104 protein-coding genes, 1 tRNA gene and 1 pseudogene (2 of these 106 running past the window's edge) are annotated in these 115343 nt (G+C 58.6%); 30 read left to right on the top strand and 76 right to left on the bottom strand.

Going from position 1 to position 115343, the window contains the following annotated elements; genetic code table 11:
* The 8 genes and pseudogenes from FNU76_RS04325 to FNU76_RS25000 all read right to left on the bottom strand — a co-directional run.
* Positions 1-729, bottom strand: partial view of a hypothetical protein gene (locus FNU76_RS04325; protein ID WP_143856566.1) — the 5' portion only. Its footprint begins 54 nt before the window's first position; only the first 729 of its 783 coding nucleotides appear in the window; the start codon lies at positions 727-729; its stop codon lies beyond the left edge, outside the window.
* Positions 719-1549 (bottom strand): hypothetical protein, encoded by an 831-nt coding sequence (locus FNU76_RS04330; protein WP_143856567.1) that lies wholly within the window; start codon positions 1547-1549, stop codon positions 719-721. The genes FNU76_RS04325 and FNU76_RS04330 overlap by 11 nt, the downstream gene beginning before the upstream one ends.
* 720 nt (positions 1550-2269) lie before the next feature.
* Complete coding sequence (locus tag FNU76_RS25170; protein WP_143856568.1) at positions 2270-2713, bottom strand: IS3 family transposase; 444 nt, start codon at positions 2711-2713, stop codon at positions 2270-2272.
* Positions 2710-3006, bottom strand: a complete 297-nt coding sequence (locus FNU76_RS25175; protein ID WP_143856569.1) for a transposase — start codon at positions 3004-3006, stop codon at positions 2710-2712. Before FNU76_RS25175 ends, FNU76_RS25170 begins: the two co-directional genes overlap by 4 nt.
* 139 nt (positions 3007-3145) lie before the next feature.
* Entirely contained in the window at positions 3146-7213 is a 4068-nt protein-coding gene (locus FNU76_RS04345) for a PAS domain S-box protein (protein ID WP_143856570.1), read from the bottom strand.
* On the bottom strand, positions 7210-7593 hold the full coding sequence (locus tag FNU76_RS04350) for a response regulator (protein ID WP_143856571.1): 384 nt from the start codon (positions 7591-7593) through the stop codon (positions 7210-7212). The genes FNU76_RS04345 and FNU76_RS04350 overlap by 4 nt, the downstream gene beginning before the upstream one ends.
* A complete protein-coding gene (locus FNU76_RS04355) occupies positions 7571-10123 on the bottom strand; it encodes a response regulator (protein ID WP_143856572.1) in 2553 nt (850 codons plus the stop codon). Before FNU76_RS04355 ends, FNU76_RS04350 begins: the two co-directional genes overlap by 23 nt.
* Before the next feature lie 235 nt (positions 10124-10358).
* Positions 10359-10511 (bottom strand): annotated as a pseudogene (locus FNU76_RS25000) (ATP-binding protein); the annotation flags it as partial.
* Between the two features lie 208 nt (positions 10512-10719).
* Between FNU76_RS25000 and FNU76_RS04365 the strand changes: the two are divergent.
* The 4 genes from FNU76_RS04365 to FNU76_RS04380 all read left to right on the top strand — a co-directional run bounded on the left by FNU76_RS04365 (position 10720) and on the right by FNU76_RS04380 (position 14224).
* Complete coding sequence (locus tag FNU76_RS04365; RefSeq protein WP_308418610.1) at positions 10720-10983, top strand: hypothetical protein; 264 nt, start codon at positions 10720-10722, stop codon at positions 10981-10983.
* A 250-nt stretch (positions 10984-11233) separates the two neighbouring features.
* Positions 11234-12313, top strand: a complete 1080-nt coding sequence (locus FNU76_RS04370; protein ID WP_144280546.1) for an IS630 family transposase — start codon at positions 11234-11236, stop codon at positions 12311-12313.
* A 399-nt stretch (positions 12314-12712) separates the two neighbouring features.
* Entirely contained in the window at positions 12713-13231 is a 519-nt protein-coding gene (locus tag FNU76_RS04375) for a PTS sugar transporter subunit IIA (RefSeq protein ID WP_223879218.1), read from the top strand.
* Between the two features lie 48 nt (positions 13232-13279).
* Positions 13280-14224, top strand: a complete 945-nt coding sequence (locus tag FNU76_RS04380; protein WP_223879219.1) for an amino acid kinase family protein — start codon at positions 13280-13282, stop codon at positions 14222-14224.
* 91 nt (positions 14225-14315) lie between these two features.
* Here the strand turns inward: FNU76_RS04380 and FNU76_RS04385 are convergent, their stop codons facing one another.
* Positions 14316-14636 (bottom strand): YnfA family protein, encoded by a 321-nt coding sequence (locus tag FNU76_RS04385; protein WP_143856573.1) that lies wholly within the window; start codon positions 14634-14636, stop codon positions 14316-14318.
* Positions 14637-14895: 259 nt separating this feature from the next.
* Here FNU76_RS04385 and FNU76_RS04390 point away from each other — a divergent pair, with 259 nt between their 5' ends.
* Together FNU76_RS04390 and FNU76_RS04395 are read left to right on the top strand one after the other, a co-directional pair.
* Positions 14896-15354 (top strand): PTS sugar transporter subunit IIA, encoded by a 459-nt coding sequence (locus FNU76_RS04390; protein ID WP_143856574.1) that lies wholly within the window; start codon positions 14896-14898, stop codon positions 15352-15354.
* A gap of 35 nt (positions 15355-15389) precedes the next feature.
* Positions 15390-16280: an amino acid kinase family protein gene (locus FNU76_RS04395; protein ID WP_223879220.1), complete on the top strand. Its 891-nt coding sequence runs from the start codon at positions 15390-15392 to the stop codon at positions 16278-16280.
* 394 nt (positions 16281-16674) lie between these two features.
* On the opposite strand, the gene FNU76_RS04400 is transcribed toward FNU76_RS04395, so the two are convergent.
* The 19 genes from FNU76_RS04400 to FNU76_RS04490 form a co-directional block, all read right to left on the bottom strand.
* Positions 16675-17712, bottom strand: coding sequence for an SEL1-like repeat protein (locus tag FNU76_RS04400; RefSeq protein ID WP_143856576.1), 1038 nt, complete (start codon positions 17710-17712; stop codon positions 16675-16677).
* Between the two features lie 25 nt (positions 17713-17737).
* Entirely contained in the window at positions 17738-18265 is a 528-nt protein-coding gene (locus tag FNU76_RS04405) for a hypothetical protein (RefSeq protein ID WP_143856577.1), read from the bottom strand.
* 2 nt (positions 18266-18267) lie between these two features.
* The gene (locus FNU76_RS04410) at positions 18268-19038 is read right to left on the bottom strand and encodes a hypothetical protein (RefSeq protein ID WP_143856578.1); all 771 of its coding nucleotides are present in this window, start codon (positions 19036-19038) and stop codon (positions 18268-18270) included.
* Positions 19019-20686, bottom strand: coding sequence for a GspE/PulE family protein (locus tag FNU76_RS04415; RefSeq protein ID WP_143856579.1), 1668 nt, complete (start codon positions 20684-20686; stop codon positions 19019-19021). Before FNU76_RS04415 ends, FNU76_RS04410 begins: the two co-directional genes overlap by 20 nt.
* Positions 20676-21857: a type II secretion system F family protein gene (locus FNU76_RS04420; protein ID WP_143856580.1), complete on the bottom strand. Its 1182-nt coding sequence runs from the start codon at positions 21855-21857 to the stop codon at positions 20676-20678. The genes FNU76_RS04415 and FNU76_RS04420 overlap by 11 nt, the downstream gene beginning before the upstream one ends.
* Positions 21857-22309 (bottom strand): hypothetical protein, encoded by a 453-nt coding sequence (locus tag FNU76_RS04425; RefSeq protein WP_179958347.1) that lies wholly within the window; start codon positions 22307-22309, stop codon positions 21857-21859. Before FNU76_RS04425 ends, FNU76_RS04420 begins: the two co-directional genes overlap by 1 nt.
* Positions 22306-22752, bottom strand: coding sequence for a type II secretion system major pseudopilin GspG (gspG, locus tag FNU76_RS04430; RefSeq protein WP_143856582.1), 447 nt, complete (start codon positions 22750-22752; stop codon positions 22306-22308). The genes FNU76_RS04425 and gspG overlap by 4 nt, the downstream gene beginning before the upstream one ends.
* Complete coding sequence (locus FNU76_RS04435) at positions 22749-23243, bottom strand: type II secretion system protein (RefSeq protein ID WP_143856583.1); 495 nt, start codon at positions 23241-23243, stop codon at positions 22749-22751. Before FNU76_RS04435 ends, gspG begins: the two co-directional genes overlap by 4 nt.
* Positions 23243-23686 carry a type II secretion system protein gene (locus FNU76_RS04440; protein WP_308418611.1) on the bottom strand — a complete coding sequence of 148 codons (444 nt, stop codon included), beginning with the start codon at positions 23684-23686 and terminating at the stop codon, positions 23243-23245. Before FNU76_RS04440 ends, FNU76_RS04435 begins: the two co-directional genes overlap by 1 nt.
* Positions 23687-23790: 104 nt before the next feature.
* Complete coding sequence (locus tag FNU76_RS04445) at positions 23791-24291, bottom strand: type II secretion system protein (RefSeq protein WP_143856584.1); 501 nt, start codon at positions 24289-24291, stop codon at positions 23791-23793.
* Between the two features lie 2 nt (positions 24292-24293).
* Positions 24294-26570, bottom strand: coding sequence for a secretin GspD/PilQ domain-containing protein (locus FNU76_RS04450; protein WP_143856585.1), 2277 nt, complete (start codon positions 26568-26570; stop codon positions 24294-24296).
* Positions 26571-26576: 6 nt separating this feature from the next.
* Positions 26577-27110 (bottom strand): hypothetical protein, encoded by a 534-nt coding sequence (locus FNU76_RS04455; RefSeq protein WP_143856586.1) that lies wholly within the window; start codon positions 27108-27110, stop codon positions 26577-26579.
* Complete coding sequence (locus tag FNU76_RS04460; protein ID WP_143856587.1) at positions 27103-27633, bottom strand: GspMb/PilO family protein; 531 nt, start codon at positions 27631-27633, stop codon at positions 27103-27105. Before FNU76_RS04460 ends, FNU76_RS04455 begins: the two co-directional genes overlap by 8 nt.
* Before the next feature lie 201 nt (positions 27634-27834).
* Positions 27835-30528: a tetratricopeptide repeat protein gene (locus FNU76_RS04465; protein ID WP_179958348.1), complete on the bottom strand. Its 2694-nt coding sequence runs from the start codon at positions 30526-30528 to the stop codon at positions 27835-27837.
* 477 nt (positions 30529-31005) lie between these two features.
* Positions 31006-31374, bottom strand: a complete 369-nt coding sequence (locus tag FNU76_RS04470) for an immunity protein Imm33 domain-containing protein (RefSeq protein ID WP_143856589.1) — start codon at positions 31372-31374, stop codon at positions 31006-31008.
* A gap of 42 nt (positions 31375-31416) precedes the next feature.
* On the bottom strand, positions 31417-31953 hold the full coding sequence (locus FNU76_RS04475; protein WP_143856590.1) for a hypothetical protein: 537 nt from the start codon (positions 31951-31953) through the stop codon (positions 31417-31419).
* Between the two features lie 7 nt (positions 31954-31960).
* Entirely contained in the window at positions 31961-40585 is an 8625-nt protein-coding gene (locus FNU76_RS04480; RefSeq protein ID WP_143856591.1) for an RHS repeat-associated core domain-containing protein, read from the bottom strand.
* An 869-nt stretch (positions 40586-41454) separates the two neighbouring features.
* Positions 41455-41545: transfer RNA gene (locus FNU76_RS04485), tRNA-Ser, on the bottom strand.
* A gap of 90 nt (positions 41546-41635) precedes the next feature.
* Positions 41636-42337, bottom strand: a complete 702-nt coding sequence (locus FNU76_RS04490) for a phosphoadenylyl-sulfate reductase (protein WP_143856592.1) — start codon at positions 42335-42337, stop codon at positions 41636-41638.
* A gap of 134 nt (positions 42338-42471) precedes the next feature.
* Between FNU76_RS04490 and cysB the strand changes: the two genes are divergently transcribed.
* From cysB to FNU76_RS04515, 5 genes are all read left to right on the top strand, one after another.
* Entirely contained in the window at positions 42472-43407 is a 936-nt protein-coding gene (gene cysB / locus FNU76_RS04495; protein ID WP_143856593.1) for an HTH-type transcriptional regulator CysB, read from the top strand.
* A gap of 80 nt (positions 43408-43487) precedes the next feature.
* Positions 43488-44360, top strand: a complete 873-nt coding sequence (locus tag FNU76_RS04500) for a head GIN domain-containing protein (RefSeq protein WP_179958349.1) — start codon at positions 43488-43490, stop codon at positions 44358-44360.
* Between the two features lie 84 nt (positions 44361-44444).
* A complete protein-coding gene (locus FNU76_RS04505) occupies positions 44445-45035 on the top strand; it encodes a TetR/AcrR family transcriptional regulator (protein ID WP_143856595.1) in 591 nt (196 codons plus the stop codon).
* A gap of 91 nt (positions 45036-45126) precedes the next feature.
* A complete protein-coding gene (locus FNU76_RS04510; RefSeq protein WP_143856596.1) occupies positions 45127-46230 on the top strand; it encodes an alkene reductase in 1104 nt (367 codons plus the stop codon).
* Positions 46231-46312: 82 nt separating this feature from the next.
* Positions 46313-47734, top strand: coding sequence for a sigma-54 interaction domain-containing protein (locus FNU76_RS04515; RefSeq protein WP_143856597.1), 1422 nt, complete (start codon positions 46313-46315; stop codon positions 47732-47734).
* On the opposite strand, the gene FNU76_RS04520 is transcribed toward FNU76_RS04515, so the two are convergent.
* Positions 47731-48480, bottom strand: coding sequence for an MBL fold metallo-hydrolase (locus tag FNU76_RS04520; protein ID WP_223879221.1), 750 nt, complete (start codon positions 48478-48480; stop codon positions 47731-47733). The two genes, FNU76_RS04515 and FNU76_RS04520, sit on opposite strands and share 4 nt — an antisense overlap.
* 123 nt (positions 48481-48603) lie before the next feature.
* On the opposite strand from FNU76_RS04520, the gene FNU76_RS04525 reads away from it, so the two are divergent.
* Positions 48604-48945, top strand: coding sequence for a winged helix-turn-helix transcriptional regulator (locus FNU76_RS04525; RefSeq protein ID WP_143856598.1), 342 nt, complete (start codon positions 48604-48606; stop codon positions 48943-48945).
* 26 nt (positions 48946-48971) lie between these two features.
* Here the strand turns inward: FNU76_RS04525 and FNU76_RS04530 are convergent, their stop codons facing one another.
* Both FNU76_RS04530 and FNU76_RS04535 read right to left on the bottom strand, forming a co-directional pair.
* Positions 48972-50177 (bottom strand): amino acid aminotransferase, encoded by a 1206-nt coding sequence (locus FNU76_RS04530; RefSeq protein WP_143856599.1) that lies wholly within the window; start codon positions 50175-50177, stop codon positions 48972-48974.
* Between the two features lie 59 nt (positions 50178-50236).
* Positions 50237-51172 carry a DMT family transporter gene (locus tag FNU76_RS04535; protein WP_143856600.1) on the bottom strand — a complete coding sequence of 312 codons (936 nt, stop codon included), beginning with the start codon at positions 51170-51172 and terminating at the stop codon, positions 50237-50239.
* Between the two features lie 154 nt (positions 51173-51326).
* On the opposite strand from FNU76_RS04535, the gene FNU76_RS04540 reads away from it, so the two are divergent.
* Positions 51327-51776, top strand: a complete 450-nt coding sequence (locus FNU76_RS04540; protein ID WP_143856601.1) for an Lrp/AsnC family transcriptional regulator — start codon at positions 51327-51329, stop codon at positions 51774-51776.
* Between the two features lie 15 nt (positions 51777-51791).
* Here the strand turns inward: FNU76_RS04540 and FNU76_RS04545 are convergent, their stop codons facing one another.
* Genes FNU76_RS04545 through FNU76_RS04565 form a run of 5 tightly spaced genes read right to left on the bottom strand, consistent with a single transcriptional unit; the run spans position 51792 to position 56506 of the window.
* Complete coding sequence (locus FNU76_RS04545) at positions 51792-52793, bottom strand: branched-chain amino acid ABC transporter permease (RefSeq protein WP_143856602.1); 1002 nt, start codon at positions 52791-52793, stop codon at positions 51792-51794.
* A 1-nt stretch (position 52794) separates the two neighbouring features.
* Entirely contained in the window at positions 52795-53700 is a 906-nt protein-coding gene (locus tag FNU76_RS04550) for a branched-chain amino acid ABC transporter permease (protein ID WP_143856603.1), read from the bottom strand.
* Positions 53701-53757: 57 nt separating this feature from the next.
* Positions 53758-54960 carry an ABC transporter substrate-binding protein gene (locus FNU76_RS04555; protein ID WP_143856604.1) on the bottom strand — a complete coding sequence of 401 codons (1203 nt, stop codon included), beginning with the start codon at positions 54958-54960 and terminating at the stop codon, positions 53758-53760.
* Positions 54961-55002: 42 nt separating this feature from the next.
* Positions 55003-55725 carry an ABC transporter ATP-binding protein gene (locus FNU76_RS04560; protein WP_143856605.1) on the bottom strand — a complete coding sequence of 241 codons (723 nt, stop codon included), beginning with the start codon at positions 55723-55725 and terminating at the stop codon, positions 55003-55005.
* Positions 55718-56506, bottom strand: a complete 789-nt coding sequence (locus FNU76_RS04565) for an ABC transporter ATP-binding protein (protein WP_143856606.1) — start codon at positions 56504-56506, stop codon at positions 55718-55720. The genes FNU76_RS04560 and FNU76_RS04565 overlap by 8 nt, the downstream gene beginning before the upstream one ends.
* 358 nt (positions 56507-56864) lie before the next feature.
* Here FNU76_RS04565 and FNU76_RS04570 point away from each other — a divergent pair, with 358 nt between their 5' ends.
* From FNU76_RS04570 to FNU76_RS04600, 7 genes are all read left to right on the top strand, one after another.
* Positions 56865-57587, top strand: a complete 723-nt coding sequence (locus FNU76_RS04570; RefSeq protein ID WP_143856607.1) for a ComF family protein — start codon at positions 56865-56867, stop codon at positions 57585-57587.
* A gap of 72 nt (positions 57588-57659) precedes the next feature.
* Positions 57660-58127, top strand: a complete 468-nt coding sequence (gene trmL / locus FNU76_RS04575; protein ID WP_143856608.1) for a tRNA (uridine(34)/cytosine(34)/5-carboxymethylaminomethyluridine(34)-2'-O)-methyltransferase TrmL — start codon at positions 57660-57662, stop codon at positions 58125-58127.
* Positions 58128-58926: 799 nt separating this feature from the next.
* A complete protein-coding gene (locus FNU76_RS04580; protein WP_179958350.1) occupies positions 58927-60975 on the top strand; it encodes an RHS repeat protein in 2049 nt (682 codons plus the stop codon).
* A gap of 57 nt (positions 60976-61032) precedes the next feature.
* Positions 61033-63348 (top strand): RHS repeat-associated core domain-containing protein, encoded by a 2316-nt coding sequence (locus FNU76_RS04585; RefSeq protein ID WP_143856610.1) that lies wholly within the window; start codon positions 61033-61035, stop codon positions 63346-63348.
* A gap of 374 nt (positions 63349-63722) precedes the next feature.
* Positions 63723-64472, top strand: coding sequence for an RHS repeat-associated core domain-containing protein (locus FNU76_RS04590; protein ID WP_143856611.1), 750 nt, complete (start codon positions 63723-63725; stop codon positions 64470-64472).
* The gene (locus FNU76_RS04595; RefSeq protein WP_143856612.1) at positions 64472-64783 is read left to right on the top strand and encodes a hypothetical protein; all 312 of its coding nucleotides are present in this window, start codon (positions 64472-64474) and stop codon (positions 64781-64783) included. Before FNU76_RS04590 ends, FNU76_RS04595 begins: the two co-directional genes overlap by 1 nt.
* Positions 64784-64894: 111 nt before the next feature.
* Positions 64895-65245: a hypothetical protein gene (locus FNU76_RS04600; RefSeq protein ID WP_143856613.1), complete on the top strand. Its 351-nt coding sequence runs from the start codon at positions 64895-64897 to the stop codon at positions 65243-65245.
* A 203-nt stretch (positions 65246-65448) separates the two neighbouring features.
* Here FNU76_RS04600 and FNU76_RS04605 read toward each other — a convergent pair whose 3' ends face one another.
* From FNU76_RS04605 to FNU76_RS04680, 16 genes are all read right to left on the bottom strand, one after another.
* Positions 65449-67269 (bottom strand): GGDEF domain-containing protein, encoded by a 1821-nt coding sequence (locus FNU76_RS04605; RefSeq protein ID WP_143856614.1) that lies wholly within the window; start codon positions 67267-67269, stop codon positions 65449-65451.
* Positions 67270-67385: 116 nt separating this feature from the next.
* Positions 67386-67838 carry a 50S ribosomal protein L9 gene (gene rplI, locus FNU76_RS04610; protein ID WP_143856615.1) on the bottom strand — a complete coding sequence of 151 codons (453 nt, stop codon included), beginning with the start codon at positions 67836-67838 and terminating at the stop codon, positions 67386-67388.
* 15 nt (positions 67839-67853) lie between these two features.
* Positions 67854-68081 (bottom strand): 30S ribosomal protein S18, encoded by a 228-nt coding sequence (rpsR, locus tag FNU76_RS04615; RefSeq protein ID WP_143856616.1) that lies wholly within the window; start codon positions 68079-68081, stop codon positions 67854-67856.
* A 38-nt stretch (positions 68082-68119) separates the two neighbouring features.
* Complete coding sequence (gene priB, locus FNU76_RS04620; RefSeq protein WP_143856617.1) at positions 68120-68422, bottom strand: primosomal replication protein N; 303 nt, start codon at positions 68420-68422, stop codon at positions 68120-68122.
* A 14-nt stretch (positions 68423-68436) separates the two neighbouring features.
* Entirely contained in the window at positions 68437-68808 is a 372-nt protein-coding gene (rpsF, locus tag FNU76_RS04625) for a 30S ribosomal protein S6 (protein WP_143856618.1), read from the bottom strand.
* Between the two features lie 130 nt (positions 68809-68938).
* Positions 68939-70258 carry an NAD(P)/FAD-dependent oxidoreductase gene (locus tag FNU76_RS04630; RefSeq protein ID WP_143856619.1) on the bottom strand — a complete coding sequence of 440 codons (1320 nt, stop codon included), beginning with the start codon at positions 70256-70258 and terminating at the stop codon, positions 68939-68941.
* Between the two features lie 61 nt (positions 70259-70319).
* On the bottom strand, positions 70320-71081 hold the full coding sequence (locus FNU76_RS04635) for an MBL fold metallo-hydrolase (RefSeq protein WP_223879331.1): 762 nt from the start codon (positions 71079-71081) through the stop codon (positions 70320-70322).
* A 27-nt stretch (positions 71082-71108) separates the two neighbouring features.
* Positions 71109-71903 carry a TatD family hydrolase gene (locus tag FNU76_RS04640; protein WP_143856621.1) on the bottom strand — a complete coding sequence of 265 codons (795 nt, stop codon included), beginning with the start codon at positions 71901-71903 and terminating at the stop codon, positions 71109-71111.
* A 105-nt stretch (positions 71904-72008) separates the two neighbouring features.
* Positions 72009-74405 carry a penicillin acylase family protein gene (locus tag FNU76_RS04645; protein ID WP_143856622.1) on the bottom strand — a complete coding sequence of 799 codons (2397 nt, stop codon included), beginning with the start codon at positions 74403-74405 and terminating at the stop codon, positions 72009-72011.
* Between the two features lie 71 nt (positions 74406-74476).
* Positions 74477-74857, bottom strand: coding sequence for a PilZ domain-containing protein (locus FNU76_RS04650; protein ID WP_223879222.1), 381 nt, complete (start codon positions 74855-74857; stop codon positions 74477-74479).
* 8 nt (positions 74858-74865) lie between these two features.
* Positions 74866-75876 (bottom strand): DNA polymerase III subunit delta', encoded by a 1011-nt coding sequence (holB, locus tag FNU76_RS04655; protein WP_143856623.1) that lies wholly within the window; start codon positions 75874-75876, stop codon positions 74866-74868.
* 38 nt (positions 75877-75914) lie between these two features.
* Positions 75915-76532 (bottom strand): dTMP kinase, encoded by a 618-nt coding sequence (gene tmk, locus FNU76_RS04660; RefSeq protein WP_143856624.1) that lies wholly within the window; start codon positions 76530-76532, stop codon positions 75915-75917.
* Position 76533: 1 nt separating this feature from the next.
* Positions 76534-77577 (bottom strand): endolytic transglycosylase MltG, encoded by a 1044-nt coding sequence (mltG, locus tag FNU76_RS04665; protein ID WP_308418612.1) that lies wholly within the window; start codon positions 77575-77577, stop codon positions 76534-76536.
* Position 77578: 1 nt separating this feature from the next.
* A complete protein-coding gene (yoaA, locus tag FNU76_RS04670) occupies positions 77579-79633 on the bottom strand; it encodes a DNA repair helicase YoaA (RefSeq protein WP_223879223.1) in 2055 nt (684 codons plus the stop codon).
* A 220-nt stretch (positions 79634-79853) separates the two neighbouring features.
* Complete coding sequence (locus FNU76_RS04675; RefSeq protein ID WP_143856626.1) at positions 79854-80042, bottom strand: YjfB family protein; 189 nt, start codon at positions 80040-80042, stop codon at positions 79854-79856.
* Between the two features lie 84 nt (positions 80043-80126).
* Positions 80127-80492 carry a hypothetical protein gene (locus FNU76_RS04680; RefSeq protein ID WP_143856627.1) on the bottom strand — a complete coding sequence of 122 codons (366 nt, stop codon included), beginning with the start codon at positions 80490-80492 and terminating at the stop codon, positions 80127-80129.
* A gap of 134 nt (positions 80493-80626) precedes the next feature.
* Here FNU76_RS04680 and dapC point away from each other — a divergent pair, with 134 nt between their 5' ends.
* The 3 genes from dapC to FNU76_RS04695 all read left to right on the top strand — a co-directional run bounded on the left by dapC (position 80627) and on the right by FNU76_RS04695 (position 84465).
* Complete coding sequence (gene dapC / locus FNU76_RS04685; RefSeq protein ID WP_143856628.1) at positions 80627-81820, top strand: succinyldiaminopimelate transaminase; 1194 nt, start codon at positions 80627-80629, stop codon at positions 81818-81820.
* Positions 81821-81862: 42 nt separating this feature from the next.
* Positions 81863-82687 carry a 2,3,4,5-tetrahydropyridine-2,6-dicarboxylate N-succinyltransferase gene (gene dapD, locus FNU76_RS04690; RefSeq protein WP_143856629.1) on the top strand — a complete coding sequence of 275 codons (825 nt, stop codon included), beginning with the start codon at positions 81863-81865 and terminating at the stop codon, positions 82685-82687.
* A 170-nt stretch (positions 82688-82857) separates the two neighbouring features.
* On the top strand, positions 82858-84465 hold the full coding sequence (locus FNU76_RS04695) for a GGDEF domain-containing response regulator (RefSeq protein WP_143856630.1): 1608 nt from the start codon (positions 82858-82860) through the stop codon (positions 84463-84465).
* 6 nt (positions 84466-84471) lie between these two features.
* Here the strand turns inward: FNU76_RS04695 and FNU76_RS04700 are convergent, their stop codons facing one another.
* The gene (locus FNU76_RS04700; RefSeq protein ID WP_143856631.1) at positions 84472-85257 is read right to left on the bottom strand and encodes an MOSC domain-containing protein; all 786 of its coding nucleotides are present in this window, start codon (positions 85255-85257) and stop codon (positions 84472-84474) included.
* A gap of 117 nt (positions 85258-85374) precedes the next feature.
* Between FNU76_RS04700 and FNU76_RS04705 the strand changes: the two genes are divergently transcribed.
* Positions 85375-86235, top strand: coding sequence for a DMT family transporter (locus FNU76_RS04705; protein WP_143856632.1), 861 nt, complete (start codon positions 85375-85377; stop codon positions 86233-86235).
* Positions 86236-86302: 67 nt separating this feature from the next.
* Here FNU76_RS04705 and FNU76_RS04710 read toward each other — a convergent pair whose 3' ends face one another.
* Positions 86303-86665: a cupin domain-containing protein gene (locus tag FNU76_RS04710; RefSeq protein ID WP_143856633.1), complete on the bottom strand. Its 363-nt coding sequence runs from the start codon at positions 86663-86665 to the stop codon at positions 86303-86305.
* Between the two features lie 308 nt (positions 86666-86973).
* On the opposite strand from FNU76_RS04710, the gene FNU76_RS04715 reads away from it, so the two are divergent.
* The 6 genes from FNU76_RS04715 (at position 86974) to FNU76_RS04740 (ending at position 93343) form a co-directional block, all read left to right on the top strand.
* Positions 86974-87264, top strand: a complete 291-nt coding sequence (locus FNU76_RS04715; RefSeq protein WP_143856634.1) for a type II toxin-antitoxin system RelE/ParE family toxin — start codon at positions 86974-86976, stop codon at positions 87262-87264.
* Positions 87265-87275: 11 nt separating this feature from the next.
* Entirely contained in the window at positions 87276-87584 is a 309-nt protein-coding gene (locus tag FNU76_RS04720; RefSeq protein ID WP_143856635.1) for an addiction module antidote protein, read from the top strand.
* Positions 87585-87742: 158 nt separating this feature from the next.
* The gene (locus FNU76_RS04725) at positions 87743-89278 is read left to right on the top strand and encodes an AGE family epimerase/isomerase (protein ID WP_143856636.1); all 1536 of its coding nucleotides are present in this window, start codon (positions 87743-87745) and stop codon (positions 89276-89278) included.
* Between the two features lie 212 nt (positions 89279-89490).
* Complete coding sequence (locus tag FNU76_RS24050) at positions 89491-89745, top strand: hypothetical protein (protein ID WP_179958351.1); 255 nt, start codon at positions 89491-89493, stop codon at positions 89743-89745.
* Positions 89746-89855: 110 nt separating this feature from the next.
* Positions 89856-92660 (top strand): YjbH domain-containing protein, encoded by a 2805-nt coding sequence (locus FNU76_RS04735; protein ID WP_143856637.1) that lies wholly within the window; start codon positions 89856-89858, stop codon positions 92658-92660.
* Positions 92657-93343: an MORN repeat-containing protein gene (locus tag FNU76_RS04740; RefSeq protein WP_143856638.1), complete on the top strand. Its 687-nt coding sequence runs from the start codon at positions 92657-92659 to the stop codon at positions 93341-93343. The genes FNU76_RS04735 and FNU76_RS04740 overlap by 4 nt, the downstream gene beginning before the upstream one ends.
* Before the next feature lie 64 nt (positions 93344-93407).
* On the opposite strand, the gene FNU76_RS04745 is transcribed toward FNU76_RS04740, so the two are convergent.
* The 22 genes from FNU76_RS04745 to FNU76_RS04850 all read right to left on the bottom strand — a co-directional run.
* Positions 93408-95390, bottom strand: coding sequence for a polysaccharide biosynthesis protein (locus tag FNU76_RS04745; protein ID WP_143856639.1), 1983 nt, complete (start codon positions 95388-95390; stop codon positions 93408-93410).
* Positions 95391-95510: 120 nt separating this feature from the next.
* The gene (locus FNU76_RS04750) at positions 95511-96977 is read right to left on the bottom strand and encodes an aminotransferase class I/II-fold pyridoxal phosphate-dependent enzyme (protein WP_143856640.1); all 1467 of its coding nucleotides are present in this window, start codon (positions 96975-96977) and stop codon (positions 95511-95513) included.
* Between the two features lies 1 nt (position 96978).
* The gene (locus FNU76_RS04755) at positions 96979-97614 is read right to left on the bottom strand and encodes an acetyltransferase (protein WP_143856641.1); all 636 of its coding nucleotides are present in this window, start codon (positions 97612-97614) and stop codon (positions 96979-96981) included.
* On the bottom strand, positions 97604-98746 hold the full coding sequence (gene neuC, locus FNU76_RS04760; protein WP_143856642.1) for a UDP-N-acetylglucosamine 2-epimerase: 1143 nt from the start codon (positions 98744-98746) through the stop codon (positions 97604-97606). Before neuC ends, FNU76_RS04755 begins: the two co-directional genes overlap by 11 nt.
* Entirely contained in the window at positions 98743-99789 is a 1047-nt protein-coding gene (neuB, locus tag FNU76_RS04765) for an N-acetylneuraminate synthase (RefSeq protein WP_308418613.1), read from the bottom strand. The genes neuC and neuB overlap by 4 nt, the downstream gene beginning before the upstream one ends.
* Positions 99771-100472: an acylneuraminate cytidylyltransferase family protein gene (locus FNU76_RS04770; RefSeq protein ID WP_179958352.1), complete on the bottom strand. Its 702-nt coding sequence runs from the start codon at positions 100470-100472 to the stop codon at positions 99771-99773. Before FNU76_RS04770 ends, neuB begins: the two co-directional genes overlap by 19 nt.
* Complete coding sequence (gene hisH / locus FNU76_RS04775; protein WP_143856644.1) at positions 100472-101119, bottom strand: imidazole glycerol phosphate synthase subunit HisH; 648 nt, start codon at positions 101117-101119, stop codon at positions 100472-100474. The genes FNU76_RS04770 and hisH (FNU76_RS04775) overlap by 1 nt, the downstream gene beginning before the upstream one ends.
* Positions 101112-101885 carry an imidazole glycerol phosphate synthase subunit HisF gene (hisF, locus tag FNU76_RS04780; RefSeq protein WP_223879224.1) on the bottom strand — a complete coding sequence of 258 codons (774 nt, stop codon included), beginning with the start codon at positions 101883-101885 and terminating at the stop codon, positions 101112-101114. Before hisF ends, hisH (FNU76_RS04775) begins: the two co-directional genes overlap by 8 nt.
* Positions 101882-103063 (bottom strand): N-acetyl sugar amidotransferase, encoded by a 1182-nt coding sequence (locus FNU76_RS04785; RefSeq protein ID WP_143856645.1) that lies wholly within the window; start codon positions 103061-103063, stop codon positions 101882-101884. Before FNU76_RS04785 ends, hisF begins: the two co-directional genes overlap by 4 nt.
* 17 nt (positions 103064-103080) lie before the next feature.
* Entirely contained in the window at positions 103081-103644 is a 564-nt protein-coding gene (locus FNU76_RS04790; protein WP_308418614.1) for a sugar transferase, read from the bottom strand.
* Positions 103641-104804, bottom strand: coding sequence for a glycosyltransferase family 4 protein (locus tag FNU76_RS04795; protein ID WP_143856646.1), 1164 nt, complete (start codon positions 104802-104804; stop codon positions 103641-103643). The genes FNU76_RS04790 and FNU76_RS04795 overlap by 4 nt, the downstream gene beginning before the upstream one ends.
* On the bottom strand, positions 104804-106012 hold the full coding sequence (locus FNU76_RS04800) for a hypothetical protein (RefSeq protein ID WP_143856647.1): 1209 nt from the start codon (positions 106010-106012) through the stop codon (positions 104804-104806). Before FNU76_RS04800 ends, FNU76_RS04795 begins: the two co-directional genes overlap by 1 nt.
* 25 nt (positions 106013-106037) lie before the next feature.
* Positions 106038-107141, bottom strand: a complete 1104-nt coding sequence (locus tag FNU76_RS04805) for an N-acetyl sugar amidotransferase (protein WP_143856648.1) — start codon at positions 107139-107141, stop codon at positions 106038-106040.
* 28 nt (positions 107142-107169) lie between these two features.
* A complete protein-coding gene (locus FNU76_RS04810) occupies positions 107170-107931 on the bottom strand; it encodes an AglZ/HisF2 family acetamidino modification protein (protein WP_143856649.1) in 762 nt (253 codons plus the stop codon).
* A 2-nt stretch (positions 107932-107933) separates the two neighbouring features.
* Entirely contained in the window at positions 107934-108560 is a 627-nt protein-coding gene (hisH, locus tag FNU76_RS04815; protein ID WP_223879225.1) for an imidazole glycerol phosphate synthase subunit HisH, read from the bottom strand.
* Positions 108553-110034: a hypothetical protein gene (locus tag FNU76_RS04820; protein WP_143856650.1), complete on the bottom strand. Its 1482-nt coding sequence runs from the start codon at positions 110032-110034 to the stop codon at positions 108553-108555. Before FNU76_RS04820 ends, hisH (FNU76_RS04815) begins: the two co-directional genes overlap by 8 nt.
* The gene (locus FNU76_RS04825; protein ID WP_143856651.1) at positions 110007-111272 is read right to left on the bottom strand and encodes a lipopolysaccharide biosynthesis protein; all 1266 of its coding nucleotides are present in this window, start codon (positions 111270-111272) and stop codon (positions 110007-110009) included. Before FNU76_RS04825 ends, FNU76_RS04820 begins: the two co-directional genes overlap by 28 nt.
* On the bottom strand, positions 111269-112369 hold the full coding sequence (locus FNU76_RS04830) for a DegT/DnrJ/EryC1/StrS family aminotransferase (RefSeq protein WP_143856652.1): 1101 nt from the start codon (positions 112367-112369) through the stop codon (positions 111269-111271). Before FNU76_RS04830 ends, FNU76_RS04825 begins: the two co-directional genes overlap by 4 nt.
* The gene (locus FNU76_RS04835; protein WP_143856653.1) at positions 112366-112833 is read right to left on the bottom strand and encodes an acyltransferase; all 468 of its coding nucleotides are present in this window, start codon (positions 112831-112833) and stop codon (positions 112366-112368) included. The genes FNU76_RS04830 and FNU76_RS04835 overlap by 4 nt, the downstream gene beginning before the upstream one ends.
* A complete protein-coding gene (locus tag FNU76_RS04840; RefSeq protein WP_143856654.1) occupies positions 112833-113891 on the bottom strand; it encodes a Gfo/Idh/MocA family protein in 1059 nt (352 codons plus the stop codon). Before FNU76_RS04840 ends, FNU76_RS04835 begins: the two co-directional genes overlap by 1 nt.
* A 147-nt stretch (positions 113892-114038) precedes the next feature.
* Entirely contained in the window at positions 114039-115250 is a 1212-nt protein-coding gene (locus FNU76_RS04845; RefSeq protein ID WP_143856655.1) for a GumC family protein, read from the bottom strand.
* Positions 115250-115343, bottom strand: partial view of a polysaccharide biosynthesis/export family protein gene (locus FNU76_RS04850; RefSeq protein ID WP_143856656.1) — the 3' portion only. The gene runs 2366 nt beyond the window's last position; 94 of the gene's 2460 nt are visible here — the last part of the coding sequence; the start codon falls outside the window, past its right edge; it ends in the stop codon at positions 115250-115252. Before FNU76_RS04850 ends, FNU76_RS04845 begins: the two co-directional genes overlap by 1 nt.

The following is a 115343-nucleotide window of genomic DNA, read 5'->3' on the forward strand; positions in this document are numbered from 1 at the left end:
GTAGAGATCAAACGATAGCCCCACTTCACTCATTGCATTTTTAAGTTCATCATTTGATTTTAAATACCTCACCGAATAGAAGCTCTCAAAAAATCCACTAATAATAATTAATCTTATTTGAGAAAAATCCGTAAAATTGATAAGTGCCTTTAGATAGATTTCTCGATCTTTGATTGAGAAACCATTTTCGTTACTCAGTCTCTCTGAAATCAATTTCACTATTATGTAGAAAGATCTAGTGTTGTTAAATATTTGATCTTTTTGATCGATAAAATCAAGATAGTTCATTAGCTCGTCTTGATGCGCTTCGTTCTTTTGTATTTCCTCTATTCGGTCTTCGATTTTTATAACCGCCTCTGACCCGGAAGCGATACTTTGGGTATTATTCGGGTCCGGTAAAATGCTAAAGGATTTAAATAGCTCTTTTTGAGAGTCGATCATGCTAAAGAACAAGCTTTCAAAAGCGCGAATTTTTTCTCTCTTTTCGTTATTATTTAGCTCGGCTTCCAATCCTTTGTTTGCTTCAATTTGCAGGCTAAGGGATTTGATGAGTAGGATTATGGAAATAAAACTTAAAACTGGGTTTAATAAGCCACCAATGTAGTCGCCGAGCTGCCCCCAAGCCTCCGGCTTCTCGGAGATTGGATAGCCAATAAAATTTATGGCATAGGCCGCAGTGACAATAGTGAAAAGTATTGCAGCAGCAACAATTGCATATTTATTCTGCATGGGCGACGCTACGGATTATGTATTTAATGATTTTCCCGTCCTTTAGAAGAAGGGGTGTAGTGGTAATTCTGAGATACTTCCATTGCTCTTCCTCTAGTCCGTTGTTGTGATCTAGATTTTCAGAGAAGATTTTCTTGGCAGTAAGTCTTACTTGCTTGTATTGAATTGTGAAGCCAAATGCAACGGTTTCGCTTTCACCTTTGACTATTAGGCGTCCATTGCCTGTATGTATATTCAGTCGCGTAATGCCAACTAAAAGAGTTTCAACTTTGATTGATTCGGTCGTATGAAGCACCCTTGCGGTTGTTTGATTGAAAACTCCAATGATGGTCTGTTCGTATCTATTTTCCCGGAACCTTATTTTAACGTCGCGATCAAAATTAGTTGATATTGTGTGAATATCCTTTAAGGCTGAAACCCTGAGCTGTTCGATTAAGGCCTCAGCAGTCCCCTTGAGGCGATCGATGATTTTCTGGGATTTTTCAGAAAGAGCTTTTGATTCCAAATAAAGTGATTCGCTTATAAAATAGGTGAGCATCTCTACAAATGTTGCCTTTCCAATTCTGGAAAATTTTTTCTTTAGGTTTTCATCATAAATTTCGATGCAAAATTCATGTCCATATGACCCCTTGAAGCTTTGTTTTAGGCTGGTCCTTACTTTACCTTTGTGTGTGAGGTGCTTGGGTACCTTTTCTTCTAGGATAGTTTCCGCTATCAATCTAGTGGCTGTGGATGCTCCCTGCAAGGTCTCCAATGCGGCTTTCATATCCACATGTTCATCAGGAGGGCTGTCTATAACTACATCAAGATTAAATGGCATCGCTGAACCCAAGAAATTAGTGGTGGTTGCGTTGGTGGGCTAAATGAAATTTTTGGCCAAATTGCCGTATGCTATTTAGCACCCCGCGCGCTTGTGACACTGTTACGCCCGGCTGCTTTATTGGGGGGCATTTCATGTACGCTGAGAAGAACCTGTGAGGCGCGCCAGCAATGGCGGAAATAGGAAGGGAATGGGGCATAAACTCATTCGGTTTCATGTGTCCTAGACCTGCAGCCCGCACTATGCTCTCCCTCTGCCTGCTGGTCTTGAGCTGGCCATTCTTCTCACAGTGCTTAGAAGCACTGTCCTTAGCCATCTAAGTGCATCCTTAACTGTCCTGCAAGCAAGAGCTAACTTCTTTGGCACTTGTGTTGTACGGCGGGTCGTTTCCGTATTCAGTGTATGAGAAGAGGCGGTCGGTGCCACGTGAGCGAAAGGTGGGGGTGTCAATCTCGGCAAGCGTGGTCGCAACGAATAGCAGTATGGTCTTCATGGGGCTGACTTCGACGTTCTCGAACTAGGAATTAACGCGCGGATTATTCCAATGGCTGGGGCCCCTGCCGATCTGCGTCCCCTGCGGGTGGGCATACCCGCGCGATCCAGCTAGTTACCAAGTTTTTCGTCGGTTTCGTTTCCTATCGGCCTAGTTGTGCAGACCCTCTCCCACAGCTCCCCGTAAAGCCTTATGGCACAAGGCTTTCAGCAGTTTCCCCAGTTGCGCTAGCCGCTCCAGTGGCGTTCAGCCCAAACGAATTTACCCGTCAAACCGTTTCGTTTTGAAGCGTTTGGAGTCCTCGTGCTGAATTGTCGATCCAGCACGTTGGATGCAAACGGTAGGGAGTGCTTACTGTTGGTCGTCGCCTTGTAACGCCGCTTGTGGCGCGCACGAATGCTGTGCTTCTGCTTCAAGCGCTGGATGCGTGCCTTGCTTACCGGATGCCCTCTGGATTTGAGTTCCTGGAAGATGCGCGGTGAGCCATAGGCACCCTGGCATTCGGCATGCACGCTGCGGATTAGCGCGAGCAACTGCGTGTCAGAAAGCCAGTGTGTCGGGCCGCCACAGGCCTGCCAATCGGCGAAGCCGCTCGTGCTGACGGACAGCACTTTGCAGAGCGACTGCAAGGGATAGTGTTTGCGCATCTGGTCAATCACGGCGTACTTCACTGCGACTTTTTCGCGAAATACGCCGTGGCTTTTTCCAGAATTTCGAGCTCCATCTTCAGGCGGGAATTCTCGGCACGCAGGCGTGACAGTTCCATCTGCTCTGGTGTGACGGGCTTGCCGGAACCTGTCGCCATCTTCCCGGCCTTGTGGGCCTTGCGCCAGTTGGCAAGCGTCTGCTCGGATATGCCCAAGTCGCGCGCAACCTGAGCGGGGGTCTTACCTTCGACTTCGACCAGGCGGACGGCTTCTTGCTTGAATTCGGTGGTGTAGCTTTGTCGTGGAATTTTGTACATTCGGAACCTCTGTAGACCGGTTTACCCGGCTACGATTGGTATCCGAAATCCACACCCAAGCTCATTGCCAACATGAACTCGGTAACCGGATAGCTACACAGCTTGCGACGGCGGTCTTGCTCGTGCGGCCATATTGCCGTCAGTAGAGGTGCTGCACCGGATGCAAAATGGGGCCGGCGTCCAGGTAGGCATATACCTTTTCGAGCTCACGCTCGAACAGTGGCAATAAGCCCGCCACCGCTTCGGTATTGCCTGCGTTGCAGGCGACCTCGATCTGTTCACATAGCTCTCCGAGCACCGCCGCGCCGATACTGCGGGCGGCAGCCTTCAATTTGTGGGCTTGCTCACTGGCCTGTGCCAAGTGTTGCTTGGCACAGGCTATCTTTAATGCCTGCGCAATGACGATGGCAGCGGCCCTGAAATCGGTCAGGAATTCCAGGAGCACGGCCGGATCGTCACCGACCAGGCTGGCCAGTACGCGCACATCCGCCGCCGGTGCGCCAGCAGCAATGGGAGGGATTTGCGGCAAGGGGTAAGACGGGTCAGCGGGTAGCCACGCGGCAAGAATGTCTTGCAGATCCGCCAATTGCACCGGTTTGCTCAGATAACCGTCCATACCGGCAGCCCGGCAGCGATCGGCTTCATCCTTAAGCGCATTGGCGGTGAGTGCCACGATGGGACGGCGACTGGTGCCATCCTTCAGCGCCCGAATCGTGGTAGCAAGTTCGTAGCCGTCCATCTCAGGCATATGCAAATCGGTCAGCAAAAGCGCGTAATTGCCGCTTTGCCAACATGCGAGCGCAATACGCCCGGTTGCAGCCACATCCGCGGCAAAGCCCAGCAAGGCCAACTGGCGCAAGATCACCTTCTGATTGGTCTCATTGTCCTCAGCCACCAGGATAAGCCGGCCCTGGCGAAGCGCGTCGCCATGCGCAGGGGGGCTGAATGCCTCCTCCTTCTGGCAGGGCGGCTTCGCCTGCTGCGACACTGCCTTTTCGGCAACCCTGCCCGCCACCGATGCCACGGCATGCAGCAATCGGCGGTAGGTAAGGACATTGCCGTCCAACCGTACCTGGTCCGGGAACTGGTCCGGGAACTGGTCCGGCAGGGCATGATGTGCGCCACGCGCAATGGTGATCCTACGAATGTCCTGCGCCGGATTCTGCAAGCGCATGGCGGCATGATCGTGTTGCGACGAAGGGATATCCGCATCATCGACGACCCATATCCAGCACCCGGCCGGCAGCCGTGCCTGCAAGCGCTGTGCCTCGACCAGCGTGGCGGACCGTTCTACGCGCGCGCCGCCATGGGATAGATAGGTAGCGATATGCGCGGCTTGGCTGCTCGCACCGCCCACCACCAGGCAGGCCAGCCCTGCCACTTCAGAGACCGGGTTGCTTGCATTCGCCTCGTCGGCCGGTATCTCGAACCGCAGGTTCACCGTGAAGGCGGCACCCTGCCCCGCCCTGCTATGCAGGGTTAAGTCGCCCTTCATCAGCTCCACCAAGCGGCGTGAAATCACCAGTCCCAGTCCGGTCCCGCCAAAACGCCGGGTCGTCGAGGTATCGGCCTGGCTGAATGCGGAGACCAGGCGTGCCTGCGTCTCCTCATCCATCCCTATCCCGTTGTCGCGCACCTGCACGGTGAGCGCCAGGTGTGTCGCGCTCCGCTCGGTGGGCACCATGCTGACTTCCACCTGTCCGCATTGTTCGCGGCCGCTGGAGAATTTGATGGCATTCCCGACCAGGTTCAACAACACCTGGCGCAAGCGCAAGCCATCGCCCAGGACGGTGGCGGGCAGCGTGGGATCGACAAACAATGCCAATTCCACGCTCTTTCTGGCTGCCAAGGGCGCCAGCATGGCGCAGGCCTTCTCAACCACCTCGGTCACCGAGATGGGGCTGGACTCAATTTCCAGGCGGCCGGCTTCTATCTTGGAAAAATCGAGAATGTCGTCGATGATCGTTAGCAGGGAATAGGCCGAATCGCGGATCAGATCGACCATCTCCGTTTGGTAGTCTTGCAGGCAGGTCTGCTGCAAGATATCCACCATGCCGATCACCCCATTCATCGGCGTGCGAATCTCATGGCTCATGGTGGCCAGAAAGCTGGACTTGGCCTGGCTGGCCAAATTTGCCTCATTGCGGGCCTGTTCCAGATCAGCGGTACGATCGAGGACCCGTTGCTCCAATTTGACGGTGAGATCCAGAATTTCCAGTTCGGCCCGCTTTTGCTCGGTGATGTCCTCACCGATGCTGGCCGTACCGATCACGTCGCCCACGCCTGAGCGGAGTACCGAACTGTTCCAGCGTATCAGACGCCGCTCCCCGGCCCGGGTGAGTATCTCGTTCTCGTGATGCGATGCCTCAGGCAGATTGGCGAGCAGCGTCATGAAGACCTGCCTCATGTCGCCAAGCGCCGATGGCGCGAACAGCTCGAACCAGTCGGCGCCGATCACCTCCTCCCGCTGCCAGCCCGTTACGCGTAGCAAGTAGTCGTTGCAATAGGTAATCCGGGACTCGAGATCCAGCATCACGGAAACGAGTTGCACACTACCGAGCAGGTCGCGGAAGCGGCGCTCGCTCTCACGCAGCGCCTGCGAGGCCAACATCTGTTCGGTAACATCTTCGGCCACGCCGCAGATGCGTATCATCTTGCCGGCATCGTCGCGAACCGGATAACCCTTGGTTTTTACCCAGCGAATGGAGCCGTCCGGCCTTACTACCCTGTATTCGAATTCATAGGATCCGGCCGCCATGCCTTGCTTATACTTCTCGTAGGTCGCTGCCCGGTCATCGGGATGGAGTGCTTCGATCCACGACCCAGGGCAGGCGTACAGGCTTTCGCAGCTGCGGCCCCAGATATCCTGGTAGGCGGGGCTGACATACAGCACGCTGTTGCTGTCCGCTTCAATCAGATAAAACACATCGCGGATGTTTTCGGCCATTTGGCGGAAGCGCAATTCGCTGGCTTCCAGACTTTCCTTGGCCTGCCGCTCTGCCGTCACATCCAGGTACATGACCACCGCGCCATTCGAACCATCGTCCGCCAGCGGGGATACCATCAACAGGAACCAACGCCGTTCGCTGGGTAAGTGACTAGGATATTCAATGGCGAAGTGCTTGACCTCTCCCGCCAGCACCGAACGAATACCGGCCGCCACCTTTTGCGCCACAGCGGCTTCATTGCCTTTTGCGCTGTCGCAACTAGCCAGGTAGTTCAGCCCGATCCCGTAGGTCTGGCCTTGCAGCAGGTTTGTGCTGGCAACCCGGCGCCATGCCTCGTTCACCGAGACGATGGTCCCTTGCGTATCGAGCAAGGCAATATTGGCGGGTAGCGCATTGAGAATGGCGACCTGGGTGGCTGCCTCGCTCAGGCGCAGTTGGGTCAGGCGATAGAGTTGCTGTTCAGCGGCTTTGCGCTCGGTGATATCGCGCAATACGCCGACGATGATCAATTGCGTGCCAAAGCGTTGCGCCTGGCACCGCAACTCCACTTCCAGGCGGGAACCATCCTTGCGCCGTATTTCGATTTCGGTCAGATCGTTGCCAAGGTTATCCGCGATGATCGAGTCATACACACGCTCCAGCTCTTCCAGCGTGGCAAAACCTATTTGTTCCGGGCCTTGCCTGAGCAATTCTTCGCGCGTATAGCCGAGCATATTGCAGGCGGTGGCGTTGGCCTCGATAAAGCGCATGGTGCCGCGATCGATCAGAAAGATGGCATCCGCCGTGGTATCCAGCGCGGAACGGAAGCGCTGCAAATCGGCGGTACGCGCCAGTACCTGCTGCTCCAGGATGACGTTATGGTTCTGCAAGAAATCGTTGTATGACTTCAATCGCAGTAGATTGCGGACCCTGAGCCGCAACTCGGCCCGGTCGATGGGCTTGGTCAAGAATTCTTCCGCACCGGCATCCAGACCCGCCATGTGGGCGCGGCGATCGATTTGCGCGGTCACCATGATGATGGGGATGCTGGCGGTGGCCGGATTGGCCTTGAGCAGGCCGGCCAACTGGTAACCATCCATGCCTGGCATCACGATGTCGAGCAGGATCAAATCCGGTGGGCACTGCTTGATTTCCGCCAATGCGGCTTCACCGCTGGTGGCGCAGCTGGTCACATAGCCTTCCGATCGCAGCATCGCTTCAACCAACCTGCAATTGCGGACTTCATCGTCAACGACCAGGATGATGGCTGGGCTAGTCATGGTGGCGGGATGTCCGTTTTAAGGAGGAGGGCATCGATCACCGCGTACAGATCGGCGTACCGCAGTGGTTTGGCCAGGTAGGCATCACAGCCAGCCAACCTGGTTTTCTCCCTATCTTCCTTCATCGCCATGGCAGTCAGTGCCACGACGGGTATACCGGCCGTGACCGGATCGTGTTTCAACTCGGCGGTTGCGGCCAGCCCATCCATACCGGGCAATTGGATGTCCAGCAGGATCAGGTCGGGCAGTTCCCTGCGCGCTTGGACCAAACCTTCTTCGGCATCCGTCGCGCATAGCACCGTATGGCCGGCGGTTTTCAATAGCAGACAGGCCAGCTTCATATTCGCCGGGTTGTCTTCAATCACTAATACTTTGGTCATATGTGGTTCTTTCGGCATGAGGCAGCAATGCGCGCCTCACTTCCCTGATAAAGCGGGCATGACTGAACCCGGCCTTTTCGACGATTTGAATGGCTTTGCCCGGATGGCAATTGAGCGCGATGCGGTCTGCCTCGGTAATCTGCTTGGCGGTGATCACCAGGATAGGAATACCCATCGTATTGGGACTGCTCTGGAGCGCGTCGACTACCTCAAAGCCGCTTACATCCGGCATGACCAGATCCAGCAGAATCAAGTCAGGTCTCAATCGCTGCGCCAGCGTGATCGCTTCGTCGCCGCCGTAGGCGCGTACGACCGCATAGGCCGGTCCGGGCAGGAAAGCAGCAATCAGTTCGACTTCCTTGGGATCGTCGTCGACCACCAGCACCGTGTGGGTGCGCGCCGGGATGGGGTGCAGGCCCAGATCGGCCAGGGCCGCTTTCAATTGGGCTCGGCTGATCGGCTTTTGCAGTACTGCCGCGGCACCGCCGGCGAGGGCCATATTGCTATCGGACGAACCGGTCATGATCACCACCGGTACATGCGCCAGCACACTGCTCTCCCGGATTTGGCGGAGAAACTCCCAGCCATTGATGCCGGGCAATTGAAGGTCCAGCGTGATCAGGCTGAGGGCTTGTTGCGGCACCAAACGCAGGGCCGCCTCGGCGCTCGATGCCCGTAGCACGGTAAAGTCTTCGGCTTCGAGCAGGAGCCGCACCAGATCGGCCGTCTGATCGTGGTCCTCGATGACCAGGGCGAAGCGCTCCGTGGCATGGACGGTCGCTATGACCGCGGCTTCGGCAGAGGAAGCCGCGGTATGCGCCAGCGTGCGCAAAGGCAACCAGACGGCAAAGCGGGCGCCCTCGCCTTGCGCGCTGGTCACCGCGACCGTACCGCCGTGTAGTTCGGCCAGTTGCTTGACCATCGCCAAACCCAGTCCGGTACCTTCGAATCGACGCGACAAGCCGCTGTCGATCTGGCTGAAAGCCTGGAACAGTTTCGCCATGTCTTCCGACGAGATGCCGATACCGTTATCGCTGACGCATATTTCCAGGAAATCCTGGTAAGTATTTTCGGCTAAGGGAAAGTTATGCACCGGCCAAACACCGGTCAGCGTACCGACCGCGCTTCGCGCAACACGGCGCGCATACAAGGTCACTCGCCCCCCGCGCGCGCTGAATTTGACGGCATTGGACAGCAGGTTGTAGACAATCTGCTTGGTCTTGCGCATATCCATCTGGGGCATGCCCAGATCTTCGCCCGCTTCCAGCTCGAGATGGATACGTTGGCCCGCCGCCCTTTCCCGGACGATGGACAAGCTGTTCAGCAACAGGCTATTCAAGTCGACTGCCTCGAGATCCAGCGTCATCATGCCCGCCTCGACCTTGGATAAGTCCAGGATGTCATTGATCAGCGAGAGCAAATGCTGGCCGCTGCTGAATATGTCGCCTATGTATTCCTGCTGGACGTCGCTCATCTGACCGATCAAGCCGTCCTTGAGCACCTCCGAAAAGCCGATGATGGCATTCAGGGGCGTCCGCAGTTCGTGCGACATGGTGGCCAGGAACTCCGATTTCATGCGGCTGGCGTGTTCCCAGCCATTCTTCTCTTGCAGCGCCAGCTCAAAGCGCTTGCGCTCGGTCACATCGCGCGCGGCCGCGAAGACGCCTTGCAGCTTGCGGTTGCGGTCGTAGAAAGTCGCGGCGTTATAGGACACCGCCGTTTCCGCACCATCCAGGGCCTGGACGGTCAGTTCATAGTTGCTTACCTTGTTCTCGGTCAGGACGCGTTTGATGGCGGCGTCGGCGCGGATCGGATCGGTAAAGAAATTACTGCAGGGCGCGCCGATCAGCTCGTCGCGGGTCCGCCCGGTCAGCGTCATCATTTGCTGGTTTACATCGCTGATGATGCCTTGCGGATCGGTCGTCATCAGCGCGTCGATATTCGATTCGATCAGCGAGCGCGTATAGAACTGTTGGTCGCGCAGCCGCTGGTCAAGCAGCGTGCGGTCCAATTCGACTTGTTTGCGAGCCGTATTGTCGGTACCGATCAAAAGGTAGCCGATGATGTTGTCGGCCACGTCCCGCAGCGCCGTCACTGAAATCATGGCGGAGAAACGGCTGCCATCCCGACGAACCTTCGTCAGCTCGTAAATGTCCTCAATCCCACGCGCGGCCTTGTACACCAGCGCCTCGAAACCGGGCGTGATCAGCCGGTCGAATTCCACGCTGAGCGCCGCGGCGCGCGTGACCAATTCTTGTGGGTCGGAGAATTCCGCAGGGGTAATGAGGTTGATGACATCGGCGGCCGCGTACCCCAGCATGCGCTCGGCACCGATATTGAAAATCTGGATGACGCCTTTTTCATCCGTCGCGATACAGGAGAAGTAAGCACTGTTGAAGATGGCGTCCTGCAAGGCACCGGTCTTGACTAGCGTGGCTTGGCGCTGGAAATCGGCTACACCTTCCTTGCCGGCCGGCTTTTCGCCCAGGTCGGTAACACCATCAGCCACATCGGCAGCGATTGTCAGCATGGACCCATCCGTAGTAAGAGCCACGCGTTCGTTCAATAGCGCGGATGGCCGGGGCCTGGAACAGAATTTTCGTCCCTATGCTCTTATCGCCTGATTGGGCGTGACTGTATGTGCGACAGCGCACTTTGTCCCTTGCTATTTCTCCGATCTCTCGGGCGAAATTCGCTTGGAGCAAGCGGTGACGGTTGCATACGGCGGTTTGCGTCATCTGGGTTAGGCCCTGTGAAGGCCATCGCTAACGATTGAAGCCTGGCAGCGATCGATAAAAGTGACAGAAGCGATAGGACGTGTTGACGGTCTCAACGATACGGCAATGGTGCATCAATTGATCTAGCAAAGCCGTTGTCAGTTTCGCATCGCCGAACACCGCTGACCATTCGCCGAAGGAGAAGAATAATCAAACCCCTCTGTAGGTATTGCGTATCCCCTTTTGCCCGTCAAGCGTGTCCGCGCGCCAACACCGCATGGATGCCGATCGTCGAATTGATGCGAAATTTACGCCAAAAGGCCTCAGTTTTATACGGGTTTTACATGGTTCCCGCTATTGTCTCCGACGTTTTGCAGCCATAGGGGCTGCGCTTCGTTTGGAGACGAAAATGTTCGAAATCGGCAAGGACTACACCCGGGAAGATATCCATACGCAGTGTGGCGGCAACAAGCAGGCATTCCTGCCCACCTATCGCGGCAAGGTGGTGGCGGCGTGCCTGCGGCCGGAACTTAAGCTCGATGCCCCCGAGGTCATTCTGTGCAATAGCGCTGCAGCCGCACGCGCCGCAGGCAGGACACTGTCCAGGCAGGCTGACCCGATCCCCGTTTTCATCTGGCAGGCAACCGACAAGTGGCGCTATGTCGGGCACTAGCAGGCTGGGGAGAAACTCGTCGGACTTCCACCGTGCTGCAGGAAAGTTGTGAAAATGCATGGTTTTGGTCAAAAATCTGGCAATTTGCGCCTATTTTTTGAGCAAATATCCCTGATCTGGTCAGATTTTCCCACGCAGTGGCTGATGCCGGGAGTTTCTCACCAGCCTGCTAGTGTGGTGTCTCAAAAGTAGAATTAATTAAATATTTGGTATAATTGTCGTAGTTCAATAGCTCATGGAGACTATGACGATGACCAGAACGGGCCGCCCGATCAAGAAGCTGGAACTATCCGAAGAGCAGCGCAGAGAGCTGAATGCACGTTTGGCGCTGCGCAAGGCGCCGGCCGATGAGAAGCTACGAATTCAGATTGTGCTCAGTTGTGCTGACGGCGAAGGAGGCAAAGAGATCGCGAAGCGGCTGGATACCACTGCGCAGACCGTCTCAAGGTGGCGTCGTCGGTACGAGTCGTATGGTCTGGCAGGGCTGACCGATGCACCGAGGTCGGGGCGGCCTCGCACGGTGCTAGACGAACACGTTCAGGCGGTGATTGATCGTGTCCGGAACAGTAAGCCTACTGACGCGACGCACTGGAGCGTGCGCACGATGAGCAAGGCAACAGGCGTGTCGGCGTCCACAGTGCAGCGCATTTGGCACGCGTTCGGGCTCAAGCCCCATCGGCTGGAGACGTTCAAGTTTTCCACCGATCCGAATTTTGTCGATAAGGTCCGCGATGTGGTGGGCTTGTACCTCGCCCCGCCGGATCGTGCCTTGGTGCTCTGCGTGGATGAGAAGAGCCAGATTCAGGCACTGGATAGAACGCAGCCTTCACTTCCGCTTACGTTCGGCAAAGCAGAAACCCGGACACACGATTACAAGCGGCACGGGACGACTTCGCTGTTCGCAGCTCTGGATGTGGCCACTGGCAAGGTCATTGGCCAACTCAAACGTCGCCACCGGAGCGTCGAATTTCTGCAGTTCCTCAATACCATCGACGCAAGCGTACCGGCAGACCTGGATATCCACCTGATCATGGACAATTACGGGACGCACAAGACGGAGAAGGTGCGTGCCTGGTTCGCCAGCAGGCCACGCTACCATCTGCACTTCACGCCAACTTCGGCCTCCTGGCTCAACCTTGTGGAGCGTTTTTTCTCACAAATCAGTGAGAAGTGGATCAAGCGTAGTGCCCACAGCAGCGTCGCCGATCTAGAGCAGTCAATCCGCCACTACTTGGACATCCACAACACCAACCCGAAGCCCTTTGTATGGCGCAAAAGCGCAGATTCAATCCTTGAGGCCATTGCTCGTGCAGGCAAAGTTATTAATTAATGCTATTTCAGGTACACCACACTAGGCCTCAGTTGAAGCATTTACCACGCCGGTAGACTGCGCGCCCTATGTACGCAATGCCACGTTTACGTCCGGGCAGGTTCCCCACGTCATCAAGCTGGCCCGTCGTTGAATTTCCGCAAGCCGGGCATGTGAAACCCCAACTTACGGCGATAGTGCAGCACCTGTAGTACCCTCAGTTCCATCAAATCCCATATCTCTTTTCAGGCCGGACTTCCGGCCTGCTTTTTTTGCAGCAAGCACGCATTGTGAGAGGGGTTACCCACCCGCGCTACTCTTCCCTATACGCAATTTTTACGGAAACGGTCCTGATCTGGACACCGTTTTTACGCCGGCTTACCTACGATTGCGACATCTCCCCACAAAACGGAATGCCCAATGCGTACCCACACGCCACCGCCTGAAACGCCGATCGCCATGCTTTCGGGAGGGGGAATGCAAGCGTTGAATACACTGGCCCATATCTGCCCTCCCGAAAACATCTTGCTCGACCCACCCGTCAGAAACCAGCGGGAGCTGTTCGAGTACACCGCCCGATATCTGCAAAACCGCTTCGATCTTCCGGCTGACCGCATCGCGACCAGGCTGGCCGAGCGAGAACGGATGGGGACGACCGGGCTGGGGCAAGGCGTGGCGATTCCCCACGCACGACTCAATGGGCTTAAGACTGCCCTTGCCCTCTTCATCCGGACTCCCCACCCTATCGCCTTCGATGCCCCCGATGGCAAGCCTGTCGGTGAATTCCTCCTCCTGCTCGTGCCAGAGCACGCCAACAAAGAACATCTCCAGTTGCTTGCCGATGCCGCCCAGTTGCTTTGCGAGCGTAGCTTCCGCCATGCCGCGCGGCTGGCGCGAACGCCCGTCGACATTCACCGGCTGATGCTGGAAGCACAGTGACGCGCTGAGTTCGCCGTACTTCCGATCATCAACCCAACGGGCCAAATCATGCTCCACCATCCAGAACCTACCCCTACTACTTCGCAGCGCGCCACTCATCTGATGAGTTCGCTACCCTTTATGGAAGCCTTGCACAACCAGACCGTGGTGATCGTCTATGCCGGGCAGTCGGTCTACAACCCCACCCTGCGGGCATCCTTCTCGCAAAATGCGGCGCTGCTGAAGCTGACCGGTATGCGTCCCGTGATCGTGCATGGTGGTTTGCCGCGATTCCAGGCGCAGGGGCAAGTACCGGAAGCGCCAGTCCGCGAGGCCATGCGCACGACCCTAGCTATCCATGTTGCACGCACGGCACTGGCGGAAGTCAACCTTGAGCTAGTTCGCCTGATCGGCGTACATGGGGTAAAAGTCTTGGGTATCAATGGGCAGGATGGCCATTGTCTCACCGCCGGTTCGACAGCCGGCGGCGACTTCATCAGCCCGATAGAGGCGGTCGACACCGCGATACTGGAGGCTTTCCTGACTGGCGGCTTGCTGCCGGTAGTCATGCCCCTGGCACCCGATGCCGACGGCGATGATCGCCTGGTCAGCCCCGAGCGACTTGGCAATCTGCTGGCGCAGAAGTTGAAGGCCACCACCCTGGTGATGATGGTGGAGAATTCGGTGCTGAGAGAATTCGGCGACCAGACCGGACTATGCGGCAAAAGTGAGTTGGAAAAATGGCTAGCCGAGCATGCAAGCAACACGGCTGCTGCCTATGCGCGAGAGGCGCTCGATGCACTGACTCACGGGGTGCAAAGCGTCCATCTCGTCGATATCAGCCAACCACAAGGCATGGTCGACGAGTTGCTGACGGAAGAAGGCCGGGGCATCGTGTTCTGCGGGCGCAGTAGCGCCGAGTTGGTGGCGGAAACCAGGCGCTATTTCGCCGACGCCGACAGCGTGTTGCGGCCGGACTTCAGCGTCGAGCGCAAGCGGGTCGTGCGCTTCTGAGGGTAGCGAAGCAGCGGTCAGCCTTGGCTGCACCGCTGCCTACATCTCCCTTGCCGCCTCGTGGAGATCATGTCCGGCTGCTAAGTCTCCACTACCGCCAGCCCGCCATAATGATGCAGGCACCCACCAGCATGACACTCGCCCCGACCCAGTCATGCAGTGACCGCGTTACCCCGTCTACCACCCGAAGCCAGGCTAAGGATGTCAGCACATATACGCCGCCGTAGGCTGCATAAATCCGGCCGCTGGCGGCGGGATGCAATGTCAAGAGCCAGGCGAACAAGGAAAGGCTGATAGCAGCCGGTAAAAGCAGCCAAATTGATCCGCCTCGACGTAGCCATAGGTAAGGCAGAAAACATCCTACGATTTCCGCCAGGGCGGTTAGCACGAAGAGAAGTAAGGTTTTCGGCATGGGTAGTCATTGCATTCAGCGAATGCAGCCATTCTAGCTGCTTGGGCAGCGGTGTTTTCGCGTTCAATGCGTAATCTTTATAAATTGGGACCGTTTATTTACGCCGTTTTTATAAAGGTTTGATTACGCTTTCAATTGCGGCACTGGACGAAAATAAGCGACCCTTATTTGGTCGCCAAGGCGGGGGGAGCGTCCGGTGCCGCCCCGTTAGATCTGGTGGCGCGGGTAGGCAAGCCTCCAAAAGCCCTTTGGATAAACGATGTATACGCTAGCCAGAATGTGTCCCATCGAGGACATCTTGCTTCACGCGAAGGTGCAAAACGTGCACCAATTATTCGAATGCGCGGCACAGCATCTTTGGCATCGCTATGGACTTACCAGTCAATCCGTTGCCGAACGGCTCGCCAAGCGGGAAAAGCTAGGCTCCACGGGATTGGGGCAAGGTGTCGCCATCCCGCATGCACGCATCAGCGGTCTACAGGTCCCACTCGCGCTGTTTATCCGTCCGGAACACCCCATTGCCTTCGATGCGCCTGACGGCAAGCCAGTCGGCGAACTCTTTCTGCTTTTGGTTCCAGAACACGCTCATCAAAGCCACCTGCAACTCCTGGCAGATGCCGTTCGCCTGTTCAGCACCCGAGCATTCCGAGAAACCCTGCGTGCCGCCACGACACCGGGCGATGTACGCCGCTTGCTGCTCGACAGCCAACCATCATGACTCAGCTCGCCGTGAAGCACCCTCTCGATCAAGCCATGCCGAAAGCACCCGCATTGACTCCTATGCAAGCCGACCAAGCCAGTCTACTGGCCAGTTCCTTGCCGTTTGTGCAATCGCTGCAGCAACAGACTGTCGTCATCGTTTACGCGGGTTCGGCCAACGCTGCCCCCTGCGCCCGGCAAACCTTTGCCCAGGAAGTCGCATTGCTTGCCCTGACGGGCGTGCGTCCGGTCGTTGTACATGGTGGGGCACCGCAATTTCGACCCTTTCCGCCAAGTAGCCGCGCACTGTTACCGGAACGTGTCGCCATGCATGTCGCACGTGCCGCCCTGGCCGATATCAACCTGGAACTGGTCCAGCTGATCAGCCAGCATGGACCAAAAGCGGTCGGCGTCAAGGGCCAGGATGGCGATTGCCTGACGGCATCGTCTCAGGCCGACGCCAACCGTATATGCCCTATCGTTAAGCTTGATGTGACGTTGTTCAAGCTACTGCAAAACAATGGCATGCTACCAATCGTTATGCCTATCGCGCCCGATGCGAAAGGAGAAGACCGGCAATTGTCTTCCGAATTGCTGGGCGCGTTACTGGCACAGCAACTGCGGGCGGTTACCCTGATATGGATGGGCGAGGGCGCGATCTTGCAAGAACTGACCGGGCTACGTGGTCCACGCAGCCGTGCCGAACTGGAAAGCTGGTTAGCACAGCATCCTCAGTCCGCCGCCGCCCCTGCGGTCGGTGCCGCCCTCGATGCCCTCGGCCACGGCGTGCAATCAGTTCATTTTGTCGATGCCGGCGAGCCCTATGCCTTGATTAGCGAATTGCTGACCGACGAGGGCTGCGGTTTGGCCGTGTGCCGACGCAGTGGCGCCCAAATGCTGGCGGATAGCACGCGCTATCTCCACGATTGCAATTGCGCGCTTTGACCTGACTTCGTGCCCGCAGCAAAAAATCATATCGCGGTGTCCGAAAATACTTGACCACTACAATTAGCCGGCGGTGCGGTTGCTGGTGGACGGCTTAGTAGCTCCCGCACATGGTGCATCGCCAACAGTGGGATAAAAATCGACACATGAGCGCCAGCCGTCAGTCTCGCCAGTTCAGACGCGTAGAGCTCCGCAACATAAGAAATCGACCTGTTTGTCTGCTTGGCTAGCAGCCTGACGCCAGGCAGATCGGAGAATTCATGATTGGGTCGAGACATAGACACATCGCTCACCTTGGGTTGCCAACGAAAGCATACCCCCAGTATGAGGTTGGATACCGTACGTCAAACCACATAGCTGAGAAGTCGTGCAGACTGATTGCGACTGCCACACTTCATTTTGCTAACCGGTCGAGATTTTTCTGTGCGTCAGCGTGACCCTGGGCAGCAGATTTTCGGTACAAGTCGAGTGCTTGCCGATCATCCTGAGTTAGTCCTAGGCCGTGTTCGTACAGATAACCGAGTTTGTTCTGCGAAAAAGCATCCCCTTGTGTTGCGGCCTTGCGATACCAGGCAGCGGCTTGGGAATAATCTGGCGGCACGCCACGGCCAGCCTCATACAGTGTCGCAATGCTCAATTCCGCAGTGGCTAGCCCCTGTTCGGCACTTTTTCGATACCACGTCATCGCTTGCGCGTAGTCCTGCGGCACGCCATGGCCCTGTTCGAACATATCCCCGACATTGCATTGGGCAATCGGATGTCCTTGATCCGCAGCCTTGCGATACCAGGCCATGGCTTGTGCATAGTCCCGCGGCACACCGAAGCCTTTCATATACATCAGTCCAAGATTGAACTGCGCGCGGGAGAAACCCTTCTCGGCGGCTTTTCGAAGCCAGAAAAACGCTTCAGAAAAGTCTCGCGGCACGCCTTTGCCATCTAAAAAAAGCACGCCCAGCGCGTTCTGAGCAACTGGCATCCCCTGTTTGGCTGCCCTTCGGTACCAAGCGATAGCCTGTTCATAATCCTGCGGCACGCCGAGCCCCTGCTGGTACATCCATCCGAGGCTGGTCTGAGCAGTCGCACGCCCCTGCTCAGCGGCTTTGCCGCACCAGGCCAGTGCCTGCGAGTCATCTTGCGGCACGCCGAGGCCACCGAGGTACAGCGTACAGAGATTGGTCTGCGCATCCGCATTGCCCTGCTGCGCGCTCTTGCGATACCAAGCCAAAGCTTGCAGGTAGTCCTGCGCAACTTCCTGACCTAGCTGATACATTGAGCCCAGCTTGTTTTGGGCGGCGGCATGGCCGCTTTCCGCCAACGCACGCACCTCATCGAGTGTCGCCTGCTGAAGGTCCGTTTTATGTCCATTCAATCCCGCCCAGGCCATACCGGACAATCCCACTGCCATGGTAAGCAGCCAAATACGTACTTTCATTTCAATTCCCTTTGCTTACTGCGCATCAGCGATTTGAGCTGGGCCCCACCACCACCGCCTTGATCTCGAATTCAACCGTCTCCAAACGCTCGCGCAGCACCGTCTGCTGGTGGCTGAGATGCACCCGGTTCAACACGGCCTGCCCCGCCAGCGCATCCAGATAGGCTTCCAAGGCGCGGCGATCGCGCGCCTCGCCGCGCAGGATCAGTTGGCGACTGGTCTTGTCGGGTTGGAATTCGAGTAACTCCACGTCGGCTTTGCCCGCCCGTTCGATGGCCAGGAAGACTTCCGGCCACGGGTAATCGCGCTCGGCTTGAAGTGCCGCCCATTGTTTTTGCGTACGCTGCGACGCCTTGTCGTCTACCGGCTTGGCAGCGCGGCGCTGCTGGGCTTGCAGCCTTTCGCTACGGGCGGCGAGCTGTTCGGTGCGCATAGCGGTTTGATAGCCGTCCTGCGCCAACCAAGCCGCGCCGATCAGCAGCACGGCGACCAGCAGCCACAGCCAGCCGGCATGGCGCAGCGGCGGACGAAGATAAGGGCTAAGCGGGTCCATATTCATTGCCATTCGCTGGGGGTAAGGGCTTGCACCACTGCGCCGGGCAGGTTGGCGACGATCTGTCCGGCACCGCTGCTCGCGTCATCTGTCGCGGCCGACCAGGTGGCGACCTGTTCGATCGCACCGTGCAGAGCAGCCAGACGGCGTAGCAGGCGGGTAGTGGCGGCTTGCGCGTCGCCGGCTGCGGGTTCGACGTCATAGCCGATCAGGCCGGCATGGTCATACAGCAGAGCGGTACTGCGGCTGGCATCGCCCAGTAGCAGCAGGCGCTTGCCTTCTCCCGGTGCGCAAGGCGCACGGTGGTAGACGGCGGCGGACAGTGGCAAGACAGTGCGCAGGCGCAGACCGTGTGCCTGGCACAAGGCCGGCAGTTCGGCCATCCAACCGCGCCGCAATGCGTACGCCAGACCCAGCCGACCATGATGACGGAAATCGCTGTGTTGCACCCACTCCCCATCCAGCGGCTGGCCTTGCTGTTCAAAGCAGGCTTGCGCATAGGCTTCAACCTCGGCCGGCGTCTGCAGCGCCGGCTGCCAGGCGAGCGGCGCCAGGGCCGCCAGGCTGTCGGAGACAGTCAGCACCAAGCGGCTGCCCGGCCGCCATTGCCCGGCGTGTTCGGTCAGCAGTGCGTGCAGTTCAGCCAGCAGATCAAACGGTGCGGGGCGCGGTGCATATTCGCTCCAGCGCGGCGCGGCGGACCGGCCAAGCTGCAGGCCGCGCCGGCCCGGAAACAGACTGGCATAGACGGTTTTAGGCCACAAAGGTGACACGATTGACCTCCTGCAATGTGGTCTGGCCGTCGCGCACCCCCTGCAGGGCGACCTCGCGCAACAAGCGGGTGCCTTCGCGGCGGGCCTGCTCCTTGAGGGTGCGCAGCGAGGCGCGGTCAATGATCATTTCGCGCAGCTCGTCGCTGAGGCACATGACTTCGGCCACCGCCCGGCGGCCCTTGTAGCCGCTACCGCGGCATTGCGGACAACCGCGGCCGGCACGGAAGCGGTAGTTCTCCGGATCGGGGATGCCGGAGTCGGCCAATAAGGCGGCATCGAGCTGCTGGTCGGTCACGCAGTGCGGGCAGTTTTGCCGCACCAGCCGCTGCGCCACCACGCCCGTCAGGGCCGAGACCAGGTGATACGGGTCCACGCCCATATGCATAAAGCGGCCGATGACGTCGAAACTGTTGTTGGCATGCACCGAGGTAAACACCAAGTGGCCGGTCAGCGCCGACTGCACCGCGATCTGGGCGGTTTCCGCATCGCGGATCTCGCCGACCAGGATCTTGTCCGGATCATGGCGCAGGATGGAGCGCAGGCCGACGGCAAAGCTGAGGCCCTTCTTTTCGTTGACCGGAATCTGCAGCACGCCGGGCAGCTGGTATTCGACCGGATCTTCGATGGTAATGAACTTATCTTCGCCCTGGTTGATCTCGGTCAAGGCCGCATACAGGGTAGTGGTCTTGCCGCTGCCGGTCGGACCGGTGGCCAGCAGCATGCCGTGGGGCGCGGCCGACAACCGGCGCAGTACGCGCACGGTGTCGGCATCGAATCCCAGCGAATCCAGCGTCAGGCGCTGCACCTGGTCGATCAGGGCTTGCTTGTCCAAAATCCGCAGCACGGCATCTTCGCCGTGGATGCTGGGCATGATGGAGACGCGGATATCGATATCGCGGCCCTTGGCGGCAATGCGGAAGCGGCCGTCCTGCGGGATGCGCTTTTCGGCGATATCGAGTTCGGCCAGCACCTTGATACGGGCGATGGCCTGTTCGGCCAGCGCGGTTTTGTTGACGGTGGCAATACGGTTCAGCACGCCGTCGATACGGAACTTGATCACCAGGCCTTGCGGGATCGATTCGAGGTGGATATCGCTGGCTTCGCAGCGCAAGGCATCGAACACGGTCGAGTTGATCAAGCGCACGGCCGGACTGGCCTCGCCCTGGATCGATGCCAGGGTCAGGTCGGCGCTGGCATCGCGCGCCAGTTCGATGGATTGGTCCAGGCCGACCGCATCGGCCACGGCGCTGAAACCGGCCTCGTGCCGTTCCAGCTCGGCGCGCAGCAGGGCGGGGTCGGCCAGGTAAAGCGCCGTCAGCGGCAAGGCTTGGGCGGCCAGCCACGGGCCCAGCCGGCTATCCAGCGGCTGGCCGATTGCGGCGCAGAGCCGGCCGGCGGCGTCGTGCCCCACCAGCAGCAATCTTTCCGCCATGTCGGTGTAGGCCACTTGCGCGAAGTCCGGCTGAAGCGGCCAGCCGCTGGCGCAGGCTAGCGGCGGGTAGGCCAGCAGGGCGGCGGCCTCGGCCAGCAACGCCTCGCGCGATTGCGGGGAACGCTCGGCCAGCCAGCTCAGCCAGTCGCCGCCGAGGCCGGCGGCTTGGCAGGCCTGCGTCAGTTCGGCCAGGGTCAGGGGGGCATCAAAGTGCATTGGCCATCTCGAAAATCGGGGTATACAGCATCAACACGATGGCGCCGATGACCAGGCCGATGCCGACCATCAGCACCGGTTCGATCAGCCGGCCAGCCACATCGAGCCAGGCGGCCACTTCCTGGTCGTAGAAATCGGCGATCCGTTCCAGCATCTCGTCCAGCTGGCCGGACGATTCGCCGGCCAACAGCAAGCGGTCGGCCACTTCGGTACTGAGGCCTTGTTCCGCCATCACCTGCGACAAAGGGTGCCCCTCGCTGACCGCCCTGCCCGCTTGCTGCAAGCGCGCCTGCATGGCCAAGGGCAAGGCGGCCTCGCTCATCTTCATGGCGGCGAGGACGCTGACACCGCTGCGCAGCAGCATTCCCAGGGTGCGATACAGGCGGGCCAGTTGCAGGGTCCAGACCTTTTCCCCCAGCCAGGGCGTGCGCAGCACGCGGCGGAACACGCCGGCGCGGACAGCCGGTTGCAGCGCCACCAGCAAGCCGCCCAAGGGCAGGGCCAGGCACAGCCCCCAGGCCAGCCAGGGATACCCGTTGACCAGACTGCCCCAAGCCTGCACCAGGCGCGACATATCCGTCTGCCGGGGCACATCCTCGAATACCGCGCTGAAACGCGGCACCACATACAGCAGCAGGAAGGTCACCACCATATAGCCAACGCCGATCAGGATCGCCGGATAAACGGCGGCGGCCAGCAGTTGGCCGCGAATGGCATCGACCTGGCGCTGGTAGTGCATAAAGCGCTGGATGGCGGCGCGCACGCTGCCGGTGGTTTCGCTGGCGCGCAGCATGGCCAGGTAAAGCGCCGGAAAGACCGAGGGCAAGGCCGCCATCGCTTCCGACAGCTGTTTGCCATGTCGCAAGCCTTGCAACAGGCTGTCGTAGACGGCCCGATGCCGGCCGGTCCGGTCGTTGCGGCCCAGGATCTCGATCGCATCGACGATGGGCTGGCCGGCTTCCAGCAAGGCGTGCAATTGCTGGTTGAACACCAGCAGCTTGAAGGCCGCTGCGCGCTTAAGACGCGGCAGACCGTGCCGGACCGGTTGCAGCGTCAGCAGCCGACCGCCGCTTGCTGCCAGCACGCGGCGCGCTTCCGCTTCGTCGGCGGCTTCCAGCTCGACCACGACCACCTGGGCGTCGGCCTGTATCACCTTGGCGCGGTAGCGCATCAAATTGTGTTTCCCATGCGTCTATCTATCAGTGATCGCAAGTGCTTCCCGAGGCAGTAGGCAAGCACGCCCGCAAGTAGCCTAACGGGCATCACACCATGGGTAACCCACTCCGTGAAAAACAAGGACAGGTGACCCAAGAAAAAGTCCACATTCATCATCATGAGTACAAGGATGGTGTAAACAATTTCCATGAAAAACAGCGTAATTGCCGCTTCAGGCCATTTCACCCAACCGGAAATACCGATTAAACCCATGGTGATAGCAACGGACAATGCCATACCCAACAAATCGTCTGCGAGCAAACTGGCAACCGACTCCTCACCAATTTGGTAAACCGCCAGCAAGACGAGAAGCCGGCCTAAGGCCTTGAGTAACCTCGCTACCCTTCCCCATGCAATGTCGAACGTCTTTTCGACATGCAGTACCTTGGCGTGGAATTGCGTCATCACTTCGGCTCAAGGCTGTCCCAATTCGTGACATCGGCATCATCGCCACTGCCACCGGGCTTGCCATCCTTGCCGTAGGCGATGACATCGGCGTCGCGGCCGTTATCGCCCGGCGACTTGTAGACATAAGCATGGCCCCACGGATCGGCCGGTACGCGCTTTTTCAGATACGGACCGCGCCAATTGCCTTCGTTGGCCGGTGCCGCCACCAACGCGGCCAGGCCTTGGGCGGTGGTCGGGTAGCTGCCGACATCGACCCGGTACTGGTCGAGCGCCTTGTCGAAACCGTCGATCTGGGCCCGGGCGACCTGGGTTTGCGATTTGCCGATCTGCGAGAAGTACTTGGGGCCGACGAAACCGGCCAGCAGGCCGATGATCAGCAGGACCACCAGCAGTTCGAGCAGGGTGAAACCTGCTGCGGGGGTTTTCGGGTAGGAATATCTCATTTTCCGCTTCGTTCCGGTTCGGTCGGGGCATCCGGCCCCGTCTCGGGTTGATAGATAAACTGCCAATCTCGGTACTGCGTTGCGCCTTTGAAGTTCGCCAGCGCGGCCGGAAAGCCATCGGTCTTCTGTGGCGCCTGCAGGGACCGCGAATACACGCCCATGATGCCGCCACTGGGCGCCCGCACCAGGCCCCAGTCCTGGCTGGCCAGGATCGGGTCGCGGTACAGCCGGCGCAGCGGCCGCTGGGGTCGGAGCGGGCGCTGGTCCAGCAGCAGCGCTTCCAGCGTGGCGGGGTAGCGCACACTGCCGCTGCCATTGCGGTAATAGGCGCGGATGGCGGCCTGGTAGGCCTGTCCCACATAAAGCAGCTCAGCTTCGCGCTCGCGCAGCTCGGCCGTGCGGCTGTTTTCCAGTGCGCGCGTGGTCAACACCGCCAGGATGGCGACCAGGAACAGGGCGACCAGGTAGCTGAAACCGTGCTGCCGGCGCATCACCAGTCCTTGAACCAAGTCTTGTCACGCGCTTGGCCGGGCGCTGCGCTGCGCACATCGGCAATGGCGCCGCTACCACTCTCGGCCGGCGCGATCGGTAGCCAGCTTTCCTTGCTCTGGGTCAGCGGGTCGATCGGAATGCGGCGCAGATATTTATGCTCGACCAGGTCTTGCAGGGTGTCGGGGTATTTGCCTTTGTCCGCATAGAACTTGTCGATGGCATCGCGCAGCAGATACAGGTCCTCGCGTAGTACATCCTCCTTGGCTTTGTCGAGGTTGCCGAAATAGCGCGGCGCAGCCAGCGACAGCAGCGTGGCGATAATGGCCAGGGTGACCAGCAATTCGATCAAGGTAAAGCCTTTGGTGGAACGCCACGAAATATTGCGCGTCTTCAAGCCGCAGCTCATCACCCGGCAAAGCCGGGTGCTAGCGGTCCGTAGCATGCTGAACCATCCCTCGCTTGATTGAGTCCGACTCCCCCCGCCCTCGCCGCCGCGAGGGAGCCTCGCTGACGCTCGTAATCGCATGAAGTATCCCTTGGCGCACATCACCATTCCCTGTAAGCGACGCTGTTCAGGCCGGTCTGCGTGGAGAGCGAGTAGACGTCGAACACATCATCGCCGGCCAGCGGCTGGTCGGGCGGCGAGTCGAAGCGGCGCGTGCCCCAAGTCTGTGCAGCCGGCGTAGTGGCGTTCGGATAAAAGGGGTCGCGTGGCAGCCGACGCAAGAAATACAGCATGGCCCCGCCCTGTGCCTTGGCGTTCGGCACACCAGCCGCCAAAGCGGCAAGCGTGGGTGGATAGCCATGCTGGCTACCGGAGGCATCCGCCTGGACGATACGTCCATCCGTGGTGGCAACCTGATAGGCATCAATGGCCTGGCGGATATCGCGCAATGCCCGGCGCAGCTCGTGTTCCTTGTGCCGCTTGAGCGTGGTTTGCGCCAACGGCAGGGCCATGGCCGCCAAGGTGGCGATAATGGCCAGCGTGGCTAACAGCTCGATAAAGCTGAAACCACCCGCACGCGAGGAGAGAGCGCGGCGCGACATGGTCAAGGCACGATGGCGAGTGGATGGCGCAGCGGCAGCGACGGCGCGGCACGGGGGCCGAGCGGTGCGATACCGACCAGGCTGAACTCGACGGCCGGGTCGGCTTGCAGCGGCTTCAGCTCGATCAGCAGCAGACTGCCCTGCCCGCTCACCCCCTCCGGGCCGGTCCCGGCCAGGCCGACCGTGATGCGGCCGCTGGCCGAATCGACCAATTGACTGAAGCTGACCGGCGCCGTGCCGAAGAAATCGCCCAGCCGGACCGACACCACTTCAAGGCGACTGGGGTCGAACAGTAATTGCATCGGTGCGGCGCGCAAGGCTTCTGCGCTATCCAGCCGCAAACTCAGCTGGATGGTCTCGCCGAGCTTGGCTTGGCTCGGCCCTTGCCAGCTTAGGCGCAATCCGACGGGCGCCGGCACGGCCTCGGACGGCTTGGCGGCCGGCTCGGCCGCGGCGAGGGGCTTGGCCACCGCGACCGGCGTCTCCAGGTTGCGCAACTGCAAGGGCTTGGTCCACAGGCTGGCTTCCGTACCGGACCAGAACGATTCCGCCGCCGGCGACTGCCGCTGGATATTGCGGATCAAGCGCGGCGTGATCGACAGGACGATCTCGGTCCTTTGCTTGTCGTCCTTCTGGCTGGAGAACAAACGGCCCAGCAAGGGCAGATCACCGAGCAAGGGGAGGCGATTGGCCGAGGAACGGTCTTCGTCGCTGATCAGGCCCGCCAGCACCTGGGTTTCGCCATCCTTCAGCCGCAGCACGCTATTGGCGCTGCGGGTGCCGATCTGGTAGGCCTGCGAACCGTTGGTGGTCTTGACCGCACCGACCAGCGAACTGACTTCCAAGGCCACCTTGAGGCCGATCTCGTCGCGCAGATGCACATCCGGCTCGACTTCCAGCTTCAGGCCGACATCCATGTACTGGATATTTTCGCTATTGAAGCCGGTCGAGGTGGACGTGGTGGTGACGATGGGCACTTTGTCGCCGATCAGGATCTTGGCCTTCTCCCGATCGCGCACGCGGATACGCGGATTGGCCAACAGCTTGGCATCGCCATCCTCCTGGTGGAAGGTCATCGTGGCACTGGGCAAGGTAATGCCCAATTTGCTGGCGTTCAGATTGCGCAGTTCGCTCAATTTGAAGCTCGGCGAGGCGGCATTGGTGGTCGAATTGCTGGCGTTGTTGGTGAGCGGTGCCACCGTCAACTGGTCGGTCAGCTTGACGCCGAGATCGAGCAGGCGCGAGCGCTTCACTTCCAGCACTTCCACTTCCAGCATCACCTCCGGCTCGTCCAGGTCTTGCAGTGCGATCAGTTTTTCCGCCAGGGCAATGGTGTCGGGCGTTTCGCGCAAGATCAGCATATTGAGCTTGTCGTCGACGTACACTTCCTTGAGCTTGAGCACGGTCTTGAGCAGATTGGCGGTCTGCTTGGCTTCGCTATTGGCCAGGTAAAAGGCCTTGACCAGCAGATCCTGGTATTCGCGGCTCTTGCCGCCGGTATTCGGGTAGATCAGCACGCTGCCCGCGTTGAGGATCTTCTTGTCCAATTGGTTGGTGGTGAGGATGACATCGATAGCGTCTTCCAGGCCGGTCTGCTTCAGGAAAACCGTCGTGCGCTGATCGCCTCGCACCTCGCGGTCGAAGATAAAGTTGATGCCGGTGGTGCGCGATAGGGCCTCGAACACCATCTTCAGGCTGGCATCGCGAAATTCCAGATTGATCGGTTTCTGATACATGGCCCCGAGACTGGGTGCGCTCAGCAAATCTTTCGCCTGCAGCGTCTCGATCTCGCGCCGCAGCGCCTTGGCCTCGGCATGGTTGGGGTTGTCGGCCAGGGCCCGCGCCAGCCATTGCGCGGCCTGCTCGCTATCACCCTGCTGCAAGGCGGTGCGCGCCCGCCCGGTCGCGTCGACGGCTTGCGCCAGCCGGGTGAGTTGCACCAGTCCTGCCTTGGCACGGGCATTGTCGCGATCGAAGCTCAGAATGGCGCGGTAGTGCTGCTCGGCCTCCGCCTCGCGCCCCGCCGCCAGTGCCGTTTCGGCCCGGCTCAGCAATTGCCGGACGGCGGTTTCGCGCTGCTGCAGCCAATCGGCCCGAAAACGGGTATCGCGCGGCTCCAGCTCGGCCGCCTGCTGCAGCTCGCGGATGGCCTCGGCGTATTGGCCGTCCGCCATGGCGGATAAACCGGCACGGTGGTGGCGATCGGCGGCGCAGCCACCCAGGCCCAACAGGACCAAAAGAATCAAAGTGCGCCCAGGCGCGGTAGTGAAAATCGGCATAGCGGTTTATTCCGAGGCAGCAATCGGGAGAATCTGCTTGTCCCCGGTCGGTAGATATTCGAATTCGATGTGCTGGGCATCCATGCGCAGCACCTTGTAGCGGCCTTCCAGCGTATCGCCGGGACGCGCCAATAGCGTCTGTTCGTCGTGGCTCAGGTACATGACCTGCGCACCGCCATCGTTGAAGCTGCCCATATAGCGGAACGGCAGTGCAGGTGGAGCAGGCCGTGGCGGCGGAGGCGGCGGCCCCACCAACTCGGCCTCCTGAACGGGGTTGGGTATCGGCGCTGCCACGGGCGGCGGTGCTTGCCAGTTGCGCGGGGCGAACGGGTCGGCCACGGCTAGCAACGGCGCTGCCGGCGCAAGCGGCGGGGTCGTCACCGACGCCGCCTTGACCAACAACGGCCGGGCAGCGCCAGGCGCAAGCACCCCTTCGACCAGCTCGACCTCATCCTCCTCGACCGGATAGACGATCGCCACCAGCGTAGCCGCCAGCAAACCCGCCCAGATCATCCAACGACGCCGCGCCGCGTTATCCATGGGACGGCTTCCGGTAAAACGCCGAAATTGTCGCTTCACAGCTCAGGTCGGCCAGGCCAATGTCTTCGCGGCTGCATTGCACGCCATCGATCACGATATTGGGCTGCCCTGCCTGCAAACCGGCCAGGAAACGCCGCACCGCCGGATAACCGGCCAATAGCGTCAAGCTGGCGCGATAACGGAGATAGGGCTGGTTCGCACTGTCGTCGAGCGTGAAGGACAGCTCGTCCAGCGGTAGCTTGGCTTGGTCGGCCGCCCGATTGAGCGCGCCGAGTAATTGCTTGCTCTCGAATGCCGGCAAAACCACCGCGCTGTCGGTGGGCTTAGCCACCAAGGGCATCGTGCGCGGCTGGGATGCTTGCCAGGTTTGCGCGGTTTCCAGCGCCAGTTGGCCTTGGCGAATATGGGTAGCCAGTGCCAGCAGGAAAGCCAGCACCGCCAAGCCCAGCGCGGCCACCAGCCGTGGCTGAGCGTACAGCAGACGACGGGCTTGGAAGCGGTAGCGGGACAACAACGGAGGCATGACGAGCGGGCGAAGGATCAGGCAAAGGGCGCGGATTATATCGCAAGTCTTTGCTGTATGTCCTTATTAATTAAGGATTTTCCCGCACGAAGCGACAGATGTGGTCAGCGCCGCAGTCCTGGCGCATCGTGCGGCGCGCCAAGTAGGCGAGGCTGATCGCTCTGTATGAAAGAACCGGCAAAGAACGCTAAGCGCTAGCGTCTAATCGTGAGGCACTGCCGCGCTTTTCCTGGATATTCGGTCGAGATTTTTCTGTGCGTCAACCTCCCCCCGGGCCGCGGATTTTTGGTAAAGGTCGAGCGCTTGCTGCACGTCTTTCTCCACCCCTAGGCCATGTTCGTACAGATAACCGAGCTGGTTCTGCGCAAGGGCATTTCCTTGGGCTACGGCCTTCCGATACCACGCAGCGGCTTGGGAATAATCTTGCTGCACCCCATTGCCGGCCTGATACAGCTTTCCAATGCTAGCTTCCGCAGTAGCATTCCCCTGTTTGGCACTTTTTTGATACCAAATCATCGCTTGCGCATAATCCTGCGGCACGCCGTAGCCGTGTTCAAACAGGTTGCCAATATTGCACTGGGCAGCGGGATGCTCTTGATTCGCTGCCTTGCGATACCAGGCCATTGCCTGTGCATAGTCCTGCGGTACCCCGGAGCCGGCCTCATACATCAATCCGAGATTGAATTGCGCGCGGGATAAACCCTGCCCGGCGGCCTTTCGATACCAGTCAAGCGCTTGAGATTGATCCTTCAGCACACCTACACCAGTACGATATAGTGTCCCGACGGTGTTCTGCGCCTTAGCCAACCCCTGATCGGCCGCCTTACGAAACCAAACGGCAGCTTGTTCGTGGTCCTGTCGTACACCGTTCCCCTTCTGATACATCAAACCAAGATTGAACTGTGCGTTCGCGAGCCCCTTTTCGGCGGCTAGACTAGACCACTTCACGGCTTGTGCATCGTCTTGGGGCACACCATGGCCTTGGTGGTACAAGTTTCCAAGATTGTCCTGTGCGTTAGCATTGCCCTGCTCCGCGGATCGGCGATACCAAACCACAGCCTGTTCATAGTCCTTTGCTACGCCGATGCCGTGCTCATACATCCAGCCCAGGCTGGTCTGCGCGTTGGCATGCGACTGATCGGCAGCCTTACGGTACCAAACCAGGGCCTGAGAAAAATCCTTCTCTCCTCCCATCCCATAGTCATACATCCCGGCTAAGCGGTACTGTGCTTCCACGTACCCCTGCTCGGCAGATTCTCGAAATAGCTTTCTCGCCTGCGGATAGTCCTGAGGCACTCCCAAACCCTGCTCATACATAATTGCTAAATTATATTTAGGTACCGCTTCCCCCTGAGCCGCCGCTTGGCGAAAAAAGGTCAAGGCCTGAGCATAGTTCTTCGTGACGCCCCGGCCGTTCAGATACATCGTCCCCAGCGTATTCCGCGCCACGACATCACCTTGTTCGGCCGCTTTGCCGCACCAGCTTAGAGCCTGCCCGTAGTCCTGCGGCACACCCCGGCCGGTGTAGTACAGCACGCAAAGTTGGGCCTGCCCCTCCGTGTTACCTTGCAGCGCGGACGCACGAGACCACTCGGCAGCTTGCACATCGTCCTGCGCCACCCCTACGCCATTCAAATACATGTTGCCGAGTTTGGCTTGTGCCACTTCATCCCCTTGCGTGGCTGCCTGGCGGTATAAGGCGATGGCTTGCATAGGGTCTTGAGGGACACCTCGGCCATTAGCGTACATCAACCCGAGATTCGTTTTCGCCACGGCACTACCTTGCTGAGCAGCTTTGCGGTACCAGGCCAATGACTCGACATAATCCTTAGGCAGTCCTCTACCACGCTCATACATCCAACCGAGGGTGGTCTGCGCCTCGATATCCCCCTGCTCAGCGGCCTTGCGGTACCAAGCTGCGGCCTGTACGTTGTCCAGCGAGACGCCTAGGCCATTCGCGTACATCCAGCCAAATCTGAATTGCGCCGAGGCATGGCCTTGCTTGGCCGCTTGCGCATACCAGGCAAGCGCCTGGGTATAGTCCTGTGATACGCCACGACCATATTGATACATCACGCCAACATATTCCTGCCCCTTGGCGCTCCCTTGCTCGGCGGCTTTACGGTACCAGGCCAATGCGTGGCTATGGTCCTGCGGTACCCCTTGGCCGTTATCGAACATTGTCCCCAGATATATTTGTCCCTCGGCATTTCCCTGCTCTGCGGCTTTGCGATACCACGCCACCGCATGCATATGGTTCTCCGGTACGCCACGACCAAATCCATACATCAATCCAAGTTTGGTCTGAGCAACGGCGTACCCCTGCTCGGCTGCTTTGCTGTACCAGTCGATTGCCAGTGGATAATCCTGGCGCACGCCCTGCCCGACTTCGTAAAGGGCGCCCAACCGGGTTTGCGCATAGGCATTCCCCTGTTCCGCTGCCTTGCGATACCAGGCCACAGCCTGAATATCGTCCTTTGGCACATCCAGGCCATATTCAAACATTTCGCCCAATGCAGCTTGTGCAATTGCATGGCCTTGTGCAGCGGCCTTGCCGTACCAAGCCGCTGCCTGCGCATAATCCTTCTGCACTCCACGGCCCAGGTAGTACAGAGACCCGAGGTTGAACTGTGCCATCGCATAGCCTTGCGCAGCGCTCTTGCGGTACCAAACCACAGCTTCGTGGTAGTCACGTGAGACGCCTTGACCACGCTGATACATTGCGCCAAGACAGTTCTGCGCAGCCGCATCGCCATCGTCGGCCAACGCACGCCAGGCACTGAGCGACATTTGATGAAGGCCTGCTTCGTAGTTGCCTTCACGCCCGTCCATTCCCGCCCAGGCCATACTGGACAATCCAATCGCTACCGTAAGTAGCCAAACCCGCAACTTCATTCCATATCCTTCTGATTTCCTGCATATTCTGACAGCCGATGGGCTGTCCGCCGGCCAAGCGCGAGGCCATGGCACAATCGTGGCTAATAAAGACATCCAGCCAAATGGATCGTTTCAACGGTCGCAAAGCGTTTAAATGCCGGCTCCGAGAAGATGTTCACAATCACGGTCTTAAAATCGAGTGGCGGGCGAAGCAAGGCCATCTAGGACTTGTGCCAATAACTGTACGCAAGCAGAGGTCGCAACGACGACCGACGAGCAAACCGGGATCGCAACGACAACGACTGACGACCAACCGCCACCCTACGAGCCCAGTTATTGGGAGATTTGCAGCGATTCGGAGCCGACGCCCTGGAGAGATGACGCCAACGAGCAGGAACCCCCACCTTATGAAGCGGGGTATTGGGAAGCCTGCGCCGATTCAGGCCCGCCGCCTTGGTTGAACGACCAGAGCGACAGGGAGTATTTCGACGCCGATTAACCCCCAGATAAAGGACTGGGCTTATTGGTCAGTAAATCCAGATCCTCCCACATATCTTCGTATTTTTCAGTCACAAGGAACCGCCAACCAGGTGGCAGCCCTAAATACTTAAGGACCAGTGGCGCCCACTCATTCAAATGCACAGCATGCAACGGAACAAAGAAGTCCGGCGCGTCGAACCAAACTTCCCCAGCCCATATATACCAGCCACACGTATCCCCTTCCGGCTGAATGCGTAGCCCGTTTAACGGCCGCAGCCCACTGAGCACGTTTTTTGAGATGCCCACTTTCATATGCGGACCATATGAAGTAAAGGGCACCCCCATCACTTCGCAAACGCTCTTCTGCTGACTTTCAAACTGCATTTTTATTAAAACCCCAGCAGTCCGCTAATTTTTTCAAACCCTTCAGCCCACATTCGTAGAAATCTCGATCTTACCCAATACTTCAAATTCGCGAAGCCCTCGACCCTGCTTAAACTCCTTAGTTTCAATAGCACTACCATCCGTATTGGGATACAAAAGAATGAAATCGTCTTCAAAATTCAAACGAATACCAAACGCATCTTTAGACCCTTCAGAACTTAAGACATCGACCGACAAAACCCTAGAATGGGCAATCCCACTAAAAATAGACGCATCCGTTCCATTGTAAAATTCATAGTCGTAATCCGACTCTATTTCACCGCTTAAAATGAGAGGAATGCGAGCATTAAACTCATCCCACCCCCTGCAATCTGGTTCTTCGGCACAACAAATTTCCACTGACCAGTTGTCGTCACTACGCACATGGAATAAGTACCACTTCCCATCGTCAAGCCGGAGCAAAAACGAAACATCCGCAGAAGACAATACGCTCTCAGCGAAAGGTGGGAAAACACGCAGTACGAAGGACGATACGTGCTTTCCAATTATGCAATCAATTAACTGCGAATTCAGTACCATGTAACCCTCACTCGGCTGCCGCTTTTGCTGCATTGAACCATTTGTTAGTAGTCTTACCTATGGTCGTAATGAACGTGCCGTTCGATTCCGTGACGATCATTCGGCCTCTCGAAGGAATCATAATGGCATCGCTGAATTGATGCCATTGACCTATACGCGCAGCTGCAAAATCAGCATTCTTGTACAACGCATTGGCAGCCGATTTCAACGCGGGGACCATTTTCTGCAACTCTTGCGGCGTCTTTCCCGTAACACCAAGCTCTTCAGCGTGTTTTATGAGATGCCCTGTCGCATTCCTACCCCATTGCAACTCTGCTGGTAAATTGGCAAGCGCATTTGCCCCAACCCCCGAGGCACCTGCTCCAGCCATCATACGTCCGGCAGCAAAAACCAAGCCTCTTTCTGCAATAGCTCCAACTCCCGCGCCACCAAGCGTCATAGCAGTTTCACCAGCTGTTTTAGGAGTCCAAGCAGAAGCCAGCACGCCAGGCACGCCTGTAGCAGCTTTACAAACTATGCTCTTGCATTCGTTATATTCATTCGCCCAGTACTGGGCGCTCTCTTCACCCTTTTGCGTCGTCCAACCATATGCGTCTTTAGCTCCTTGCATCAAGGTATTTGCAAATGACGCACTACTGTTTGCGGCATTGCTGTTTGCCGAAGCCTTCCTCGGAACAGAACCATTGCCGGCTTCGTTCTCTCCCTTTTGTCTGATGGCAACCGGTATCATCACACTACCGGTTTCACCTTCCATCCTCGGAATACGAGAGCCGGTCACTTCCACCGTTTTCGCTGCTTCGAACCCCGTTGGATCGGTCAGATTGGTCGGATTATTCCACACGTAGCTGTAGCGGTTATAGCTCTGGCTATGCTCCGGATCCTGGATGATGGGGTCGGCGCTCATAAAGCGCGCCACCAGCGGATCGTAGACGCGGCCGTTCATATGCACCAGATCCAAACCGTCCAGCATCTCGTGGCCGGTAAAGCCCTTGTTGTCGATCGCGCCGTCCACGTTGCTGGCACTGCCGTTCAGGTTGCGGCGTTTGCCCCAGGCGTCGTAGCTCAGCCTTTCCTTGAGCGCGCCGGTCTGGTCGCTGATGGCCACCACGCTACCAAGCCGGTCCTCATGGGTCCAGTGCTGGTCGGTACTGCTGCCCTTGTCGATTTCCACGCCCAAGCCGTTCGGCCAGTAGGTCTTGATAGCCTTGACCGTGCTGCCGGTGGTTTCCGCTTCGATGGCACCAGCGTAATAGATGGTCGTGCCGTCGCTCTTGATCTGCTTGGCGCGCTGATGCTCGGTGCCGTAGGCAAATTCGCTGGACGTGCCGCTACCGCAGCGACCGTCGGCGTTCAGGCTGCCCGTGGTGATGCAGTGCGGCATATCGAAGCTGGTCCAACTGAGCTTGCGGCCGGCACCTTCGATCAGGTTTCCATTGGCGTCGTAGCGGAAGGCGCCCAGGCTGCTGATGCTGCTGACCGCGTGCGGGCCACCGCTATTGGCGGCGCGCACGGCCTGGCCTTGTGGCGGGTAGGTGTAGGTACCTGCACCGGTCTTGCTCAGCATATTGCCGATGGCGTCGTACGTGAATTCCTGGGTAGGCTGGTTGGTGGCGGTCGCCTTGCTGAGGCGATTCAGATCGTCGTAGGCAAACGTCTCCGTCAAGCTGCTGTCCGCCCAAAACTGACTGCGCTGCTCGATATTGCCCAACTTGTCGTAGAGATAGTTCTCACGCCATTGCAAGCCGGTCTGCGGACTCGTCAGTTCCCCATCGCTCAGTCGGCCGGTATAGATGTTGTAGGTCTGTTGGATCTGCAAGCCATTACCGAGCGTGGCTTTGCGTACCCGGTTGGCGGCATCCTGCTCGGTGGCTTGCCATAGTGCTACCCCTTGCCGTTCGATCCGGCTGAGGTAGCCGTACTGGTTGTAGCGCTGCTCGAAGCGCTTGGCCTTGCTGGCGTCGGTGCCGCGCTGGTGGGTCTGGCGCAGGGATCGGCCCCAGGCGTCATACTCGGCTTTGCTGCTGTAGACCGTGTCCAGGGTCAGCGTGGTGGTGTCCGGACGGCCCAGGCTGTCGTAGCTGTGGGTACGTTGGTAGTCCTTGGCGCCGCTGCGCAGCGTGTAGGCCTCCGCCAGCTGGCCGATACCACGGGCAGCCGTGTCGTAGACCCAGCGGCTTTCCAGGCTCGGTTCGCTGCGGCTGGTCAGCCGGTCGAGATCGTCGTAAGTCGAGCGGGTGACCTGCTGTTTGGCGTCGGTCTGTTTCCAGACGCGGCCGAGCGGATCCACGTCGTAGTGGATGGTGCCCAGGTCCAGATCGTTCAGGTCGGTCTTGCGGCCCAGCAGGTCGTAAGTGATGCGGACGATATTCTTACCGGGGTCGATCACCTGGGTCAGGTTGCCGAAGGCGTCATGGCCGTACTCGGTGATACCCCCCTTGGCATCCTTGCTGACTTCCAGCTGGCCCAGCACATTGCGGATATCGGTCTTACTTTGCGGCTTCGGGTTGGTCAGGACAGTTTGCAGACCTTGATAGGTGGTCGTACTGGTCTGCTCGACATTGCCTTCATTGAGGGTAGCGACCAGGATCACCCGGTCCAAGTCGTCGTAGCCGTTGCGACTGGCCTTTAGTGGCGTACTGCCGGCAAACGCTGGCTGGTAGCTGATTTCCAGCCGGCCACGGCGGTCGTAGCTGTGGTCAGTGTTGATGACCTGCCCAGCGAAACCCCAGCTCTGGCTGCGCAAGGCATGGCCGGCGTTGTCGCTGTAGACCAGGGTCGGTACGGCAATGCGGTCGGCGCCCTTGTAGCTGTCGGTGATGGCCACTTGCGTTGCACCGGCAACGGGGCAACTGCCATTGCATTGCTTCAGGTAGCTACGCGTCTCGGTGCCATCCGCGCGCAGTTCGACCAACTTGCGGCCGAAGCCATCGACGGTCCAGGTGGTTTTGAAACCGTTCGGGCCGGTGACACTGGTTTGCGCGCCAGTGCGCGGGTCGTATGTGCGCGTTTCGCTGTGGCCAATGGCGTTCTTGACCGTTTGCGGGAAACGGCCTTTCGGATCGTATTGCACTTCTTCGAGGGTACGGCTGCGGTCGTTGTTGCTGACCGGGTCGCGCCAGGTCTGGGTCTTTTTGTTGACCAGGCCAAAGGGATTGCCGCTGCGGTCGAAGCGGGTGACCAGCTTCAGCTTGAGCGTGGCATCGTCGGGCTCGATGGTCTCGCTGGCCGGCAAGCCCTTGGCGTCGTAGCCATAGGCCACGGTACGGCTGATGGTCTGGCCATAGCCGTCGGTCTTGGCGTTGACGGTGCGGCTGACGAGGCCTTGTAGCCAAGGCGCATCGCCGGCATTGGCTGCCTGGTAGGTATTGATCGTCAGGTTGCGGAAGGTCTTGCCATTGCCGCTGATCAGGCTGTCGCTTTGCTTGAGGTTGCCCCAGTCGTCGTAGCTGGTGGCGGTGACGGTGTGGCCCAGCGGGCTGCGGTCCAGGTCGTACTTGTCGCCGATCTCGCTGCCGCTATAGACGAACCAGGTCGCGCTGCCGTTGGCTTGTTGGATAGCGCGGACTTGCGCATCGGCGGTGGTCTCGCTGAGGACCGCGCCGCTGGCGGCAAGGGTACGCTTACGTTCCAGCATGCCCCGGCTTTGCCACTGCGCCGGGTCCTGGCGGGTGGTGATCAGGCTGCGGATGCCGCTGGCCTGGGCAGTGGTCTCGACCACGCGGAAGCCGGGATTGGCACGGCCGGTTAGCTCGACCGCGCCGGCGGCGTAGCGATAGCTGGTAACGATTGGATCGGCCACGCCATTGTCGATGCGCAGCTTGCTCACAACCTTGGTAGGGCCGGGGGCAATGCGGCGCAGCGGATAGCGCACCGTATCGGCAGCAGCGGGGTCGAGCGCGGCGGCGCTGGTCAGGTAGAGATTGCTGTCGCGCAGCGAGCCGTATTCGACTTGGCTACGGCGAAGCGTGCCATCGGTGACGGCAAGCAACTTATCCAGTGCTTCACCAGGCTGGGCCGTTGACTCGGCGCTCAATACTTCCCATTTGCCGCCCAGCGTGTAATTGACCAGGTCCATGCGGCCATCGCCGTTGAAATCGCCGGTCAGCAAGCGGGCGGTTTCCTGCCAACGATTGCCCGCAGGGGCAGGACGCCCTGGCGGTGCGGTGGGGTACGGCAGCTGCGGCAGCGTCCAGCTTTCGCATTGGTAGCCACCGCTGCCGGTAATCCGGCAGACGCGCTGCACACCGCCGTAGGGGTCGCCGGCCAGGATATCGGCTTCGCCGTCGCCATCGATATCGCCGACGGCTTTGATCCGGAAATCGACTTGATCGGAACCGGCGCCGCTGAGGCGGTAACCGGTATCGGCGAGCGCACGACAGTCCAGCCTGGCGGCTGCCTCGCCGGTCGCATAGCATAAGCGTCCACCGGTCAGCCAATCCTTGTCGCCCCCTTCCAAGCCAAACAGCAGGTCGGTGTAGCCGTCGTGGTTGAAATCGGCCACCAGCGTGCTTTGCCCATGGGCGGTGACGGCCATGCGGGCCGAGAAGATACCGGTCGGATTGCCTTTCAGCACGCTCAGTTCGATAAAGTCCGCCACCTTGTGGTTGGCGGCGCCCTTCTCACTGCGGATATTGGCCCACACCCCGGTATGGGTGTCGATCCAATTGCGCCGCTCGGCATCGAAGCTGGCGCGGGTCAGCCGCAGCGGATCGGCGCGGCCATCGCCATTGATGTCGGCACTATCGCCGCTATAGCTGCGGGCCAGCAAGGGGCCGGCCTGCCCCAGGTCGAATTGGCCGCTGGCCAGCAAGCGGCAGCTGAAGGCGTTGCCGCTGGAAAGACAGAGCTGCTCATTGCTGGACGTCCCGTCTTCCGACGAGTAAATGCTACCGGGCAGCAGGATATCGGTGCGGCCATCGCCGTTGAAGTCGTAGACGGTAGGGAGACCGCTCCGGTTGCCCCCCGCTATGGCGTCCGCCTCGGCCCAGGCGCTACAGGTAAAGCCTTGACCTTCACGAAAGCGTGCGTAGCAAAGTTGGCGTTTGCTGAAGAATTGGCTACGGACCACGCCATAGCCATCGACCATGCCCTCAGCGCCCAGTAAGTCCAGCTGGCCATCACCATCGAAGTCGCCGGTTTCCAGTACGGTAAAGGCGGCAGGCTGGCCGGTGAACACGTTCTGGCTGTCGAAACCACGGCCATTGCCCAGGAACAGCCTGTGCATCCGGCCACCGACGCGGCGCTTGTCCAGCATATCGGTGTAGCCATCGCCGTTGAAGTCGCCCATCACGATCATATCGAGCGGATCATTGCCTTCCTCGGGCGGTGTGCTGCTCGAAGGCAGCGGGGGCGGCATGCTCGCCACCCAGTCTTCCAGAATGGGACCGTCCCAGTTGCCCAGGCTGACAAAGCGCTTGGTTGTACCGGCCGCCGGTTCGCCCCATTGGAAGGTGGTGGCCGGCAGACAGCGGACGGCGCTGTTGCGGTTACGGTCGCCGTCGCAGCGCTGCACGCTGCGCAACAGACTGCGCGCACTGCGCGGGCTTTGTACGTAATCGAGGGTATAGACACTGGCGATGTCGCCGCCATCGCCATTGGCCGCCGTATTGACCGCCGTGGTGATGGTCTTGAGCCGCTTCAGCAGATACGCCTTGCCGCCGGCGCCCCAGCCGGTGGTGTTGTCGGTGTTGTCCGGACGGTTTTCGTAGTCGAGCCGCACGATCACGTCGGCGTTGGTGGTGGCATGGCCGCCGTAGCGATACCAGGCGGGCAGGTTTTCACCGACGCTGGGGTCGTTCCGGTAGCCGAGGGTCATGCGGTTGCCGGAGCGGTCTTCCACTCGGTCCAAGGCCCAGCTGATGGCCTCCGTCTTACCTTGGGCCTGTACATAGCTATTGGCCTGGCCATCCAGGCCATTGACGCCGAAATAGCGGGTGTGGCCAGACTTGGTCTCGACCTTGAAACCCAGCTTGCCATTGGCACTGAAGCGGCTGATGCGGCTGAAGCTGTCGATTTCGGTGCGGTATTGGGCGTTCTCCGCCCAGTAGTTGGCATCGTTCATCGCCAAGTTGACCAGAACCAGCCGTTGGCCATCCAGACACAGGCGGTCGCGCGTGTCGAAACGGACGGTGTCGTGCTCGCCATCCTGGGCAATGCTGCGACTGCAGCGTTGCACGCTGGACCGGCCGCTCAGGCTCCAACCCAGCCCGGCGAGGCCGCTGCTGCCGTTGCTGTTGTAGTTGAGACTGAGGCTTGGAGCCAAACCAGCGGTACCCGGCGGGACGGCAATCGGCAGGCTATAGCTGGCCGCGCCACCGCCAACACTGAGCTCGCCTGGCAGACTGCCGGCATCCACCCCGCCAGTGATCAGGCCATCTACATAGCTGGAGGCGAAGCTAATCTTGACGGGGGTATCACCGCCGCCTCCCTGACTGGCCGTCACGGTCACCGCAACCGGCGCACTGGTGGTCACACCACCCAGACTATCCACCAGCTTGGCGGTCAGATTGGCATAGTTACCTGTGGGCACCGCCGTCCAGCTGTAGCTGTACGGCGCACTGCTGTCCTCACCCAGCTTGGTCGCACCATTGTAAAACTCGACACGGGTAATGCTGCCGCTGCCAATGGTGGCCGTGGCATTCAAGGTAATACTGGCCGGTGCCGTCAGGGTCTTGCCGGCTTCCGGGCTACTCAGACTGATGGTCGTACTGGGGATGACCTGCACGTAGCGGTGGGCCGCATACAGCGTGGTATTGCCCTGCTGGATACGCGCCGTAATCAGATACGGTGCAGCGCGCGGGGCGGCCCCGCGCTTGGTCACATAGCAGGTACCCGCTTCACTATCGGCCGTGACCCCTTGCGCCTTACCCAGCCATGCACCGTCGAACAGGAAGGACACATCGTCGCAACTACCCGTGCCATTGCTCAGCTTGATCCGCATAAAGATATCGGACACACCCTTGTACACCGCCAAATCGGCCGGCGTGGTCAGGGCAATGCGCAGGCTGCCCGGCATGGTGCAGTTGCGGTCCTCGCAGGGCAGTACCAGGCTGCCGCTGGCGGCAGTGGCCTGCACGAAGATCGGGCTGCCGGCGTAGCTGCTGGTATAGGGACTCAGATCAAAGCGCAGGCTGTGGCCGACACCGGGGGTGCCGCAGGCGGCTTGCACGGCGGCGTTGTCCAGCTCGTCGCTGAGGTTGGCCAGGTTGGCGGTGCCGATCGGCGTGCCGCCCAAGGCTTGAGTGGGGGCGTTCAGGAAGACCTGGTAGCTCATGGCTTGCGCCGTACCGGCCTGGCAGGTCCAGCCCACCAGTTGCGCCTTGCCGTCGGCACTGCTGCGAATGCCGCTCAGGCTGCCCAACAGCGGGCTGGTGGTGATATTGACCGGGAACGGCGTGGAGTCGGTGCTGGCACCCTGGTTGTCGGTGGCACGCAGCTTGAAGCGGTAGAAACCGGCCGGCAGATTGTGGACATAGCTCAAGCTGGCGGTGGGCGTTGTACCCAGCACGGTCTTGATGGGGGTGGCGCTATAGCCGCTGCCGCTGTCGAGCAGCAGTTCCAGCTTGGCCACTTGGCCACCGACGTCGCTGCCGCTGCCGGTCAAGGTGATGGCGGCGGTTTGGCCGGCGGCAATCCGTACATTGCTGGGACTGGCACTGAGCGTGGCGGTAGGCCGGGCCGGATTGGCGCCGGCAACCGTGTTGAGGATTTCGACACTGCTGGTCGAACCGCCGGGACCGGTAGCGGTCCAGGTGCAGCTTGACGGATAGCCGACCCAGGCGGCACTGGCCGTGCTGGGGATATTGCCGCTGGTGGCCAGAGCCAGATTGCTGACCGTGTAGCCGGTACCGCTGGCGGTACAGCTTAACGACACGGCGGTGGCGTTGGTGGTAGACCAAGTGGAGGTATACGCCTGCCCCGCCGTCATGGTGGTGGGATTGCGCTGTACCGTGATGGTCGGTGCCGGCGGCTTGACCGTGGTCAGCGTTTCCCCCTTGCTGCTGGAACCGCCGGGACCGGTAGCGGTCCAGGTGCAGCTTGACGGATAGCCGACCCAGGCGGCACTGGCCGTGCCGGGGATATTGCCGCTGGTGGCCAGAGCCAGATTGCTGACCGTGTAGCCGGTACCGCTGGCGGTACAGCTCAGGGATACGGCGGTGGCGTTGGTGGTGGACCAGGTCAGGTTATACGGCTGGCCGGCCACCATGGGCGATGGCACGCGTTGCAGATTGATCGTAGGCGGGGGCGCAGCAGCGACCGTGGTGAAATAGTCCGCTGCGGCAGCGCTGCCGTCCGGGCCTTTGGCGGTCCAGATACAGCGTGAGGGATAGCCGACCCAGGCGGCGCTGGCCGTGCCAGGCGCACTGCCGCTGGTACCGACCGTACCCGTACCCGCAAAGCCGGTACCGGCGGCGGTACACTCGAATGTGACCGACGTGGCGTTGCTGGTGCTCCAACTGACGCTATAGGGCTGACCGGCAATCAAGGGCGCTGGCGTGCGCTGCACCGTGATCGTGGGCACGGCCGCCAGGGCGGAGACGCCGAGCAGCAAGGCACCTAAGCTCGCCAGCCAATCCGTACCACGTGTGTTGCCCAGTACCGCCAAACGATGTGCCACGCCAGCTTTACGCATTCTGTTTCTTTTCGATAAATCAAAGTGATAGCGCGCACAACGAGGAGGATGGCACGCCCGGCTAAGCGCCGGGGCGCGGAATATATATGAGCAGGATTGGAATGGGCAAGCGAATTATTGCGGCGCAACAAACAATCTAAGGCAGCAATGGCTTGTAGACTGGGTTGTGGGCAAAAGCGAGGAAATCTACTTGCGCCTAAAAAAAAGGCATATCGCCATACTTCACTACCTGCCAACAGGTTAGCCGACATGTTCCAAGGTTATGCCAGTACTTATCCCCAGGGTATGGGGATAGCTTCCGGGAGAGTACGAAGCGGCTATCGGCGCGGCCCGGCTCAGCAACTGCCAACTGAAGTCATGGCAACTCGACAATGAGGCAGATAGGCGAGTTCACGTGTGACCAGCGCGTGAATACATAAACTGCTTGAAGCCGCCGGGGAATAGTTGGGAGACCGCAAAAACCTTGCAACTACATGGTTTTGATGAGATCAGAGCGGCTTGGGAATGGCGCCTCCGACTGGAATCGAACCTGTCACTGCATATTCCCAGATGAACGACCGGAAAAGCTTGTCGCCTGAACGCATTTGACATTGCTGTCTAGGCTTTGTCGAGGATGAGCGGGCCTTGCCATCGTGATAGGGCAAAAGCACCCCTATTGACGAAGACCGAAAGACTATGCTTGACGAAATATAAGCAACAACCTAACCGCACGCGCTCCGCCGGAGAGCAGAAACGAAAAAGCCCCAACCAGAAGTCGGGGCTCAAAAAATGCTGGCGTAAATGCTGGCGTAACCCAGTCAAAACAGGTCCAAAACAGTCCAAATACGCCACTCTTTTAAAATCTAAGTCATTGATTTTAAAGTAATTCTTGGCGGAGAGGGGGGGATTCGAACCCCCGATAGGCTATTAACCTATACACGCTTTCCAGGCGTGCGACTTAAGCCGCTCATCCACCTCTCCAGTACTTGTCTTGGCAGGACCAAACACAAGGGCGCGAATAGTACCCGAGCATGTGCCGTTCCGCAATCTCGGCGGCACCGATTGTGAAGATTATTTCCTGGCGTGCAGTCCGCACTCCTTGTTTTCCGGGTTTTCCCACCACCAGCGGCCGGCGCGAATGTCCTCGCCCATGGCGATGGCGCGGGTACAGGGCTCGCAACCTATGCTGGGGTAGTGTTTATCGTGCAGGGCGTTGTAGGGCACATCGAAGGCCTTGATATAGGCCCACACATCTTTCTCGGTCCATTCCAGCAAGGGATTGAACTTGCGCAGGCCATTGGCGTCATCCCACTCTTCCGGGGCCATGTCGGTGCGCGTGCTGGCCTGCTCGCGGCGCAGGCCGGTCACCCAGGCTTGCCGGCCAGCCAGCGCTCGCTTGAGCGGTTCGAGCTTACGAATGGCGCAGCATTGCTTGCGCAATTCGACCGACTCGTAGAAGGCATTGATGCCCTTGTCGTTGACATAGGCTTCTACCGATTCCGCGCGGGGGAAATACAGTTTTACCGGCTGTGCCGGGTAGCGTTCCCGGGTTTGTTGCATCAATGCATACGTGTCGGCGGGCAGGCGGCCGGTGTCCAGGCTGAATGATTCGATGGCGATTTCATGGCGGGCGATCAGGTCGGTCAGGACCATATCCTCCGCCCCCAGCGAGTTGGCGAACACGGCGGGACCGTGTTCGGCAGCGATCTGATGCAGCAAGGCCAAGGTAACATCCAACTTGGCCTGCAGTGCTGGGCTCAATGCGGCTTGCACGATGATGGCTCCAAGGTGGGCGGTTGCGGTACGGGAAGGACATCATGCTAGGCCCACGCCTAATAATCATTAAAGACTGATGTGTTAAGATTTTATAAAGGTCGGTTATTTCAAATGTGTGGACAAGGTGTGACATGAAGCTTCAACAACTGCGTTACCTGGTCGAAGTGGCGAAGCAGGGCCTGAACGTGTCGGACGCGGCCGAGGCCTTGCATACCTCACAGCCCGGCATCTCCAAACAGATCAGGCTGCTTGAAGACGAGCTGGGCGTACAGGTGTTTGTCCGCAACGGCAAACGCGTGGTGGATGTAACGGCGCCTGGCCGGGAGATCCTGAAGATCTCCGAGCGCATCCTGCGCGAAGCGAAAAACCTCAAGCGCGTGGCGGAAGAGTTCGTCAACGAAGAAGAAGGCAGCCTGGTGGTCGCCACCACCCACACCCAGGCGCGCTATGCGCTACCACCGACCATCCATGACTTCATGCAGCGCTACCCCGGCGTCAAGCTGCAGATCAAGCAAGGCAGCCCCACGCAGATCTGCGAATACGTGATGGACGGCACCGCCGATATCGCGATTGCCACCGAGGGCATAGACCAGTTCCCCGAGTTGGCCATGCTGGACTGCTATAGCTGGAACCGCAGCATCATCGTGCCGGACAACCATCCCCTGCTGGATATCAAGGGCGTGTTGAAAATCGAGGACGTGGCCCGCTACCCCATCATCACCTACGATTTTGCCTTCACCGGCCGCTCCAAGATCAACCGTACCTTCGAGACCGCCGGCCTCAGCCCCAATGTGGTGCTGACCGCCATCGATACCGACGTGATCAAGACCTATGTCAGCCTGGGCTTGGGCATCGGCATCGTGGCCAGCATGGCTTTCGATGTGAAACGCGACCAGGGCCTGTTCGCGATCGATGCCTCGCATCTGTTCGAAGCCTCCACCACCCATATCGGCATCCGCCGCGACGCCTATCTGCGCGGTTATACCTATGCCTTTATCGAGCGTTTCGCGCCGCACCTGACCCATGCCGTGGTGGATGCGGGACTAAACAACAAGGGTGACGATTAGTCGTGCAATTTCCGATTGCCGGATATAACATACTCACAAGAATGTCTAATCCGGCGCATCACCAACAAGAGGAAACTGTCATGAAATCCAGCCTGCTCCTGGCACTGTGCCTACCCTTGGCAGCCTGCAATGTCCACGTCGGTACCGACGAGAAGAGCGGCGAAGTCCGCGAAATCAATATCTCGGTCACCGGCGAAAATGAATTGGCGGGGAATGGCAAACATGCCAGCCAGACGCGTACGGTAGGCGCCGTCAAGGAAGTGGAAGCAACCGGCAGGGTCGATGTGCAGATTCGGATCGGCGCTACGCCCAGCCTGACGGTGGAAGGTGACGAAAACCTGTTGGCCGAGGTGGTGACCGAGCAAGCGGGCGACAAACTGATCATTCGCAACAAGCGCTCCTTTTCCAGCAAGGGACCGCTCAAGGTCATCCTGGTCACGCCAGCGGTTGCCGTCCTGCGGAGCACCGGTTCGGGGGATATCTCGGTCGAAGGCCTGGCCGGTGGCGATTTGAAGCTGGAATCGACCGGCTCCGGCGATATCAAGCTGGCGGGCCAATTGGGACTGCTGACGGCCCGCCTGGTCGGCTCCGGCGATTTGCAGAGCGAAACCTTGAAGCCCGCCAACATCACGCTGGATCTCCTCGGTGCGGGCGAAGTGACGATGGGCTCGGTCGATGTGGATCGTTTTGAAGCCAATCTCAAAGGCTCCGGCACCATCACGGCGTCCGGCACCGCGAAAACACTGGTGGGCAGCGTATTGGGTTCCGGCGATCTGCAATTGGAGCAACTGCATGCCCATACCGCCGAACTACAGCTGATGGGTTCGGGCGACATCATCGCCTATGCCAGCACCTCGGTCACCGCCGCCGCCATGGGTTCGGGCGAGATTATCATCCATGGCAAACCGGCCAAGCAGCAGTTGAGCGGTGATAACGCCAGCCTGGCCTCCTGAAGGTAACGCCTGCGTGGCGCATCTCGAACTGGGTCGGAATAATTCACTAGACGACCGGTCTAATTTAGATTTACACTGCGCAGCATGACAGTCCGCCAGTTCGACGATACCCGTGAACACCTGCTCGCCACCGGCGCAGCCATTATGCTGGGCAAGGGATTCGCGGCAGTAGGCCTGACCGAGATCCTCGCCGCGGCGCAGGTGCCCAAGGGTTCGTTCTATCACTACTTCGAATCCAAGGAAGCCTACGGCGTGGCGCTGCTGGAGCGCTACTTCGGCATGTATCTGAGCCGGCTGGACGAGCTGGTGGCCAATACCGAACTGACCGGCCGCGCCAAGCTCGATCAGTATTTCGCGGCCTGGCGCTGCGCCAGCGACGAAAGCGATGTCCCGTCGCGTTGCCTGGTGGTGAAGCTGACCGGCGAGGTCTGTGACTTGTCCGAGTCCATGCGGGCGCAGCTGGAGCACGGTATCGCTGCGGTCATCGAGCGGCTGGTGGTCTATATCGAGACCGGCCGGGCCGATCGCTCCATTCCAGCAGGACCGCCGGCCGATGTCCTGGCAAGAAGCGTCTATCAACTTTGGCTGGGCTCGGCCCTGCTGACCAAGGTACAGAATAATACCGAGGCTTTCGATTTCGCCCAGGCGGCAACTGAACGCATGTTGCACGCTTAGGCTGCTTGAACGTTTCACCCCATTCCGGCCTGAGGGCCGGATTATTTGGCCGCCAATCTAGACGACTGGTCTATTACAAAGGAAGAAACCGATGTCCATCGACAAGCTGTTAACTCCCCTTACCACCGGTAAGACCCAGCTGACCAACCGTATCTGGATGGCGCCGCTTACCCGCTCACGCGCCAGCCAGCCGGGCGACCTCCCCAGCGAACTGAATGCCACCTACTATGCGCAACGCGCCAGTGCCGGCCTGATTGTGACCGAAGCCACCCAGATTTCCCGCCAGGGCCAGGGCTATGCCTGGACGCCGGGTATTTATACGGATGCGCAGGAAGCCGGCTGGAAAACGGTGGTGCAGGCGGTACACGGCGCGGGCGGCCGGATTTCCCTGCAACTTTGGCATGTAGGCCGCATCTCGCACAGCTTGCTGCAAGCGGACGGCCAGGCGCCGGTCGCACCGTCGGCGATCCGTGCGGAGAACTCGCAAAGCTTCGTGGTACTGGCGGACGGCACACCGAGCAGCCAGCAATGTGAAACGCCACGCGCCTTGGCCGAAGCGGAATTGCCCGGCATCGTCGCCGACTATGCCGCCGGTGCCCGCCGGGCCGCGCGGGCTGGTTTTGATTTTGTCGAAATCCATGCCGCCAACGGCTACCTGCTGAATCAATTCCTGGACACAAAGGCCAACCAGCGCCAGGACCCATTCGGGGGTTCGCTGGAAAACCGCGCGCGACTGCTGTTGCAAGTAGTGGATGCCGTGGTCGCCGAACTGGGTGCCGACAAGGTTGGCGTACGGCTGTCGCCGAATGGCGTATTCAACGATATGTCGCCTATCGACAACGAAGCCATGGCCGTCTATCTGGCGGAGCAATTCCAGCAACGTGGCTTGGCCTATCTGCATATCGCCGAACCGGACTGGACAGGGGGCGCCGCGCTCAGCGATGCTTTCCGCCGCCAGCTTCGCCACGCATATCATGGCAGCCTGGTGTTCTGCGGTCAGTACGATGCGACCAAGGCCGAGGCGCTGCTGGTGAGCGGCGTGGCCGATGCGGTTGCGTTCGGCCGGCTCTATATCGCCAACCCTGACCTGGTGACACGCTTCAGTCGCAATGCCGAACTGAACACGCCGGACGGCAACACCTTCTACGGTGGGGCGGAGCAGGGCTATACCGACTATCCATCACTGGGTAATTGATCGGTAGACCGCTGCACACGGGATGCGCGCAATTCTGCGGCATCCCGTAATATCCTGGCATCCCCTCCCGCCTAGGCCTGCCATGAAGCTCGCCCTCGACCTGCCCGATGCCGCCGACCGGCCCCAGTCTGCTTTGCAGAATGTGCTGCAGCAGGCTTTTTTCGATGTGTTCGAGCGCCAGTTCGCCGGCGCGGTGGTGGTCAATACCGACGCGCGGGTGGTTTGGATGAATCCCCATTACGCCGAGATCCTCGGCTTTGCCGACCCCGGTCGGATTCTTGGCGAGCGCGTCGATATGCTGCTGCCCAACACGCGGCTGACCGAGGTTTTGCGCACGGGCGAACCCATCCTGCTGGACTTCATGACCCATCGCGACCGCACCTTCGTGGTGTCGCGCTTTCCCATCCGCGATGACCAGGGTTGCCTGATCGGCGCCGGCGGCATCATGCTGTACGACGCCTGGCAACCGCTAAAACCCTTGATGGATAAATTCAGCCGCTTGCAACAAGGCAGGCTGACCCCAAGGCGCGATCCTGGCCAGGAACGCACCACCCGCTACAGTTTCGCCGATGTGGTGGGCGAAAGTCCGGCTTGCCGGCGCATGAAGGAATTGGGCAAGCGCGCCGCCGGGCTCGATGCCACGGTGTTGTTGCTGGGCGAGACCGGTAGCGGCAAGGAACTGCTGGCACAAAGCATACACGCCGCCAGCATGCGGGCGAGCCAGGCCTTCGTGGCGCTCAATATCGCCGCCATTCCGGACACCTTGCTGGAGGCCGAACTATTCGGCGCCGCGCCGGGCGCCTATACCGGCGCGGATAGGCGCGGCCGGGACGGCAAGTTCAAATTGGCCGACGGCGGTAGCATTTTCCTCGACGAGATCGGTGATCTGCCGCTGAGCACCCAGGCCAAATTGTTGCGCGTCTTGCAGGAATTGGAGATAGAGCCGCTGGGCGCCAATCAGCTGATCAAGATCGATGTACGGGTCATTGCCGCCACCAGCCGCGATTTGCCGGCCATGGTCAGCCGGGGCGAATTCCGCGCCGATCTGTACTACCGCCTGAATGTGCTGCCCATACGCCTGCCGCCGCTGCGCGAGCGGGTGGAGGATATTCCTGCCCTGGCCACCAAGCTGCTGGAAGATATCCATCGCCGCAGTGGCGCCGCCCGGGTGGAATTGAGCGGGGAAGCGCTGAACTGGCTGGCGACGCAGCCCTGGCCCGGCAATATCCGCGAACTGCGCAACGCATTGGAACAAGCCACCATGCTGGCGGACCGGGATACGCTGCTACCCGCCGACTTTCTCTCCGCCGCTGCGCCGACCGGCATGGCACCCGTCACGCTGGCGGAAGCCGTGCGCCGAGCCGAGATCGAAGCCATTCGCACCGCCTTGCAGGCAAGCGCGGGCAATAAGGCGGAAGCGGCCCGCCTGCTCGGCATAGGCCGCGCCACACTCTACGAAAAGCTCGCCAACCACGGTCTGGACAGGCCGCAATTAGAGAGCTAGCGCAAAGGCAGGGCGGATTCCTGCAAGGCGCCCCGCCTGCTCAGCTTGCGCAGGTGTCGTTCTACGTCGCCGGCATCAAGGGGGCCGCCGTGGCCCATATGGAAACGCTGCCCGCCGGCCAGTACCATCCTTTGCAATACCGCCGACACGACCGCCGGATCGTCCTCGAACGGTGGACGCTTGGGCCGGTCGGTCAGTGCAATGCCGCCTAGCAGCAAGCCAGAGGAAATCAGATCGCCCACCAGCATATCCCGCGAGCCGAGTTCGACGGCCAGCGAGCCGGCCGTATGGCCGCCGGTATGGCGGACCACGCCGTCCACACCAAACCTGTGCAAGTCCAGCGCTTCATCGGCCTGCAGCAGGATGTCCGGTTCAAAGGCCGCATACGGCTCATACATCAGCCCCGAGCGCAGGAACAGCCGACCGAACCAGCCGGTTGGACAAAACGTCATCGCTTTTTCGCGGCGGTAGTAAGGTAGGTCGGCCACATGGGCAGCGACCGGCGCCCCGGTCAAGTCGCGCAGCTTGGCCGTTCCGCCGGCATGGTCGACGTGCGCGTGCGTTATCACGATCAGCTTGATGTCGCGAAACGACAGTCCCAAGCGTCGCAGCGCGGAATCTATCCTGCGCTCGGTGCCGGGCAGCCCGGCATCCACGAGAATCGCGCCTTGAGATCCGTGAATCAGATGGGCGTTAACCAGCCCACCCGGCAGGATGGGGATGCGGGAGATGACGGCATTGCGCACGGGTATTCCTTTCAACAGCAGATGTGTTGGTTTCAAAAGGTCTTCCGCGGCTACTATCCCGTCGCTGTTCCGGTCTTACAAGAACGCACAATTTTGTGCGCCAGTTACCCTGGAGTAACGCTTATGCAAAAACAATGGCATACCGATAACCCGCTGCAATGCCCTCTCGTGGCGGCAGTCAACGTCATCGGTGGGAAGTGGAAGACTATCATCCTGCATATGCTGATGAGCGGAACGATGCGGTTCGGCGAACTGCAGAAGCAGATTCCGCCGATCAGCCAGAAGATGCTGACGCAGCAGCTCAGGGAATTGGAGGTGGATGGCGTGATAGAGCGGACGGTGTACGCTGTCGTACCGCCGCGAGTGGAGTATTCGCTGAGTGCAAAGGGAGCCGAACTCGCTCCGATACTTTCGGACTTGTATTCATGGGGGGAGCAAAGCTTGCGCCTGAACTCCCCCCTCTAGGTCGCGGACGAAGCGCCGTACACCGCTTATGCCGGGACAGCTACCTGCATCACATCGGCCAAGGCCAATGCCAACTCGTCGATACGCGCCGTATCCAGACCGGCCAGGTTGATGCGGCCGCCAGCCACGACATACACCGCCGCCTCGTCGCGCAGCTGGGCAATCGCCTTGCCGTCCAGCGGCAGCATCGAGAACATGCCCTGGTGCGTGCACAGATAGTCCGCCGCCACGCCTTGCGCAGCCAAGGCCTGGGTCAATAGTACGCGGGTGGTTTGCACCCGCAGCCGCATGGCCGTCAATTCCTCATCCCAAAGCGCGGTCAGTTCGCTGGATTCCAGAATGCGGGCCACCAGCTCGGCACCGTGATCCGGCGGCATGGTGTAACTGCGGCGCGCCAGCTCGAACAATTTACCGCGCACCGCCGCTACCGCCTGGCTGCCGGCCTTGACCATGGCCGCGCCAGTGCGCTCGCGATACAGGCCGAAATTCTTGGAGCAGGAGTACACCAGCAGCATTTCGGCCGATGCATCGGCCAGCAGGCGCAAACCTGCCGCGTCGGCTTCCATCCCCGCGCCGAAGCCCTGGTAGGCCAGGTCCACGAAGGGAATAAAGCCCTGCTTGGCCACCATGGCGGCCAGGCGTTGCCAATCCGCCGCCGCCAGATCGACGCCGCTGGGATTGTGGCAGCAGCCGTGCAGCAATAGCACGTCGTCCTGTCCCAGACCCGCCACCGCATCGAAAAAGGCCTCGCGCCGCAGGGTGCCGCTGGCGGCGTCCAGGTAGGGATAGTGCTCGACCGGCAGACCCGCCGCGCGCATGACCGGCGCGTGGTTGACGTAGCTGGGATCGCTGATCCAGACGCGTGGCAAGGGCCGATCCGTGCCGCTGCGGCTGCTGACCAGCAGATCCGCCAGCAAGCGCAGGCCGCCGCTGGCACCCGGTGTCTGCATGCTGACCCAAGCAGCGGTATCGGCTGCGTCGCCCAGCACCAGCTTTTCCACTGCCCGGTTGAAGCGCGGATTACCGGCCAGGCCCACATAGCTCTTGCTGCTCTGCTGCGCCAGCAATTGGCGCTCGGCCTCGCGCACCGCCAGCATGACCGGCGTATTGCCGGCCGCATCGCGGTAGACGCCTATGCCCAGGTCCAGCTTGTGCGGGCGCGTATCGTTACGGAAAGCTTCGGCCACCGACAAGATGGGATCGCTGGCGGCGGGAGGCAGGGACTGGAACATGGCGGACATCCTTGGAAAACATCAACACGTGGCGGCGACGCATATCGTCGCGCCGATCTTTACTTGGTCGCGCGGAGGCGGTAACCGCTGGCCAGCACCACGCCGGCCACGATCAGCAACATGCCCAACAGCGAAGCGGGGCCGGGCAGTTCGCCGAACAGCGGCACGGCCAGCAAGGAGGCGACCACCGGCGTCAATGCACCGGCGGCGGCGGCGCGTTCGGCACCCAGTCTGGAAATTGCGTAGGCGTAGCAGAGGGTGGACAGCAGCCCCACGCCCAGGCCCTGGATGGCCACGTGGAAGGCCAACTCGCGCGCCGGCAGGGCAGCCAGGCCCACGGGTGGATGCCCCACCAGCCAGATCGACAGCATGGCCAGCGAAACGGTGGAAATCAGTGCAGCGCCTTCGACCGGGCTAAGCCCGGACTTGCGCAGCGACACGGTGAAATTGGCCCATAGCAGGCTGCCGAACAGGCACAGCGCATAACCGCGCCAGATCTCGCCGGTACCATGATTGAGCGCCAGCAAGGTGGCGACGCCCAGCGCGATCAGGGCCAGCGCCCTGCCCCGCCCGGCCGGCAGCGCCTGCCGAAAGACCAGCACACTGATGGCCGCAACGAACAGCGGCAGGGTGCCGGGAATCAGAGTACTGCCGTCGCTGACCGGTGCGTGGCGCATGCCCAGACCGGCCACCAGGAAGTAAGGCAGGCCGCTGCCGATCACGATCCCCAGCAAATGCCGAAGCGGCACGGCGGCGATCCGGCGCCAGCGGCTGCACAGCACCGGCAGAAATATCAGGCCGGCGGGACCGAAACGTATCAAGGCCAGCTCGTCCGGCGCCAGATGCGCGCGGGCGCCGGCCCGCAGCGACAGAAAGAAGCTTGCCCAGATCAATACGGTGACCACCAGCGCCGCCAAGCCCAATTGGGTATGGAAGGGCCGGGCGGTGGCATCACGCGATAAGGGAAGAGCGGACTGCGCGAGCGAAGAGGACATGAGGGGCACCGGCAACGGGACGATAGCGAGATTGTCCGCCGTTTTGCAGGGCGTTTTTGGGCAAATTTCTTGGCTGAAGCCAAATAATTTAGCGTTTTTCGTCAATATTCGCGCTAATATTGACTAAAACAACCAACCAGCACAGAGACCTGATATGGACCGCATCGATCGGCAATTGCTGCAACTGCTGCAGCAGGACGGACGACTCAGCACGGTGGAACTGGCCGAAAAAGTCGCGCTCTCGCCCTCCCCCTGCGCCCGGCGGCTGAAGCGGCTGGAAGACAGCGGCATCATCAGCGGCTATCGCGCGGTGCTGAACCGGAACCTATTGCAGCTGGCCACCACGGTGTTCGTGAACGTGCGATTGATGCATCACCGCGAGGATGCGGTCAGGCTGTTCGAGGAGGCGCTGGCGGCCATGGACGAAGTGATCAGCTGCCACGTGGTATCCGGCGCGTTCGACTATCTGCTGGAGGTGGTGGTACGCGACCTGCAGGATTACGAAAAGCTGGTGCGCAAGTTGCAGGCGCTGTCCATGGTGCAGGACATCACCAGCAACTTCGCCATCCGCATGGTCAAGAGCGACGCGCCCTTGCCCCTGTAAGGCAGGAAGGGCCGATCACAGCGTACGCTTCAACCAATGCGCCAGTTCGCCGACCATGCCGCGGCGGAAGGCCATGACGCAGACGACGAAGACGCAGCCGATGGTAACGGTGACCCACGAGCCCAGCGAAGCCAGTTCGTTATGCAACACACCGACCGTGACGGCGCCTACCACCGGCCCCAGCAAGGTGCCCATGCCACCCAGCAGTGTCATCAGCACCACCTCGCCCGACATATGCCACGATACGTCCGATAACGAAGCCAGGCCCACCACCAGAGCCTTGGTGGCGCCGGCCAGTCCGGACAGTCCGGCGGAGAGGACGAAGGCGGCCAGCTTGTAGCGATCGACCCGGTAGCCCAGCGAAAGCGCGCGGGCTTCGTTCTCGCGAATGGCTTTCAGTACCGTGCCGAAGGGCGAGTTCACCGTCCGCCAGATCAGCCAATAGCCGCCGAAACTCACCGCCAGCACGAAGTAGTACAAGGCCAGCGGTAGTTGCCGGTCGCCGAATGCCACGGTGGCCGATAGATCGACCAGGCCCAGCAAATGGCCGCGCGGTATACCCTGCAAGCCATCCTCGCCGCCGGTAAAGGGCAGTTGCAGGCAGGCAAAGTAGACGATCTGCGCCAGGGCCAGCGTCACCATCGCGAAATAGATGCCCTGCCGGCGAATGGCCACCATCCCGACCAGCAGCCCCAATACCGTCGCACCAGCGGTACCGAACAGGATGCCCAGTTCCGGCGTCCATCCCCAATCACGTAGCGCCAGCCCGCTCAAATAGGCGGCGCTGCCGAAAAAGCAGGCGTGGCCAAAACTCAACAGCCCGCCAAAACCCAACAATAGATTGAAGGCGCAGGCGAACAGGGCAAAGCACATCAGCTCCATCACAAAGCTGGGGTAAATGCCGAAAGGGATAATGGCGGCCGCCGCCAATGCCGCCAGCCAGGGCCAATAGGCGGTACGGCGCCGGGTGGGTTCGAACGGTATCGCTTCGCCGACGTTCAATTGCCGTGCTTCCATATCAGGCCTCCTTGCCGAATAGGCCGGCCGGTCGCCACAGCAGCACCAAGGCCATTACGATAAAAATCACGGTATTGGCCAAGGGCGGGTAGAACACCTTGACCACGCCTTCCAGCAAGCCCAACGCCAGGCCGGTCAGGATGGCGCCCATGATGGAGCCCATCCCGCCTATCACCACCACCGCGAACACGATAATGATCAGGTCGGACCCCATCTTGGGACTGACCGAATAGATGGGCGCGGCCACCACGCCCGCCAGGCCGGCCAGTGCCACGCCGAGGAAATAGGTCAGCGTGCGCAGCAAGGGCACATCGATGCCGAAAGCACGGGTGACGTCCGGGTTCTCCGTACCGGCCCGCAGATAGCTGCCCAGCCGGGTACGCTCGATCAGGAACCAGACCGCGAAGCAGACCGCCAGCGACAAGACGATGGAAAACAGCCGGTACTTGGGAAAGAACATGAAACCCAGGTTGACGGCCCCTTCCAACACCGCCGGCTTGCCGTTGTAAGGCTCGCCCGCCACATTGAAATAATTGCTGAACAAGCCTTCCAATATCAGCGCCAGGCCAAAGGTCAGCAGCAGCCCGTACAGATGATCCACCTGGTATAGGCGCCGCAACATCAGCCGTTCGATCAGCACGCCCAGCAATCCCACCAACAGCGGCGATACCAGCAGCGCCGCCCAGAAAGACAGCCGCACGCCTTCGTCGCCCAGCCATTTGCCCAGGAAGTCATAGCCCAGCAAGGCCACGAAGGCCCCCAGCATATAGAAGGCGCCGTGGGCGAAATTCACTACGTTGAGCATGCCGAAAATCACCGCCAGGCCCAAGCTCAACAAGGCATAGAAAGCGCCGTTATTGAGCCCGAGCATGGCCTGCGAAAGGATGGCCTGAAGGGATATATCCATGAATGACCTCGTGGGCGCTGAGCACCGGTACCGGTCACCGCCGGTACCCTGTCCATGCTATTTCTTGATCAAGGCACACTCGCTGGCCGATAGGGGCTTGAAGGCCATGTCGCCCGGGATGGTGGCGAGCAGCTTGAGCTGGTCCCATACCGAACGCGATTCGCTGGGCTTCTTGACCTGCACCAGATACATATCGTGCACCATGCGGCCATCCTCGCGCAGCTTGCCGCCCTTGGCGAAGAAGTCGTTGATGGGCAGCTCGCGCATCTTCTTCATGACCGCTTCCGGCGTATCGGTACCGGCCGCCTTGATGGCATTCAGGTAATGCATGGTGCTGGAGTAGACGCCGGCATGCACCATGGTGGGCATGCTGCCGGCCTTGGCCAGGAACTTGTTGCCGAAGGCCCGGGTATCGCTGTTGATGTCCCAGCTGTAGGCGGTGGTAAAGGTCATGCCCTGGGCGGCGGCCAGTCCCAGTGCCTTGACGTCGCTATCGAATACCAGCAAGCCCACCAAGGTCTGGGTCAGGCCGAACTCCTTGGCCTGCTTGACCGAATTGACGAAATCGCCGCCGGCATTGGCCAGTCCGATCACCTTGGCGCCGGAACCCTGCGCCTGCAAGAGATAGGACGAGAAATCGGTGGTGGCCAGCGGATGCTTGACCGTGCCGGTCACCTTGCCGCCCAGGCTGGTCACGATCTTGGCGGCATCGCCCTGTAGCGCCTGGCCGAAGGCATAGTCGGCCTGCAAGAAGAACCAGCTGTCCGCACCCTGCTTGACCAGGGCGGTCGCGGTGCCCTTGGCCAGCGCGTAGGTATCGTAGGCATAGTGCACGCCGTAGGCGCTGCACTCCTTATTGGTCAGGGCAATGGAACCCGCGCCGTTATTGATGGTAATGCGGTGCTTTTCCGCGCCGATCTTCTGCACGGCGATACCCACCCCGGAATTGACCAGGTCATTGATCATATCCACGCCCTGGGTATCGAACCACTCGCGTGCCTTGGCCGCACCGATATCGGGCTTGTTCTGATGGTCGGCCGAGATGATCTCGATGGGCTTGCCCAGGACCTTGCCACCGAAATCGGCGACCGCCATCTGCGCCGCCAATACCGAACCCTTGCCGGACAAACCGGCGTAGACGCCGGACATATCGGTCAGGATGCCGATCTTGACCACATCGCCCGACACGGGTCCGGCCCAGGCCACGCCGGGCATCGCCAGCGCGACGGACAGCAAGAGGGGTTTGAAGGGTGCGTGCATGAATGTCTCTCCGTTTTTTATTTGGGGGTGGATGCGAGGAAGCTATACGCCTAGGTATTTGTTCAGCCGGCCGGTACTGGCCGCCAGTTCATCGGCGGCGATGGTGTCCACTACCTGGCCGTGCTCGATTACGTAGTGCCGGTCGGCCATATCGGCGGCGAACCGGAAGTTCTGCTCCACCAGCACGATGGTGTAGCCGCGCTGCTTGAGCAGATGCACCGTTTCACCCAGCTTGCGCACGATCACCGGGGCAAGCCCCTCGGTAATTTCGTCCAGCAGCAACAAGCGGGCGCCGGTACGCAGGATGCGCGCCATCGCCAGCATCTGCTGTTCGCCGCCGGACAGGCGGGTGCCCTGGCTCTTGCGCCGTTCCCACAGATTGGGGAAGAGCTGGTAAATCTCGGCCACGCTCATGCCATCGCTACGCACACGCGGTGGCAGGTTCAGGTTCTCCTCCACCGACAGGCTGGAAAAAATCGCCCGCTCCTCCGGGCACCAGCCCACCCCCAGGTGGGCAATCTTGTGGGTCGGCATCTGGATGGCTTCGCGGCCATTGATCACCACCGAGCCGGCGCGGCGGCCGGTCAAGCCAAGAATGGACTTGAGCGTGGTGGTGCGCCCCGCCCCATTGCGGCCCAGCAGGGTCACCAGTTCGCCGCGCCGCACCCCGAAATCGATGCCATGCAGGATATGCGACTCGCCATAGAAGGCATGCAGGCCGGTAACACGCAGCATTTCGCCGCCGTGATCGCGTATTTCAGCCATGGCCGGCCTCCGTTTCCGCTACGGGTTCGGCACTGCTTACACCCAGATACGCTTCCATCACGCGCGGATCGTTCGATACCGTCGCATAATCGCCTTCCGATAGCACCTGGCCGCGTGCCAGCACCGTAATGCGGTCGGCGAGGCTGGAAACCACCTTGAGATTGTGTTCCACCATCAGGATGGTGCGCCCCGCCGCTACCCGGCGAATCAGTTCGGTCACCCGCTGGACATCCTCCATCCCCATGCCTTGGGTCGGTTCGTCCAACAACATCAGGCGCGGCTCCAGCGCCAGGGTGGTGGCGATCTCCAAGGCGCGCTTGCGGCCATAGGCCAGTTCACCGGCCAGCACCGGGGCGAACTCGGTCAGGCCGACATCGGCCAGCAGGGCCATGGCCCGCTCGGTCAGGGCATCCAGCCGGCGATTGGAGGACCAGAAGCGATGGCCGCCACCGGCCACCCGCAGCAGCGCCACGCGGATATTGTCCAAGGCGCTCATATTGGGAAATACCGCCGAGATCTGGAAGGAGCGGATCAAGCCGCGCCGCGCCACCTCGGCCGGCTTCGCGGCGGTAATATCGTGGCCGTCGAATATCACCCGCCCCGTGCTGGGCGGTAAAAACTTGGTGAGCAGATTGAATACCGTGGTCTTGCCGGCGCCATTGGGGCCGATCAAGGCATGGATGCTGCCCCGCCTCACCTTCAGATCGACCGCCGTTACCGCGCTGAACCCACGGAACTCGCGGCCCAAGCCCTGGGTCTCCAGGATGATTTCATCTTGCATCGCTTCTCCGTTTCGGCCGGGCAACCGCGCCTCACTATAGCCGGCGCAATACGCCCCTGCAGAGAGATGGCAAGGTCCATGCCAGGGAGGCTAATTCCTTGATAGTTATGATAGGTAGGCCGATGGACGGTTGGTCGCGTGCGCCAATCCAGCCGGAGCTGTCTTATTCGCCGGACAAGCATGGCCACCTCCACGGTAGCGCCAGATAAACACCGTCCGGCCTGGCGGAATAGCTGTCCATACACACGGATACGGCGGATTTGGCGGACATCGTCGCAACTATCCACACACCCTGTGGACAAACATGGGCATAAGCACGGGACAAACACCCTAAAGCCTTGGTCGGTAGCCGATATATATGGACTGCCTATTATTTAAGCGCCTATATCAGCGCCTATCCGGCCTTGCCGCCGGACTGGTCGAAATCTGCCTGCCGCAAGCCTGCGTGCTATGCGGCGGCGGCAGTGGCGAGCAAGGGATATGCTCACCCTGCCTGGCCGACCTTCCCTGGCTGGACGAGGCATACTGTCCGGCCTGCGGCCTGCCCAGCCCCTTGGCCGAGCGCTGCGGCGCCTGCACACGCTCACCGCCCGCCTTCGATTCCACCCTGGCTGCCTGGCGATATGAATGGCCGTTGGACCGCCTGATACCCGCCTACAAATACGGCGGACAACTGATCCTCGGTGCAGCCCTCGCCGACGGCCTGCTGGCGCGGCTGCGCGCCCGCCCCCGTCCCGATTGCCTGCTGGCCATGCCGCTGCACCCGCAGCGCCTACGCGAACGGGGCTTCAACCAGTCGCATGAACTGGCCCGCCGCTTGGCGCGCAAACTGGAGCTACCACTGCTGCACCGTGGCATTGCCCGCATTCTCCACACCCCTCCTCAAGCCAGCTTGGCCTTGGCAGAAAGGCGCAAGGCCCTACGTGACGCGTTCACGGTGGAGCGGGATCTGCATGGGATGCGTATTGCCGTGGTGGACGACGTCATGACCACCGGCGCCAGCCTGGATGCCTTGGCCAATGCGCTGAAAGCTGCCGGAGCCTTTCACGTCGATTGCTGGGTCCTGGCTCGCACCATTTGAGGGTAAGGCGGGACGGTAGGAAGAACACCGGCTAAGCGCTAAACTGCCCTACCCTGCCTGAAGAATCATCCTATGTTCGCCGTCATCCTGTTCCAGCCCGAAATCCCTCCCAATACCGGCAATGTCATCCGCCTGTGCGCCAACACCGGCTGCGAGCTGCACCTGGTCAAGCCACTGGGTTTTCCGCTGGAAGACGCCAAACTGCGCCGTGCGGGGCTCGACTACCATGAATACGCCAGCATGCGGGTGCATGAGAGCTGGGAAGACTGCCTGCAAGCAATGGCCGGCCGCCGCATCTTCGCCATGACCACCAAGGGTTCGACCCGCTATGACCAGGTCAGCTACCAAGCGGGCGATGCTTTCCTGTTTGGCCGCGAATCGGCTGGGTTGCCGGCTGAATTGCGTGACGGGTTTGCGGAGGACCGGCGGATCAAGCTACCGATGAGGCCGGAGAACCGCAGTTTGAATCTATCGAATGCGGTGGCGGTGACGGTGTTTGAAGCTTGGCGGCAGCAGGGGTTTGAGGGTGGGATGGTGTAGGGAGGACACTGACTTCGTCCCAAGTTCGAAGGTCTATTCTCTGCCCAGCAACATCCAGACCAAACAACGTAGATGGCAACAGCGCGCCGCATCGAACCGTTGCGTCGCCCAAAGCGGATGCGAATGAGCGGCTGCCGTTCGTCGGCTGGGTAACATTTCATTAGTAATTTACTATATATTTCTGCGCTTCCGCAAGGCAGGGTATGCAGACGTGAGCACGGTCAGAGATGACCGGCCAGGAGGCGTTTTGCATGTATTGCCGCTGTTTACGTATGGGGCAAGCATGATTAGACGTGGTGTAATTGTTTTTATCGTTTATTGGTTTCTATCCTTGTCTGCATGGGCCGACGAAAGTTGTGGGCCATTAAATTTATATTCAGGTTCCGCTTCCAAATGCGTGGATCCTATCGTGGGGAAGTGGAAATTCTGGTCTCTAGACTTCCCTCCTGGTGAAAATACAGACTCAGACCTTTTTAATCCACAAAGCTCGGAAGCAAGCTGGGTGAATAAGGTAATCGCTTACCATACCAACCATTGTTTTGACAAACAAACCCCAGTTGAAACGCCTGTATTCGACTGGCCCATTGCGGATACGCCAAACGACGGGGTACGCCATGACCACGTGCTTGGAAAGCGGTGGATAGTGGGTAAGCAACTAAAGACTTTGGATTGGATTATAGGGAAAGAATATTTCTTTACCTGCCCAGATCACATAAAATACAATCTAGGGCAATTTTCGGCTGGGATTACTCAGCAGCGCACAATTCAATGCCCTGCGGGTTCGGAACCTTTTCGCTATATGCCCGGCAAAGGCGAAGAACGCGCCGTTTATCCGATTACGAATGGCCGACAAACATTCGAGGTAGAGCCTCTCGATTATCAAGGCACTATCTATTTCTGCCGAAAAGGCAGTATTTGTCCTAACGGCTGGCAACCTGCCGGAGCGAACGGTGCGTGTGTCAAGGACTTCAAATGGGAAAATCCCAAAAAACCCGCACCGGTACCCGATCCCGTCCGGCCCGATCCGGAAACCAATAACCCAGGCGACCCCGCCATCGTCGATCCCAATCGTGGTGGCGGCGTCGGCGGCGACGGCAGCGGTGGACGCGGCGGTGTCTGCGACAAAAGCGGCAACCCCATCCTATTGACCAGCGGCCGCAAGCAGCAGGTCGAGACCGATTATGTCGGCCATGGTGGCCTGATCGTTCAGCGTACCTACCTGAGCAGCCAAAAGGCCCCCGGCGATAACGGCAACAACGGCCAATGGCGGTTCAGCCTGCTGGGTGCCCGCCTGCGCGCGCAAACTTACATGTCCGAAGCTGGCATCAACCAATTGAACGCCCTAATCGCCTACCGGCCTGATGGTCGCATCCTGCGCTTTAACTGCGACGGCAATACTTGCGCACCCACACCCGACGTAGCCGACCGCGTCGTGCTGAACTGGCGCGATAATGTAGTCACTGGCCGCGTCGAGGATATCAGCCGCGCCGACTACCTGATGGTGGAAGGCGATGTGGAAAGCTACGACCTGCTCGCCGAACGGCTACTGCAAATCAAGCGTCTGGGCGGTGAGCTACTGAAGTACAACTATCAGACCCGCTTTGCCGACGTCAGCCGCTCCATCAACGTCAGCAACACCACCGGCCAGGAGCTGAGTTTCAACTTTGATGCCAACGACCAGGTCTTCCTGGTCGTGGACAGCGCCAAACGCTACCTCCGTTACGGCTATGGCGAGAATGGCCTGATCACGAACGCCATTCGCCAAGATGGCGGCCAACGTCAGTACCTCTACGAACATCCCGGCAACGACACCCTACTGACCGGCATCGTCGATGAACTGGGCGTGCGCTACGCCACCTGGGCCTACGACGACAGCTATCGCCCGATCAGCTCCGAGCATGTCGGCGGCGTGGATCGCGTCACGGTTGCCTGGCCGGCCCGCGATGTAATCGGCGATGTGACTTTGACCAACCCCTTGGGCATAGCCACCACCTACACCATTGGCCTGACGGCCGGCCAAGGCCGCATCGTGGGCGCCACCGGCCCCGGCGGCGCGTCTTGCCCCTATGTCGGCAAGCGCGTGGTCTACAACAATGGTCTGATGACCTTGCACGAGGACTTCGACGGCAAGATCACCACCTATGGCTACGACCCGGTCAGCCAGCTGGAAACCCAGCGGGTGACGGCTGCCGGCACGGCCGATGCACGCAGCACCGAAATCAAGTGGGATCCGACCCGACCGCTGCCCTTGAGCATCACCGAACCCAAGCAGCGCACGGACTTCAGCTACGACACCGCCGGGAATGTGCTGGAAAAATCCGTACTCGACCTGAGCACCAACCAGCACCGCACCAGCAAATTCAGCTATGACGCCAATGACCGCCTGCTGACCAGCACGGACCCTGCCGGCCGCACCACCCGTTTCAGCTACGACGCTAACGGCCAGTTGGCCAGCGTCACCGATACCGCCGGCCTCGTCACCCGCTACAGCGACTACGACACCCATGGCAACGCCGGCAAGGTGCTGCGCCCGGACGGCGTGCTGGTCCAGCGCTATTACGATGAGCGCGGCCGTTTGGGCGCAGTAAACGAGGGCAGCCTCTACACCCGCTACACCTACGACCTTGTCGGCCAAATGACCGGGATGGAACGTTCTACCGGTCAGAAGGTGCGCTATCGCTACGATGCTTCCCATCGTTTGATCGCGATTGAAGACAACCAAGGCAACCGGATCGACTACGTGCTCGATGCAGCGGGCAACCAGCTGGAAGTGAATGTGACCGGCGCGGCCAGCAGCCTGCCGCCGCCCACACCACCCATCGACGGTGGCGGCCCTCCGGCAGCTTAAGCCCGCGCCACCACGACTATCGACGCCCCCTTGCACATCTTATCGGCACGTATACGCATGAACCTCCGCACCCTTCTTTTGGCGACGGCCCTGGCCGTCGCCCTACCGGCCGGCGCCGCCACGTCCAGCCAGCTGGTCAAACAACAATTCGACGGCCTCTCGCGCCTGGTCAAGCAGACCTATCCCGACGGCAGCTGGCAGCAATTCGACTATGACCTGGTCGGCAACCGCATCGGCCGCACCGACAACCTCGGCCGCAGCACCCGCTACGAATACGACATCCATCGCCGCCTGATCAGCGCCACCGACGCCCTGGGCGGCATCACCCGCTACAGCTACGACAGCCGCAGCAACCTGGTCAGCGTCACCGACCCGCGCGGCCTGACCACCCAATACCAATACAACGGCTTCGACGAGCTGCTGAAGCAGACCAGCCCGGACAGCGGTGTCAGCAGCTTCAGCTACAACGTCGATGGCCAACCCGCGACCAAGACCGACGCCAAGCAGCAAACGGTCAAGTATCGCTACGACGCCGCCGGCCGCGTGGATAGACTCACCTACGCCGACCAAAGCACCACCACCTTCGGCTACGGCGCCACCGGTCCCCGGACTGGAAAACTGCAGCTGATCACCGATTCGCAAGGCGACCAGATCAGCATCCCCTACGACGACCTCGGCCGCCCCATGGGCGAATGGCGCACCATCGCGGGTAAGCAGTACATCGTCCGCGAAGCCTACGACAGCACCGGCATGCTGAAGCAGCGCACCTACCCCAGCGGCCGGACGGTGACCTACACCTTCGATGTCAATGGCCGCATCGACCACGTCATGACCCAGCAGGTCGGTGGTCCTACCGTCTCCATCGCCAAGGAAATCAAATACCGCCCCTTCGGCCCCGTCAAAGGCTGGATCTACGGCAATGGCGAGAAGCACAGCCGCAGCTTCGACGACAACGGCCGCCTCACCCAGCTCAGCCTGGGCGACGGCACCTTGAGCTTGGGCTATGACGCGGGTGGCCGTATCGTGCGCCAGCAGATCGCCGGAGCTTGGTGGGAACGGTTGCTGCAACGAATGGGCTTGCCGATTGGCCAGCAGCAACAATACGACTACGACCAGAACGATCGCGTGACCGGCTGGCAAGACGGCAGCCAAAGTCAGGGTTATCAGTACGACGCAAACAGCAACCGCACCCAGCTGCGCGTCAACGATAAGACCTATCCGCAGCGTGTCGATACCACCAGCAACCGTCTGATCACCAGCGATGGTCCCCGCGTGGCGGTCTATCAATACGACGCCAACGGCAGCCGCCTCAGCGACAGCAAGCAAAGTTACACCTACAACGCCCGTGGCCGCCTGATCGCTGCCGCAGGAGCGCAGTATGTGGTCAATGCCCTAGGCCAGCGCATCGTCAAGACCTACCAGGGCCAGACCACCCTTTATCACTATGACCGCCAAGGCCACCTGGTGGCCGAAACCGACGACAAGGGCAATACCCGGCGCGAGTACATCTATCTGGATGACACTCCCGTCGCCGTGATCGACTTCGGTGAGATCCGCTACATCCATACCGACCATCTGGGTACCGCCAGACTGATCACCGACGCCAGCAAGCACCCAATCTGGGCGTGGCAGGGCGATCCCTTTGGCAACACCGCACCGAATGAGGATCCGGAAGGGACAGGCGGGGCTTACGCGTTCAACCTCCGCTTCCCTGGTCAGTACGATGATCGGGAGTCGGGGCTTTACTACAACTACTTCCGGGATTACGATCCGGCGATTGGTGGGTATCCGCAATCCGATCCTATAGGGCTGGCTGGCGGCCTCAATACCTACGGTTACGTGGGCGCCAATCCATTGAGCTACACCGATCCGGCTGGCCTTCAAATTGAATATGCCAACCATGAAGTGGCTCTCGGTCTTTTTCACTCAAAGTTGATAATTACACCTAGCAATCAAGCGAGGTACAAGAATGATTCTAGATTTCAGAATCTAGACCAGGCTGGTCGTCGGTATGCAACACTGGGGGCTGGGCCAAATTCCTATGCGCAACTTGAGTCAGGGGCAAATAGACCCAAAGATATTAGCCAAGCGTGTGCAGTTAGACGGCCACTGGGTCTGCCTTCGCGCTACTCCAACGAAGACGACGCGATAGACCGCCTTTTTAGCCTGTCAAATAAATACAACGAAAACAAAGAACGGTACACCTTGCTACCTCTGAGCATTTTTAATGTACCAACTGGACATAACTCAAACAGCTTTATCTCTGGAATTGGCCGCGCGGCAGGATTTAACATGCCCGCACCGAATGAAACCGGTCGAAATACACCTGGTTATCAATTCCCTCTTCCCAGCAGCAGCTTTGGAGTGAACTGATGAAGTGCCATACGACGCTTAGAAATCTACTTTTTTGGCTTACTAACCTATGGGTGATGCTAGCTTTAAATGCATGCTCAAGTGAAGTAGCTATAAGAGAAAAATTTCTCCGGAAGACACCCGTGAACACAACGACTGATCAAGTTATAGCCATGTGCGCGCTTGAGAAAATTAGCTGCAAGCACTCTGATAATTCGGGCTACCTTGACCAGAGGACGGGTAAAACAATAGGTGTAAAATCAATCTGGGGTGTGGTTGAGGAAAATAAGACACCGCTTTTTACATCCACATATCAAGCACATTGGGGATTTGACGAGAATAACAAATTAATAGATGTATGGGTTTGGCATACAGTTGACTCCCTATAGGAATCCATGCCTCTGCAGGTGGCAATTCACATAGCGCCTTCGACAGGAACAGGCGGGGCATACGCGTTCAACCTGCACCTCCCTGGTCAGTACTATTATCGGGAGAGCGGGCTGTACTACAACTACTTCCGGGATTACGATCCGGCGATTGGTGGGTACCCTCAGTCTGACCCCATAGGGCTGCCAGGGGGGATCAATACCTATGCCTATGTCGAAGCAAATCCACTAAGCGGGATTGATCCGTTTGGGCTGGCTACTCATCTCATATTCACAACTGAAGGTCATCCTGATAATGGGCCAAACCCGTGGCGTGACGGTGCGCGAGCGGCTAGGAACGAAGTGCCTCCCGGAGACGTTGCTGTTCGTTATGACGTCAAAACCGTTGCTCAGATCAATGCTGTATTGAAAGCCACGAAAGATATTGGTGGCGTCTATTTCATTGGTCATGCAGGGGGGCATAGCGTTTACGTTGGAGCTGATCCAGCGCCGGGGTCTAATATCTCGACTCTTCCTGGCGAAAAAAACGTAAGCCCATTTAGTATGGACTGGAGTAATCTAAACAAAAATGCCCAAATCAATGTTTGGGGGTGTAATAGCACTTTGGCTGCACAGGATCTAGCAAACGCAAGTGGTCGCAAGGCAGTTGGATTTTCTAACTTTGATAATTTCGATGAGAAAACTGGCCGACCATTTGTTAGGTGGTATAAATCCGGCGGCCCGGAAATATTCTCGCCGAATCTAAGCAGGAGGAAATAATGATAAAAATGTTAGCCCGTTTTTGCTCTTTTTCAATGAGCCTTGCTGTTATTGCGTATGGAATTGTACTTTGCCAGCGGGCTAGCCGCTGGACTGGAGGCACCCGGATAGGAGCGGATACGTTGATGTATACCTATGTACTGGGGGGGGTTGCAGTCATTGTGGCAGTATTTGCATTAAAGCGGCCTTCAGACTCAACAGCCGCTGCAAAGGTGAAAAATTGGGCGCCGCTAGCGTTTGCTGCTATTGCCTTGGCATTTATACTGCTTCTGCATATGAGTGGTGTAGTAACTGCAGTGGGACGCGAGTAATAGCTGGTTCGCTTGACGAATTTTACATCGTACTCTTCAGGCGAGAGTTACTCAGAAAGCATGGGATGCATTTCAAAACCATAGCATCAGCGGATTTGGAGTTAAATGATCATGGGTAGATTATTTTTTCTTGCACTGGCAATTTTCTCGGTGCCCACCTTTGCATCTGGAGACCCAGGCGTCTTGTACATTATGGGAACTAATTTCTTCCTATTGCTAGTGGCGATTGCACATATCGTGAAAATTGACCGCAATTGGGAAGTAAAATATAGAGCCCTTGCTATATTAGCAATCGGGGTTGCCGGCGCGCTCGCACTCCTTTCAAGGCCCGGGTACTCAAGCAATGCGCTTATAATTAACTGCATGTCTTTGGGCAGTATGTTTTTAAGTTTTTTAATAATTTGCATTTTATTTAAAAAAACATCACACCCCAAAGTCCTGAAAAAGAATACCGGGAGTTAGGGAAACACTGATTAAATGTGCCAACGAGCGATCGCGAGGCCCCCTCGCGGCGGGTGCGTGGTGGTTGCCCCGCAGGGGCTTACAACCACGGCCTACTCTTTACGGGTGCGAGGGTAGGGATCTGCGGTTTGGATAGGCGCAATATTTCAGTGCATCCCTAACGAAGATACAAGCCATCCTCTTACCCAGAGGATACTGGCTAACTACCCCCCCGCCACCGGCGGCTCCGCCACATTCACCTGGTTCTTGCCGGCTTTCTTCGCTTCATACATGGACTGGTCAGCCCGCTCCACCGTAGTCTCAGGATGCTCACCCGGCACATACCGCGTAACACCCGCCGAGAAGGTAATCAACACCCGTTCGTTGTTATGCAGAAAGAACTGCCTGGTCAGATCGCGCTGCATGCGCCGCATGACATTGGCCGCTTCGCTCAACACCAGCTCCGGCATCAGCACCACGAACTCCTCACCGCCATAGCGCGAGACGGTGTCGGTGGGGCGTAGCGCATCCTTGATCACCTTGACCAGGTGCACCAGCGCGTCGTCGCCGGCTTGGTGGCCGCGCTGGTCGTTGAGGCGCTTGAAATTGTCGATATCCAACAGGGCCAGACATAAAGGCTTGCCGCTGCGGGCAACCCGGGCGATCTCGGTGGCGAAGGATTCGTCGAAGCCGCGCCGGTTCAACGCGCCGGTCAATTGGTCCACGCGTACCTTTTCGCTGACGGCGCGTAGTTCGGTCTCCAGCTCCTTGACCCGTCCATCGGCCGCCTCGGCCTGGGCACGGGCCGCCAGCAGCTCTTCACGGGAGCGGGCCATGTCCAGCTGCATCACGCGGGTGTCCTGCATCAATTCGTCCAGCAATTGCTGCAGATCGACCAGGCCTTGCGAGCCGCCGATACGCGTGGCGTAGGCCGCGATCTTGTCGTGGTAGCCGCCGGTGGTATCGGCCATGCTGCCCAGCCGGTCGATAAACAGCGAAATCATGCGCTTCAGCGTTTCTTCGGTCTCGTCCAGGCTATGGCGCAGCATGCCCTGCTTGTAGACCACTTCCTTGAATCCCACTTCGGCATCGTACAGACGGCTCATGCTGAGCGGTTTCGCCAGGATATCGCGTACCACGGCCACCTGGCCCTGCACCCAGCTATCCTCGCCGGAAAGGGCGACCAGATTGTCGCTGAGCAGCAGCAGCAGATTGACCAAGCCGCTGGCGATGCGGTTGTCGTTTTCCCGCTTCAACTCCAGCTGGACCCAGAATTTCTTCATTCGCTGCGCAAGAAAATCCATGCCCTGTTCGCTGCTCACCGATTCCGCGCCCAAAGCCAGGCTACTCGCCTCTTCCTGCAGCTCGGGAAAAGGCCCCAGGCACTGCACCATGCCGATACGCAGGGCCTGCACCAGCAATTCACGCCAGACACGCCAATCCAGACCGCCGACGGCGGCTGCGCCTGCATCGCTCGGTTTGGCGCCTTCCGCTGCCGGCTCCAGCTCGGTTTCCGGCTCGGCTACGTCGATATCGCCGGCCGCGCTGCTGCCGTCCGCCCAGCCCCGTACCAGGGCGTCGAGCTTTTCATTGAGGAGGTTGGGATAGTTGCCGAAATTCAGCAGGACCTTGGCCAGGGATTCCTGCTTGCGCGAATGGCTGAAGTGGGCGCTGCGCAGATCCCATTGAGTGACCAGTTCACGGATCAGTTCGGACCAGGCACGGGTCAAACTGGCCTGGCCCGCCTGCGATTCGATGGCCTGCGACAGTATCGTGGGGATACTGGTCCAATCGCGGTTCTGGGCGGCTTTTTCGATCAGGCTGATATCGCGCAGCAGTTCCGGCGACTGCCGCGGCAATTTATGCAATGCATTGAGCAATTCGGGCAGCAAGGCGGCTTCGTGCCCCGACGAGCGGGTTGCGATGCCGGAAATTTCCGTATACAGCTCTTCGTAACGCTCAGGCGTAGGCGAAATGCGGCGCGCCGCCAGCTGCTTCAGCGTTTCACGGGCAATATCGGTAGGATTAGTCAGCTTATTGCTCATGACGGCGCGATTCCGGGCTCCGACAAAGTATAGAAGCACAACACGCGCAGCGACAGGACAACAAAAAAGGACCCGCAAGCAGGTCCTTTTTCTGGTGATGCTGGGTAGGTGTCGAATTAAGCGCCGACGACCGTTACCTTCACATCAACCGTTACATCGTGGTGCAGTGCGATCACGACGTCGTACTCGCCGATGGCCTTGAACGGGCCGTTCGGCAGACGCACTTCCATCTTGCTGACGGCAACGCCGGCGGCGGTGATGGCTTCGGCGATGTCGTGGTTGCTGACCGAACCGAACAGACGACCATCCACACCGGCCTTCTGGGCGATGGTGACGGCGAACTCGGCCAGCTTCTCGGCACGGGCTTGCGCGCCGACCAGGATCTCGGCTTGCTGCTTTTCCAGCTCAACGCGTTGGGCTTCGAAAGCCTTCAGGTTGGCTTCGGTAGCGCGCTTGGCCTTGCGTTGCGGGATCAGGAAGTTACGGGCGTAACCAGCCTTGACCTTGACGATATCGCCCAGGGTGCCCAGGTTCGCGACTTTTTCGAGAAGAATGATTTGCGTTTGCATGTTGGCTGCTCCGGCTTAGTGCTTGTCGGTGTAAGGCATCAGCGCCAGGAAACGCGCGCGCTTGATGGCGTCGGACAGCTGACGCTGGAAGCGGGCCTTGGTGCCGGTGATACGAGCCGGAATGATCTTGCCGTTCTCGTTGATGAAATCCTTCAGCAAGCTGACGTCTTTGTAATCAACTTCCTTGATGCCTTCGGCGCTGAAGCGGCAAAACTTGCGACGCTTGAACAGATGACGGGACATGGTGACCTCTTGAATTCTGATAACTGTGGAAACTCGCCTTAAGCGCGCTTCCAATCGGTAATGTGCAGTACCAGGCTGTGCTTGTAGCGTTGGCTACGACCCGCCAGAAAACCCTTGACGGTGATTTCCGTGCCATCCGCCAACGCTGCCAGTCCTTTGGCCTTGTCACCCAGGCAAACACAGGGCATTTCGCACTGTACCTGCCGCTCGATTCCGGCTTCCGTCTGATTCGATTCATGCCTTAGCCTGAATTCGATCACCGGAATACCGGCCGGGGTGTAACGCAAGACCTCCGTCTGCAGCACGGCGCCATGGGCAACGACCTGGTTGCGCGCGCTCAAGCCGCTGGCCTGGATTAGGCTGCAGCCGCTTCCTTGGCTTCAGGAGCGGTGGACAGCGAGCGCGACTTCTCTTCCTTCATCATCGACGACGCTTCGGTAACAGCGTGGGCGGTCTTCAGGGTGAGGTGGCGCAGCACGGCATCATTGAACTTGAATGCGTGTTCCAGTTCGTCCAGGGTGCCTTGACCGATTTCGACGTTCATCAGCACGTAGTGTGCTTTGTGCATCTTTTGAATCGGGTAAGCCAGTTGACGACGGCCCCAGTCTTCCAGGCGATGGATCTTGCCGCCTTCATTGCCAATCATCGTCTTGTATCGCTCGATCATGGCGGGCACTTGCTCGCTTTGATCGGGATGCACGATGAACACGATTTCGTAGTGTCGCATGTGATCTCCTTGCGGATTGAATAAGCCTCCCGTCATGCGGTAACGGTGAGGCAAGGTGGAAAGCCGAGCATTCTAGCCCGGCCCCACACCTTCTAGCAAGAAAATCAGCAAGTTAAGTGCTGCGAATATGTCAATGCAGCTTGATGCGGGGTCTATGCACGCGGTCCAGCCATTCCGCCATGGTGATCAGCACGGTACGGCTGACGCCGGAGAGAGCCAGTTGATGCTGTTTATGCAGCCCCCAGTACATCAGCTTGGCCAATTTGCCTTCCACGAACAGGCTGCCGCGCGCCAAGCCGCCCATCAGCGAGCCGACCGAGGAATACTTGGACAGCGACACCAGGGAGCCGTAGTCCTGGAAGACAAATGACTTCAACGGCTTGCCCGCCATGGCCCGTTCGATATTGCCGGCCAGCAGGTCAGCTTGCTGATGGGCGGCCTGCGCCCGTGCCGGCACCCAGCCGCCCTGGACGTTCGGACAAGCGGCACAGTCGCCAAAGGCAAAAATACGCGGGTCGCGCGTGGTCCGCAGGGTGTCGTCGACCACCAGCTGATTGATGCGATTGCTCTCCAGCCCGGCCAGGTCGCGCAGGAAATCCGCCGCCTTGATGCCGGCGGCCCAGACGGTCAGCGTGCTGGGGATAAAGCTGCCGCTGCCCATGCGCACCCCTTCCGCACTGACTTCCACCACCCGCTCATTGCTGTGGATTTCCACCGCCAGCTTGCGCAATTCACTGGCGGCCGCCAGCGACAGGCGCTCGGGCAAGGCCGCCAGGATGCGTTCGCTGGCCTCGACCAGCACGATCTTCAGATCCCGTTCCGGATGGATATGGTCCAACCCGAAGCTGACCAGCACTTGCGCCGCCGCATGCAGTTCGGCGGCCAGCTCTACCCCGGTGGCGCCGGCGCCGATGATGGCCACCGTCATGCGGCCCTTGCCCTGCGCTGGCGGCAGGCTTTGCGCGCGCAGACAGGCATCGATCAGGCGTTCGTGGAATTGCCGGGCTGCGGCGGGACTGTCGAGGCAGATGGCGTGTTCGGCTACGCCAGGTGTGCCGAAATCATTGGTCTGGCTGCCGACCGACAGCACCAGGTAGTCATAAGCCAGTCTTTGCGCCGGGATGATTTCGCGGCCTTCGGCATCGATCAGGGGGTTGATCAGGATTTCGCGGGCTTCCCGGTCCAGGCCGGCCAGCCTGCCCTGGCGAAAACGGAAGTGATGCCAGCGGGCCTGTGCCAGATATTCGATTTCCTCGGCGTGGCTGTCGTAGCTGCCGGCTGCCAACTGGTGCAGCAGCGGTTTCCAGATATGGGTGCGCTGGGCATCCACCAGGGTGATTTCGGCGCGGCCTTTCCGGCCTAATCTGTCACCGAGCCGGGTGGCCAGTTCCAGTCCGCCGGCACCGCCGCCGACTATCACGATTCGTGGGCATCGTCCGTCTTCCGCCATGGCAACACTCCGTCTATGGGCACCCCGCTATTCTAACTGGGTTCCTTAGCGCGAGTTGCCGCTACTCGCTGGCCAGCCGCATACCGTCAAAAGCGACTTCCATCCCCTCCGGCAGGCGCTGCGACAGCGCGTGGTACTCCAGCTCATGGGTCATATGGATAAACACACTGCGCCGCGCACCAATGCGCCGCGACGCTTCGATGGCTTGTTCCACCCCGAAATGGGTGTAGTGCGGCTGTTCACGCAGGCAATCGATCAGCAGCACATCCAGATCTTGCAATAAGCGGTAGCTCTCGGGCGGGATATCGGACACATCGGTGATATAGGCCAGGCGGCCGATGCGGTAGCCGAAGATGGCGCCCTTGCCATGCCAGACGGGGATGGGAATGACCTCGATGCCGCGATGGCTGAACGGGCCGCTAACCGCCGTGGTCTGCAGCGACGGCTTGTCCCACCAGGGGCCGGGCGGCAGGGTGGTGTAGTGAAAGCGCGTTTCGATATCGCGCATGGTGTATTCATTGCCGAAGATGGGCAGGGGCGCGCGGTTCAAATAGCAGAATGCGCGCAGATCATCGATGCCGTTGAGGTGATCCGCATGCGGATGGGTGTAGAGCACCGCATCGACCTGGGTCAAGCCTTCGCGCAGCGCCTGGCCGCGCAGATCGGGGCCGGAGTCGATCAGGAAGTTCAGTCCGCCGACCGATAGCACGGCGGACGACCGTGTCCGGCTATTGCGCGGATCGCCCGAGGTACAGGTCGGACAGCCGCAACCTATCGCCGGCGTTCCGCCGCTTGAGCCACAACCGAGTATCAGGACTTCCACTTTCAAAACCATCGCTCCTGGCCAGGTCTAAGTGAGTGAGCCAATGCCTTGCAACTGTCCTTCCAGCTTGAACAGGCGGGCGAAGTTGGCCGTGGTGGCGCGCGCCACCTCGTCCACGCCGATTCCGCGCAGATCGGCGATATGCTCGGCCACATGGCGCACATAGGCGGGCTGGTTCTGCTTGCCGCGAAAAGGCATCGGCGCCAGATAAGGCGAGTCGGTTTCGATCAGCATCCGCTCCAGCGGAATGGTACGGGCCACTTCCTTCAACTCTTCGGCCTTCTTGAACGTCACGATGCCGGAGAACGAGATATAGAAGTTCTGCGCAATGGCCGCATCGGCAACCGCCTGCGACTCGGTAAAGCAATGCATGACCCCGCTGGCCTCGCTGGCTCGCTCTTCTGCCATGATGCGCAGGGTATCTTCCGAGGCACTGCGGGTATGGATGATCAAGGGCTTGCCGCACTGCCTGGCGGCGCGGATATGCACGCGGAAACGCTCGCGCTGCCAATCCAGATCGCCTTCCAGGCGGTAGTAATCGAGCCCGGTTTCGCCAATAGCGATCACCTTGGGGTGGCGGGCCAGCTCCACCAGCTGTTCGACGGTGGGTTCGACCTCATCCTCGTAATCGGGATGCACCCCGACCGAGGCGAAGATATGCGGATAGCGCTCCGCCATGGCGATGACATTGGGCCAATGCGGCAGGTTGACCGATACGCACAAGGCGTGGCTCACCCCATTGGCCGCCATGGCGGCCATGATCTCGTCAGCCTGGGCGGCAAGATCGGGGAAGTCGATATGGCAATGGGAATCGATAAACATGGCGGCAAGGCTTTGAAAAAATTAGGTGTGCGGCGCAACTTCCGAAGGGAGGGATTCTAACGCGAATCCATCCCGCTTATTCGGCGGTCACGCCAGGCTCCCCGCTCATTCCCCCCAAATTTCCGGCACGAACTTCAAGGTATGGACCGCCGGCCCCGGCAGGAAAGGCGCGGGCTCTCCCTTCAGCCAGGCCGCATGGCCCGCCAGGAAATAGGGGCTGAGCGGATGGCCGCTGGGACCGCCAGGCAAGGTCAGGATGCCCTGCTCCTCATGACCGGGCGACACCACCATTCGTTCCGACTGGCCAAAAGATGGGCCAGCCACGCGCGGCATATGTTCGTCGCCCGCTTGCGCTTCGCCAGACGCGGACAGCCAACTGCCCAGGATACCCAGCCGACGGGCGAAAGGGTGTTCGATGGAAGTGAGGTTACGCAACCCCCAGCTTGAGGCCTCCAAGGTCGAACCGCTACTGGTCAAGTCGGCGATCACGCGATCGATGGCCGCCAGCTGCACCGCCCGCCAATCGCTGCGGCCGGGTGGCAGCCAGCCGGGAGGCTGCTCGTCCAGCAAGCGGGCGACCACGGCGGGCCAGCGCGGATTGGCCATGACGTAGGTACTCCCTTTCGCCTCCAGCTCGAGTTGCTTATCCAAACCGCCGAACAATTCGGTATACAGGCCATGCATATAGTTGCGGGCCAGCCGATAGCCGACCGACTTCACACTGGCATGGCCGTCCCAGCTCTGTTCAAGCAGACGCCGGAATTCACTTCTGGCGGGTTGGCCAGCCAGCGCGGCCGGGTCCAGCACCTGCAGTGCGCGCTTCCGCCACGCGTCGATAAACAGTGCGCGGTCGTCCAGGCCGATATCGTGCACCGCTTTTTCGTCGGCCTTTTGCAAGGCGGTCAGCCCGTCGCGTATCTGGCGGGCGCGGGCGCCGATATCGGCGCCGCCGTCGCCCAGCTTGCGGTATTCCGGCCCGGCCAGCTGGCGGTTATTGGCAGTCCAGAGCTGGCCATCCACGGGATCGAGCAAACGTGGATAATCGGCCGGTGCGCGCGGCGTCTGCCAACCCAGCGGCTGCGTGCTGTCATAGGGAAAGCTGGCGGCAAGACTCGCATCGCGGCCCGGCAAGGGCCCGGCGATGGTCCAGCCGATATGGCCGGACGCATCGCCGGCCAGCATATTCTGCGCCGGCATGCCGGCACTGTTGGCTACCGCCAGTGCCGCCGCCAGGTTGGCGGCGCCTTCCATTTCGGCCAAGCGCAAATTGACCGCGCCAGGCTGATGCGCCACCCAGTGGACCGCGTAGTAGCGGCCACCGATTTCGCGCAGCGGTCCAAGGGAACTCTCCAGCACGGTCATCGCCTGGGGCTCCCCACCCTTTACCCGCAGGATTTCGCGGTGCTGCCGGACCGTTTCCCAGCCTGCCGCCGTCTTGAAGCGCAAGGGCTGGGCCGGATCGCGTGCCAGTTCCACCAGATCGAGATAATCGCCGTAACTATTGGTAAAACCCCAGGCGACCCGGCCATTGCTGCCGACGACCACCAGCGGCGCACCCGGCAAGGTCACACCCGCCACCCGGCGCACCCCACCCTGCCCGTCCGGATACTGTAATACCGCCCGATACCAGATATGCGGCAGACGAATGCCCAGGTGCATATCGTCGGCGATCAGCACGCGGCCATCCTTGCTACGGGACGCTGCCAGCGCCCAGTTATTGCTGCCCACCGAGGAAGAGGCTTCCAGCGCCGTCAACCCTGCCGGCGCCCGCTGGCCCAGCCAGCCAGGCGCGGTGGCCGGAAATGGACCAAGCGACGGCGCGATGGCAGGCGCATCGATGGGCGTGTCGAATTCAGTTGCTTCGGGCAGCAATACCGCCAATTGTTCCGGTGTGCTATGCGACCGTAGCCAACCGCGACCGAATTCGCGCCGCTCTTGCTTGCCTTGCAGCTCGAAATACATGGCCCAGACCACCAACAGCGAATCGGCCGGCTGCCACGGTTCCGGCTGGGTACGCAGTAACCCATATTCGAACGGGCGCGCGCCCAGGGCCGCCAAGCCGGCATTGGCGCCGGCGGTGTAGCGCTCCAGCAGCTGCAGCTCGGCTGCGGGCAGGGTCTTCAAAGCGGCTTCGGCGCGGGCGCGGAAGCGGTGGAAGCGGTGATCGCGATCCGTCTCCAGAGCTGCCGCACCGACCAGTCCGGCCAGTTCGCCTGCGGCTACCCGGCGCAATAAATCCATCTGGAAAAAACGATCCTGCCCATGCAGGTAGCCGGTGGCATAAGCCACATCCAAACGGTTCTCGCCACGCACGGTGGGCACGCCCTGCCCGTCGCGTTCGACCTGCACCGTACCGGCCAGCCCATGTACGGGCACCTCGCCATCGAGTTGCGGCAGGCTTGCCCGCAAAAACCCCCACACTGCCATCGCCACCAACAATACCAATAGCAGCAAACCAAACACGGAACGCAACGCCCAGCGGCGCAGTCTAGATGGAGTCATCGAAGGCTCGGGAAATGAGAAGAGGCGAGTGACGGCCGGGAGCACCGGCGGTTCACGCGGTACAGCGACGATTACATGGTATGCGTGGTCCGATTGGACTGAAGTGCGCCGCCCAGCATGGCTTCGATCTTGTTGCGGGCCTGGTGGCCGGCCTCATTGTCGGAAAACTGCACGCCCACGCCCTGGGTACGGTTGCCATGGGCACCGGCCGGCGTGATCCAGCTGACCTTGCCCGATACGGCGATACGCGCCGGATCGTCCATCAGTTGCAGCAGCATAAAGACTTCGTCGCCGATGCTGTATGCCTTGGCGGTAGGGATAAAGATGCCGCCGCCCTTTACAAAGGGCATATAGGCGGCGAACAGGCCCGCTTTTTCTTTGATGCTCAGCGACAACACACCGCCGGCGCGGGGCGCGGCCATGGCAGCGGCGGGTTTGGGAGCTTCGGCCATAAGGTTTTCTATCCTTTGTTCATAGGTCGTACGGCTTGCTGGTAGCCGAATAGCAATTGTTCAAAAACCAGCCTGGCATTCAGTGGGTGGCTGGAAAACTTCCTGGCCTCCAGCACGGTGTCGTGATACCGCATCAGGCGAACCGGGTCCAGCGCCTTGGCCAACGATCCCAGTCGGCCGGCTTCATCCGGATAATAGCGGATTGACTCGGCCAGGCCCAAACTTGCCAGATCGTGCAGCCAGCGGGACAGCCAGTCGGTGACCCGCGCCACTTCCATTTTCTGCTTGTCCAGACGCTCGGCCAAAGCCAAGGGATCGAGCTGGCGAGGGTCGGCCAATTCGGCCAGGAAGGCCCGCCGCGCGGCCAGCGTCTCGGCATCGGCGCGCTCGATGGCCGCCAAGGGGGCGCCGCCGGCCTCGGCCAACTGACTCTCGGCATCCGCCAGACGCTGCCCCGACAACCAGGCAAGCGCCTCGGCCTTGGCCGGCAGCGGCAGGGCCAGACGCCGGCAGCGGCTGCGTATGGTAGGCAACAAGCGGCGCCATTGATGGCTGACCAGGATGAATATGGCGCCGGCCGGGGGCTCTTCCAGCGTTTTCAAGAGGGCATTGGCGGCAGCCAGGTTCAGCGCCTCGGCTGGCTGGATCAGCGTAACGCGGCGACCGCCCCGATGCGCGCTCAAGTGGACGAACTGGTTCAAGTCGCGCACCTGGTCCACCGTGATCCAGGCTGAGGGTTTCTTCTTGGCCTTGCTGTCCGACTCCTCGTCCTCGTCCTCCACCACCGGCGTCAGCTCCCGAAAATCCGGGTGATTGCCGGCCTGCAACCAATTGCAGGCATCGCATACCCCGCAGGGCCGCACGGCCATGCTTGCCTCGCACAGCAGGGCCTGGGCCAGATGGCGGCCAAACGCCTGCTTGCCGATCCCGGGTTCGCCGGTCAGCAAGAGCGCGTGCGGCAGCCGCTCGCCTTGCGCGATCAAGGCCTGCCAGTCGGATTGTTGCCAGGGGTAGAGCATGGAGGGACCGATCGGAATGGGTACGCGAACAGGCTGCCTTAAGCGGCCAGCAGCTGGGCTAATTCGGCCTGGATGGCGGTGATCGACCGGCTGGCATCGATCACGCGCATCCGGCCTGCCGAGGCGGCGGCCCGGGCATGGTAAGCGTCCCGCACCCGTTCGAAAAACGCATCCTGCTCGCGTTCGAAACGGTCCAGCTCGCGGCCATTGGCCAAGCGGGCCCGGCTGACTTCCAGGGGCACGTCGAACAACAGCGTCAGGTCCGGCTGCAGCAAGCCCTGCTCGCGTCCCTGTACCCATTGTTCCAGCATGGTGAACTTATCCAGGGCCAAGCCGCGGCCGCCGACCTGGTAGGCATGGGTGGCATCGGTAAAGCGGTCGCATACCACCCAGCGCCCGGCGGCCAGCGCCGGCTCGATGACCTGGGCCAGATGTTCGCGGCGAACGGCAAACATCAGCAGGGCCTCGGTTTCCAGATGCATGGGCTGCTTGAGCAGTAGCTCGCGCAATTGCTCGCCCAGCGGGGTACCGCCCGGCTCGCGGGTGACCAGATGGTCGATGCCGCGTTCGGCCAGGTGGGCCGTCAGCCAGCTCAGATGGGTACTCTTGCCGGCGCCGTCCAGGCCTTCCAGGCTGATAAAACGTCCTTGCGCCATATTATTTGGCTCCCAGCTGATAGCGGCGTACCGCTTGGTTATGTTCGGTCAGCGTCGTGGAGAAATACGATGAGCCGTCGCCCTTGGCGACAAAATACAGGGCTTGCGACTGGGCCGGCCGGGTGGCCGCCAGCAAGGCGGCTTGTCCGGGCATGGCAATCGGGGTCGGCGGCAGACCACCGCGGGTATAGGTGTTCCAGGGCGTATCGGTTTCCAGATCGACCCGGCGCAGATTGCCGTCGAAGCGCTCACCCAGCCCGTAGATCACGGTCGGATCGGTCTGCAAGCGCATACCCTGGGCCAGCCGGTTCATGAAAACCGAGGAGATCATGCTTCTATCCCGCGCCGCGCCGGTTTCCTTCTCGATAATGGACGCCAGGGTCAGCGCCTCATAGGGCGAAGCCAGCGGCAGATTGGCGGCGCGTGCCCCCCAGGCGGCCTTCAGTTGCCGCTCCATCGCCTCCTGGGCGCGCTTGAGCACCTGCACATCGGAACTCTGCTTGGCGAAGTGATAGGTATCGGGGAAGAACAAGCCCTCCGGACTCTGCGCCTTGCTGCCCAGCGCGGCCAGCAGGGCGGCGTCATCCATGGCGGCGCTGTCGTGGCGCAGATCCGGGTCGCGCGCCAAGGCCGCCTTGACCTGCCGCCAGTTCCAGCCTTCCACGATGGTCAGGCTGGCACTGCTGACATCGCCATCGGTCAGCTTGGCCAGCAATTCCAGGGGGGTCAAGGGCTGGCTCAGTTCATAGCTGCCGGCCTTGATACGCATGGCATCGCCGTTCAGGCGCGCAATGATGGTCAGTAGCCAGGGGTGTTCCAGCAGTCCCTCGGCCTCCAGCTGGTTCGCCACGGTGCGCATATTGCCGCCGCGCTCCACCACGAAACTGCGCGGCAATTCGGCCAGCGGCTGGGGGGTATGGATATAGCGCCAGACATAGGCGCCGGCGGGTACCAGCACCAACAATACCAACAGGATGGCGAGCCGGCTGAACACCTGGACCACGCCCCTGCGTGGCTTAGCGGATTGCTTCTTCTTACGTGCCAATTCAGTCTTCCACGGTTTCGGTTGCCGGCTGGTCGCCTTGCGACCGGGTCTTCATACGGGCAAAAAAGCGCTCCACCACGCCCGCCTCGCGGGTACGCAGCATCGGTGGCAGCGCCTTCCAGATCTGCTTGCCATAGGGTTTTTCGACCAGGCGCGGATCGCAGATCATCAGCACGCCCTGGTCGGTCTCGTCGCGTATCAGCCGGCCGGCGCCCTGCTTCAGGGTAATGGCCGCACGCGGCAGCTGATACTCGATAAAGGCGTTGCGGCCGGCCTTGTTGATCTTGTCGATACGGGCCGCCAGGACCGGATCGTCCGGTGCGGCGAACGGTAGTTTATCGATCACGACAAGACGCAACTGCTCCCCCTTGACGTCGATACCTTCCCAGAAGGTCTGGCTGGCAACCAGGATGGCATTCGGCTGGGTGCGGAAGCGTTCCAGCAATTCGGTACGGGTACCCTCGCCTTGCAACAGGATGGGATAGTCCAACCCCAGGCCGGCCAGGCGGGTTTTGATCAGCTCATGGGCCTCGCGCATGGCCCGCAGGCTGGTGAATAGCAGGAAGGCGTGGCCTTCGGCCAACTGGACCAGCGGCAAGGCTGCTTCCACCACCGCCGCGGTATAGTCGCGGCTGTTCGGCTCGGGCAGGCCTTGCGGCACATAGAGCAGCGCTTGCTGCTTGTAATCGAACGGCGACTCCCACGTGCCCTGATCGGCCTCCCACAGGCCCATTTCATGGGTGTAGTGCTTGAAATTGCCGTTCATGGCCAGGGTGGCGCTGGTAAATACCCAGGCCCGCTCCCCGTCCATCTGCCGGGCAAACAGCCGGGCGATATCCAGCGGGGTGATATTGAGCTGGAAGCCGTGGGGGCTGACTTCCATCCAGAACACATCATCCGAGCCAGGCTCGGCGGCCGCATCCTTGCCGGCCTCGGCAACGGCCGGCTTGCTTGCCGCCGCTGCGGCAGCCTCGAAGGTCGGCGCCCGCAGGCCGGCGCACCAGCTACGCAGCACCGCCAATTGCTCGGCGGCCCGGCGCCGGCAGTTCTCCAGACCTTCCGAACGTTCCGCCTGGTCGGCCAACAGCTCGAACAGCTTGCCCAGCGCGCCTTCCAGGTCGCCCAGGGCGGCATGGAAGCGCTCGTTGTCGGCCAGCAGGTGCTGGGGCGAACGCAGGCTGTCCTGCTCGAAGACCAGGCGTAGATCGCGGGTCGCCTTGTCCAAGGCCATTGCGGCGGCGGGCAGATGGACGAAATCCTTGGCGGCCGCCAAGGCCTCTTCGCGGCTATCGCGCGCCAGCTCCAGCAGCGCACCCGAGGCCACCGTCTCGCCGAAGAACAGGCTGGCCACCTCGGGCAACTGGTGGGCTTCGTCGAAAATCACGGTATTGCAACGGGGCAGCAGCTCGCCTGCGCCTTCGTCCTTGAGCCACACATCGGCGAAGAACAAATGGTGGTTGACCACCACCACGTCCGCCTCCAGGGCCTGCCGGCGCGCCTGCATCACAAAGCAGTCCTGGTGATTGGGGCATTCCGAACCCAGGCAGTTATCGCGGGTGGACACAGCCTGCTGCCACACCGGCGCCGATTCGGGCACCGCCGAACAACCCGACTTGTCGCCGTCACGCGAAGTGGCGGCGAAACGGGCGATGGCATGCAGATGGGTCACATCTTCCTTGCGGGCAAAGCGGCCGTCGGCCAGCGCCCGTTCAAGGTGATAGGTACAGACGTAGTTGGCGCGGCCCTTCAGCAAGGCAATGCTGACCGGCACCTTCAGCGCCGTCCTGACCTTGGGCAGATCGCGGTGGAATAATTGGTCCTGCAGCGTCTTGGTACCGGTGGAAACGATCACCTTGCCGCCCGACAGCAGGGCCGGCACCAGATAGGCGTAGGTCTTGCCGGTTCCGGTCCCCGCCTCGGCGATCAGGGCCTTCTTGCCGCGAATGGCGCGCTGGACCGCCTCGGCCATCTCCCGCTGCTGGGCGCGCGGCCGATAGCCCGGCATGGCTTGGCTGAACAAGCCGCCTTCGTCGAATACATCGGCAAGAGTGGTCACGGAAATTTGGGCTGCTAAGGAAAAAAGGCGCAACGATTCTAGCATGGGCCCGTTGCGGCCGGGCCGACGTCCGGGACAAGGATGGGCCGGCCCCGCTTGATCACCAACCCAGCATGCCGGCAATCGGCTTTCGCCGGTAAAACAGCGGTCACCTTCTGGAAAAGAAAACGCCGCTCGAAAAAGCGGCGCTCAGCGATAGCAGTTGTACGATCTCAACCCTTTAAGCCCGGACATCGATCCGGTTACCCAGATTGGGCGGGTTACTGGGCTGCGGCAGGGCTTGCAGCAAGGTCATGGCATTCTGCTGCTGAATGTCCATCGATTTGCGCAATACCATGATCGCCGCCGTATTGGCCGTCTGCACCGCGGCCATATCGGATGCCGTACTGGCGATGCTGGAAACATCCATGGCTTCTCCTCTTTACGCCCGAAAACTCCAGGCAATCCATCGCTCCGCACAGGGGACCTGCGCGGCCGATGGACAAGATATCGGCTACCGTGAGCGTTTCTTTAGCGGTTTTTTCCGATTTTTAATCGGCTTGGCCTTGCCCGCCATGAGGTTACGGCGCTGGCCCACCGTCTTGCCCTTGGCGGCACGACGTTCGGCCAGGGTCTCGCGGCGCGTTTCCGCGCGCGATTTGGGGCGCTTGCCGCTAACGACCGGCTCGGCCGCGGCTGGGGTATCGCCCAGCAGGGGGGCATCGGCCTTGACCGGAGCGGGAAGGCTGGCAGGCGGGGCGGCCACGATGGGCTCGGCTTGGCTACCCTCCGCCATGGCGGGAAGGGCAAAGGCTAAAACAAGCACGGCACCGGCAAGGCGTTGGAGAATGCCGGAACACGGTAGGGAATTCGATAGCATGCGGGACTCCTGGGTCGTACGGTAACGCGAAGCCGGCTAGTTTAACGTGAAAGATCGCAAAGCAGCCGACAAGCCCACGCGAGCCGTAAAGCTCCTTATAATCGACGGCTTCGAACATTGCGTCTGCTCCCCCCATGAATCCGCTGCTGGACAGTCTCCAACCCTACCCCTTCCAGCGCCTCAAGGCCTTGCTGGCCGATGCCCGGCCGACTACCGCCTTACGCCATATCGACCTCTCCATCGGCGAGCCCAAGCACCCTACCCCGCCCTTGATCATGGCGGCGCTGCAGGCCAACTTCGCCGGTTTGGCGCAGTACCCGGCCACCCAGGGCACGCCGGAGCTGCGCGGCGCCATCGCCGACTGGCTGGCTGCCCGCTATGGCATCCCCCGGCCCGATGCGGCGCGCGAGGTGCTGCCGGTCAATGGCAGCCGGGAAGCGCTATTCAGCTTTGTGCAAGCCATGGTGGACAGCCGCGGCGAGGATAAACCGGTGGTGATCTCGCCCAATCCTTTCTACCAGATCTACGAGGGCGCGGCCCTGCTGGCCGGGGCCGAGCCCTATTACCTGGATTGCCGCCCCGCGCTGGACATGCAACCCGACTGGGCGCAGGTGCCGGAAACGGTTTGGCGGCGCACGCAACTGGTGTTCGTCTGCTCCCCGGGTAATCCCACCGGCGCGGTCATGAGCCTGGAAGACTGGCGCCAGCTGTTCGAATTGTCCGACCGCCATGGCTTTATCATCGCCAGCGACGAGTGCTATTCGGAAATCTGGTTCGACACCCCGCCGCTGGGCGGACTACAGGCCGCCCAACAGCTGGGCCGCGACTACAGCCGGCTGGTGGTGTTCTCCAGCCTCTCCAAACGCTCCAACGCGCCCGGCATGCGTTCCGGCTTTGTCGCCGGCGATGCCGCGCTGCTGGCCGGCTATCTGCTCTACCGCACCTACCATGGCTCGGCCATGTCGGCCATGGTGCAGGCCGCCAGCGCGGCCGCCTGGCGCGACGAAAGCCATGTGGAAGCGAACCGCGACCAGTACCGCGCCAAATTCGATGCCGTGGTCCCGCTGCTGGCCGAGCCCTTGGCGGCCGGCTGGCCGGATGCCGCCTTTTACCTGTGGACCCGCATTCCCGCACGCTTCGGCCAGGATGACGCTGCCTTTTGCCGCGCCCTGTTCGAAACCTGCCATGTAACAGTCCTGCCAGGCAGCTACCTGGGCCGGGCGGCGCATGCGGACAATCCAGGCGCCGGACGCATCCGCATCGCCCTGGTGGCGCCGCTGGAAGACTGCGTCGAAGGCGCCCGCCGTATCGCCGAATTCTGCGCTTGACCCAGCGCCCCCTTACCTCACGACCTCAACGAGATATACGCCATGACCCATCCACTCCAGGCCACCATCGAAACCGCCTTCGAGAATCGCGCCGACATCACCCCCGGCAATGTATCGGCCGAATTGCGCGCCGCCATCGACCAGGTACTGCTGGAACTCGACCAGGGCCAATTGCGGGTAGCAGAGAAACGCGATGGCGATTGGGTGGTCAATGACTGGACCAAGAAAGCCGTCTTGCTGTCCTTCCGCGCCTACGACAACCGGGTGATGGACGGCGGCGAGTTCAACTACTTCGACAAGGTGGACAGCAAGTTCACCGGCTGGGGCGACGAACAATTCCGCCAGGCCGGTTTCCGCGTCGTCGCGCCGACCATGGTCCGCCGTGGCAGCTATATCGGCAAGAACGCAGTACTGATGCCCTCCTTCGTGAATATCGGCGCCTATGTCGGCGAAGGCACCATGGTCGACACCTGGGCCACGGTCGGCTCCTGCGCCCAGATCGGCAAGAATGTGCATCTGAGCGGCGGCGTCGGTATCGGCGGCGTGCTGGAGCCCCTGCAAGCCTCGCCCACCATCATCGAGGACAACTGCTTTATCGGCGCCCGCTCGGAGATCGTCGAAGGCGTGATCGTCGAAGAGGGCGCGGTAATTTCGATGGGCGTCTACATCGGCCAGTCCACCCGCATCTACGACCGCGAAACCGGCGAGATCAGCTACGGCCGCGTACCGGCCGGCTCGGTGGTGGTCAGCGGCAACCTGCCTTCGGCGGATGGCAAGTACAGCCTCTATTGCGCCGTGATCGTGAAAAAGGTCGATGCCAAGACCCGCGGCAAGGTCGGCATCAACGAGCTGCTGCGCGGCATCTAAGGCGCACAGATCCACGGCCTGGCCATCTATATAAATACCGCCGCGATACCGGGGAAAACCGGTATCCGGCGGCAATGCCGGCAAATAGCTATCGTATTCCGCCGCGCATCCCCCAAGCCCGCGGCCCGCGCGTGCTAGACTGAGTAGCAAGATACCCGTTGGCTCCCCGTATGTTCTGTCCCCCCGCCGAATTGCAGAAGAAATGTGAAGCGCTAGATGCCAACTGGCGCGCCTACCGCGCTGCGCCGCGTTTCGAGCAGTTCGTCGAATTCGCCATCACCGTCTCCAGCTTCGCCGAGTTCCTGCACAGCAAGGGCCTGTCCGGCCTGCACCAGATTGCCCGCGACCTGGAACAGCAAGCCCTATCGCTATTCGGCGACGAGCTCAGCCATCCCGTACCCGAACATGTGTTCGATGAGTTGGCCAGTCGTATCGCCGGCCTGACGGCCCGGGTGGCCGGCTATATCGAGAACGGCAGCCGGCCCATTGAAGAGCGCCGCGCCGGCAGCCAAGACAGCGACCCCGCCGACGATCTCGCGCCCCCTCGGCGCGTCTGGTTTATCGGCGACAAATCGCCTGCCTGGCGCGATCTGATCACGCAATTGGGTTATTTCGGCGTGCGGGTGGAAGTCTTTGGTTGGCAAAACGTGCCGAATGCCCAGGATGAGCCGGCCATCCTGATGCTCGACACCTTGGGCCTCAGCGCCACCGAAGCCAGCCGCCGCATCAAGATGATCCGGGCGCGCTTCTCCGCCAGCAATCTGCTGGGGCTGAATATCGAAGCCGACTTCAGCTGCCTGCAGGCGATCCTGGGGGCAGGCTGCGACTTCTGCTTTGTCCGCGCCACCCCGCAACCGGCCATCATGGCCAAGATCGTCGAATTGAACGGCGGCGAGGAAGAAGCGCCCTATCGGGTACTGGTGGTGGAGGATTCGCTGACGGCCAGCAAGCTGGTACAACGCACCTTGGGCGAGAACGGCATCGAAAGCCTGGCGATCGCCCAGCCGCGCGAGGTCTTGACCACCCTGAAGCGCTACCAGCCCGACCTGATCCTGATGGATATGCATATGCCGGACTGCACCGGCGTGGAAGCGGCCCGGGTAATACGCCAGCACACCGAATTCCTGTCCATTCCCATCGTCTACCTATCGGGCGAAACCGACGTAGCCCTGCAGATCGAAGCCTTGCGGCTGGGTGGCGACCACTTTCTGACCAAGCCCTTCAATCCGGTCATCCTCAACGCCATCGTCAAGAGCAAGATCGAACGCTACCGCTCCCTGCGCCGCTCCATGTTCCACGACAGCCTGACCGGCCTGCTGAACCACACCAGCTCCAAGCAAAGGCTGGATACCGCCCTCAATCTGGCGATGGCGGAACAAGAACCGATGGCCGTGGCGATGATCGACATCGATCATTTCAAGAAGGTGAACGATAGCTATGGCCACCCGGTCGGCGACCAGGTGATACGCAGCCTGGCCTGGCTGCTTAAACAGCGCCTGCGCAAGAGCGATATCCTGGGTCGTTATGGCGGCGAGGAGTTCCTGGTCGCGCTACCCGGCGCAACCCTGACCCAGGCCTTCCAGATCTTGGACCGCATCCGCCATGACTTCAGCCAGATCAAACACCCCTTCAACGAGACCTGGTTCAACACCACGTTTTCGAGCGGCGTGGCGCAGTTCCCATTGATCAGCAATGGTGAAGCCTTGGTCAAACAGGCCGATGAAGCCCTCTACGAAGCGAAACGTGCCGGCCGCGACCGCGTGGTGGTCCGGGGTTAACCGCCCTCAGGGCTGCACGGTAACTTCATTGCCTACCTGCAATACACCCAGGCTGCGGGCAACCAGATTGATACCGAACATCGTGCCGTCCTCGAAGCGGCGGTAGCCATTAAGCGCTTCGAGCGGCTGACGGTCGTGCGAGGGCTGGCCGGTCTTGGGATCCACGGTGGTAAAGATACAGCGCGAGCAAGGCTTGAGATTCTCGAACCGCACGCCCCCCACGCTGATATGGCGCCAGCTATCCTCGATATGCGGCACGTCTGTTTCCACCACCAGGTTGGGACGGAAATGCCGCATCGACACCGGCTGCAATAGCCGCTTGTTCAGTTCCAGCAAGGAAGCGGTACCGATCAACAAGAGCGGATAGGCGTCGGCGAAACCCACCGGCACCGTGCCGTCGGAACTGGTGCGCCGGGTGGTCTCGTCACCGACGAAAACCAGCCGGCAATTGCTGCCCAGGTAATCGGCAAACCAGAAATCGGCTTCATCGCTGCCGCAGCGGGCCTCGAACTCCTTGCCCCACACCTGCACATCCATGCGCTGCTTCAGCTCGGCTACATTGACCCGCAAATCATCCATGCCCGGCGCCACGAAGGTCGCGCCGTCCGCATCGGTTCGTACTTCCAGCAGCACCAGGCGTGGATGCTGCCGCCCCGTCATAAAGCCGCCGTCCTCGTCCACCAGCATCCAACGCCTATCGTGCTGTAAACCCATCGCTTCGACCACCGCCGACTCGACCAGATTACCGCGACAGGATTTAAGCGGATGGACGTGGATTTCAACTAGACGCATGACGGGCTCCGGCTGGTGGGGTCACAAGTCTGCCCCGATCCGGCGGCGACGACAAATATATGCTCAACAAAGGTGGCGGCACCGTAGAATTCCGCCTCCTCCCGCAATCGCACCGCCATGTCCACTCCGCGCCTCGCCTTTCCTGCCCTCCTGCTGGGGGCTGCTTGCATTGCCTTTGCCGGTATTTTTGTCCGCTTGAGCGATGTCGGGCCGGTTGCCACCGGCTTTTGGCGCATGCTGCTGGCTACGCCCATCCTTTGGCTGCTGAGCCTGCGCAGTCCGGCGCCGCCGCTGAGCCGAAAGCAATACGCCAGCATCGCCCTGGTCGGCCTGTTCTTTGCGCTGGACCTCTCGATCTGGCACTTGGCCTTGCATATCACCACCGTGGCCAACGCCACCCTGTTGGGCAATTGCGTGCCGGTTTTCTGCGTGCCCATCATCGGCTGGTTTATCTGGAAAGAACCGATCTCGCGCGACTTCTACCTGAGTTTCGCCATTACGGTCCTGGGCGTATTGCTATTGACCGGCGAGAATTTCAGCGTCGCGCCCGACCGTTTTCGCGGCGACCTGCTGGCCAGCCTGGCCGCGGTGTTCTATTGCGGCTATCTACTGACGATCAAGCTGGTGCGCCAGCAGGTGCCGGTGATGCGCTTGATGGCATTGAGCGGCGCGGCCGCATCGGTGGTGCTGCTGGGCATCGCCCTGGCACGCGGCGAGGTCATCATGCCGACCAGCTCCCATGCCTGGGCCGTCCTGATCGCCCTCGCCCTGCTCACCCAGGTAGGCGGCCAGACGCTGATCGCCTATGGCCTGGGCCATGTTGCCGCGCATGTATCGGCGCTGGCACTGATGTTCCAACCGCTGGTCTCCGCCATTGCCGCCTGGGCCATCTTTGGGGAAGCGGTATCGTGGCTGCAATTCGGCGGCGCGATGGTGATCGTGGCGGGGGTTTGGCTGGCCAAGGCGCGCAGCGATTGAGGCGGTGCGCATCCATAGAACCCAGGCTGCTGCGAGCAGAAAAATGAACGGCGTATATGCCTCGCCGTTAATTTTTTAATTCCATCACAATGATTTTTATTGGATGAGTGCTTACGTTTTCGTCTTGATGCAGTTCGTTCGGAATATCTTTGGTTAAAAAATAGCTTTTATTTTTCTCGAGCTGCATGTAGTGGGATTTTCCTTGCTTATCCGTGATTTTCAGGGTTCCACTATCGAGTGCGACCAAGACCCGGTCGTGTTCGTGCCGGTGCATTTTCAGTACCTGCTTGGCGCCAGGGTAAATGACGGCTTCCCATACATCCACCTTGTCATTTGCAAGGTGTGAGGTTCTCTTCGTCGCCAAGGCTTCCGCCCAAGAAACACTCATTAAAAATACAAGCGATAGAATAATTCTTGATAAGAAATGCATTTCAGCCCCATTTTTTTGAAAATAAAAAATTCAGCGTTTTCAATAGCGCACCGCCATCCAGCACTGCCGACGCAAACAAAATGCGTACAGATTTTGCGTCTCGAATAAATATCCTGTTATCAGATTTGCCATCTGAATTTCTGTTTCCCGACACAAGGTTGTAGGGCTCAACGCACTGCTATCGTTGGGTACCCCACTTGGGGAACCCATACCCATGCCGAGAGTCTCTATCCTCACGCATTCGTTGCCATCACTGCGGGCCGCCAACTTACAGCTTGTCACAATGTATCCCACAGGCTACAATTAACATGCTAAAAATAAGCAAAACTAGCGTATACGAAATGTGGTTTCAAGGTTTACGTGATAAAACAGTGAAGGCACGTATCAATGCGCGCTTATCCAGACTGTCACTAGGTAACCACGGAGATGCCAAACCCGTTGGGCATGGCGTGTCCGAATTACGCATTGATTACGGACCAGGCTATAGGGTGTATTACTTTCAGACAGGAGTCGAATTGATCATTCTACTAGCTGGCGGTGACAAATCCACCCAGGCAAGAGATATACAAACTGCATTGCAATTGCGTAAAGACCTATGAGGAATAAAATCATGAAACCCGTAATTACCGATTGGGATGCGGCAGACTATCTCGCCACACGAGAAGACCAAGCCCTATACCTGGATGCCTGTATCGCAGAGGCCGATGGCGATGCGGCCCTTATTGCCAAGGCGCTAGGGGACATTGCGCGCGCGCGCGGCATGGCGCAAGTAGCCGCTGCGTCTGGATTATCACGCGAAAGTCTATACAAGGGGCTATCCATTGATGGCAATCCTTCATTTTCCACAGTTTTAAGAGTTATGAAGACTCTCGGCTTGGAGCTGCATGCCAGCGCCAAGAAAGAGGCTACCTCAGCCTAGCCATAGCGCAAAACCCAGGCTGTTCTGCGTAAACCAGCCTAATCGGCTACGGCATACCCAGAGTTTGCGTCCATACCCATCGCACTAACGCCCACCGACTTGTCCACGATTCGGAGTCTCTCCAGTACACTTCGACGCTCTGCGTTATTGGAGCCGCAATGTCTGATCTTTCCTCCCGCCTGATCATCGCGCTGCTGGTCGGCGCCTCCCTGACCTGCCTGGCCGACGAAGCCACCGTTCAACCCACCGCCCCCATCGCCGTCCCCGTTGACCTCGCCCCACCGGCCGCGCCTGAGTCGCCCGACGTCGCTGTCGAGCCACCTCCCCCCGGCCAGCGTTGGTTGCAGCACGCCCGGAACGACCTGCTCCCCTGGTGGACCCAGGCCGCAGCCCAGGGTGAACCGGTTGGCCGCTTCCCTACTTTCCGCTGCAACGACGGCAGCGCCTACCTGGCAGCCAAGCCCTGCCCCGAATTGGCTAACCCGCCCGCCTGGCTGAAAGGCGAGCTGGGACGCGACTATGTGCGCATGCAAGCGAGGCAGATCTACGCCTACGCGATGGGATTCCATCTGACCGGCGATATCAAGCTGCTGCGCCTGGCCCAAGCCGGCGTTGCCGATCTGCGCGAACGCGCTTTGGACCGCAAGACCGGCAGCGCCGCCAGCTGGTACGAGAAGGGCAAACCCATGCCCGCCATCGGCTTGCGTACGGCACAGGATCTTTCCTACGCCGGCCTCGGCCTGGCCAGTATGTATTACCTCACCCGCGACCCCCTGGTATTGGTCGACCTGATCAAGCTCAAGCAGCATATCTTCGCCAGCTACCGCGATGCCAAGACCGGCCTGATCCGCTGGCAAGCCAAGGGCGGTAGCGAAGCCCAGCGCGAGGAACTGGTCGCCACCCTCGATCAGCTCAACGCCTATATGGTCCTGGTGGCCCCCATCCTGCCCGAGGGACCACTCAAGCAGCAGTGGCTGCAGGATATCGCCACGCTATCCAAGGCCATGGTCAGCCGCTTCCACGATGCGGAGCAAAGCCGTTTCTGGGGAACACGCGGCCAGGCCGACAGCGAATCGGCCGACGGTCGTCACAATGACTTCGGCCATACGGTCAAGGCGTACTGGATGCTCTATCTGGGCGCCCGCCTCAATCGCGACCAGTCATTGTCGGCTTTCGCCCGCGACGGCATGCGCAAGACGCTGGACCGGGCCTGGCTGAAAGACAGCGGCAGCTGGGGCGAAAAGCTGCTCCCGGACGGGCGTACCGACCCGAACAAGAGCTGGTGGAGCTACGCCGAACTGGACCAAGCCGCCGCCACCCTCGCCATGCTGGAGGGCGATAAGGCCGATCGCTGGAAAGCCGCCGGGGATTGGTGGTTGACGCATTTCGTGGATAGCGCGCGCGGCGAAGTCTGGGGCAGCCTACCCGCCGACGGGAAGGCTGATACAACTCAACTGAAGCAGCATCATTGGAAGAACGGCTTCCATTCGATGGAACATGCGCTGGTGAACTACATCGCCTCCCAGGCCCTGGCCGACCAGCCTGCCACGCTCTATTTCGCACTGCCCAACAGCAAGCTCGCCAGAAACCTGACAGCCTATATGTTCGGCGGCCGCGAGATCAGCCGGCAGAATCTGAAGTCCGATGCAGGGGTGGTACAGCGGGTGGAATTTTCGCTGAAAACGGAGAAGTAAAACTTGGCATATCCATGGGTATCCCGGTTTCCACCGGGGTGCTCATGCAGCCCTGCAAGCCGCGCCACTGACCGATCTCGCAACAAGCCAGCGCATTTGCTTCCATTTCTTCAGGCACATCTGCAATACTGGCTCCCCAGGTTGCCGATCCCAAAAGCGCGGTCTAACATGCGATAGGGAATGTTTTCAATTGTTTACCGGAGGGTTTACCAATGAAATACACGCTTCTTGTCGCTACGCTGCTCGCTGCCACCGTGCCATCGGTCTATGCCGCTGAAGCCGCCGCAGCATCCACTACCGGAACGACCGCAGGTACCACCGCCGCAGGCGCGGGTGCAACGGCCGGCGCCACCGCCGCAGTCACCACTTCCACCCTGGTTGCCGTAGGCGCGGGCGTTGCCGCAACGGTAGCCGCCACATCCAATTCGAACGACTCGTCGACGACCCACAGCACGCCCACTCACTGAGTCGGGCGATGGCCGGTGTAACGTATCTGTGAACGAAATAGCCACGATATCGTGGCTATTTCGTTTTCTCCGCTTGCGATATCCCCCCACCCCTTCGCTACAGTCGACTAATGCCCAAACGCCCCCGCTCCGCATTACTCCTCCCTTTATTGATTTCCAGTCTTTTTGCCCAGGCCGACAGCAGCCTAGGCGGCCAAAGCGGCCTGATCCAGATGCCGGATGCGCGTATCGGGCCGGATGGCACCTGGCGTTTAGGCTACAACCAGCAATCGCCTTACCGGGCGATCTGGAGCAGTATTTCACTGATGCCCTGGCTGGAAGCGTCGGGCCGATTTACCCGGGTTTCGGGCGTGAAAGGCTTCGCGGTGGATCAGGGCTATGGCGACTACGGCGACAAAGCCTTTGCCGCCAAACTCAAGCTGCACGAAGAAGAGGGTTGGCTTCCCAGCGTGGTGCTTGGTATCGACGACTTCGAGGGTACCGGCTTGTTCAGTTCCCAGTACCTGGTTGCCAGCAAGCAGATCGGACCGCTGGACGTCAGCCTTGGCTATGGCAAGAAGCGTATCGACGGCGCTTTTGGCGGGGTACGCTATGCGCTGCCGTTTGCGGAGAATGTGCGATTGGTGGCCGAATATGAGGCAAACAATTACGCCAATGCCCAAGGCAAGGCCGCCAATCGAAAGAAAGGCGTGAATGTCGGCGTCGAATACAAATGGGGCTGGCTGAACGGCCAGCTGAGTCGCCTGAACGATGGGACGGTCGGCGCCAATCTGTTTGTCTCGGTACCGTTGAATCAAAAGGAATTCATTCCCAAATTCGACGAGCCGGCGGTCATGGCCAGCCTGCCGCCGCGGCCGACCGAGCAACAATGGCACAACGATACGCAATACCGTCGCAATCTACTGCGCGCGCTCAGCAAGCAGGACTTTCGCGATATCCGTTTCAATCTTTCCGGTACCACCCTGCAGCTCAGCCTGACCAATACGCGCATCTCCAAACCCAGCCGCATCGCCGGGCGCGCGGCGCGCATCGCACTCGCCCATGCGCCATTCGGCACCCGCGAAATCGTCGTCACCATCGAGCAGAACGGTAGCAGCATCCAGAGCTATGAGTTCACCGATACCGATGCCTTGTCGAACTACTTCAACGGCTCCCTATCGCGTGAAAAGCTCGCCCGCACCATCACCATTCGGCAACCCAGCCCAAACGAACAACTGCAAAAGGACGAAGCGGCCGAATTGCTGACAGCGCTGGACGATATGCGTTACAGCACCGAGCTGCAAGCTGGCGGCGGCAGCGGCGAACTGGGGCAACTGACGATACGCGATACCGGTTTGAGCAATCTGCGGATCTCACCCAAGATAGGTACCTACTTCAATGACCCCAGCGGGGTACTGAAATACGATCTGTACCTGCATAGCGGCCTGACCGCGCGACTGGCACGCAATACCTTCGTCGAGCTGGCGGCCACGGCGACCGTACTGGAAAACGTCTCCACGGTTACCCAGGCCTCCAACAGCGAGTTGCCGCATGTGCGTTCCGATATCGCCGACTACAAGCGCGACGGCCGGTATACCTTGTCGCGCGCAGTAGTGAATCAGTATTTCCATCTGGACAAGGGGCTCTATGGCCGCGCCAGTGCCGGGCTATACGAAGAAATGTACGGCGGCGTGGGTGGGCAGGTGCTGTACCAGCCGGACGGCGCCCCGGTGTCGTTCGACTTGGCCGTCGATTGGCTGAAACAGCGCGGTACCGCGGGTGATTTCCGCTTCCGCGACTACAAAACCACCACGGCCATTGCGTCGCTGCACTATCGCATCCCCAGCCAAGGGATTACCGCCACGGTGCGGGCCGGCCGCTTCCTGGCCCGCGATGAAGGCGCCCGCTTTGAAATGTCGCGCCGCTTTCAATCCGGTGTCGAGGTGGGCGCTTGGTATACCGTTACCAACGGACATGACATCACCTCTCCCGGCACCCCGTCCAAGCCCTATCGCGACAAGGGTATTTTCATGACCGTGCCGCTCAATATCATGCTAACCCGCGATACCGCCGCCACCGGCAGCTACGGCCTGAGTCCGTGGACGCGCGATGTGGGGCAGATGGTCAACTCGCCCGGCGACATCTATTCGCATGTCTCGCGCTATTTCAGCAACCGCGAAGATCATGACGGCCTGGTCGAGCTGGGCGACCATGACGACAACTACCCCATGCAGCGCCCCACCAGCCTGTTCTTCCGACGCCCCTTGCATGACTTCGGCGCCCTGTTGGCCAGTGGTGCGGCGGATACGGCCAGCATTAGCGCGCTCAAGAAAGGGGCGGTGGCCGGCGGGATGATCTGGTTGGCCAGCCGCCTGGACGATAAGGTGGATCGCAGGACCAGCAGGGCCGAGCCAAGCAAGCGGGAGCGTTCCACGATCAAGCTGGGTAACGCCCTGCCGTGGGCAGGCTTAGCCGTTTCCGGCGCGCTGGCCACCTACGAGGGCGACGATAGATTGAGTAGAACCGCCTACTCGGCGCTGCAGGCTGGCCTTGCCGCCGGCGCCTTGTCGGAAGCCGGCAAATGGGCTTTCGGGCGCGCCCGGCCCAGCACCGAAAAGGGCCATGGCAACTTCGACGGTTTCAATACCAAGCGGGCGCAACATAGCTTCCCCTCCAGCCATGTGGCCGTCGCGACCGCCGTCGTCACGCCTTTTGCCCAGGAATACAATCTGCCGGGCCTCTATGTACTTCCCGGCCTCACGCAATATGCCCGCCTGCGGGGTAGGGAACATTGGTTTTCGGATGTGATGGCAGGCAGCATGCTGGGTTATGCGGTAGGCAATTACGCTTGGGAATGGAATCGCAAGCGTAGCAAAAACCAACCGTCGATCCAGATCGGTGCGCAATCGGTCAATCTAAGCTGGGATCTGCCATGAAACAGCTATTCATTGTATTGGCCTTCGCCTTGCCTTCCGCATTCGCCAATGCGGCGGATAGCTGCAAGGTACTGGACCCGGAACTGCACGGAAGCTACCAGGGGCCGTGCGACAGCGATGGCTATGCCAGTGGGCAAGGCCGGGCAAAAGGCCTGGCCGAGTATGAGGGCATGTTCAAGGCGGGAAAGAAGCATGGGAAGGGCGTGAAGACCTGGCCTGCGGTGGGGGACCGCTATGAGGGTGACTTCAGCGAGGATTTTCGCCATGGCTGGGGTAAATACAGTTGGGGGGCTAAAAGCCAGTGGGCGGGGGAGCGGTATGAAGGGGGCTATCTACGTGACCGCAGGCAAGGCCAGGGAGCCTATTTCTGGCCTAATGGTGATAATTTCTCGGGCGAATGGCGAGACGACCTGCGCTATGGACAGACCGTGATGGAAATCCGCCGGAAGTTCAGCAAGGACTTGGCACTCGCCGCCAGCCAGACTCCGGGAATGCAGCTTTGCCGAGAAGCGCGCTATGGTATTGCCAACAGGGTATTGCTGCGGGCGACCCTGGATCAAGCGGACGCTACGCACCGAATCGTGCAATTGAGCAAGGAAAGCGCTCAAACCGGTTTGTACCCCGATGGCAGTGTGGATATCGCAAAGGAAATTGAGCTTTGGGCGCCTTGTTCGGCAGCTTGATCACCACCAGCTTAGCGGCAGCAGCGGCAAGATCCCCGCTGCCGCATGCATCCCGATCAATGCGCTAAGCGCTACCGCGCGCGGCGGCGGCGGTCGCAACAATCGTGGGCCTCGTCCGTAAAGCATCCATCATGATCACCGACGACGGTACGGGATCACATCCCGCGCAAAGGTAATCGTTCATCTCACCCGATGGCTGAAACCCGGAGACACAATCCTTCAGTACTTCAAAGATGGTCTTTTGATCATGCAGACTGCAAGCGACCCGAAGCGTCTCAAGCGCCTTTTCCAGTTCTAACCATTCGATGAATCGCTCCTGCGCCTTCATGATCTTGGGGTGTTCAGTGCCGATCACATCGTCGCCGATCAGCAATTCCTCGTACAGCTTTTCGCCTGGCCTTAGGCCCGTGAATACGATATCGATTCCCGCGCGCATGCCACTCTTGGTGGGCAGCACATCGAAACCACTGAGATGGATCATTCTTCGGGCGAGATCGATAATCCTTACCGGCTCCCCCATATCCAACACAAATACTTCGCCGCTCTTACCCATCGCTCCGGCCTGAATAACCAATTGAGCCGCTTCCGGAATAGTCATGAAATAGCGGGTGATTTCGGCATGGGTCACGGTAACCGGGCCGCCTTCCGCAATCTGTCGCCGGAAAAGCGGTACAACCGAGCCGGACGATCCAAGTACATTGCCGAAACGTACCATCGCAAAGCGAGTACGTACCTTCGGATCCGCGGTCATGGCTTGAAGGACCAATTCAGCCATGCGTTTGCTGGCTCCCATGACATTGGTAGGGCGCACCGCCTTATCCGTGGAAATCAGCACAAAGGTGGCCACACCTGCCGCAACCGCCGCCCGCGCGGTCGAAAGCGTACCAAACGTATTGTTCAGGATACCTTCCGTAATATTGAATTCGACTATGGGAACATGTTTATAGGCGGCCGCGTGATAAACCGTATTGACGCCGTAGCGGCGCATAATACGTTCCACCCTATCTTGTATCTGCACCGAACCGAGTACCGATACCACTTCGACCGACAAGTCCAGGTCACGAATGGATCGCTTCAACTCAGCATCAATACTGTACAGTGCAAATTCGCAAATCTCGTACAGGACCAGACACTTTGGTCCTTGAGCCAGTATCTGACGGCACAGCTCCGAGCCTATCGACCCACCAGCTCCTGTCACCATCACCACACGTTCATGAATATCCGCCTGCAATAAGGCAACGTCGGGCGGCACCGCTTCCCGAGCCAGCAACTCATCGACGCTGACTTCGCGAACATCGGCCAAGCTGATCTCGCCATTGACCAGATCCGCAACGCCGGGAATGGCCCGCACCTCCACCCTGAGATGTTCCAGGCGATCAATAATGTTCAATCGCTGGGCATAGGGCGCAGACGGCATGGCCAATAACACCCTCGTTGCGCCGGTAAGCTTGACCACCGCCGAGATATCCTTGCTGGGATAGACCTTGATACCCACGATGGACAAGCCTTGCTTGGACTTGTCGTCGTCCATAAAGGCAACCGGGTCGAACTCGGTACCGGCCCGTAAGGCTACCGCCAATTGCCGCCCCGCGTCACCGGCACCGTAAATCAGGATTTTGCGCCGATGATTGCGTGGATTCACGGCAGAGCGCAGCAGGGCTCGAACCATGTAGCGGCTGGCGCAGACATAAGACACACATAGGCACCAAAAAATGGGAAAAGCGGCCAGCGTAAAGAAATGGAAATCAAGCAGGCGCGCCAGGACCGCATACACAATCAGTGCAAACGACACGGCCCTGATAGCCGTTGCAACCGCTCGCTCATCCAAATAACGTATTACCGCACGGTAGAGCCCGGATTTAATAAACACGGGCAGGCTCACTACCGACAACATAACCAGCTCGGACACTATACCCGTATCAAACCCCCAACTACCGGCATGCATGCAAACTGCAAGCCATAAACAAAGCGGCAGTAGGAAAAAATCCGCCAGCACCATAATAATGCTTTTTGCATAACGCGGGAGTCCAGCAATTCTTCTTAGCATTGGTTGCCGCCTACCTATACAGGTTTAGTTATCGATCAAATTCCCCCAAACAACTTCGCCTTCAATATAGAGCAGATCAAAGAAGTATCAACCTAGCATGCTTCACTGCAGAAAATTATCTCACCGAGTTAAGTAATTACTAATAAGCTCCACTACACGCTCTTGCTGATCGGCAGACATATTCGAACCGGATGGCAAGCAGATACCACGGTTAAACAACGCCGCACACACCGATGATTCAAAATGATCGAATGAAGGACAGCTTGCAAAGATCGGCTGCATATGCATGGGTTTCCACAGCGGCCGGGCCTCGATGCTGTCTGCCGCCAGGCGCCTGATCAGGTCCGTACTGGATACCGTCGCATCTTCACTCAAGGTACAGGCAGTCAACCAATGCGTGGAGCGACTCCACTCCGGCTCCGGCATCCATTTCAGCAAGGGAAGATGCGCCAATTTCTCCTTATAGACTTGAAAGACATTACGCCTGGCCTCGACCCTTTCATCCAATACACGTATCTGACCACGCCCCACCCCGGCCAATATATTGCTCATGCGATAGTTATAGCCAATTTCGGTATGTTCATAATGCGGTGCCGCATCGCGAGCCTGGGTTGCCAAGAAGCGTGCTTTCTTGATCAAATCCTCATTTTCCGACACCAGCATGCCCCCACCCGAGGTGGTAATGATCTTATTGCCATTAAAAGAATAAATACCCATCACACCGAAGGTACCGCTCCATTTACCCTTATATTTCGCACCTAAGGACTCGGCAGCATCCTCCACCATGGGCACGCCGTATTTTTGACATAGATCCATAATGGGATCCATATCCGCACTTTGCCCATATAAGTTGACTACAATTACCGCCTTGGGCAATTTTCCTTCCCGCTTTGCCCAGACAAAAGCCTTTTCCAAAGCAATAGGCGACATATTCCAGCTTTGCGGCTCGGAATCGATAAATACCGGCTGCGCGCCCTGATAAATAATCGGATTTGCACTTGCGACAAATGTCAGCGAGGAACAAAACACCCAATCGCCTTTGCCAACACCTAATATACGCAAGGCCAAATGGATGGCGGCGGTTCCCGAACTCAACGCTGCCGCATGGGAAATACCAACATACTCTGCCAACTCCTTCTCGAAAGCATCTACATTGGGCCCCAGCGGGGCGATCCAATTGGTCCGAAATGCTTGATCGACGAACTCCCGCTCCCACGAACCCAGATGCGGTGTCGACAACAATATCTGCTCGTCGAGATCTCGCCGTTCGATTACCTTGATGACGCATCCTGCCTCATCCAGTACCGGTAGATGATTGATCATATGTTGATTCATCAATGCCAGGGCGACTTCGCGCGTGATGCCTTCCTGCACGACGATGGACTCGATACGAGGTAGCCCCATCAAGTTGTCCTGCAGTTGCACCCCATCGAGCAATAGGCGCCGGATATCGCCATCCGTGATCGTGCGCTCGAAAACCCTTTGCTCATTCTGCAGCAGCAGGATGCCGGATGCCTGTACGTCCAGGATAGCCAGCGCATCAAAAAGTGTAGTGGACCGACCGACGCTGATTTCAGCAATATTCATTTTAGTTTTCCCGAACACATCGAGCCGGCGTACCCACATAGGTCCGCCCCGCTATTAAATCGTTTAACACCACCGCGCCTGCACCGACAATGCAGCCGTCTCCAATTTTTACACCGGGTAAAACATTCGCACCTGCGCCGATTAAAACCCGCTCCCCAAGCGTCACGCCGCCCGCCAAGGTAGCATTCGGTGCGATATGCGAAAAAGCGCCTATCCGGCAATCATGATCCACAACGGCGCCGTGGTTGATAATGCAGGCAAGTCCAATATCGGCATCCGGCGCCAGGATTGCGCCGGCGGCGACAAAGGAACCTCCGCCCACTTTCGCTGAATTTGCCACAATCGCACGCGGATGGACCAGGGAATGACTTTCCATACCCGCCTCTTGGCAAAGACCATTGAGTTGGGCACGTGCTTGGTTATTCCCTATCGCGACGTGGAAACGTCCGCCTTTTGCCAATGCAAGTGCTATCGGCGCGATGATTGCCAGTCCCATTAAACGCGTGCCGGCCAGCGCAAGATTATCGTCGGCAAGCCGCAGGGAATAACGATGCGAATCAGCCTGTAGCTTGGCTACATCCATCACCACTTTGGCATGGCCACCGCCACCCACGATCAGCAGGGAATCAGTATGCATTCGCCTTCCTCAATACTGCCGGGGAAATATCCAATGCAGACAGCAACTCGGCCATCCTGCCTGCAGCCCCGCCGGCATCGTAAACATTACGGGGAGCATAAGGCCCATGCGCCAGTATGCGGCCAAGCGCTGCTGTCATATCGCATTCCTGCGCATCGACATCGATCACGTTGCTATTGCGCTCCCGTAAATGCTGGCGGGCACCAATATTCATGACCGGCGTACCAAAGCTGCCCGCCTCTATGATCCCGCTGCTGGAGTTGCCAACCATGACATCGCAGTGTGCCATCCAGGAGACAAATTCTTCGCGGGGAAGATGGGTAAAAATGCGGACATCGGCCCGATCTTCGTATTTCTCAAGAACCGACCGTATCTCGTCCCCACCCGCGTCGGAATTCGGCCGCAAGGCAATGAGCTGTAAATTGTGTGCCAAACAGGCATCCAACAGTCCTTTTACTTCCAGGGAAGCTTGGTCGGACTGCTGTAACACCGGGTGATAGACCAGCAAGGCAATCCCCCTGTCGCGGTCAAAGCCGACGCGATGGCACAAGCCAGACCGATCGAATGCTGCCAGGTCCGCCAGGCCATCCAACCCGGGCGCGCCGGTCAGAAAGACAGCCTCCGCTTGTTCGCCCATCCGTACCAGCCGCGCTTGCGCCTGTTCGGTCGCCACGAAATGGAAATGCGACAACTTGGAGATAGCATGCCGAACCGGTTCATCCACGGTGCCGGAGCGCTCGCCGCCATGGATATGCACGATCGGGATATTCAGATGTATGGCTGCCAGCGCCCCAGCCAACATTTCGCCGCGATCCCCCAGCAGCAACATCAGGTCGGGCTTGATGCGTGCCAGGGTGAGCACGCATTTATCAAGGGTATGCGCCATATTTCTCGCCATCGCGACGCCAGTGCCCGCCTCGTCCACCAAGGGTATGCGTTCTACTATCCTCAATCCCGCCTTTGAGATTTCATCCACCGTCATGCCGAATTTCGGCGACAAGTGCATACCGCAAGCAATGATATCCAACGACAAACCGGGCGAGGCGGCAATCGCCTGCAAGGCATTTTGCATCAATCCAAAATCGGCGCGGGTACCGCTTAGGTAACAGACACGGCGAACCGTCGCCCTCATATGACATCACTCCATTGCAGGGTGACCCCCGGCTCGATATCGCGCGACGCTTTCCTGCCAATCAACGAGAGGATTTCCTTGGGGGCAATGCCATTACCTGGGCGCATCAAACCGATATCTTCCCGCGCCAGTATCTGGCCGGCCGAGACGCCACGCAGCAAGGTCACACTGCGGCGCACCAACTCCCGTACCGGCAATTCGCTATTGCTTGGTTCCTTGATTGCGGAGCCCAAGGCTTGCTCCACCTCGCGAACCCGCGAGATCAGATCCGCAAGCCCGGCAGGCTCGAGCGAAGCCGTATGATCGGGACCGGGCAATTCGCGATCGAGCGTAAAGTGCTTTTCAATCACCCTGGCCCCCATGGCCACCGCGGCAACCGACACGGTCGATCCGTCGGTATGATCGGAATAGCCAACCGGTAAGCCGGTGGCCTGCGCAATGGTGACCATGGCGCGTAGATTTACATCAACCAGGGCAGCAGGATAATTCGAAGTACAGTGCAGAATCGTGAGCACTTCCTCCAGCGGTGCCATAAAGCCCAATGATGTCCGCACTGAACGAATGGTCCCCAGTGCCTCCATGATCTCCGCCAAGGTCGCCATGCCGGTAGAAAGAATCAGTGGCACATTCTTTGCGGTCAGATGCGCGAGAAAGGGCAGATTGGTGATTTCCCCCGATGCGACCTTGATACGGCGCATACCCAACTCGATCAGGAAATCCGCCGCTTCCTCATCAAATGGCGTGGACATGAACTCAATACCAAGCGCCTTGCACTGCTCCACCAGCTTTCGATGCAGCGAGTCGGACATTTCCAATTGTTTGAGCATGGCATGCTGATCGCCGTCACCCGTTTCGCGAGCCTGGTACTCTGCCTTGGCCGCCCCCTTCCGGACCAATTTATCCGCGGAAAAAGTTTGGAACTTGACGGCATCGGCGCCACAGTCGGCGGCAATTCGCACCAACTGCAAGGCTAGCGCCTCATCGCCATTGTGATTGACACCCGCTTCGGCAATAAAAAATGTACTCATTTTGTCTTCATCCAATCGTCAATCAACAATTCCGCTACACGCCAATCGAACAGGGTATCTATATCGATGTTCTCGACGGCTTCGGAACAGAGAACCGAGCGGCAGCGCTTTGGGGTGAATGTGCCTTGCTCCCGTAGCGTCCGCACCTTGGTGAGATATAGCGCGCCATTGACTGCGTATGCGGGTGGATAGTCCTGCGAACGCGTGATGCCTGTGGAGTTATCCACCCACGCCTCCAGGCAACCGCTCGTGCCCTCCCTATATGCGAGATACGGATGGGTACTGGCCATGGAAACGCCGATGACGCCGTCGCAATCTTCTTCCGCAAGTAAATCGAACGCGCTTTGCCAGCGTGTTTGAAACCGAACCGGCGTGGTAGGTTGCAACAGTGCGACCGCATCGAATTCGCGTCCGACCTTGCTCAGGTAGTCCAGCAACTCCAATACCACGTCGAGGGATGCGGTCTTGTCCTGCGCCAATTCGGCCGGCCGTAATCGACTCACGTCCAGGCCTGCATGACGTCCCACTTCGGCAATTTCCGCACTATCGGTGGAAAGCTGTATGTCGCTAAACCAGGGGATGGTTTGCGCGAACGAAATCGTCCAGGCAATCAGCGGCTTATCGAATAGCGGCCGCGTATTCTTTCCGGGCAGCCGCTTCGAGCCGCCTCGCGCAGGGATAACCGCAAGAACGCGCATCAGATTTGGATAAAACTGCGCAATATGCTCAATCCCACCTTCCCGCTGCGCTCGGGGTGGAACTGCGTCGCCATGACATTGGCCTGCTGAACCGCCGCGCATAAGCGGTGGCCACCATACAGGGTATCGGCCAGGCGAATGGAAGGATCCGACGGCACCGCAGCGTAGGAATGCACGAAATAAACCGCCGCACGTTTGGCTTCAAGTCCTTCCAATACGCCACCGCGCCAATGCTCGCACCCTTCCGCAGGGATCAGATAGTTCCATCCGATCTGCGGCACGCGTTGCTGAATATTCTGGGTATTCCGGCTGGGTATTCCTCGTACCCTCCCTTCGAGAATGCCCAAGCCGCGATGCTCGCCAAACTCTTCGCTACCTTCGAACAACATTTGCATGCCAACACAAATCCCCAGAAAGGGGCGCTCAGTGGCAACAAAACGGTGGATGACTTCGTCGAAACCGCGACTTGCCAACTCCGAAATACAATCGCGGAACGCCCCCACCCCCGGTACCACCAACCTTTCCGCCGCCAGGGCCAAGGACGCATCCTCGGTAATGGTGACATCGGCCCCGCAATGCTCGAAAGCACGCGCCACGTTGAGCAAATTACCCATTCCGTAATCCAGCAAGGTGATTTTGCTACACATCCACCAGCTCCCTTACGAAGAGACCTGCGTCCAATGCGGTTTGTCGAATAGTCATCAAGTCCATTCGATTGTAATGAAGGACATCCGCCATCGCGATGGCATCAGCCAACCCTTCGTTCGCCGCCAAGACAAAGTCTTCCGGGCTGCCCATCCCGCCACTGGCGATAACCGGCACCGACACGGCCTGGCTTATCTGGCGTATAAGCGGAATATCGAATCCCTTGCGGGTCCCTTCCCGATCAACGGAGGTCAACAAAATCTCCCCCGCACCCAATGCCACGCCTCGAACCGCCCACTCAAGTACGTCCAGGCCGGTACGCTCTCGCCCATTGTCGGTGTAGACCTCCCAGCGATCGGATGTCGTCTGCTTCGCTTCAATGGACAGCACCATGGCCTGGGAACCAAAACGATAGGCAACCTCCGAAATCAAATCCGGCCGCGCCACGGCGGCGGTATTGATGGCCACCTTATCCGCGCCGGAACGGAGAATATGTTTCGCATCTTCAGGCGAGCGTATGCCGCCACCCACGGTAATGGGAATAAACACCCTATCAGCGGCACGACGGATGATATCGCTCAGATTGTTGCGGCCATACAAGCTGGCGACAACATCCATGTAGACCAATTCGTCCGCACCCGCTTCGTAATATTTAAGCGCGTACTCCTGCGGATCGCCGATCACGCGCAATCCTTCGAGATGCACCCCTTTAATCAAGTTCGGTCCCTTGATATCCAGGCGAGGAATGATGCGAACGTTTCTCATCATTTTTCTTTGTCGGTTAAATGGTTCTCATGCCAGGCAGCATGCCGGAGGATCCACTCATCCCCCTCTTTTTTCCATAGATGATCGGAACGCCAGCTGTCAATCACCTCCTCGAATTGTTCCTGCCCGATTGAGCAATACTCCAGAAACTCCTGCAAATGACGCTTTGGAAATTCGCCGTCGTAGCGTCTTACCAACGCCACCGCTTCCTCGCGGGTTATCTTACCGTCGCGCACTTCATGCGCCGCATCCGACGTCGTACGACCGATACCGAACTTGATATACCCCAGGTAATAATGAAAGCCGTCGATCCGATCATCCAGGCTGGCATATTTCGAATAGGTCCCTTCCGAACGCTCCGTATTCGGCGAAAAACCGGTGTGCTCACGGCAATAATAGTAATTTTCCTGGGGGTCCCAAAATTTGTAATAGCCCAGAAAATGGATTTCGGTCTTGTTATTCTTTATTTCATCGAACTTTGGCGCCATAAATGGCTTCAAATCCGACAAGGTCAGACCATGCTCCAGCCAGAACTCCGGCGGCAATCCAGAAAAATAATGCGTATCGTGATCCTGAATTTCCCTATCCGGACGATGCGCATTCTTCATATCGCCGCCATACTCGACCTCGCCGTTCTCCCCATACATGATCAGTGACACATTATGCTTGATGGCCATGCTAAGCGGAAAGTTGGTCTGCCCATAGATAAATGGCTGAAATGGATCGCCAAGATGGGCGAAGGAGAGTTGCGTCAACTTCCTGGTCACCACGCCATTAGGCGTGCCGAGCACATTATCAAAGCCGGCGCGAATAAAAGCGTCCAGGTTACGGCGACCGATTTCAGTTGCCCATAGTGGCGCCCATGTCACCGTCAATGGATTCATGCCATATTTGTATTTAAGCTGATGGGCGACAAAACTACCATCCTTCCCTCCGCTGCAAGGAACGATTACGTCATATTCCCCATTGCCTTTACGGTGTTTGTCGCACAATGCAAGCAATTCCCGTTCTCGCTCCGTCCAATCGATTTTATTGCGCTTGTACTCTGCAAAATTGCAAGCCGAGCAAACACCCTTTTCATCGAAAGTGATCCGGGGACGTTGATTCGAAATCGTACATTTCCTGCAGTAACGAACTTCGCTCGGAAGCTTGTACTTGGCAATCACGTCAACTTTCTGCACAAAGCGCTCCTATAGGCCTAATGAGAAACGCCATCGCGTTTCATGACTTTGATAAAAGTACGCCACAATACCAACAAATCGAACACCAGCGACCTTCTATGTAGGTACTCGGTATCCAATTTGACCTTTTCTGGTATGGACAGCTCATCCCTTCCATTGATCTGAGCCCAGCCCGTGAGCCCGGGAATAAGCGTATGCACTCCCTCCCTGGTACGTAGTTCTATCAAATCATACTGATTATAAAGCGCCGGTCGCGGTCCAACGAAGCTCATATCGCCCCGCAGTATGCACCAAAGTTGCGGCAATTCATCCAAACTGCTTTTGCGCAAAAAACCTCCTATAGGCGTGAGATAAGCCCCAGGATCCTCCATAAGATGCGTAGCCACGACAGGCGCATCCTGCCGCATGCTACGGAATTTTGGCATTTTGAAAATAGTATTATTATGCCCCACCCTGTCCGACCAATAAACCAGCGGGCCTTTAGAGGTCAGTTTTATCGCGATCGCCACCAATATTGCCGGCGCAAATAAAATTATCGCGGCAACGATGGACAACAATATATCAATGGTTCTTTTTATCAATTATTTGCACCCGCCAATATCAATTTCGCAGCACCTTCCGCATAAGCTTCCCGCGTGTGCATGACCCGAACGCCACGGCATGCCTCCTGCATAGCCGAATATAAATCAGCATCATCTTTCAGCCGTAAAATTGCGCTGTATATCTGCTCTACATCCCCAGCATTGTACTGCGCGCCGCAGCGACTTAATTCCAAAAACTCTCCCGCATCGCACGGCGGTGTCACGATAGTCGGTATGGCCAATCCCAGGTATTCCCAGACCTTTACCGGAAAGGCATCCTTGGAAATGTCCTCGTCCAGTCGCAAGCACAAGCCAACATGACACTTCGATACTTCCTGAATCGTCTCTTCAAAAGATTTCCTGCCTAGATACCTTAGATTTTCGTTTTGGTTATCTTCCAGTAAGTTTGACTTCCGACCATACCCGACCACCACCACATCGATATCATGCATAGCCAATCGATCAGCTAAAATCACGATGGACTCAACATCCTGAAAAAACCCCAGCACACCGTGAAAGCACACGGTAAATCTAGCATGTTTTTCCGACTGCACATTCAACAGCAAGGACGGAAACCCATTCGCAATATGGACAACCGATGGTTTGCCCGGATATTTTTCCACTTCATTCTTCAAGCCAGCCGTTGCTGTAAAGATCAAAGCGGCTCGCTTATACATATAGGCACTGAATTTATCCAAGATACGATGCAACACACCATCCTTGGCGATTAAATTGCTTGCTACATATGCTTGAGGGTAGATATCCCTGATATCCAATATAAATGGCATCCTACGTAACATCGCCGCTAGGCATATAATGCAAGCAGCAATGTACGATGGCGATGAAACCAATAAAGTCGTAGATTTAGGATTCGCTCTAAATACCTGCCGCCCCACACGAATGCCTAAAACCCCTTCCCGCCATACTCTGCGCAACAATCCCCCTTCTTCCGACCCCGTCCCGCTTGGTAGCGATTTGATTTCGACTCCGTCAATTGGATGAGGATCGGGCGTTGCGGTGTAAAAACGCAAATCCACGGGTGTTGCACCTCTGAATTTCACCAATGCTTCGGCGATCGAGTGGCCACGCAGGGCTGCACCACCACCTCCCGAAGGTGGTAAGCTCTCAAAGAAACAAGCGATACGTTTATTCTGATTCATTATGCCGCCTTTTTGACATAGACAAATCCGCGCTTCGACATACCGGGCTGCAGAATAAAGTAAGTCACCCCCATCGATATCAGCATCAGCGGGTGGACCAACTGCACAATGCCTGCGCTATTCAACCAGCTCAACAATACAAAAACAAAATAAGTTATCGTCATAGCTCCCAAATCATAGCGCCGCTTGGCGACGGATTTTTTTATATAGTCAAGCACCACGGCAACGAAATATCCGGCAATCAACCCAAAAACAATGAAGCCATATAAACCAAAAAACAACAATCCTTCCACAAAAATATTTGGCGTCATGTTCCATTCGCCAGAGCTTACCGCCGAGACCATATCTGGATACTGAGCAGCCGAAACCGCCATCGAAAACCCATACTGATACACTTCGTCCATTCCAACAAACAGTTTTATATTACTTTTGCCAAAAATCTCCATCAGAGTAGGCAAATAGCTAAACTGCATCTCATCATCTATCAACTGCAACGGGACCGCATACGGCAATTCCGCAGTCAAGATAAAAGCACGATACAATATATACAAAACAGCGTCAAACAAATCACCTTCCAGGAAGGAATCGAACATTAGCCCTGCCACCACCACAAGACAAAATGATATCAACACCAGTCTCAAAAAAGCCCAAAAATTCATGCGGTCCCAATATAGGGCGATTACCCCAGGCAATACGATCTGAATCGCGGAAGCTTTTCCACCCGTCGCGGCTCCAATCAACAGGACTGAAACGATACTGAATATGACAGCATTTCTTGATTCCTTATTCGGGTGAAATCGGTGCCATAAGCATACGTATGCCAATAAGGAAGGCGATAAATACTTCGTAAAAAATGCGTGGAATGGACCCATTTGCCGCACATGCTCTTTTGTCACTTCCCCGCCCAACACCCATAACCCTTGAAATGGCACCATAACAATCAACAAAATCACAAATATGGCAAACGTCACATATCGCAGATTCGGGCTATAGGCGGCAACGTCAAGCTTCGTCCCTTCTGTTATCGGCTTTCTTTGCCGAATAAAAAAAGCAGAAAAGAATGCCACCAGGAAAACCGTATATAGCATGAAAGGAATAAGCGAATAATTCCCATTCACCAACCACTCATACTCTTCCTGTAAAAAATACAGCAGTACAATGCCTGTATAAGGCAGCATTAACACCAGCAGAACGAGTACAATTAGCATTTGCAGAGCCCGGTGCGATAAACCATCAGTTATATTGCACTTTTCGATATATTTTAACCAGTGCCATTGCAATCTTCGCATAGGAAGGATAGTCGAAGTGACTAACCGCCGATGCGTTCAAATAAGCATCGTGCTCCACCTGCGAAAACCCCAGCTTCTTGCAGATATACTCCCGATCCGATGCCAGCGCAGATTCGGTATAAGGTGGCTTTTCCAGCTCCTTCAATGCAAGTTCGCGCGTCACTTCCCCATTCATAATGAGGTCAGACAAGTGCACCTTGCGCTTATCCACGCCAAATTTCTTGGGGAGGATATGAGCCTGGTAGTATTTTGTAAATAAAGATTCGTAATGCTTACCGCCATAATATTCCCAGCCCAGCTCCGCTTTCAATGTAGCGATGGCTTCTTCTTTCTTATAAGGGAGATAATTCAATATCGGCACGGATTGAAAACCAGACATATACTTGTTCCAAGCCATATGCCAAATACTGATGGTAGGATAGCTACGCACTTTCAATTGGCCAAATTTCTTTTGAATAGCCATCAAGTTAAGTAAATCAAACTTGAAATGCTGCCATGCTTTCGGCATAATCGACTCGGTGGCCACGTTTGTGCCCGACAGGATATATCGAATTTTATGCTGCTTGGCCAGTTTGAAGAGCGCAGCAAAGATAGCGTGATCGGTAACCATCTCGATATCGATAACATTTGCTTTAAAGAAAGATCGCTGGATATCGCGAAACTCCTCCCAATCGATGACATAGGTAATCAAGTCCAAATTTAACTTCTTCACCATCCTTTCGATATTCTTCACCGCCAACTCGGAGTTCCAGCCATTATCGAAATGTACCGCAAGGGGTTTCAACCCCAACTGGATGGCTTGATAGGCTACATAGGAGCTATCTACTCCACCGCTCAGGCCAATAATGCAATCATATTCGCCCTTCGCACGCGCCTTTATCCGAGCGACCAAGGCAGCCAACTTCTCACCCGCATCAGACTGACTGAAAGGAGCTTGTGCAACACGCGCTTCGTGTGACTTGCAATGACTGCACACACCGGACTCATCGAATGAGATCTCCGCATCGGTCGTATCCATCACACAACGAACACATATTTGATAGTGCACCGTACGCTCTCCTTCGCGTCTACCGCGCTTATAAAAATGCCTGTTTCAGGGCATCTGCTTCCGGGTAGGTAATCAGGACGCCTCTATGCTTGCCATGGAAAACAAACATTGCGCCGGCAGCCACCGCCGAAGCACCGCCACAGTGGGTTGCTTCTCGAAAGTCTCCGATTTTGCCGGCCCCACCGGACGCAATAACCGGGATGGGTACTGCACGCGCGATCTGCTTGATCAATTCAAGATCGTAGCCTTCCATCGTTCCGTCACGATCAATCGCAGTCAAAAAAATCTCACCGGCTCCCAGCTTGGAAACCGTCAAGGCGAACGCCACAGGATCCAGCCCTGTCGACTTCGTTCCCCTGGCACGATAGACCTCATATTTTCCAAATAGCTTTCGTTTGACATCCATCGAAACCACGATTGATTGGGAGCCAAACTCGGCCGCTGCGGCACTGATTAATTCCGGATGCTGAAAGGCTGCCTCGTTCAAAACGACTTTCTCAATTCCCAATTTCAGTATCTTCCGTATCTGCTCTAAATTTGTTATGCCGCCTCCATATGCAACAGGCATAAAACATTCATTGGCAATTTCTTCGATAACCTCGAAGTTCGGCCCTTTCCCTTCCACCGAAGCAAGTACATCCAAAAGAACCAACTCGTCCACTTCCTTGTCATTAAATATCTTTATCGCATTGATAGGATCGCCGATATATTGTGGATCCTTAAACCTTGTTGTCTTCACAAGGCCTCTTCCCTTTAATAGCAAGCAAGGAATCACGCGGATACGTAACATACTTAATACTCGCTTACAAAGTTGCTTAGTAATTGCATACCAAACCTGTGGCTCTTTTCCGGATGAAATTGCACTCCCATTATATTCCCCACTTCGAAGGCGGCATCGAATTCGTGGCCATGTTCCGATTTGAGCAAACTATCACCCGTCGCATGACATTTAACATAGTAGGAATGCACGAAATAGAATCTCGCCTCCTCATCCGCCGCCTTCATCAATCTTGATTCCTTGCAGGGCTTTACTCTGTTCCAGCCCATATGGGGTACTTTGAGCGTGCTATCCTCGGGGAGGGTGAAACGTATCGTGTCTGCTTGAACCCAGCCTAATCCCCGCAGCTTCCCTTCTTCGCTACCTTGCGTCATTAAATGCATGCCGAGGCAAATTCCCAGAACGGGGACTTTCTTTTCCAATACCAATTCATTCAATAGCGAGGACAACCCGGATTGTTCCAAACTCGACATCCCCGCATCAAATGCACCAACGCCTGGTAGTATCAATTTTCCGGCTTGCCGCAGGCAGGCGGGATCGGCCGATATTTCACTTTCCGCCCCCACCTTCTTCAGCATATTCCGAATGGAGCCAAGATTGCCCATTCCGTAATCAACAATAGTAATCATTGGCTTACTCATGGTGTTTTCTTGCCCGATCGACGAAATCGAGATAATTGGCGCGCCAATTCGGCGCCCAAATAGCATCAGTTTCAATCGAATCCGACGGTTTTTCGCATTCCTGCGACATCATATCCACAAGGGTTTCGATGCAATCGAATCCAAAAAAAGGATGCTTTGGCAATGAAAACCGCGAAACCGCCGTTTCCCACACGAATATCTTTTCGACAATGCCTACTGCTTCAAAAAGCACAGTCGACAGTTCGGAGACGATTGCATTCACACTGCTCAAAGAGCGATAGAGGTCGCTATGCGTATCGATTTGCACGCCAGCAACCAACCCGGACGCCATTCTCATGTTGATGGCCGCACGCTCCAGTGGGTGGGGACGAAAACTGATCGTCCATACATCGCTAAGTTTTTCGGTCAACTCTCTAGCCAAAGCCAGATATTTTTCAGTCTGCACGCCATCGCCGATAACCAAAAGCGCTTTGGCTCCTTTTTTTTCCACAGGTTGGTTGACTGCCAGTCGTTCGCTACGGTATGGATTTCCAATTACCAGCTTGGTCACCGGGAGATTAATTTGATCATTCCACCAACTTCCGTAGGCAAGAAAATAGTTCGGTAGTGTCCGACGCAACAAAGTACTGTTCCGAAGCGTTTCCGCATAATTATATGCATCATGCCCGGCAGAAATAAATCCATGCTGATATTCCGCGGTCACCATACCCAAGCTGTGCGCAGCGGCATTCACCACCGCAGACTGGCCATAGCAGCCTTCTTCTTTTAAAAGTAGCTTAGCCCCACACTTTTTGAGCATCTTCATATAGGAGGCATGTAAGTTCGGCAAGGCCGCAATTTTTGTGGCCAGGATATTTTCCAGCAGACTGGCTTGACTATCTTCAAGATCAAAATCAATGAATTGTTTGGATCTTTGCCGTGCCAGATCAATAAGCTCGGCAGCAATTTTCCGATGTCGGCTTCGAACCAGAAGATGCCCTAAAACAATGCCCTTGGCTTGCAAAGGTGCTTGCCAAAGTACGTTTTTAAACTCGCGCGGATATTTCCACTCCCAACCAAACTGCCCTTCAATCACAACCGTTTGCTCCGGCAAGGCCATCGCAAAATGATCACTCAGACGATTGAACCACCGGCCTTGCTGCCTGGCGGAACCTACCGCCGTCGCCATGATGCAGATATCGCCCTTTGTCGATTCAGACTTGCGCAGATTATGCATAGCCGAGCGAGCCAAGGTGCTGAAAGCGCCGGCTTTCAATCCCTGTATATTGCTCGAACGATACAAGGGGTATCGATAAAGTTGGGACGACATGATCGTACGGATAAACATCAGCCTAATAATTGGCCATAGCAATATATCCGTCTCCCGGCATTGAAAACTCAAATACTCCGGAGTGTCTTCAATCTGCAGAATGCTTTGCAGTGTAAGGTCTTGCCCTGGTTTCATTTTCATGCCGCCCTCGCCGCTTCCATCCATGGCATTCCGCGCGACCGCTGCGCCAACCACCAGGTACAGATAAATATCGCAAGCTGCGAGAGCATAAAGGCTTGTGCTGCTCCGACTATCCCATTCACCTTCAAGAGATAAAAGTTCGCCATAATGTTAAACATACCGGCCGCACACGTAATAATCGCCAATCCTGCGGTTTTTCCCGCGAAAAAAACATAATTCGTCACCATCAGATACATACCGCTGAACGCGAAGCCCAGCGTGATGTAAACCACCGAACTCGCCGCGGATTGGTATTCCGCGCCGACCAGCCAACTTAATAATATGGGTGCAATCGCACCAATCAATAATGCAGCAACTACTACAATAATAAAGTACAGATAGGTAAATCGAACTATTTGGCGGTCTCTTTCCGCATCCTGGCTTTTCAGCGATTCCAATAGCCATGGGGCGAATGCACGATTGAAAGAGTCAATCAACAATCCCAGCACCATGCCAACCTGCATGGCAACCATGTAGATCCCCGCGCTTGCCACACCGAGCATATTGCTGATCATCACCCGATCAACCATCACAATCAGCATTCCGCCTATTACATGCGGAATCAAGGGCACACCAAATCGCATTGCATCCAGGGCATAGGTTCTATTGTATGGAAACTTTATCCAAGCTCCGTGCCTAAGACAAAATAAAGCAACCAACATCAGTAGCACACTTGCCATCGAAATACCGATCAACCTTCCCTCCCAGGTCAATCCCAACGCAAATATAAGCACGAGAGAAAATGCAGCATCCATTGCCGTCTGGGCAAACTTCATCGCACCATAGCGTATTGGTTTACGTGCCGCTTGCCATAGCGCCAGCTGTGTCTGTACTACAAACTGCGCGCCAGACACCAATACGGCAATTAATATCCACAGTCTCGGGATTTTCGCGAAATCCTCCAAGATCGGCATTAAAACCATGACCGCTATCAGTACCACCGTGGTACTGATCAACAATATCACCAAACAGCTGGCGACATAGGTTGGCAGGTTGAAATTTTCCTGCTCAAAATAGCGCACCCCTATCGCCCCATGAACGCTTAAACCTGTAAAGGCCCCCAATGCCGTTACCGTCAGCGTAAACATGGTGACGATCCCATACTCTTCCGGTGTCAGCACGCGCGTGAGTATGGGTAGTAATAGAAAAGGAAGTCCGGCACTCAGCGCGTTCGCCAGTGCATAGATCAACGCAGAACCGAATAGTCCTTTTCTGCCCGTCATTGACTAAAAAACTCGCGCACTAGATTCACGACATGCGCCGCATCCTTCATTTCCATATGCTCACCTATCGGTAAGCTAAGCAATGTCGAATCGGTCCGATTATAAAAGGCTTGCTGATCAACCTCACCCAGATAAGCGTAAGCTAGCAATTTTGGCAGTGCGATGGGATAGTGCACACCACTCTCCACCCCATGGGCACCGAGATAGTCCTTCAGCTCGTCGCGACGCGTACTGCGTATTACAAATAGATGGTATACCTGGCGCGCCCACGCTTTCCGGACGGGTAGGATCAAATTATCGATACCAGCCAAATAGCGAAGATAGTAATCCGCGATCTCGATGCGACGTGCCGTCCATTCCTCCAGATGAGGGAGCTTGGCACTCAGGATGGCGGCCTGCATACCGTCCAATCGTGAATTACGCCCTTCGAACTGATGGTCATACTTCGAAATACGTCCATGGTTGGCAATCATGCGGACTCGTGTCGCCAACGCATCATCTTCGGTAGTGATCGCGCCGGCGTCCCCATACGCACCCAAATTCTTGCCCGGGTAGAAACTGAAGGTAGCGAGATTGCCCAGCGAGCCGACACGCCGCCCTTTGTATTCCGCGCCATGTGCTTGGGCACAATCCTCGATGAGGATCATGTCATGCTCTTTACACACTTCCGCAAGTGCATCCAGGTCGCAAGGATGCCCATACAGATGAACCGCGATTATCGCCTTGGTACGTTCGGTCAGCTTGCTGCGCACCCCTTCGGCGTTTAGCGTGTAACTGTCTTCATCTACATCCGCGAAAACGACTTTATGCCCGCAACGGGTAATCGCTTCCGCACTCGCTATAAAACTGTTCCCAGGAACGATGATTTCCGATCCCGCAGGCAAGCCCGCTGCTTCTATGGCGATTTCGAGCGCATCCGTACCATTGGCAACGCCTATGCAATGCTTCGCCTGGGTAAATTCCGCGAATTGCTGCTCGAATTCCTTTACATACTTTCCGCCGATAAAAGCGGAGTCCCGGATCACGTTGGCAATTGCAGCATCGATTTCCGGTTTGATCGATTCGTACTGGGCAGCCAGATCAAGAAATTTAATCATGCCAGGTTCCTGATTTTACGAGCCGGGTTTCCCGCATAGACGCCAGGCTCATTGATATCACGCGTTACCACGGCTCCCGCCCCGATGACCACACCATCGCAAATCTTTACAGGAAGAATCGTGGCATTGCTACCGATGGATACATAGTTCCCGACATGCGTGGGTCGCCAGCATGTCTTGTCACCACGGGCCGGCCCGCCCTTGATGAATGGGTCGTTAATGAACATGACGCCGTGGCCTATAAAGCAATCCGTGCCTACCGTTACCAGTTCGCAGATAAATGCATGAGACTGCACACGTGTACGCGCACCAATACCGACACCTTTTTGTATTTCTACAAAAGGGCCGACAAATACGTTGTCCGCCAATGTACAGCCATACAGATTCGCCGGTTCAACCACCGTCACGTCTTCACCAAACTGCACATTGGTGATGGCAACCTGCCTGATATTCGGGCTGCTCATCAATGCCCACCCAAGCGACAAAGTTTCGGGCGAAACCTGAGCGCCACCTCTTTGCCGGTCTCGATGGACTCATAGATTGCACTGATCAACTCAAGACTGCGGCGGCCGACCAAACCATCGACTAGGTGCTGCCTTTTATTGGCAATACAATCAACAACATGCTCGTAGTAGGCTTGGTGGCCAAAACCGTAAACATTCGGCGGATTGACCGAATATTTTTCCATCACTTCTTCATCACCCTGCACGGGTTCGACGAAATTCCAGACTTTCATCTTATTAACGGCAAACCCACCGATTTCGACAGATCCATGCTCGCCCATGATGGAAAGCGAACCTTCCAGGTCCTTGGGACGCACCGCGGTGGTCGCCTCAATGATGCCCAGCGCGCCATTCTTGAATCGCAGCGTCACAACCGCGGTATCTTCCGCCTCGATATTGGCGAGTGCCTTGGTGCTCATGGCAAAGACGCTATCCACGTCCCCAAGCATCCACTCCAGCAAGTCGACATGATGGCTCGCCTGGTTGGTCAATACGCCGCCATCCAGGGCCCAGGTACCTCGCCACGGGTCCTGATCGTAGTAGGATTGCGGGCGACACCACCGCACTCGAACAGTACCCATGACAAGCTTACCGAAGCGTCCCGCTTCCAGGGCTTCGCGGGTTTTGACGACCGGTACATTGAAGCGGTTTTGCTTGACGACGAAGAGTTTGACGCCCGCTCTGTCGCAGGCGCGAATCATTGCGTCCGCATCGTCCAATGTCAGCGCCATCGGCTTTTCGACGACGATATGCTTACCATACTGTGCTAAAGCCACTACATGCTCGGCATGTCTGCCACTTTCCGTCAGGACCACGACAACGTCGATTTTTTCCTGGCGCATCATTTCATGCATATCCAGATAATGCGGAACAGAAAATTCAACACCGATCTTTCGTGCTTTCGATTCAACGATATCGCAAACAGCCGCCAGACGCGCATTGGGAATCTGCTCATAACCCAATAGTTCCGAGTGGCGCTTGGCAATCCGGCCACAACCTACCAGTGCAAAATTCAACATGTACGAAGCCTTTCCTTGGCGAGACAGACCGTCTTAAAATTCGGACACACCTGGCAATCATAGTCACGGCTGACCGATAAAAAAAAGCGCTCGCATTTTTATTTATCGATCCAATACAAAAGCATTTGCAAATCGAGCGTGTTCCGTTCAACGGCTCCAAAGATGCTGGCGCAATACCATCCACCGCGCGGCATCGGACTCATTCTTTTTCGATTTTTCTACCCAATCTCGAACAAAAACAAACACCACACCCAACAACGCGCCGATCGCTAGCGCAAACATGCAAATCAACGCCCTTTTTGGCGAGCTTTTTCTTTCAGGCTCCAGGGCCTTATCCAATACCTGAATCAAGGCGGCGTTCTTTCCTTCTTCCACCTTGGCAATTTCAAATTGCTTCGCCAACACTTCGAATATGGTTTCTCTATACTTTACTTCCCGCAACATACGAACAAACTCCAGACCCGCGCGGGGAATTTTTTTCGTGGCGATGAATACCTCATCGGTACTCTCCGGCGTCTGTAGTTTTTCCAACTGCTTCTTTAACCCTTCCAGCTCGCTGGTGGCAAACTGCACATCGGGATTCTTCTCCGTGGCAAAAGTGGCCATCGTCTGGATCTGAAGTTCCTTTGCGGAAATTTGCCCGCGTAAATTGGCAATCGTTTCGATACTTGCCCGGCTTTGGTCATCCAGTCGTATCAGGCCGGTTCTCTCCTGCAGATCCCGCATCTGCACTTCTGCCTTCGCCAGCTGATCTTTTGCCAGACCCATTTGGCGCTCAAAGAAAACCCGCTTTTGGGAAGCTTCCGTCACCGCGATACGCTGGGTAAGCTTATATAGCTCATCGATATAGCCATTTGCCAACGCGGCCGCGAACTTGGGATCCCTATCCTCGACATCGATGGTAATCAAACCGTCTTTCCCCGTGCCTATGGTTGTGCGGGTCTTCAGGACCGCACGTGCTTCAACCCATTTTTTCTTCTCGTACCTTTTGATCAGATCAAATCGCCGAATCATTTCATCGGCAACCGTTCTGCTTCTCAGCATCCCCACGTATAAATCGTTTGGATTCTTGATGCCGGCAATGCCGCCTGCGGCGCCTCCCAGCAAGCCGCCCAGCTGAGCAGCCATGGCTGCAGCACCGCTTTGTCCCTGCTGGGGCGGAAGGATCTTCGTCGTCGCCATATAGCTATTTGGAATCAGCAGCGAAACAAGGGTCGCGAGCAAGCCCACGGATAGCGAAAGGCCCACGATCAATCGCTTGTTTCTGGCAAGCAATATCAACGCATCCAGGATACCCAACGGCGCAGATGCCTTGGATTGGCCTTCTTCAAAATTCCCCACCATGACCGATTCCGTCATCACAGTCCTTTCAACACCTTAAGACCCGCAACACCGGTCGCAAACTGGAAGAATATCTGGGACCAATCCTTCAGTTCCTTGGTCAAATTGAAT

It is taken from the genome of Chitinimonas arctica (assembly GCF_007431345.1).
In the GTDB taxonomy this organism is placed as follows: Bacteria; Pseudomonadota; Gammaproteobacteria; order Burkholderiales; family Chitinimonadaceae; genus Chitinimonas; species Chitinimonas arctica.

Excerpts from the sequence above, each read along its gene's own strand:
- FNU76_RS04725 (WP_143856636.1), top strand. The coding sequence starts at position 87,743 with ATGTCTGATCTTTCCTCCCGCCTGATCATCGCGCTGCTGGTCGGCGCC.
- FNU76_RS04735 (WP_143856637.1), top strand. The coding sequence starts at position 89,856 with ATGCCCAAACGCCCCCGCTCCGCATTACTCCTCCCTTTATTGATTTCC.
- FNU76_RS04750 (WP_143856640.1), bottom strand. The coding sequence starts at position 96,977 with ATGAATATTGCTGAAATCAGCGTCGGTCGGTCCACTACACTTTTTGAT.
- FNU76_RS04535 (WP_143856600.1), bottom strand. The coding sequence starts at position 51,172 with ATGTCCTCTTCGCTCGCGCAGTCCGCTCTTCCCTTATCGCGTGATGCC.
- FNU76_RS04605 (WP_143856614.1), bottom strand. The coding sequence starts at position 67,269 with ATGAGCAATAAGCTGACTAATCCTACCGATATTGCCCGTGAAACGCTG.
- FNU76_RS04500 (WP_179958349.1), top strand. The coding sequence starts at position 43,488 with ATGAAATCCAGCCTGCTCCTGGCACTGTGCCTACCCTTGGCAGCCTGC.
- FNU76_RS04550 (WP_143856603.1), bottom strand. The coding sequence starts at position 53,700 with ATGGATATATCCCTTCAGGCCATCCTTTCGCAGGCCATGCTCGGGCTC.
- rplI (WP_143856615.1), bottom strand. The coding sequence starts at position 67,838 with ATGCAAACGCAAATCATTCTTCTCGAAAAAGTCGCGAACCTGGGCACC.
- FNU76_RS04650 (WP_223879222.1), bottom strand. The coding sequence starts at position 74,857 with ATGGCCGAAGCTCCCAAACCCGCCGCTGCCATGGCCGCGCCCCGCGCC.
- FNU76_RS04450 (WP_143856585.1), bottom strand. The coding sequence starts at position 26,570 with ATGCCGATTTTCACTACCGCGCCTGGGCGCACTTTGATTCTTTTGGTC.
- FNU76_RS04370 (WP_144280546.1), top strand. The coding sequence starts at position 11,234 with ATGACCAGAACGGGCCGCCCGATCAAGAAGCTGGAACTATCCGAAGAG.
- FNU76_RS25175 (WP_143856569.1), bottom strand. The coding sequence starts at position 3,006 with ATGTACAAAATTCCACGACAAAGCTACACCACCGAATTCAAGCAAGAA.
- FNU76_RS04480 (WP_143856591.1), bottom strand. The coding sequence starts at position 40,585 with ATGCGTAAAGCTGGCGTGGCACATCGTTTGGCGGTACTGGGCAACACA.
- FNU76_RS04455 (WP_143856586.1), bottom strand. The coding sequence starts at position 27,110 with ATGGATAACGCGGCGCGGCGTCGTTGGATGATCTGGGCGGGTTTGCTG.
- gspG (WP_143856582.1), bottom strand. The coding sequence starts at position 22,752 with ATGAGATATTCCTACCCGAAAACCCCCGCAGCAGGTTTCACCCTGCTC.
- FNU76_RS04345 (WP_143856570.1), bottom strand. The coding sequence starts at position 7,213 with ATGACTAGCCCAGCCATCATCCTGGTCGTTGACGATGAAGTCCGCAAT.
- trmL (WP_143856608.1), top strand. The coding sequence starts at position 57,660 with ATGTTCGCCGTCATCCTGTTCCAGCCCGAAATCCCTCCCAATACCGGC.
- FNU76_RS04595 (WP_143856612.1), top strand. The coding sequence starts at position 64,472 with ATGATAAAAATGTTAGCCCGTTTTTGCTCTTTTTCAATGAGCCTTGCT.
- FNU76_RS04695 (WP_143856630.1), top strand. The coding sequence starts at position 82,858 with ATGTTCTGTCCCCCCGCCGAATTGCAGAAGAAATGTGAAGCGCTAGAT.
- rpsF (WP_143856618.1), bottom strand. The coding sequence starts at position 68,808 with ATGCGACACTACGAAATCGTGTTCATCGTGCATCCCGATCAAAGCGAG.
- FNU76_RS04755 (WP_143856641.1), bottom strand. The coding sequence starts at position 97,614 with ATGCATACTGATTCCCTGCTGATCGTGGGTGGCGGTGGCCATGCCAAA.
- dapC (WP_143856628.1), top strand. The coding sequence starts at position 80,627 with ATGAATCCGCTGCTGGACAGTCTCCAACCCTACCCCTTCCAGCGCCTC.
- FNU76_RS04420 (WP_143856580.1), bottom strand. The coding sequence starts at position 21,857 with ATGCGCTACCGCGCCAAGGTGATACAGGCCGACGCCCAGGTGGTCGTG.
- FNU76_RS04415 (WP_143856579.1), bottom strand. The coding sequence starts at position 20,686 with ATGCACTTTGATGCCCCCCTGACCCTGGCCGAACTGACGCAGGCCTGC.
- FNU76_RS04800 (WP_143856647.1), bottom strand. The coding sequence starts at position 106,012 with ATGCTAATTGTACTCGTTCTGCTGGTGTTAATGCTGCCTTATACAGGC.
- FNU76_RS04840 (WP_143856654.1), bottom strand. The coding sequence starts at position 113,891 with ATGTTGAATTTTGCACTGGTAGGTTGTGGCCGGATTGCCAAGCGCCAC.
- FNU76_RS04710 (WP_143856633.1), bottom strand. The coding sequence starts at position 86,665 with ATGCATTTCTTATCAAGAATTATTCTATCGCTTGTATTTTTAATGAGT.
- FNU76_RS04720 (WP_143856635.1), top strand. The coding sequence starts at position 87,276 with ATGAAACCCGTAATTACCGATTGGGATGCGGCAGACTATCTCGCCACA.
- neuC (WP_143856642.1), bottom strand. The coding sequence starts at position 98,746 with ATGAGGGCGACGGTTCGCCGTGTCTGTTACCTAAGCGGTACCCGCGCC.
- FNU76_RS04545 (WP_143856602.1), bottom strand. The coding sequence starts at position 52,793 with ATGGAAGCACGGCAATTGAACGTCGGCGAAGCGATACCGTTCGAACCC.
- FNU76_RS04435 (WP_143856583.1), bottom strand. The coding sequence starts at position 23,243 with ATGCGCCGGCAGCACGGTTTCAGCTACCTGGTCGCCCTGTTCCTGGTC.
- FNU76_RS04405 (WP_143856577.1), bottom strand. The coding sequence starts at position 18,265 with ATGGACCCGCTTAGCCCTTATCTTCGTCCGCCGCTGCGCCATGCCGGC.
- FNU76_RS04475 (WP_143856590.1), bottom strand. The coding sequence starts at position 31,953 with ATGGTACTGAATTCGCAGTTAATTGATTGCATAATTGGAAAGCACGTA.
- FNU76_RS04745 (WP_143856639.1), bottom strand. The coding sequence starts at position 95,390 with ATGCTAAGAAGAATTGCTGGACTCCCGCGTTATGCAAAAAGCATTATT.
- rpsR (WP_143856616.1), bottom strand. The coding sequence starts at position 68,081 with ATGTCCCGTCATCTGTTCAAGCGTCGCAAGTTTTGCCGCTTCAGCGCC.
- FNU76_RS04540 (WP_143856601.1), top strand. The coding sequence starts at position 51,327 with ATGGACCGCATCGATCGGCAATTGCTGCAACTGCTGCAGCAGGACGGA.
- FNU76_RS04705 (WP_143856632.1), top strand. The coding sequence starts at position 85,375 with ATGTCCACTCCGCGCCTCGCCTTTCCTGCCCTCCTGCTGGGGGCTGCT.
- FNU76_RS04835 (WP_143856653.1), bottom strand. The coding sequence starts at position 112,833 with ATGAGCAGCCCGAATATCAGGCAGGTTGCCATCACCAATGTGCAGTTT.
- FNU76_RS04820 (WP_143856650.1), bottom strand. The coding sequence starts at position 110,034 with ATGGATGGAAGCGGCGAGGGCGGCATGAAAATGAAACCAGGGCAAGAC.
- FNU76_RS04365 (WP_308418610.1), top strand. The coding sequence starts at position 10,720 with ATGTTCGAAATCGGCAAGGACTACACCCGGGAAGATATCCATACGCAG.
- FNU76_RS04645 (WP_143856622.1), bottom strand. The coding sequence starts at position 74,405 with ATGACTCCATCTAGACTGCGCCGCTGGGCGTTGCGTTCCGTGTTTGGT.
- FNU76_RS04740 (WP_143856638.1), top strand. The coding sequence starts at position 92,657 with ATGAAACAGCTATTCATTGTATTGGCCTTCGCCTTGCCTTCCGCATTC.
- FNU76_RS04715 (WP_143856634.1), top strand. The coding sequence starts at position 86,974 with ATGCTAAAAATAAGCAAAACTAGCGTATACGAAATGTGGTTTCAAGGT.
- FNU76_RS04465 (WP_179958348.1), bottom strand. The coding sequence starts at position 30,528 with ATGAAGTTGCGGGTTTGGCTACTTACGGTAGCGATTGGATTGTCCAGT.
- dapD (WP_143856629.1), top strand. The coding sequence starts at position 81,863 with ATGACCCATCCACTCCAGGCCACCATCGAAACCGCCTTCGAGAATCGC.
- hisH (WP_143856644.1), bottom strand. The coding sequence starts at position 101,119 with ATGTGTAGCAAAATCACCTTGCTGGATTACGGAATGGGTAATTTGCTC.
- FNU76_RS04810 (WP_143856649.1), bottom strand. The coding sequence starts at position 107,931 with ATGTTACGTATCCGCGTGATTCCTTGCTTGCTATTAAAGGGAAGAGGC.
- holB (WP_143856623.1), bottom strand. The coding sequence starts at position 75,876 with ATGCTCTACCCCTGGCAACAATCCGACTGGCAGGCCTTGATCGCGCAA.
- FNU76_RS04795 (WP_143856646.1), bottom strand. The coding sequence starts at position 104,804 with ATGAATCAGAATAAACGTATCGCTTGTTTCTTTGAGAGCTTACCACCT.
- FNU76_RS04585 (WP_143856610.1), top strand. The coding sequence starts at position 61,033 with ATGAACCTCCGCACCCTTCTTTTGGCGACGGCCCTGGCCGTCGCCCTA.
- FNU76_RS04825 (WP_143856651.1), bottom strand. The coding sequence starts at position 111,272 with ATGACGGGCAGAAAAGGACTATTCGGTTCTGCGTTGATCTATGCACTG.
- FNU76_RS04505 (WP_143856595.1), top strand. The coding sequence starts at position 44,445 with ATGACAGTCCGCCAGTTCGACGATACCCGTGAACACCTGCTCGCCACC.
- FNU76_RS04355 (WP_143856572.1), bottom strand. The coding sequence starts at position 10,123 with ATGCTGACAATCGCTGCCGATGTGGCTGATGGTGTTACCGACCTGGGC.
- FNU76_RS04830 (WP_143856652.1), bottom strand. The coding sequence starts at position 112,369 with ATGATTAAATTTCTTGATCTGGCTGCCCAGTACGAATCGATCAAACCG.
- FNU76_RS04395 (WP_223879220.1), top strand. The coding sequence starts at position 15,390 with ATGCCGAAAGCACCCGCATTGACTCCTATGCAAGCCGACCAAGCCAGT.
- FNU76_RS04445 (WP_143856584.1), bottom strand. The coding sequence starts at position 24,291 with ATGTCGCGCCGCGCTCTCTCCTCGCGTGCGGGTGGTTTCAGCTTTATC.
- hisF (WP_223879224.1), bottom strand. The coding sequence starts at position 101,885 with ATGATGAGAAACGTTCGCATCATTCCTCGCCTGGATATCAAGGGACCG.
- FNU76_RS24050 (WP_179958351.1), top strand. The coding sequence starts at position 89,491 with ATGAAATACACGCTTCTTGTCGCTACGCTGCTCGCTGCCACCGTGCCA.
- FNU76_RS04580 (WP_179958350.1), top strand. The coding sequence starts at position 58,927 with ATGCCCGGCAAAGGCGAAGAACGCGCCGTTTATCCGATTACGAATGGC.
- FNU76_RS04375 (WP_223879218.1), top strand. The coding sequence starts at position 12,713 with ATGCGTACCCACACGCCACCGCCTGAAACGCCGATCGCCATGCTTTCG.
- FNU76_RS04555 (WP_143856604.1), bottom strand. The coding sequence starts at position 54,960 with ATGCACGCACCCTTCAAACCCCTCTTGCTGTCCGTCGCGCTGGCGATG.
- FNU76_RS04400 (WP_143856576.1), bottom strand. The coding sequence starts at position 17,712 with ATGAAAGTACGTATTTGGCTGCTTACCATGGCAGTGGGATTGTCCGGT.
- FNU76_RS04510 (WP_143856596.1), top strand. The coding sequence starts at position 45,127 with ATGTCCATCGACAAGCTGTTAACTCCCCTTACCACCGGTAAGACCCAG.
- FNU76_RS04525 (WP_143856598.1), top strand. The coding sequence starts at position 48,604 with ATGCAAAAACAATGGCATACCGATAACCCGCTGCAATGCCCTCTCGTG.
- FNU76_RS04350 (WP_143856571.1), bottom strand. The coding sequence starts at position 7,593 with ATGACCAAAGTATTAGTGATTGAAGACAACCCGGCGAATATGAAGCTG.
- FNU76_RS04600 (WP_143856613.1), top strand. The coding sequence starts at position 64,895 with ATGGGTAGATTATTTTTTCTTGCACTGGCAATTTTCTCGGTGCCCACC.
- FNU76_RS04470 (WP_143856589.1), bottom strand. The coding sequence starts at position 31,374 with ATGCAGTTTGAAAGTCAGCAGAAGAGCGTTTGCGAAGTGATGGGGGTG.
- hisH (WP_223879225.1), bottom strand. The coding sequence starts at position 108,560 with ATGAGTAAGCCAATGATTACTATTGTTGATTACGGAATGGGCAATCTT.
- FNU76_RS04565 (WP_143856606.1), bottom strand. The coding sequence starts at position 56,506 with ATGCAAGATGAAATCATCCTGGAGACCCAGGGCTTGGGCCGCGAGTTC.
- FNU76_RS04385 (WP_143856573.1), bottom strand. The coding sequence starts at position 14,636 with ATGCCGAAAACCTTACTTCTCTTCGTGCTAACCGCCCTGGCGGAAATC.
- FNU76_RS04380 (WP_223879219.1), top strand. The coding sequence starts at position 13,280 with ATGCTCCACCATCCAGAACCTACCCCTACTACTTCGCAGCGCGCCACT.
- FNU76_RS04530 (WP_143856599.1), bottom strand. The coding sequence starts at position 50,177 with ATGTTCCAGTCCCTGCCTCCCGCCGCCAGCGATCCCATCTTGTCGGTG.
- FNU76_RS04460 (WP_143856587.1), bottom strand. The coding sequence starts at position 27,633 with ATGCCTCCGTTGTTGTCCCGCTACCGCTTCCAAGCCCGTCGTCTGCTG.
- FNU76_RS04845 (WP_143856655.1), bottom strand. The coding sequence starts at position 115,250 with ATGACGGAATCGGTCATGGTGGGGAATTTTGAAGAAGGCCAATCCAAG.
- FNU76_RS04590 (WP_143856611.1), top strand. The coding sequence starts at position 63,723 with ATGCCTCTGCAGGTGGCAATTCACATAGCGCCTTCGACAGGAACAGGC.
- FNU76_RS04515 (WP_143856597.1), top strand. The coding sequence starts at position 46,313 with ATGAAGCTCGCCCTCGACCTGCCCGATGCCGCCGACCGGCCCCAGTCT.
- FNU76_RS04770 (WP_179958352.1), bottom strand. The coding sequence starts at position 100,472 with ATGCGCGTTCTTGCGGTTATCCCTGCGCGAGGCGGCTCGAAGCGGCTG.
- cysB (WP_143856593.1), top strand. The coding sequence starts at position 42,472 with ATGAAGCTTCAACAACTGCGTTACCTGGTCGAAGTGGCGAAGCAGGGC.
- FNU76_RS04390 (WP_143856574.1), top strand. The coding sequence starts at position 14,896 with ATGTATACGCTAGCCAGAATGTGTCCCATCGAGGACATCTTGCTTCAC.
- FNU76_RS04440 (WP_308418611.1), bottom strand. The coding sequence starts at position 23,686 with ATGCTACGGACCGCTAGCACCCGGCTTTGCCGGGTGATGAGCTGCGGC.
- FNU76_RS04330 (WP_143856567.1), bottom strand. The coding sequence starts at position 1,549 with ATGCCATTTAATCTTGATGTAGTTATAGACAGCCCTCCTGATGAACAT.
- FNU76_RS04700 (WP_143856631.1), bottom strand. The coding sequence starts at position 85,257 with ATGCGTCTAGTTGAAATCCACGTCCATCCGCTTAAATCCTGTCGCGGT.
- FNU76_RS04675 (WP_143856626.1), bottom strand. The coding sequence starts at position 80,042 with ATGGATGTTTCCAGCATCGCCAGTACGGCATCCGATATGGCCGCGGTG.
- FNU76_RS04680 (WP_143856627.1), bottom strand. The coding sequence starts at position 80,492 with ATGCTATCGAATTCCCTACCGTGTTCCGGCATTCTCCAACGCCTTGCC.
- tmk (WP_143856624.1), bottom strand. The coding sequence starts at position 76,532 with ATGGCGCAAGGACGTTTTATCAGCCTGGAAGGCCTGGACGGCGCCGGC.
- FNU76_RS04560 (WP_143856605.1), bottom strand. The coding sequence starts at position 55,725 with ATGGCTGAAATACGCGATCACGGCGGCGAAATGCTGCGTGTTACCGGC.
- FNU76_RS04570 (WP_143856607.1), top strand. The coding sequence starts at position 56,865 with ATGGACTGCCTATTATTTAAGCGCCTATATCAGCGCCTATCCGGCCTT.
- FNU76_RS04640 (WP_143856621.1), bottom strand. The coding sequence starts at position 71,903 with ATGTTTATCGATTCCCATTGCCATATCGACTTCCCCGATCTTGCCGCC.
- FNU76_RS04630 (WP_143856619.1), bottom strand. The coding sequence starts at position 70,258 with ATGGCGGAAGACGGACGATGCCCACGAATCGTGATAGTCGGCGGCGGT.